General features: G+C 35.1%; 87 protein-coding genes (1 of these 87 cut by a window edge). 46 read left to right on the top strand and 41 right to left on the bottom strand.

Annotated features, from left to right (window positions below; genetic code table 11):
* Positions 1-198 precede the first annotated feature (198 nt).
* Entirely contained in the window at positions 199-633 is a 435-nt protein-coding gene (locus CF599_RS03325; RefSeq protein ID WP_121964621.1) for a VOC family protein, read from the bottom strand.
* A gap of 245 nt (positions 634-878) precedes the next feature.
* On the opposite strand from CF599_RS03325, the gene CF599_RS03320 reads away from it, so the two are divergent.
* A complete protein-coding gene (locus tag CF599_RS03320) occupies positions 879-1,295 on the top strand; it encodes an HPP family protein (protein WP_121964627.1) in 417 nt (138 codons plus the stop codon).
* 267 nt (positions 1,296-1,562) lie between these two features.
* Here the strand turns inward: CF599_RS03320 and CF599_RS03315 are convergent, their stop codons facing one another.
* From CF599_RS03315 to panC, 3 genes are read right to left on the bottom strand one after another with little or no spacing between them, the layout of a single operon-like run.
* On the bottom strand, positions 1,563-2,534 hold the full coding sequence (locus CF599_RS03315; protein ID WP_121964620.1) for a lysylphosphatidylglycerol synthase transmembrane domain-containing protein: 972 nt from the start codon (positions 2,532-2,534) through the stop codon (positions 1,563-1,565).
* 7 nt (positions 2,535-2,541) lie between these two features.
* Positions 2,542-2,892 (bottom strand): aspartate 1-decarboxylase, encoded by a 351-nt coding sequence (gene panD / locus CF599_RS03310; protein WP_121964619.1) that lies wholly within the window; start codon positions 2,890-2,892, stop codon positions 2,542-2,544.
* A gap of 12 nt (positions 2,893-2,904) precedes the next feature.
* A complete protein-coding gene (gene panC / locus CF599_RS03305) occupies positions 2,905-3,753 on the bottom strand; it encodes a pantoate--beta-alanine ligase (protein ID WP_121964618.1) in 849 nt (282 codons plus the stop codon).
* A gap of 110 nt (positions 3,754-3,863) precedes the next feature.
* Here panC and CF599_RS03300 point away from each other — a divergent pair, with 110 nt between their 5' ends.
* From CF599_RS03300 to CF599_RS03280, 5 genes are all read left to right on the top strand, one after another.
* Positions 3,864-4,667, top strand: coding sequence for a glycogen/starch synthase (locus tag CF599_RS03300; RefSeq protein WP_121964617.1), 804 nt, complete (start codon positions 3,864-3,866; stop codon positions 4,665-4,667).
* Between the two features lie 51 nt (positions 4,668-4,718).
* Positions 4,719-6,362 (top strand): DUF4270 domain-containing protein, encoded by a 1,644-nt coding sequence (locus CF599_RS03295; protein WP_121964616.1) that lies wholly within the window; start codon positions 4,719-4,721, stop codon positions 6,360-6,362.
* A 6-nt stretch (positions 6,363-6,368) separates the two neighbouring features.
* On the top strand, positions 6,369-8,213 hold the full coding sequence (gene glmS / locus CF599_RS03290; RefSeq protein WP_121964615.1) for a glutamine--fructose-6-phosphate transaminase (isomerizing): 1,845 nt from the start codon (positions 6,369-6,371) through the stop codon (positions 8,211-8,213).
* 153 nt (positions 8,214-8,366) lie between these two features.
* On the top strand, positions 8,367-9,878 hold the full coding sequence (gene atpD, locus CF599_RS03285) for a F0F1 ATP synthase subunit beta (RefSeq protein WP_121964614.1): 1,512 nt from the start codon (positions 8,367-8,369) through the stop codon (positions 9,876-9,878).
* Positions 9,879-9,904: 26 nt separating this feature from the next.
* Positions 9,905-10,186, top strand: a complete 282-nt coding sequence (locus CF599_RS03280) for a F0F1 ATP synthase subunit epsilon (protein WP_121964613.1) — start codon at positions 9,905-9,907, stop codon at positions 10,184-10,186.
* Positions 10,187-10,261: 75 nt separating this feature from the next.
* Here the strand turns inward: CF599_RS03280 and CF599_RS03275 are convergent, their stop codons facing one another.
* The gene (locus CF599_RS03275; RefSeq protein ID WP_121964612.1) at positions 10,262-11,065 is read right to left on the bottom strand and encodes a hypothetical protein; all 804 of its coding nucleotides are present in this window, start codon (positions 11,063-11,065) and stop codon (positions 10,262-10,264) included.
* Between the two features lie 142 nt (positions 11,066-11,207).
* Between CF599_RS03275 and radA the strand changes: the two genes are divergently transcribed.
* The 5 genes from radA (at position 11,208) to CF599_RS03250 (ending at position 17,694) form a co-directional block, all read left to right on the top strand.
* Complete coding sequence (gene radA, locus CF599_RS03270; RefSeq protein ID WP_121964611.1) at positions 11,208-12,578, top strand: DNA repair protein RadA; 1,371 nt, start codon at positions 11,208-11,210, stop codon at positions 12,576-12,578.
* A 16-nt stretch (positions 12,579-12,594) separates the two neighbouring features.
* Positions 12,595-14,244, top strand: coding sequence for a DUF4139 domain-containing protein (locus CF599_RS03265; protein ID WP_121964610.1), 1,650 nt, complete (start codon positions 12,595-12,597; stop codon positions 14,242-14,244).
* Positions 14,245-14,355: 111 nt separating this feature from the next.
* Positions 14,356-14,862, top strand: a complete 507-nt coding sequence (locus CF599_RS03260) for a DUF421 domain-containing protein (RefSeq protein WP_121964609.1) — start codon at positions 14,356-14,358, stop codon at positions 14,860-14,862.
* Positions 14,863-14,966: 104 nt separating this feature from the next.
* Positions 14,967-16,712 carry an alkaline phosphatase gene (locus tag CF599_RS03255; RefSeq protein WP_121964608.1) on the top strand — a complete coding sequence of 582 codons (1,746 nt, stop codon included), beginning with the start codon at positions 14,967-14,969 and terminating at the stop codon, positions 16,710-16,712.
* A gap of 181 nt (positions 16,713-16,893) precedes the next feature.
* Positions 16,894-17,694, top strand: a complete 801-nt coding sequence (locus CF599_RS03250) for a M48 family metallopeptidase (RefSeq protein WP_121964607.1) — start codon at positions 16,894-16,896, stop codon at positions 17,692-17,694.
* Positions 17,695-17,826: 132 nt separating this feature from the next.
* Here the strand turns inward: CF599_RS03250 and CF599_RS03245 are convergent, their stop codons facing one another.
* The 3 genes from CF599_RS03245 to CF599_RS03235 form a co-directional block, all read right to left on the bottom strand.
* Positions 17,827-18,510: a hypothetical protein gene (locus CF599_RS03245; protein ID WP_121964606.1), complete on the bottom strand. Its 684-nt coding sequence runs from the start codon at positions 18,508-18,510 to the stop codon at positions 17,827-17,829.
* Positions 18,511-19,083: 573 nt separating this feature from the next.
* Positions 19,084-20,541: an oligosaccharide flippase family protein gene (locus CF599_RS03240; protein WP_121964605.1), complete on the bottom strand. Its 1,458-nt coding sequence runs from the start codon at positions 20,539-20,541 to the stop codon at positions 19,084-19,086.
* 33 nt (positions 20,542-20,574) lie between these two features.
* Entirely contained in the window at positions 20,575-21,357 is a 783-nt protein-coding gene (locus CF599_RS03235; protein ID WP_121964604.1) for a PdaC/SigV domain-containing protein, read from the bottom strand.
* Between the two features lie 238 nt (positions 21,358-21,595).
* Here CF599_RS03235 and recO point away from each other — a divergent pair, with 238 nt between their 5' ends.
* The 4 genes from recO (at position 21,596) to CF599_RS03215 (ending at position 26,889) form a co-directional block, all read left to right on the top strand.
* On the top strand, positions 21,596-22,312 hold the full coding sequence (recO, locus tag CF599_RS03230) for a DNA repair protein RecO (RefSeq protein ID WP_121964603.1): 717 nt from the start codon (positions 21,596-21,598) through the stop codon (positions 22,310-22,312).
* Between the two features lie 97 nt (positions 22,313-22,409).
* Positions 22,410-25,811 carry an isoleucine--tRNA ligase gene (gene ileS, locus CF599_RS03225; RefSeq protein WP_121964602.1) on the top strand — a complete coding sequence of 1,134 codons (3,402 nt, stop codon included), beginning with the start codon at positions 22,410-22,412 and terminating at the stop codon, positions 25,809-25,811.
* An 8-nt stretch (positions 25,812-25,819) separates the two neighbouring features.
* A complete protein-coding gene (locus CF599_RS03220; RefSeq protein ID WP_121964601.1) occupies positions 25,820-26,206 on the top strand; it encodes a TraR/DksA C4-type zinc finger protein in 387 nt (128 codons plus the stop codon).
* Positions 26,207-26,292: 86 nt separating this feature from the next.
* Positions 26,293-26,889, top strand: a complete 597-nt coding sequence (locus CF599_RS03215; RefSeq protein WP_121964600.1) for a lipoprotein signal peptidase — start codon at positions 26,293-26,295, stop codon at positions 26,887-26,889.
* A 176-nt stretch (positions 26,890-27,065) separates the two neighbouring features.
* Here CF599_RS03215 and CF599_RS03210 read toward each other — a convergent pair whose 3' ends face one another.
* The 3 genes from CF599_RS03210 to CF599_RS03200 form a co-directional block, all read right to left on the bottom strand.
* On the bottom strand, positions 27,066-30,230 hold the full coding sequence (locus tag CF599_RS03210) for a S41 family peptidase (protein ID WP_121964599.1): 3,165 nt from the start codon (positions 30,228-30,230) through the stop codon (positions 27,066-27,068).
* Between the two features lie 171 nt (positions 30,231-30,401).
* On the bottom strand, positions 30,402-30,965 hold the full coding sequence (locus CF599_RS03205; RefSeq protein WP_121964598.1) for a 5-formyltetrahydrofolate cyclo-ligase: 564 nt from the start codon (positions 30,963-30,965) through the stop codon (positions 30,402-30,404).
* Positions 30,962-31,912 (bottom strand): succinylglutamate desuccinylase/aspartoacylase family protein, encoded by a 951-nt coding sequence (locus CF599_RS03200; protein ID WP_121964597.1) that lies wholly within the window; start codon positions 31,910-31,912, stop codon positions 30,962-30,964. Before CF599_RS03200 ends, CF599_RS03205 begins: the two co-directional genes overlap by 4 nt.
* A 549-nt stretch (positions 31,913-32,461) precedes the next feature.
* Here CF599_RS03200 and CF599_RS03195 point away from each other — a divergent pair.
* From CF599_RS03195 to CF599_RS03180, 4 genes are all read left to right on the top strand, one after another.
* Positions 32,462-32,932: a hypothetical protein gene (locus CF599_RS03195; RefSeq protein WP_121964596.1), complete on the top strand. Its 471-nt coding sequence runs from the start codon at positions 32,462-32,464 to the stop codon at positions 32,930-32,932.
* A 32-nt stretch (positions 32,933-32,964) separates the two neighbouring features.
* Positions 32,965-33,297: a hypothetical protein gene (locus CF599_RS03190; protein ID WP_121964595.1), complete on the top strand. Its 333-nt coding sequence runs from the start codon at positions 32,965-32,967 to the stop codon at positions 33,295-33,297.
* 11 nt (positions 33,298-33,308) lie between these two features.
* Positions 33,309-33,641 carry a hypothetical protein gene (locus tag CF599_RS03185; protein WP_121964594.1) on the top strand — a complete coding sequence of 111 codons (333 nt, stop codon included), beginning with the start codon at positions 33,309-33,311 and terminating at the stop codon, positions 33,639-33,641.
* 95 nt (positions 33,642-33,736) lie between these two features.
* Positions 33,737-33,967 carry a hypothetical protein gene (locus CF599_RS03180; protein ID WP_121964593.1) on the top strand — a complete coding sequence of 77 codons (231 nt, stop codon included), beginning with the start codon at positions 33,737-33,739 and terminating at the stop codon, positions 33,965-33,967.
* A gap of 12 nt (positions 33,968-33,979) precedes the next feature.
* Here CF599_RS03180 and CF599_RS03175 read toward each other — a convergent pair whose 3' ends face one another.
* Both CF599_RS03175 and CF599_RS03170 read right to left on the bottom strand, forming a co-directional pair.
* Positions 33,980-34,267 carry a type II toxin-antitoxin system RelE/ParE family toxin gene (locus CF599_RS03175; RefSeq protein ID WP_121964592.1) on the bottom strand — a complete coding sequence of 96 codons (288 nt, stop codon included), beginning with the start codon at positions 34,265-34,267 and terminating at the stop codon, positions 33,980-33,982.
* Between the two features lie 2 nt (positions 34,268-34,269).
* On the bottom strand, positions 34,270-34,488 hold the full coding sequence (locus CF599_RS03170; RefSeq protein ID WP_121964591.1) for an addiction module component CHP02574 family protein: 219 nt from the start codon (positions 34,486-34,488) through the stop codon (positions 34,270-34,272).
* A 406-nt stretch (positions 34,489-34,894) separates the two neighbouring features.
* On the opposite strand from CF599_RS03170, the gene uvrC reads away from it, so the two are divergent.
* The 10 genes from uvrC to CF599_RS03120 all read left to right on the top strand — a co-directional run bounded on the left by uvrC (position 34,895) and on the right by CF599_RS03120 (position 50,562).
* Positions 34,895-36,691: an excinuclease ABC subunit UvrC gene (uvrC, locus tag CF599_RS03165; RefSeq protein ID WP_121964590.1), complete on the top strand. Its 1,797-nt coding sequence runs from the start codon at positions 34,895-34,897 to the stop codon at positions 36,689-36,691.
* A 16-nt stretch (positions 36,692-36,707) separates the two neighbouring features.
* Positions 36,708-38,945 (top strand): patatin-like phospholipase family protein, encoded by a 2,238-nt coding sequence (locus CF599_RS03160; protein ID WP_121964589.1) that lies wholly within the window; start codon positions 36,708-36,710, stop codon positions 38,943-38,945.
* 502 nt (positions 38,946-39,447) lie between these two features.
* On the top strand, positions 39,448-40,614 hold the full coding sequence (locus CF599_RS03155; RefSeq protein ID WP_121964588.1) for a homogentisate 1,2-dioxygenase: 1,167 nt from the start codon (positions 39,448-39,450) through the stop codon (positions 40,612-40,614).
* A 33-nt stretch (positions 40,615-40,647) separates the two neighbouring features.
* The gene (hppD, locus tag CF599_RS03150; protein WP_121964587.1) at positions 40,648-41,808 is read left to right on the top strand and encodes a 4-hydroxyphenylpyruvate dioxygenase; all 1,161 of its coding nucleotides are present in this window, start codon (positions 40,648-40,650) and stop codon (positions 41,806-41,808) included.
* Positions 41,809-42,066: 258 nt separating this feature from the next.
* Positions 42,067-42,846 (top strand): DUF3108 domain-containing protein, encoded by a 780-nt coding sequence (locus tag CF599_RS03145; RefSeq protein WP_121964586.1) that lies wholly within the window; start codon positions 42,067-42,069, stop codon positions 42,844-42,846.
* 15 nt (positions 42,847-42,861) lie between these two features.
* Positions 42,862-43,782, top strand: a complete 921-nt coding sequence (locus CF599_RS03140) for a tryptophan 2,3-dioxygenase family protein (RefSeq protein ID WP_121964585.1) — start codon at positions 42,862-42,864, stop codon at positions 43,780-43,782.
* 38 nt (positions 43,783-43,820) lie between these two features.
* Positions 43,821-45,062, top strand: a complete 1,242-nt coding sequence (locus CF599_RS03135; protein WP_121964584.1) for a peptidoglycan DD-metalloendopeptidase family protein — start codon at positions 43,821-43,823, stop codon at positions 45,060-45,062.
* Positions 45,063-45,079: 17 nt separating this feature from the next.
* Entirely contained in the window at positions 45,080-46,705 is a 1,626-nt protein-coding gene (gene pgi, locus CF599_RS03130; RefSeq protein ID WP_121964583.1) for a glucose-6-phosphate isomerase, read from the top strand.
* Between the two features lie 104 nt (positions 46,706-46,809).
* On the top strand, positions 46,810-49,518 hold the full coding sequence (locus CF599_RS03125) for a carboxypeptidase-like regulatory domain-containing protein (RefSeq protein ID WP_254050225.1): 2,709 nt from the start codon (positions 46,810-46,812) through the stop codon (positions 49,516-49,518).
* Between the two features lie 93 nt (positions 49,519-49,611).
* A complete protein-coding gene (locus CF599_RS03120; protein WP_121964581.1) occupies positions 49,612-50,562 on the top strand; it encodes an aldo/keto reductase in 951 nt (316 codons plus the stop codon).
* Positions 50,563-50,632: 70 nt separating this feature from the next.
* Here CF599_RS03120 and CF599_RS03115 read toward each other — a convergent pair whose 3' ends face one another.
* The 4 genes from CF599_RS03115 to CF599_RS03100 all read right to left on the bottom strand — a co-directional run bounded on the left by CF599_RS03115 (position 50,633) and on the right by CF599_RS03100 (position 57,074).
* Positions 50,633-52,078 carry a hypothetical protein gene (locus tag CF599_RS03115; RefSeq protein WP_121964580.1) on the bottom strand — a complete coding sequence of 482 codons (1,446 nt, stop codon included), beginning with the start codon at positions 52,076-52,078 and terminating at the stop codon, positions 50,633-50,635.
* Positions 52,079-52,209: 131 nt separating this feature from the next.
* The gene (locus tag CF599_RS03110) at positions 52,210-52,932 is read right to left on the bottom strand and encodes a hypothetical protein (RefSeq protein ID WP_143824788.1); all 723 of its coding nucleotides are present in this window, start codon (positions 52,930-52,932) and stop codon (positions 52,210-52,212) included.
* 432 nt (positions 52,933-53,364) lie between these two features.
* Positions 53,365-55,425, bottom strand: coding sequence for a methionine--tRNA ligase (gene metG, locus CF599_RS03105; RefSeq protein WP_121964578.1), 2,061 nt, complete (start codon positions 55,423-55,425; stop codon positions 53,365-53,367).
* 500 nt (positions 55,426-55,925) lie between these two features.
* On the bottom strand, positions 55,926-57,074 hold the full coding sequence (locus tag CF599_RS03100; RefSeq protein ID WP_121964577.1) for a DUF6266 family protein: 1,149 nt from the start codon (positions 57,072-57,074) through the stop codon (positions 55,926-55,928).
* Between the two features lie 839 nt (positions 57,075-57,913).
* Here CF599_RS03100 and CF599_RS03095 point away from each other — a divergent pair.
* Positions 57,914-58,465: a transposase gene (locus CF599_RS03095; protein ID WP_121964576.1), complete on the top strand. Its 552-nt coding sequence runs from the start codon at positions 57,914-57,916 to the stop codon at positions 58,463-58,465.
* A 511-nt stretch (positions 58,466-58,976) separates the two neighbouring features.
* Here CF599_RS03095 and CF599_RS03090 read toward each other — a convergent pair.
* From CF599_RS03090 to CF599_RS03070, 5 genes are all read right to left on the bottom strand, one after another.
* Positions 58,977-59,366, bottom strand: a complete 390-nt coding sequence (locus CF599_RS03090; protein ID WP_121964575.1) for a hypothetical protein — start codon at positions 59,364-59,366, stop codon at positions 58,977-58,979.
* 118 nt (positions 59,367-59,484) lie between these two features.
* Positions 59,485-59,733 (bottom strand): hypothetical protein, encoded by a 249-nt coding sequence (locus CF599_RS03085; protein WP_121964574.1) that lies wholly within the window; start codon positions 59,731-59,733, stop codon positions 59,485-59,487.
* A 43-nt stretch (positions 59,734-59,776) separates the two neighbouring features.
* The gene (locus CF599_RS03080) at positions 59,777-60,244 is read right to left on the bottom strand and encodes a cytochrome d ubiquinol oxidase subunit II (protein WP_121964573.1); all 468 of its coding nucleotides are present in this window, start codon (positions 60,242-60,244) and stop codon (positions 59,777-59,779) included.
* 3 nt (positions 60,245-60,247) lie between these two features.
* Positions 60,248-60,814: a hypothetical protein gene (locus tag CF599_RS03075; protein WP_121964572.1), complete on the bottom strand. Its 567-nt coding sequence runs from the start codon at positions 60,812-60,814 to the stop codon at positions 60,248-60,250.
* A gap of 145 nt (positions 60,815-60,959) precedes the next feature.
* Positions 60,960-62,363: a DUF5074 domain-containing protein gene (locus CF599_RS03070; RefSeq protein WP_121964571.1), complete on the bottom strand. Its 1,404-nt coding sequence runs from the start codon at positions 62,361-62,363 to the stop codon at positions 60,960-60,962.
* A 235-nt stretch (positions 62,364-62,598) separates the two neighbouring features.
* On the opposite strand from CF599_RS03070, the gene CF599_RS03065 reads away from it, so the two are divergent.
* Complete coding sequence (locus CF599_RS03065; protein WP_121964570.1) at positions 62,599-63,702, top strand: DUF2891 domain-containing protein; 1,104 nt, start codon at positions 62,599-62,601, stop codon at positions 63,700-63,702.
* Between the two features lie 197 nt (positions 63,703-63,899).
* On the top strand, positions 63,900-65,561 hold the full coding sequence (locus tag CF599_RS03060) for a hypothetical protein (RefSeq protein ID WP_121964569.1): 1,662 nt from the start codon (positions 63,900-63,902) through the stop codon (positions 65,559-65,561).
* A gap of 196 nt (positions 65,562-65,757) precedes the next feature.
* Here the strand turns inward: CF599_RS03060 and CF599_RS03055 are convergent, their stop codons facing one another.
* The 3 genes from CF599_RS03055 to CF599_RS03045 all read right to left on the bottom strand — a co-directional run bounded on the left by CF599_RS03055 (position 65,758) and on the right by CF599_RS03045 (position 67,265).
* The gene (locus CF599_RS03055) at positions 65,758-66,105 is read right to left on the bottom strand and encodes a tRNA-binding protein (RefSeq protein ID WP_121964568.1); all 348 of its coding nucleotides are present in this window, start codon (positions 66,103-66,105) and stop codon (positions 65,758-65,760) included.
* A gap of 63 nt (positions 66,106-66,168) precedes the next feature.
* On the bottom strand, positions 66,169-66,729 hold the full coding sequence (locus CF599_RS03050) for a 2'-5' RNA ligase family protein (RefSeq protein WP_121964567.1): 561 nt from the start codon (positions 66,727-66,729) through the stop codon (positions 66,169-66,171).
* Between the two features lie 317 nt (positions 66,730-67,046).
* A complete protein-coding gene (locus CF599_RS03045) occupies positions 67,047-67,265 on the bottom strand; it encodes a hypothetical protein (RefSeq protein WP_121964566.1) in 219 nt (72 codons plus the stop codon).
* A gap of 295 nt (positions 67,266-67,560) precedes the next feature.
* On the opposite strand from CF599_RS03045, the gene CF599_RS03040 reads away from it, so the two are divergent.
* Genes CF599_RS03040 through CF599_RS03015 form a run of 6 tightly spaced genes read left to right on the top strand, consistent with a single transcriptional unit; the run spans position 67,561 to position 71,636 of the window.
* Positions 67,561-68,313: a DUF3592 domain-containing protein gene (locus tag CF599_RS03040; protein ID WP_143824787.1), complete on the top strand. Its 753-nt coding sequence runs from the start codon at positions 67,561-67,563 to the stop codon at positions 68,311-68,313.
* Between the two features lie 9 nt (positions 68,314-68,322).
* Entirely contained in the window at positions 68,323-69,138 is an 816-nt protein-coding gene (locus CF599_RS03035) for a DUF3592 domain-containing protein (protein WP_143824786.1), read from the top strand.
* 2 nt (positions 69,139-69,140) lie between these two features.
* Positions 69,141-69,770, top strand: a complete 630-nt coding sequence (locus CF599_RS03030) for a hypothetical protein (protein ID WP_121964563.1) — start codon at positions 69,141-69,143, stop codon at positions 69,768-69,770.
* Positions 69,771-69,804: 34 nt separating this feature from the next.
* On the top strand, positions 69,805-70,581 hold the full coding sequence (locus CF599_RS03025; RefSeq protein ID WP_121964562.1) for a DUF3592 domain-containing protein: 777 nt from the start codon (positions 69,805-69,807) through the stop codon (positions 70,579-70,581).
* 6 nt (positions 70,582-70,587) lie between these two features.
* Entirely contained in the window at positions 70,588-70,863 is a 276-nt protein-coding gene (locus CF599_RS03020; protein ID WP_121964561.1) for a hypothetical protein, read from the top strand.
* A 2-nt stretch (positions 70,864-70,865) separates the two neighbouring features.
* Entirely contained in the window at positions 70,866-71,636 is a 771-nt protein-coding gene (locus CF599_RS03015; RefSeq protein ID WP_143824785.1) for a hypothetical protein, read from the top strand.
* 41 nt (positions 71,637-71,677) lie between these two features.
* Here CF599_RS03015 and CF599_RS03010 read toward each other — a convergent pair whose 3' ends face one another.
* Positions 71,678-72,127 (bottom strand): GNAT family N-acetyltransferase, encoded by a 450-nt coding sequence (locus tag CF599_RS03010; RefSeq protein WP_121964559.1) that lies wholly within the window; start codon positions 72,125-72,127, stop codon positions 71,678-71,680.
* Between the two features lie 432 nt (positions 72,128-72,559).
* On the opposite strand from CF599_RS03010, the gene CF599_RS03000 reads away from it, so the two are divergent.
* Positions 72,560-72,760, top strand: coding sequence for a hypothetical protein (locus CF599_RS03000; protein WP_121964557.1), 201 nt, complete (start codon positions 72,560-72,562; stop codon positions 72,758-72,760).
* 297 nt (positions 72,761-73,057) lie between these two features.
* Here CF599_RS03000 and CF599_RS02995 read toward each other — a convergent pair whose 3' ends face one another.
* Positions 73,058-74,311: an aspartate kinase gene (locus CF599_RS02995; RefSeq protein WP_121964556.1), complete on the bottom strand. Its 1,254-nt coding sequence runs from the start codon at positions 74,309-74,311 to the stop codon at positions 73,058-73,060.
* Positions 74,311-74,784, bottom strand: coding sequence for a GNAT family N-acetyltransferase (locus CF599_RS02990; protein ID WP_121964555.1), 474 nt, complete (start codon positions 74,782-74,784; stop codon positions 74,311-74,313). The genes CF599_RS02995 and CF599_RS02990 overlap by 1 nt, the downstream gene beginning before the upstream one ends.
* 96 nt (positions 74,785-74,880) lie before the next feature.
* Here CF599_RS02990 and fbp point away from each other — a divergent pair, with 96 nt between their 5' ends.
* Positions 74,881-75,894: a class 1 fructose-bisphosphatase gene (gene fbp, locus CF599_RS02985; protein WP_121964554.1), complete on the top strand. Its 1,014-nt coding sequence runs from the start codon at positions 74,881-74,883 to the stop codon at positions 75,892-75,894.
* A 35-nt stretch (positions 75,895-75,929) separates the two neighbouring features.
* On the opposite strand, the gene CF599_RS02980 is transcribed toward fbp, so the two are convergent.
* The gene (locus CF599_RS02980; RefSeq protein WP_121964553.1) at positions 75,930-76,358 is read right to left on the bottom strand and encodes a TerB family tellurite resistance protein; all 429 of its coding nucleotides are present in this window, start codon (positions 76,356-76,358) and stop codon (positions 75,930-75,932) included.
* 317 nt (positions 76,359-76,675) lie between these two features.
* Here CF599_RS02980 and CF599_RS02975 point away from each other — a divergent pair, with 317 nt between their 5' ends.
* On the top strand, positions 76,676-77,104 hold the full coding sequence (locus CF599_RS02975) for a dCMP deaminase family protein (protein WP_121964626.1): 429 nt from the start codon (positions 76,676-76,678) through the stop codon (positions 77,102-77,104).
* Positions 77,105-77,117: 13 nt separating this feature from the next.
* Entirely contained in the window at positions 77,118-78,701 is a 1,584-nt protein-coding gene (locus CF599_RS02970; protein ID WP_121964552.1) for a S41 family peptidase, read from the top strand.
* Between the two features lie 75 nt (positions 78,702-78,776).
* Here CF599_RS02970 and CF599_RS02965 read toward each other — a convergent pair whose 3' ends face one another.
* A complete protein-coding gene (locus tag CF599_RS02965) occupies positions 78,777-80,843 on the bottom strand; it encodes a M13 family metallopeptidase (protein WP_121964551.1) in 2,067 nt (688 codons plus the stop codon).
* A 318-nt stretch (positions 80,844-81,161) separates the two neighbouring features.
* Between CF599_RS02965 and CF599_RS02960 the strand changes: the two genes are divergently transcribed.
* From CF599_RS02960 to CF599_RS02945, 4 genes are all read left to right on the top strand, one after another.
* Positions 81,162-81,872, top strand: a complete 711-nt coding sequence (locus CF599_RS02960; RefSeq protein WP_121964550.1) for an SCO family protein — start codon at positions 81,162-81,164, stop codon at positions 81,870-81,872.
* Positions 81,873-82,297: 425 nt separating this feature from the next.
* The gene (locus CF599_RS02955) at positions 82,298-82,528 is read left to right on the top strand and encodes a FeoA family protein (RefSeq protein WP_121964549.1); all 231 of its coding nucleotides are present in this window, start codon (positions 82,298-82,300) and stop codon (positions 82,526-82,528) included.
* A 26-nt stretch (positions 82,529-82,554) separates the two neighbouring features.
* Positions 82,555-84,663 (top strand): ferrous iron transport protein B, encoded by a 2,109-nt coding sequence (gene feoB / locus CF599_RS02950; protein ID WP_121964548.1) that lies wholly within the window; start codon positions 82,555-82,557, stop codon positions 84,661-84,663.
* Positions 84,664-84,669: 6 nt separating this feature from the next.
* Positions 84,670-84,801, top strand: a complete 132-nt coding sequence (locus CF599_RS02945) for a FeoB-associated Cys-rich membrane protein (protein WP_121964547.1) — start codon at positions 84,670-84,672, stop codon at positions 84,799-84,801.
* A gap of 168 nt (positions 84,802-84,969) precedes the next feature.
* On the opposite strand, the gene trpA is transcribed toward CF599_RS02945, so the two are convergent.
* The 11 genes from trpA to nuoL form a co-directional block, all read right to left on the bottom strand.
* Complete coding sequence (gene trpA, locus CF599_RS02940; RefSeq protein ID WP_121964625.1) at positions 84,970-85,740, bottom strand: tryptophan synthase subunit alpha; 771 nt, start codon at positions 85,738-85,740, stop codon at positions 84,970-84,972.
* Entirely contained in the window at positions 85,730-86,920 is a 1,191-nt protein-coding gene (gene trpB, locus CF599_RS02935) for a tryptophan synthase subunit beta (RefSeq protein ID WP_121964546.1), read from the bottom strand. Before trpB ends, trpA begins: the two co-directional genes overlap by 11 nt.
* On the bottom strand, positions 86,907-87,542 hold the full coding sequence (locus CF599_RS02930) for a phosphoribosylanthranilate isomerase (RefSeq protein WP_121964545.1): 636 nt from the start codon (positions 87,540-87,542) through the stop codon (positions 86,907-86,909). Before CF599_RS02930 ends, trpB begins: the two co-directional genes overlap by 14 nt.
* Positions 87,543-87,549: 7 nt before the next feature.
* Positions 87,550-88,338 carry an indole-3-glycerol phosphate synthase TrpC gene (gene trpC, locus CF599_RS02925; RefSeq protein WP_121964544.1) on the bottom strand — a complete coding sequence of 263 codons (789 nt, stop codon included), beginning with the start codon at positions 88,336-88,338 and terminating at the stop codon, positions 87,550-87,552.
* Positions 88,335-89,327 carry an anthranilate phosphoribosyltransferase gene (gene trpD, locus CF599_RS02920; protein WP_121964624.1) on the bottom strand — a complete coding sequence of 331 codons (993 nt, stop codon included), beginning with the start codon at positions 89,325-89,327 and terminating at the stop codon, positions 88,335-88,337. Before trpD ends, trpC begins: the two co-directional genes overlap by 4 nt.
* A 4-nt stretch (positions 89,328-89,331) precedes the next feature.
* A complete protein-coding gene (locus CF599_RS02915) occupies positions 89,332-89,892 on the bottom strand; it encodes an aminodeoxychorismate/anthranilate synthase component II (protein ID WP_121964543.1) in 561 nt (186 codons plus the stop codon).
* A 3-nt stretch (positions 89,893-89,895) separates the two neighbouring features.
* Positions 89,896-91,281 carry an anthranilate synthase component I family protein gene (locus tag CF599_RS02910; RefSeq protein WP_121964542.1) on the bottom strand — a complete coding sequence of 462 codons (1,386 nt, stop codon included), beginning with the start codon at positions 91,279-91,281 and terminating at the stop codon, positions 89,896-89,898.
* A gap of 268 nt (positions 91,282-91,549) precedes the next feature.
* Positions 91,550-92,515: a carbohydrate kinase gene (locus tag CF599_RS02905; RefSeq protein WP_121964541.1), complete on the bottom strand. Its 966-nt coding sequence runs from the start codon at positions 92,513-92,515 to the stop codon at positions 91,550-91,552.
* Positions 92,516-93,065: 550 nt separating this feature from the next.
* Entirely contained in the window at positions 93,066-94,439 is a 1,374-nt protein-coding gene (locus CF599_RS02900) for an NADH-quinone oxidoreductase subunit N (RefSeq protein WP_121964540.1), read from the bottom strand.
* A gap of 53 nt (positions 94,440-94,492) precedes the next feature.
* Complete coding sequence (locus tag CF599_RS02895) at positions 94,493-95,926, bottom strand: NuoM family protein (protein ID WP_121964539.1); 1,434 nt, start codon at positions 95,924-95,926, stop codon at positions 94,493-94,495.
* 9 nt (positions 95,927-95,935) lie between these two features.
* Positions 95,936-97,187, bottom strand: partial view of an NADH-quinone oxidoreductase subunit L gene (gene nuoL / locus CF599_RS02890; protein ID WP_121964538.1) — the 3' portion only. The gene runs 638 nt beyond the window's last position; the window shows 1,252 of its 1,890 coding nt (coding positions 639-1,890); the start codon falls outside the window, past its right edge; the stop codon is at positions 95,936-95,938.

Genomic DNA, 97,187 nt, shown 5'->3' with positions numbered 1-97,187 from the left:
ACTAAAAACTCAGGTAAAATCATTTTTATAAACTCAATATAGTTTTCCACGTTTATTATTTATCATTACAAAGATCTGTAGTTTTTAATTCACACACAACTTTTGAGATTGATCCAAAAGAATTACTTTCTTAAATAAAAAAATCCCAATAGAGATTCTACTGGGAGAGTTGTTTTAAGATTCTAAAAGAGGTGATGATTAGTATTGTCCATCTCTACTGAAGTTTACCATCCATTGGATACCAAACTTATCTAGGACCATTCCGAAGTAATCTCCCCAGAACATATCTGCGATAGGCATAATAACAGTGCCACCTACAGCCATCTTAGCGAATAAATCATCTGCTTCCTTTTGGCTATCTGTTGATATGGATACAGAGAAGTTATTTCCTTGTACTAATGGAGCTGGATTACTACATGTGTTATCACTTCCCATAAGGATAGATTTACCAATAGGTAAAGAGACGTGCATTATTTTGTTTTTATCCTCCGCAGGGACAGTGAATTCTGGGCTATCAGGGATACTGTCAAATTTAGCCAAGTACATAAACTCTCCTCCAAATACGGATTTGTAGAAATTAAATGCCTGTTCACAATTTCCGTCGAATGTTAGATAGGTGTTCGTTGTTGCCATAAATTACATATATAAGTTGTTAAATATGAGGCAATTTAGGTAAAAAACAGGTTTGTTTATATTGGGAGATTGCGAAAAATTATAACAATTTTAAAGAAATGAGTATTCACAGGCGATTGCGTATCTGTATAGACACGTATTAGCTATAAGTTACGAAAAAGATAGTTATTAAATACTGTTTTTTGTCATATATTTTGATAGATGTTAATGAGATATTTGTTATAGATAATAAAACACTAAAGACTATGAAACAAAGAGTTCCTGTATCTCAGATTATGACTAAGGCGCTAATAGCTGTGCCTACGAATAAAAAATTAAGTGAAGTAAATAAGTTACTTGTAGAATACAATATCAGACACATTCCTGTGATTGAGGCTGAGACTGTAGTAGGAATCATTAGTAGCAACGATATCCTTAAAATAGGATATGGAGCAACAGATTTAGATCAAGGTGCATTAGATGCTATCTATGACTCTTATAAGCTAGTGGATGTCATGACTAAAAATCCATTAGTGGTAACAGATGAGACAAATATCAAAGATGTAGCTGAGCTATTCTCTAAACAACAATTTCACTCGCTTCCAGTTGTAGGAAAAGACAATGACCTATTAGGAATTGTAACGACAACTGATATGATCAATTATTTGATTGCACAATACTAATTTGTACTTTTTAAGTCCCCACATACTATTGAAATAATAAGGTAGGCTAATCATAGCGCTGTTTATACTTGCTATTATTAATGAAGTAGATTTTAAATAGGAAGCACTCATCTTTACATAGTAGAGGTGGGTGTTTTTTGTTTGTAGGACAAGTTTTTAAGACTCCTTATTTTTTTAAAAACGTCTAACCTAGAAGAAGCATTAACCCAATACTGTAGTAGGTCTACTTTATCTCTCTTTCATTAACTATAAAAGCATATTATAGTACTAATTCTGAGTTTTTTTATTGTAATAGATGGGCAATACTAAAAAAGATAAGGCTCCTAGGATTACAACGATACCTGTCTGTGTAGTCCATAGTATCCATCCAAAAGCTGTTCCTGAAACAAATGATATGCCGTAAAGTGATAATAACTCTGCGATAACTAGGGGAAATGCTCCAAAGCCTCCGTTAGTAAAAGATACAGCAAAACTACCCGCTACAAATGCGGACATGACGATAGGGAAACTTAGAGTGCTAGTGGCTTCTAGGGCGTGTGTACCGAAGTAAAATGTAGCGATATAACCAAACCATATTAGAAAAGTATGGAATAGAAAGCCTATTCTATTAGGCATTTTAAAGATACTACTGATGCCCTCTGTTAAACCTTTTATTTTCTGTTTGATAAATGTGATAACTCTCCATGTGCTATAATAAAATATTGCAATGGTAGCTACTAGGCCTAAAAGAGCTATACTGCCTAGAATGGCTAGTTTTTCAACAGGAACTTTTAATAATAAGAAGTCTTTAAGAACACTATACTGAAGTATTAAAGCTGTGAATACACATAGTAATAAACAGATAAGATCTATCACGCGCTCCGATACAATAGAGCCAAACCCCTTATCGAAAGGTACTTTCTCATACTTCTGCAGAATAATAGCACGTGAGACTTCACCTGATCTAGGGACAGTAAGATTTAAAAGATAGCCAATAGAGATAGCCATAAAATTAGTGGAAGTAGAAACAGGATGTCCCATATAACTAAGGGCATACTTCCATCTATAGGCACGTGCCCAGAGGCTTAATACTGAAAAGATAGAGGAGATGATAATATAGTTGTAATTAGCACCTCTAAATTGAGATTTCATCTCCTCTATCTGTTGTTCAGTAAACTGGCTGTAAGCATAATATACCAAAAAAACTCCCAACAAAAGTGGGAGTAATATATTAGTCAATTTACTGATATTTTTCTTCAAAAAGAGGCTAAGTTAAAGTGTTGGTCTCTTCATTAGGGAATACGATAGACGGTTTAAATGTCTTCGCTTCTTCGAAGTCCATAATACCATAAGTAATGATAATAATGATATCACCTTTGTGTACTTTACGTGCAGCAGGACCGTTAAGGCAGATTTCTCCACTGTTTTTTGGACCAGGTATAGCGTAAGTCTCAAAACGTTCTCCATTGTTAATATTAACAATCGAAACTTTCTCGCCTTCTATGATGTTAGAAGCTTCCATTAAAACTTCGTCAATCGTAATACTTCCGATGTAGTGTAGATCTGCTCCAGTTACAGTTACACGGTGAATTTTTGATTTTACTACTTCAACTTGCATTTCGCGTGAGTTTTAGTTAAAAGATAAATTGTCGATTAGTCGAATACCTTCAATATGAGCAACTAAAAAACCTCTATACTTGCGGTTAGGATCATTAGATGTAGCCGTTTTAAGAGTTTCTTCGTCTGCAATAGTGAAGTATTCGAGGTCAAAGTTAGGATTATTTTTAAATTCATTCTCAACAAAAGCATTAACTTTAGAAATACTTTCACTTTTAAATAAATCCTTGGCTTTCAATAATACTTGGTATAAGAAAGTCGATTTCTTTAATCCTTCAGAAGAGACGCGTTCGTTACGAGAACTCATTGCTAATCCATCACTACCTCTAAAGATAGCTACCCCTACTATAGTCACAGGAATATGTAGTTTCTCTACCATCTTGCGAATGATTTGTAGTTGTTGGAAGTCTTTCTCTCCAAAGTATGCTTTGGTAGGAGCAACAAGCTCAAATAATTTACCCACGATAGTTCCTACTCCATCGAAATGACCAGGGCGTGAGGCACCTTCCATCTCGTTTTCTAGTCCATCAAAGTCGAATGATTGGGCTACAGTATTTCCACCATAAATCTCATCGACAGATGGTGCAAATATTACAATTTGTTCAGAAAGAGACTTAATAATCTCCTGATCTCTTTCTAAAGTACGGGGGTATTTAGCTAAATCATCCGCATTATTGAATTGCGTAGGATTAACGAAAATACTTACCACAGTACATTCATTTTCGTTTAAAGATTGTTCCATTAATGAAAGGTGCCCATGGTGTATAGCCCCCATTGTTGGTACAAGACCAATTGCCTTATTCGCGTCTCGAAATGGTTTCAAATACGCTTGTAATTCGGCTTTAGTACTAAAAAGAAACATTAGCTTCGTGTTTAAAATAATGGCAAAATTAGTTATTTAGAAAATAACTGCATAAATTTTCGTAAATTTGCGATGTTTATTTATTTCAAACAAAGAAATTATAATTGAAGATGAAAGAAAAGAGGATATTATATGTATCATCTGAAGTGGTACCTTATTTAGCAGAGAATGAAGTTTCATTAATGTCTTATGATGCTCCAAAAATGATTAATGATCAAGGTGGACAGATAAGAATTTTTATGCCTAGATATGGTAGCATAAATGAGAGAAGACATCAATTACACGAGGTTATTAGACTGTCAGGTATGAATCTAGTCGTTAATGACATGGATATGCCATTGATTATTAAAGTAGCTTCTATTCCTAAAGAGCGCATTCAGGTTTACTTTATAGATAATGATGAATACTTTAAAAGAAAATCGACTTTTTCTGATGAGGATGGAACGTTGTATCCAGACAATGACGAAAGAGCAATCTTTTTTACTAAAGGTGTAATAGAAACGGTTAAGAAACTTAATTGGGTTCCTGATGTGATACACGTGCAAGGATGGTTAGCATCATTGTTACCAGCGTATTTAAAACATTATTATAAAGATGAAGCTATTTTCTCAGATACGAAGGTGGTGACGTCTATTTTCGGAGAAGGATTTAGCGGAGTGTTAGATGCTACAATGAAAGAAAAGATTGCTTTTGATGGATTCCCAGAAGAGGTAGCGAATGATTTTGCTAATCCTACTTATGAGAATATGATGATCAATGCGATCAAAAATTCGGACGGTGTGATTGTTGCATCAGAAGAAGTAAGTCCAACTTTAACAAAATTTATAGAGTCTTCTGAAAAACCTTTTTTACCTTTCGTAGCTAAAGATGGATTTGCTCAGGCTTATACTGAATTTTATCAGAAGTTTTTTTAATAACTACATCAACTTAGAATAGTAATAACCCATATATATTGGATTGACTAGATGAACCAAAAAAACATATTAAAAGGAATATCTCTTGTATTAGGCTTAGTGGCCTTACAAGCTTGTGAAAGTGAGTTTACAGAGACTGGAAATGATTTAATCGGAGGAGGAAACTTCGATATCGTTTCTTATAAAGTGAACGATATTAAAGCATATAATCAAGCTTATGGTCCTGTGGACGGGAGTAGATTAAATGAAGTGCCTTTTGGGTATCTAGATAATGGTTTGTTTGGTGGTACTAGCAATAATTTGGTTGTTCAGTTAAGCGAAAGTAGCGCTTCGATGTCTAATCTTGGAGATAATATCAAGGTAGACTCAGTGTATGTATATGTTCCTTATTTTTCTCAATTTGAAAAAACGGAGAATAAAGTGAATATCTACAAACTTAAGAATGTCTATGGTACTGGAGCTATTGACTTGAAGGTGTATCAGAATGGATATCACTTGATGGATGTTGATTTGACTAATGGTACTGCGTCTAAGTTTTTTACTAATGAAGGAAAGAATTTCGATAACAATATCGTAGGAGGAAGTAATAATGCTCTTAATACGTCAAAGAAAATAGACCAGAATACTGCTTTTGTATTTAAGAATACAGAGATGGTTGTTTATAAAAGAGATAAAGATGGCAATATAGTTAAGGACGAGAAGACGGGTGAGGATGTGATTAAAGAACGTCTTATCCCTGGTATGTGGCTTGATTTAGATAAAGATTACTTCACTAAGTTTATCACTGAGAATAAAACTAAATTAGGTCAGCCTAATGGGTTTAACGAGGTGTTTAAAGGTTTTTACTTTAAAACTGATGGAGCTGGAACTGATGGAGCAACAGGGCTATTAGATGTAGCTAAAGGTAAAGTAGTTCTTATTTTCCATGCTGATGTGAAGAGTAAAGATGCTGATGGTAAAGAAATCGTTAAAAATGAACGTAGAGAGGTGAGTATTCCTTTTGGTGCTAATACACTAGGATCTAAGAAATTCACGGTAAGTACGATGAATACTAAGAGAGCAGTTGAATATACATCTGCGAAATCAGAAGAGACGACAGGAGCTCAAACGATCTATCTAAAAGGTGGAGAGGGGAATATGGCTATTATTGATTTCTTTAAAACAAATGATTTTGCTGAATTGCAAGAACTGAAAAAGGATGGTTCATTATTAAATGATGCTTACCTAACAATATTTGTTGATAAAGAGAAGATGGGTAAATTACCTATTCCAGAACGTTTATTCTTATATGACTTTGATAATAGTATAGCATTATCTGACTTTGTTAATGATCAATTTAATTCTGCTCAATATGTTAAGCAAGGTTATAGTGGAATCTTTGTTAAAGAAGATAAGGACAAGGATAAAGAAGGATATTACTATAAATTTAAAATAACGGATCACATTAGAGGATTGTTGAAAAACAAAAATAATGTGAGTCCTAAGTTAGCTCTTGTTGTTGCTAATAACTTCGGTTCAGCAGGATATACAAATCAAAAACTACTGACTAAAATAGAAAACAAACCTACTGATGTAGAAGCAGTTTCTTCTTTCTCTGTTAGTTCTCCACTAGGAGTAGTGTTACACGGTACTAATGCTGTACAAGAAAACAAAAAAATGAAGTTAGAATTATTTTATACAAAAGCTAAAAAGTAAAGAACTATGTGTGGAATTGTAGGGTATATAGGACACCGTGATGCGTATCCTGTTATTATAAAAGGTTTGACAAGATTAGAATACAGAGGGTATGACTCTGCTGGTCTAGCGATATTTGATGGAGAGACGATTAACCTTTGTAAAACAAAAGGTAAAGTAGTTGATTTAGAAGAAAAAAGTACTGATAAAGTAAAAAAAGGAACAGTAGGTATAGGGCACACAAGATGGGCTACTCATGGTGTTCCGAATGATGTGAATTCTCACCCTCACTTCTCTAATTCGGGAGAGTTGGTACTTATTCACAATGGAATTATAGAAAACTATGATTCTTTAAAACAAGAATTGATTAAAAGAGGATATACATTTAAGTCAGAAACAGATACAGAAGTTTTAATTAACTTAATCGAGGATGTTCAAAAGACTCAAGGTGTGAAATTAGGAAAAGCTGTACAGATAGCGCTTAATCAAGTGATAGGTGCTTATGCTATAGCAGTAATGGATATCAAAAAACCAGATGAAATTATCGCAGCTAGATTGGGAAGTCCATTAGCTATTGGTATTGGTGAGAATGAGTATTTTATTACATCTGATGCCTCTCCTTTCATAGAGTATACTAATAATGCTATTTATTTAGAAGATGAAGAGATGGCTATTATTAGATTACACAAACCATTGCGTATACGCAAGATAAAAGATGACTCTTTAGTTACGCATTACGTTCAAGAGTTGCAGTTAAACTTAGAGCAAATAGAGAAGAATGGTTATGACCACTTTATGCTTAAAGAGATTTACGAGCAACCAGAAGTTATTAAAGATACATTTAGAGGTCGTTTATTAGCTGATCAAGGGCTGATTAAAATGGCTGGTATAGAGGATAATATTGATAAGTTCTTAAACGCTAAGCGTATTATTATCGCTGCTTGTGGTACTTCATGGCATGCTGCTTTAGTAGCAGAATATGTTATCGAGGAGTTTGCAAGAATCCCAGTAGAGGTAGAGTATGCTTCTGAATTTAGATATAGAAATCCTATTATCGATTCAAGTGATGTATTAATCGCTATTTCTCAATCAGGAGAAACTGCTGATACATTAGCAGCTATTAAATTAGCGAAAGAAAAAGGAGCATTTGTATTCGGTGTATGTAACGTTGTAGGTTCTTCTATTGCTAGAGAGACACATGCAGGTGCATATACGCATGCAGGTCCAGAGATCGGGGTAGCGTCTACTAAGGCATTTACTACTCAGATTACAGTATTGACATTAATCGCTTTGAGATTAGCTAAGGCAAAAGGTACTTTAGCAAATTCAGAGTATTTAAAATATTTACACGAATTAGAATTAGTTCCAGAACGTGTAGAAGAAGCATTAACACAGAATCCAGAGATTCTTGATATTGCTAAGGTTTACAAAGATTCTACTAACTGTTTATACTTAGGTAGAGGATATAACTATCCAGTAGCGTTAGAGGGTGCTCTTAAGTTAAAAGAGATCTCTTATATTCACGCTGAAGGATATCCTGCAGCAGAGATGAAGCACGGACCTATTGCTTTAATTGATGAGCATATGCCAGTGATCGTTATCGCTCCTAGTCAAGACCACTACGATAAAGTAGTGAGTAATATTCAGGAGATTAAAGCGAGAAATGGTAAAATCATCGCTGTAGTAACAAAAGGAGATAAACAAGTGAGAGAACTTGCTGATCATGTTATCGAAGTACCTGGTATTTCAGAGGCATTAACTCCAATATTAACGACAATTCCATTACAACTTTTATCTTACCACATTGCTGTGTTAAGAGAGTGTAATGTTGACCAACCTAGGAACTTAGCAAAGTCTGTGACGGTTGAATAATACTAAAAAAGTGAGCCTTTTTCGGGCTCGCTTTTTTTTATATAAAATAAAATTTCAAACTTTTTAATATTCAGAGAAAAAAACTATCTTTGCACTCTGAAAAAGTAGAATTTTTCAATAAACGTAAATAGCTGTTAAATAAATACATAAGCAATGTCTAAAGTTACAGGAAAAGTTGCGCAAGTTATCGGGCCAGTAGTTGACGTAGTATTCAACACTGCAAATGCCGAACTTCCAAAGATTTATGATTCATTAGAAATCACAAAACCAAATGGTACTAAATTAATCCTAGAGGTACAATCTCATATTGGAGAAGATACAGTAAGAACAATTTCAATGGACTCTACAGACGGTTTAAGTAGAGGATATGAAGTAGTTTCTACAGGATTCCCAATACAAGTTCCAATTGGAAAAGATGTATTCGGTAGATTATTTAATGTTGTAGGAGACGCTATTGACGGTCTTGGAAACTTACCTAAAGAAGGTGAAAGTGGTTTGCCAATTCACCGTCCAGCTCCAAGATTTGAAGACTTATCTACTTCAACTGAAGTATTATTCACAGGAATCAAAGTAATCGATTTGATCGAGCCTTATGCAAAAGGTGGTAAAATTGGTTTATTTGGTGGTGCTGGAGTAGGAAAAACAGTATTGATTCAAGAATTAATTAATAATATCGCTAAAGGACACGGTGGACTTTCAGTATTTGCTGGAGTTGGTGAGCGTACTCGTGAAGGGAATGACTTATTACGTGAGATGTTAGAATCAGGTATTATCAAATATGGTGATGATTTCATGCACTCTATGGAAAATGGAGGATGGGATTTATCTAAAGTAGATCGTTCAGGAATGAGAGATTCGAAAGCTACTTTCGTATTCGGTCAGATGAATGAGCCACCAGGAGCACGTGCACGTGTTGCATTAGCTGGATTAACTATCGCTGAATTCTTCCGTGATGGTGCTGGTGATGACCAAGGAAAAGATGTATTATTCTTCGTTGATAACATCTTCCGTTTTACACAAGCGGGTTCTGAGGTTTCTGCATTATTAGGACGTATGCCATCTGCAGTAGGTTACCAACCTACATTAGCTACTGAAATGGGAGCTATGCAAGAGCGTATTACTTCAACTAAAAAAGGATCTATTACATCTGTACAGGCGGTTTACGTTCCTGCGGATGACTTAACTGACCCTGCACCAGCAACAACGTTTGCTCACTTAGATGCAACTACAGTATTATCTCGTAAGATTGCTGAGTTAGGTATTTATCCTGCAGTAGATCCATTAGAGTCTTCTTCTCGTATTTTGACTCCAGAGATCTTAGGAAAAGACCACTATGCTTGTGCGCAAAGAGTAAAAGAGATTTTACAGAAATACAAACAATTACAAGATATCATCGCGATCTTAGGTATGGAAGAGTTATCTGAAGAAGATAAACAAGCTGTATACAGAGCTCGTCGTGTTCAACGTTTCTTATCTCAACCTTTCCACGTAGCTGAACAGTTTACTGGTATCCCTGGTGTATTAGTTGATATTAAAGAGACTATCAAAGGATTTAATATGATTATGGATGGTGAATTAGATCACCTACCAGAAGCAGCTTTCAACTTAAAAGGTTCAATCGAAGAAGCGATTGCAGCTGGAGAGAAAATGCTTGCAGAAATATAATCTAATTAATTTTTAAAGAGATCAACATGAGATTAGAAATTGTATCACCTGAGGCTACTTTATTTTCTGGAGAAGTTACTTCAGTATCAGTTCCAGGAGCAAACGGAGAGTTTCAGATGTTAAATAATCACGCTCCTATTGTTTCTATCCTAACAAAAGGAAGTGTAAAGTTCACAGGGCAAAACATCTCTATTGAACCTGAGTTTAGTTCAAGATTTGAGAATGTAGCTAAAGATACTTATCACTTAGCAATCAATCTTGGAACATTAGAATTAAGCGATAACAAGATTATCATATTAGCTAACTAATAGCTGATTTAAAATATACGAAAAAGCCTTACTCATTGAGTAAGGCTTTTTTATTGGGTATATGTTATGCTAGGCTTATTGTTGTTTAGGCATTATTATCTTTCCCTTTTCTATGAGGTAGCCTATCATCGCTTTTACAAGATTATCGTCTTCTAACTCTTTGTTGTCTGTAGTGGCGTTGGAATGATGTATGTAATCAGTATCACTTGATCCTTCAATTCTCAGCATATTATCTTCTTTGGCATTCCAAACGGCTAGCACATTGCTCTTTTTGTCTTTTATCGTATATTTCTTTTGAGAATCATCTGTTTTGCGTTGTATATAGCCTAGAATTACGTAATCATCAAATCCTTTTTTATATCCAAATGAATTAGTTATTGAGCTATCAAAAGTTAACTTAGAGTCTTCGAATATTTTGATATGCTTATCAACACTTTTTTTGCATTGCATTCTATCATCTAATAACTTGTCTAGTGCTGACTGGTCACTTTCAAACATTAAAGTAATAGCATTTAGGTTTAGTCCTGTTGGAGTTAGTAATTTATAAGGGCCGTTAGTGAAGTCTAGTAATAGCTTTTTTTCAGGAGTGAATGCATTTATATTTCCATTGTTGCTTATGTTCTTAGTTTTAGTACCGTCAGGTAATGTTATGGTATAATATGAAAAGGTATTAGTTGCTGTAAGTTCTATTTTTACTGATTGTAAGTTAAGTATAGGGGTACCTTGCAAGTCACTTATTGTATAGACTCTTTTCTTACTATCTATCAGTGCTATTTCCTTTTTGTCAATTATGATTTTGTTCTTTTTCGTTCTTATATCTTGTGCAAAAGTTAAGTTACAACATAAGATAATTAGGTAAAATGTGATTATTTTTTTCATTTTTTATGTTAAAAGTAATTATTTTTTATATATAATAGCATAATTATTTGATATGAATGTTCTCTTAAATCTTATTCTAACACGTTTTTGTTAGGTATATATATTGTAAATTTGAAACATTAGATAATAAACTATAAGAGTAATGGCAAAGGTAAAAACGGCTTTTTTCTGTCAGAGTTGTGGTACGCAGTATGCTAAATGGCAAGGACAGTGTAATGCTTGTAAGGAGTGGAATACACTAGTAGAGGAAGTTATTCAGAAAGAAGAGAAGACTGCGTGGAAAGCTGTTAGTAGCTCTCCTAGTAGTGTAAAAAAAGTAGCGAAACCTCTTAAGGTTCGCGACATTGATAGTACAGAAGAGCTTCGTATGAATACAATGGATGGTGAGCTTAATAGAGTATTAGGGGGAGGACTAGTTCCTGGATCTATGGTGCTATTAGGTGGAGAGCCTGGTATCGGTAAGAGTACGTTGTTATTACAGATTTCACTAAGATTACCTTTTAAGACATTATATGTATCTGGAGAGGAAAGTCAGAAGCAAATTAAGATGCGTGCTGAACGTATCAATCCCATAAACGACAACTGTTATATTCTAACAGAAACAAATACACAGAACATCTTTCGTCAGATAGAAGAGATACAACCTGATGTACTTATTATCGATTCTATACAAACGTTGCACACTGAATATATAGAATCTTCTGCAGGAACTGTCTCTCAGATTAAAGAGTGTACAGCGGAGCTTACAAAGTTTGCTAAAGAAACAGGGACACCTGTACTAATCATTGGGCATATTACTAAAGACGGAAGTATAGCGGGGCCGAAGATGTTAGAACATATGGTGGATACAGTGCTACAGTTTGAGGGAGATAGAAATCATGTCTATCGCATACTACGTGCTAATAAAAACCGTTTTGGTTCTACAGCTGAGCTTGGTATTTACGAAATGCAAGGAAGTGGTTTGAGAGAGGTTTCTAACCCATCGGAGATATTGATATCACATAAGGAAGAAGAGCTCTCAGGGACAGCTATAGCGGCTACATTAGAAGGTATGCGCCCATTAATGGTAGAAGTACAAGCGTTAGTTAGTTCTGCTGTTTATGGAACGCCACAACGTAGTGCGACAGGATATAACCTGAAGCGTCTAAATATGATTTTGGCTGTATTAGAGAAGAGAGCAGGATTTAGATTAGGACAGAAAGACGTCTTCCTTAATATCACAGGGGGGATTACCGTAGATGACCCTGCTATCGACTTAGGTGTTGTAGCAGCTATCTTGTCTTCAGATCAAGATTTGTCAATAGGTAAAGACTTTACCTTCGCAGGAGAAGTTGGTTTGTCAGGAGAGATAAGACCTGTGAATAGAGTAGATCAACGTATACAAGAGGCTGAGAAATTAGGGTTCTCAACTATTTTTGTGTCAAAATATAACAAGATTAGTCACTCGAGTAGAGGTATTAAAGTTGTACTCGTGACTAAGATCGAAGATGTAGTAGAATACCTCTTCGGATAAATTAAATTGTAATACTATGAAAAAGAATTTAACTATTGTTGCCCTTGCTTTATGCAGTGTTATGACTTGGGCGCAGAAGCCTGTGTTTACACCTGCTAAACTTGAGAGTGCCCGTGTGTATTTTAATAGCGCGGAATTAACGCATAAGGCAAAAGTAAAACTGCCTAAGGGAACGTCAGAAGTGGTGTTTACTAATGTGGCAGATTACCTAAACGAAGCGACTATACAGATTGGTTCTATATCAGATGTAACTGTAATGGCGATACAGTATAGTAATCGCTATGTAGAGGAATATGATAGCGCTGTGGATTCGCCATTGCTTAAACCTGTTAGAGATAGTATTAAGTTGGTGGAGACAGAGCTTAAGAAGGTAGATAACGCTATCGACGCAGAGAGTAGAACAATGTTTCTGTTAGATATGAATCAGAAAGTAGGTGGTGATAATGGGACTACTACAGCAGAAGTAATGAAAATGGTGGACTATTATAAAACCAAAAGATTACAACTGAGTACTGAGTTAGACAAGCTAAATGAGAAGAAGGATAACCTGAATACTAGACTTGCTAATCTAAAAGATAAGCTAGCGTTTAACGAAGGAAAAAGTGAGAAATCAAGTAAAGGGAAACTTATCATACAAGTGATGAATGATAAAGAGGGTGAAGTACCTTTTCAGATTAAATACTTAACTCAAGCAGCATCTTGGAAACCGTTTTATGACTTGAGAGTGGATAAGATTAATTCTCCTGTGAAAGTGGTTTATAAAGCGGATGTGAAACAGTATTCTGGTATAGATTGGAGAGGAGTGAACCTTAGTCTGACTAGTGGTACAGCTAATCAGAGTAATGTTATTCCTACATGGAATACGTGGTTCCTTGATTATAATAATTATGTTTCTAATGCGCTAAGTGGCAGAGTGTATGGGGTGAATAGTGCTAATAAAAGAGTTTCTTCTGATGAGTTAAAGAGTGTATCAACATCTTATTTAGCTGATGCTAAAGCTGAAAAATCGATAGTATATGAAGAAAGCACAATGAGCGATTATACTAAGGTTAATGAATCACAATTAAATGTGTCATTTGATATTAGTATCCCATATACAGTGATGTCTAACAATAAATCACATAGCGTTGCGCTTAATGATTTTTCTATTCCTGCAGAATATAAATACTATGTGGCACCGAAGTTAGATTTAAACGCTTATCTAGTAGCAACGATTAAAGATTATGGTAACTATAATCTATTAGCAGGTGAAGCTAATGTAATCTTCGATGGTGTATATGTAGGCAAAACAATTCTTAACCCAGCGAATACAGAAGAAGAAATGAGATTAAATATGGGTAAAGATACTAAAGTATCTGTTTCTCGTGTTTTAATGAAAGACAAGTCTGGTACGAAAATGCTGTCTTCTAAGAAGTCTCAAAACTTCGTGTACGATATTACTCTTCGCAATAATAAGGCGGAGCAAGTAGCAATACAGGTAGAGGATCAGTTCCCTGTTAGTTCTAATAAAGATATTGAGATAGAGTTGACTGATACTTCGTCAGGAACTGTGAATACAGAGAAAGGGTTAGTGAAATGGGATCTTAAACTTAAAGCGAATGAGAGTAAAACACTTCGTTTTGGTTATCAAGTGAGATCAGATAAGAATCAAACACTTAATCTTTAAGTTAAGAATTAGTAGATAGAGGAATAAACTCTTTTAGATTGATATTAAAGAAGGGCGAAGTACATAGTACCTCGCCTTTTATGTTTAAATTTGATGTAAAAGGTGGAATTTATGGAGTATTTAGATATTGTTGTTAGGAGTATTGCAGTGTATTTGTTTATGATTATAGCAATGCGCGTATTTGGAAAGAAGCAATTATCTCAATTAAATACTTTTGACGTTGTGCTTATGCTGTTAATTAGCAATTCAGTACAGAATGCTATGGTTGGACCTGATACTAGTTTAGGCGGAGGAATATTAGCTGCGTTTGTTTTGTTTTCAGTGAACTATGGAATGAAGCGACTTATCGCACGCAATGCTTTTGTGAACCGATTATTACAACAGAAGCCAGAGGTTATCATTCAACATGGGGTAGTAGACTTCGCAAAAGCTACTCAGCTAGGTATTACTTCAGATGAACTAACAGAGGCTATGCATGAACATGGAGTGGAATACTTCAAACAAGTCAAATTAGCTACTTTAGAGATTAATGGAAGTATAAGTATTATTGCTAAAGATAGTAATGGGCATTATAAAGAGACATTTCATAAGAGGAGAGGAAAGCATGAAGCAAATTAAGTAAGATTTGTTAACATATCGGGAGCAAATATTACTGATAGTTAACTTGAGATTAATCGTCTAGTAATATTATAGATGTTGTTTTGTGTAAAAGTTTTTGAACTATGAAACAACCACAATTAAACAGAAGAAATTTCTTACGCTCATCTCTATTAGCTTCAGGTAGTATATTCTTAGCTCCAGTTATTATTAGTTGTTCTAATGATGATAATGGCGGTTCTAAAGAAGAATTAACAGGAGACTTTAAAATAAAGGGCTTCGATTATGGAGTTGCAAGTTTTGACCCTACGGCAACAAGTATTATTATCTGGACACGTTATACTAAAGGGGATACAGAAGTGACTTGGCAGATGGCGAAAGACAATCAGTTTAAGGATGTGGTACGTCAAGGGAAAGCTCTTATTCAATCAATATCTGATAATACATTAGCTGTAGAAGTACAAGGACTAACTTCTAATAGCAAGTTCTACTATCGTTTTTTTAATAGTACAGCCAAGGAAACTTCCGTTATAGGTGAAACTATCACATTACCTGCTTATACAGATAATGTGTCTAATGTAAAGCTAGCCGTGGCTTCGTGTTCTAATTATCCCGCAGGTTTGTTTAATGTTTATGCTGAGATGGCTAAGTCTGATGCGGATGTGATTATCCACTTAGGAGATTATATTTATGAGTACGCACCTGGGCAATATGGAACTAATGCGAGTACAGCTTCACTAAATAGAGCGCACAAACCGAATAAAGAAATAGTTTCTCTAGAAGATTATAGAGAACGATATAAACAATATAGAAGTGATGTGAACCTACAGTTAGCACATCAGAAAAAACCGTTTATCTGCGTATGGGATGACCATGAGATAGCAAATGATACTTATAAGGATGGGGCAGAGAATCATCAGCCTGAGACAGAAGGTAGTTTCGAAGCTAGAAAGAAAGCCGCTTTACAAGCATATAGTGAGTTTATACCACTTAAGACGGGTAAGGACGCACGTATATATAGATCATTTGAGTTTGGTAATATCTTATCCTTACATATGTTAGATACGCGTGTGATAGCTAGGGATAAGCAGTTGAGTTATAATGACTACTTCACAAGTACAGGTTTTGATCAGTACAGTTTTATGCAGGCTTATTTAAATCCTAATCGCCAGTTAATGGGGCAAGAGCAATTGACTTGGTTAGCTGGACAAATGAATACAAGTAAAGCATCATGGCAAGTATTAGGACAGCAAGTTTTAATGGCTAAGATGTTAGTTCCTGCGGAGTTTCTAATGATTGTTAATCAGATTATGGCAGAGATAGAGAAGACAGGTAGTGCATCTGCTGCATCATTAGGTGCATTACAGAAAACACTAGGAGAATTAGTCGTTCTAAAGACACGTATGCTTAAAGGTGATCCTACATTAACTGCAGCAGAGAAAGCTAGAATAACGACTGTGTTGCCTTATAATTTAGATGCATGGGACGGATATGCTGTCGAACGTGAGAAGTTATATAGCCTTTGTAAAGGTAAAAAAGTGATGACACTTGCGGGTGATACACATAATGCATGGTATAGCCAAATGAAAACGCAGAGTGGTGAGGTAGTAGGGTATGAGTTAGCGACTAGTTCTATTAGTTCTCCTGGTATGGAAACTTATTTGGGGCTGTCTAATGATATGTCTCAAGCAAGGCAATTAGAACAAGTAATGCCGCTTTTAATAGAAGAATTAGAATATGTCAATTTATCTGATAGAGGTTATCTGTATGTAGATTACACTTCTGGAGGAGCACGTGCTGAGTGGAGATATGTAGATACTGTACTTAGTAGCAGTTATAATACACAGGTTAAGAAGGCAGTCGTAATATAAAATAATTTGTTGTTGTATTTTCATAGCGAAGGAGAGTATCTTAGGGTACTCTCTTTTTTGTTTTTAGTAGTTCTTATTATATTGTTGTTTAGTTTGTTAAGGATGTTGATTATTTAGTTATTTGTATTAAAGTGAAGTTAAAATAAAAGAGTACATTTGTTCTAGTAAAAAAAATATTAGTATGAAAAAAGTTTTATTATCTGCGTTTTTAGTATGTTGTGCTGTTGGTACGGCTAATGCGCAATTCGGGAAATTAAACCCAAAGAAAATAGAAGCTGGTATGAAAGCTGTATCTGCATTCACTGTTACTGACGAAGAAGTAGCTCAATCTGCTGCTGCATCTGTGAAGTGGATGGATGAGCATAATCCTGTATGTACAGTAAAGGATAAAGACCCTAAAAAGAAAGCATATGCTGAACGTTTAGAGCGTATTTTCGGGCCTTACAAGAACTATGATGGTCTTAACTTAAACTATAAAGTGTACTACGTTACTGATGTGAATGCGTTTGCTTGTCCTGATGGTAGTGTACGTGTGTTCTCTTCATTGATGGACATTATGACTGATGATGAATTATTAGGAATCATTGGACACGAGATAGGTCACGTTAAATTGAAACACTCTTTAAATGGATATAGAAAAGTGTTGATAGCTGAGGCAGCTGTTCAATTTGCAGGTACTACACAAGGTACAGTAGGTGACTTAATGAAAGGTGATTTAGGACCTCTAACAGAGAAGCTTATTGGGGCTCAGTTCTCTCAAGGACAAGAGACTGATTCAGATGATTATTCTTATAAATTCTTAGTAGCGAATAGTAAGAACCCTCAAGCATTAGCAGATGGATTCCAAAAGTTTGCTGATATGGAGAAAGAATATGGAGCTGATAAATCTACTAAAGCTAAAGTGTTCTCTACTCACCCTGATAGTGAGAAACGTGTAAAACGTATCGAAGATAAAATCAAAAAAGACGCTAAGAAGAAATAATCTAAGCGAACAGTATATTAAAGGTCATCTCCTACGAGATGACCTTTTTTAATTATGGTGTATTAGGAGATTTAGATGACACTATATTCCTTACGTAATAAGAGAGATGTATTATTGTTATCTAAGTAGGAGTTATCTGTTTATAAATAATAAAATGGCTACGATTATAAGGCTGATAAAGAAGTAGATTAGACTGCGAATATTCTTTTGTCTCAAATTTGGATCGTGGACAGGTTCATCTCTGTACCTGTTATCATCAGCTTGTTTGTAGGTATTTAATTCTTTAAAGTCCTTGTTGTCTATCGAGGCTGTACCTGTCCCGCTACCAATTAAGTCTACTGGATCGAGGTATGATATCCCATAAATGTTTTGTTTTTTTATGGATGTTATTTCTCTATTTATACTCTTAATGAAGTCTTGTAGTGATTCACAACAGCAGATATAGTATACTATATCTAAATTAATCACACCTCCTAGAGAGAGATGACTCTCTAGGCAGGCTATAAAACCATCGTATAGAGGTAATGCTGGATTGAGTTGCTTCTCTATCATTCCTCTAGCTATTGTGGCATTGGTATGAAATTTTTCTTTAGAGATAGTGATTATACATGTGGTATTATCTATGCTCTCATCATCTCTCACATATTTTTCTTCGAAATCTATGTATCTATAAGCTTGTTCCCAATGAGGTACTCTACTACTTATCATCTCATGATCTAGTAGACAAATCCAGAAGAAAGGTAAAAATAGCCTCTCTTCGAAGAGTGTAATAGAACTATTGTCTTTAGTAATACTCAAAAAGATTTCGTTAGTCATAGCTTGTTTTTTAAGTAGTGATTATCTTGACTTTTAAAATGCAGAGCTCCTTTAAGGCAACTCCATTCTTATACATTCAATTTGAATTCGTAACTTTGCCTCATATTCTAATTTCTATTTCATTAGAAATCAATGATTTTAATTCGTTTTAAGGATTATCTATCATATCACTTATCTCAAGAAAAAAGGAAATTACCTAATCTATTTATTCCTATCTACGATATCCCTATGTGCTTTATATGAAAGTATATTGACAGTATCGTGCGTACATCATGACTCCATTAAAAAGGCTGTTTTAATGCAGTCACTATGGACACATTATGGATTCACTATGGACTCAGTCACACCGAGATTGCATAAAGAGGGTTATCATTTCCTATTAATGTATGTGATAATAAATTTTTTAAAGATTGGCCTATAAAGTTATTGATTGTTAATAATCAATACATTGTAAATATACATATTAATAATTAAAGATTTTGTCACACCTTTTTTTTGTTATAATCTTATATTTATAAAGTCATGAGGGCTTCTATTAAAAAAATCCGCTACTGATTAGTAGCGGATTCTGATTTATCGTTTAATTATCTTTTTGATAATGGTATTTTCGAATTTGTAAATAACTCCTAAGAATATTAATATACAAGTTATTCCAACTAGGTAGTTCTCTCTAAAACAGTAGAAGTAGACGAAACTTAGTAGGATGGATAACCCCATATAGCCCCCGATAGCTTTTTTCTCATAAGGAATAGGGTATTGTTTCTGCCCCATTACATAAGAGACTAGCATCATAGATCCGTATGCTATTAAGGTAGCGATAGCTGATCCTACATATCCCCAGATAGGTATTAGTAAGTAGTTAAATATTAAAGTAAATACAGCTCCCATAATAGAGATATAAGCTCCCACAGCAGTTTTGTCTCTTAACTTATACCACACAGATAGATTCGTATAGATACCCATACATAGGTTGGCTAATATGATAAGAGGAACTACACTCATCGCATCCCAATATGATTCGTTTCTGATAAATAACACTTTTAATATATCTGAGAATACGATAACTCCTAACATAATCAAACTTCCGAATATGGTGAAGTACTTGGTAATAGTCGCATATTTAGTAGGGGCATCATCATTCTTCGCATAGTTAAAGAAGAAAGGCTCTATTCCTAAAGTATATGCTTGTCTAAACAATACCATAAATAGACCTAGTTTATAACAAGCCGCATATTTTCCTACTTCTGATAAGGCTATGTCTGCAGGTAGTAAACGCTCTAATAATATCTTGTCAAAACTCTCATTAATAGCAAAAGCTAATCCTCCTACCATTACAGGGAAACTGTATTTAAGCATCTCCTTATTAAGCTCTTTATTAAACTTAAATTTGATCGTAAAGTAGTCCTTATAAAAAGCTAGGAATGTAAATAAACTAGCGATTAGGTTAGCGATGAAGATGTAAGATACTTGGTAGTTCTCCACATAGATACTACTAAATATACTATCAGGATATTTAGAACTTAAGATAGGAAGATAGTATAGGAAGAATATGTTAAGTACAGTGTATATAGTCACATTGGCCATACGGATGGCACTGTAAAACATCGGACGTTGATCTGCTCTTAACTTAGCAAAGGGTACAATCACCAATGCGTCTAAGATCAAGATAACTAATACATACTGTAGAATATCGATAGGAATATTTAATAGATCAGCCCAGTAGTTAATAGTAAGTATACTAAATACAGTAAAAATTAAGGTGGTGCAACACAGAAATAGTAAACTATTATTAATCACTTCTTTCTTGTCATCTCTTTTGTTATAAAATCTAAAGAATGCAGTTTCCATTCCAAAAGATAGAATAACGTTTAGAAACATCATAATGGAGAAAATAACGCTGTACTGTCCGTAGTCATTATTTTGCATTAAGTCTGTGTGGAAAGGAACTAGGAAGAACCCAATAACTTTAGGAAATACTGCTGCTAAGCCGTATATGGCAGTCTGTTTAAATATTTTCTTATAGATGCTCACAAGTAGAGATTATGGTATTGTTTGTTGATGATATTATTTATTGGTATTCGCTTTAGGAACTAAATCAAAGTTTAGGTAAGGAGCGATTTCTTCTTTAGTAAAGCTTACTGAAACGTCCTTATTAGACATAGCTCCTAGTTCAGAATTAGTAAAGTTTAGTACTACACTGTCTTCGTAGATGAAGATATTCTCAGGTAGACTAAATGAGTTCTCGTTAAGATCTACATCATTCTGTTTAGTAGTAGATGCTTTATCTGATTTATTAGTTTCTTTTAACCTATTAAGAACTACTTGTTTAAACTCAGTATAGTTCTTAAATAATTGTTCGTTAGTATATTGTTCTCCTGTTTTTGGGTTGTAGTGGATAGCTTTTTCTCCATTAAATCCATTCGCACCACCAGTAAAGACGTAGTATTCTAGCGAGTAGCTAAGTAAGTTGTCACTGTAGAATGTAACCGTATTATTGGCAGTAGCTTGCCATGGTATAGTTGCTTTAGGGAACTGTTTAACTAGAGTAGTGTAAGCATTCGTAAATGAGATTACAATGTCATCATACGTAGTAGCCTCTTTTTTCTCATCTTCAAAAGATAAGATATCATTAATGATCACTAAGTTGTTATTATTAATCTTAGTAGAGACTTCATCTTGTGGAGTTGTGATTTCGGCAGTGATAATCTTGATTTCTGTACAGTCATCTTCAATACAAGTTTCTAATAGAATCTTTTGGTATGTCTTCTCTTCAAAAGAGAATCCCTTGTCATTTTTACAGCTTGTGAATGCCGCGAAAAGCAAGATAAATAGTAAGGTTTTTTTCATAGTGGTCTTTTTCAGAGATTAGTGCAAAGCTATGAAAATAGTTATGATTATGATGAGATATTCACATATTTCGTATGTTGTGTTTACAAGTTGTATAATGTCTGTAAAATAGTTAGTTATGGTTAGTTTTAAGGCGTTTTAGAAACATGTTTTTGAATAGGTAGTTGATTGTTATTTTGGTATTTTTGCAAACAAGTAAACCAAGATGTCTATTTTAGATTCTTAAATGAGGAGTTAAATGCAGATAAAAAGTAAAGCGATTGTATTAAGTGCTTTAAAGTATCAAGAGAAGAGTTTGATTGTAAAGTGTTTTACAGAGGAGGTTGGTATGGTGAGTTTCTTTGTTCGCAATGCCTTTGCTAAAGGCAAGTCTGCTCAGAAGATGGCTTATTTTCAACCATTAACCATCTTAGAGATTGACTTCGTGTATAAAAATAAGGGAGGATTAGAATATTTTAAAGAGATTAAAGTTGCTCAGGTCTATCATGATATTTACTATAATTATAATAAGAATTGTATAGCCATATTTATTGGAGAGGTATTGCATTCTGTGTTTCGTGAGCCTGTTGTTGACAAGGAGTTTTTTGCTTTTTTGGAGACGGCTTTATTGTGGTTTGATACTCATGATGAAGTAGCTAATTTTCATTTGATTTTGATGACAGAATTGACTAAATACTTTGGGTTTTATCCTGCACAAGACGGAAAAGGAAAGCTGTATTTTAATTATGAAGAGGGGGTATTTACAGATCGTTTTTCACCGTGTTGCTTTGATGAACAACCTACTTTGTTGTTTAGAAAGTTGTTAGAATTGGGCTTCTCAAATGACCAAAAAATATTTAATAATGGCGATAGAAAACGACTGTTATCTATGTTAATTGGCTACTATGAATTACATCTATCAGAGTTTAGAAAACCAAATTCACTTGAAGTTTTAAAGGAAGTTTTCTCAGTTTGACTAATTTTAATGTTTTTCCTACCAATTAATTAGGGGGATATTGGAGTAAATTGCTTAAATTCGCGCAATTGAATAAAAAATATTTATAATAATAACGATGAGCACTAAATTTACAGAATATAAGAATCTTGACATGTCAGGGGTAGCATCAGAGATGCTAGAGTTTTGGAAAGAACAATCAATATTCGAAAAAAGTATTAGTACTAGAGAGGATAATAAACCTTTCGTGTTTTTCGAAGGCCCACCTTCAGCAAATGGTAAACCAGGAATTCACCACGTGATGGCTCGTGCTATTAAGGATATTTTTTGTCGTTACAAAACTCAAAAAGGATACCAAGTAAAGCGTAAAGCAGGATGGGATACTCACGGATTACCAGTAGAGTTAGGTACAGAGAAAGAACTTGGAATCACTAAAGAAGATATCGGTACGAAGATTACTATAGAAGAATATAACCAAGCGTGTAAGCGTACAGTAATGCGTTATACTGACCTGTGGAATGACCTAACTGAGAAGATGGGTTATTGGGTTGATATGAATGATCCTTACGTAACTTACAAGCCTAAGTATATGGAATCTGTATGGTGGTTATTAAAACAGATCTATGATAAAGATTTGATGTATAAAGGCTATACAATTCAACCATATTCACCTAAAGCAGGAACAGGTTTATCTTCACATGAGATAAATCAACCAGGCGCATATAAAGACATTACAGATACAACTATCGTTGCACAGTTTAAAGCTATTGACGAGAGTTTACCAGCATTTTTACAAGGATTTGGTACTGTACATTTCCTAGCTTGGACAACGACTCCATGGACTTTACCTTCAAATACAGCATTAACAGTAGGTCCTAAGATTGACTATGTATTAGTTAAATCATTTAACCAATACACTGGAGAAGCAATTAATGTAGTTTTAGGGAAACCTCTAGTAGGAAAACAGTTTGCAGGTAAGTTTGTTGCTGTTGAGACTGAAGAAGAATTAAATGCTTATAAAGCAGAAGATAAAAAGATTCCTTACTTTGTAGTGAAGGAGTTTAAAGGAGCTGATTTAGTAGGTACTAAGTATGAGCAGTTATTGCCATATACACTACCATACCAAAACCCGGAGAATGCGTTTAGAGTTATCTCAGGTGACTTCGTGACTACTGAAGATGGTACAGGTATCGTACACACTGCACCTACTTTTGGTGCTGATGATGCTAAGGTAGCTAAAGAGGCTACTCCAGAGGTGCCAGCTATGCTTATTTTAGATGCTGATGGTAATGCAGTTCCATTAGTTGACTTGCAAGGTCGTTTCGTAAAAGAAATGGGAGACTTAGCAGGTAAGTATGTGAAGAATGAATACTATGATGATGGACAAGCACCTGAGCGTTCAGTGGACGTTGAGATTGCTATTCGTCTTAAAGAAGAAAATAAAGCATTCAAAGTAGAGAAATACGTTCACAGTTACCCACACTGTTGGAGAACTAATAAACCAGTATTATACTACCCGCTTGACTCTTGGTTTATCAAGATTACGGAAGTGAAAGACCGTATGTTTGAATTAAACGAAGAAGTGAACTGGAAACCTAAAGCGACTGGAGAAGGACGTTTTGGTAACTGGTTAAAAAATGCAAATGATTGGAATTTATCTCGTTCAAGATATTGGGGTATTCCGTTGCCTATCTGGAGAACAGAAGACAAGACTGAAGAGTTAGTAGTTGGTTCTGTAGAGGAACTAATGAATGAAATTAAGAAGTCTATGGCGGCTGGTATCCAAACTGTGAATCCTTTTGATGGATTTGTAGTAGGTGATATGAGTGAAGAGAACTATGATAAAGTTGATTTGCACAAGAATGTTGTAGATGGTATCGTATTAGTTTCTCCTTCTGGAAAACCAATGCAACGTGAGTCTGACCTAATTGATGTTTGGTTTGATTCTGGAGCTATGCCTTATGCACAATGGCACTATCCTTTTGAGAATAAAGAATTAGTAGACGACAATAAATCTTATCCTGCTGATTTTATTGCAGAGGGAGTGGATCAAACACGTGGATGGTTCTATACTTTACACGCTATTGCAACATTAGTATTTGATGCTAAAGCATATAAAAACGTTGTGTCTAATGGATTGGTATTAGATAAGAACGGATTAAAGATGTCTAAGAGTTTAGGTAATACTGTAGACCCATTCGAAACATTAGCTGAACATGGACCAGATGCTACGCGTTGGTACATGATTTCTAATGCGAATCCATGGGATAACTTGAAGTTTGACTTAGATGGTATTACTGAAGTGAGAAGAAAATTCTTTGGAACTTTATATAATACATATAACTTCTTTGCGTTGTATGCTAATATTGATGGATTTAAATACGAAGAGAAAGACATTCCATTAGCAGATAGACCAGAGATAGACAGATGGATCTTATCAGAGTTAAATACTTTAGTTCAACGTGTAGATGAATTCTATGGTGAGTATGAGCCTACTAAAGCAGCTCGTGCTATTACAGATTTCGTGACGGAGAATTTAAGTAACTGGTATGTACGTTTATGTAGAAGAAGATTCTGGAAAGGTGAATATGCGCAAGATAAAATAGCTGCTTACCAAACGTTATATACGTGTTTATTAACAGTAGCTAAGTTAGGTTCGCCTATAGCTCCTTTCTTTATGGATAAACTTTACAGAGACTTAACGTTAGCTACACATGGTGAAAGTTTTGAATCTGTACATTTGGCAGACTTCCCAGAGTTTAAGGAAGAGTTCGTTGATAAGGCATTAGAAAGTAGAATGCAAAAGGCACAGATCATTTCATCATTAGTGTTATCACTACGTAAAAAAGAGATGATTAAGGTTCGTCAACCATTACAGCGAGTTATGATTCCTGTATTAGATGATAACCAAAAGAATGAGATATTAGCTATCGCTGACTTAATCAAGGCTGAGGTTAATGTGAAAGAGATAGAGTTGATCGATGATGCTTCTGGAATATTAGTGAAGCAGATTAAACCTAACTTCAAAACATTAGGGCCACGTTTTGGTAAAGATATGGGGCTGATTGCGAATAAGATACAAGGTTTTGGGCAAGAAGAAATCGCAGAACTTGAAAGAAATGGTGAGATAATACTTAATTTAACAGAAAAAAGTATTACTTTAACAGTTGCAGACGTAGAGATTACATCTCAGGATATAGAAGGATGGTTAGTTGCTAATGAAGGAGGACTTACAGTGGCTCTTGATATTACGATAAGTCCTGAATTGAGAAAAGAAGGTATCTCTCGTGAATTAGTAAATAGAATTCAGAATATTAGAAAAGACTCTGGATTTGAAGTTACTGATAAGATAATAGTAAAAATACTAGAAGAAAAAGAAATAAAAGAGGCTGTTTTAGCGAATGAAGACTATATTAAGTCTGAAACATTAACGCATACATTAGAGTTCGTTACTGAATTAAACGAGGGAGTAGATGTAGAGTTTGATGAGCTTAAAACACGAGTGTTAATTTTAAAATAATTAAAATTATGAAAGAAGTAGGTGAGATAGCACGTTATTCTGATGCAGACTTAGCTGAATTTAAAGTATTAATATCAGCAAAGATTGAGAAAGCTCAAGCGGATTTAGAATTAATTAAAAGCGCCTATATGAATGATTTGAACAACGGTACTGATGATACATCACCTACATTCAAAGCATTCGAAGAAGGAAGTGAAACAATGTCTAAAGAGGCAAATGCTCAATTGGCTATACGTCAAGAGAAGTTTATCCGTGATTTAAAAAATGCATTAGTACGTATCGAAAATAAGACTTACGGAATATGTAAAGTAACAGGTAAACTAATCGATAAAGAGAGATTGAAGTTAGTTCCACACGCGACTATGAGTATCGAAGCAAAGAATTTGCAACGTTAATCTTTAATAAAATTGAAAACGCTCCTATGGGAGCGTTTTTTTTGTGTGATAAAATAACTACATTTGTTCCTTGAAATTAAAGGAAAATGTCGTTAAAGAAAGCATACCTACTTGTTCTGGTAGTATTAGTACTGGATCAGGTATTGAAGATATATATTAAAACTAACTTCTTATTGAATGATGAGATCATCTTCTTTGATTGGTTCCGTATTCATTTTATAGAAAATGAGGGTATGGCATGGGGTGTAGAATTACCTGGTAATTATGGTAAGCTTGCCTTGACATTGTTTAGAATAGTAGCTGTATTCGGTATTGGTTGGTGGCTAAATGATTCTTTTAAGAAGGGAGCTTCTAACTATCTAATTGTAGCGATAGCTTTAATTATGGCTGGTGCATTAGGTAATATTATAGATTCTATTTTCTATGGAGTTATTTTTAATGAAAGTACACCTGGGCAAATCTCTACAATGTTTTCTAATCAACCTTATGGCAGTTGGTTCCACGGTAAAGTAGTAGATATGTTCTATTTTCCTATCTGGAAGGGTTATTTACCTACTTGGTTGCCGATATGGGGAGGTAAGTATTTTACATTCTTTAATGCTATCTTTAACTTAGCAGATGTAGCAATTTCTGTAGGGGTAGGTATCCTAATTATTTTTAATAAGAAAGTTTTTAAAAACTAAGCATATGGCTTCCTTTTAGGGAGCCTTTTTTTTGATATATATCTATGTGTGAATTGAAGTAGATAGCAAGTTAAATCAGCTTGTTTTACGCCCTGAACGGTGATGTGTTGATGGAGGATGTGACTAAGAGTTTATATAGATATAAAAAAGGCTTCCCTGAGGAAGCCTTTACTGTTTTATTTGATGTCTTTCAGGATTTCTTGAACAGCTCTCTCTAATTGAGGATCATTGTTGTTTAATCTATCCATAAAGGTGTTTTTAATATAGATATCAGGTGCTACGCCTGTTTTCTCTAAGTTCTCACCATCTAATGTGTAAGTACCCCACGATGGTAATCTATAACTAGAGTTGTCTACTAGACTTTTGCCTGAAGTGAATATAATCCATCGATACGTTTCTTGTCCGATGATTTTCCCTAGTTTTAAAGCTTTAAACCCTGCAGCAGTCATCTCCGCATCACTTAATGACGATTCGTTTATTAATAAGACTATTGGCTTACCACTAGGAGTGAAGTTACTCTGTACAGTTAGTTTTCCCTCTCTGTATTTCCATTGTAGATAGGGTCTCTGTGCTAGAAAGTTCAATACCTTATCGTGAACATTACCACCTGTGTTATAACGTAAATCTAAGATTACTCCTTCCTTGTTAGCTTCTTGCTCTACCATATCTAGTAAGAACTGATCTAACTCAGGCGAAGTCATATTCTTCATATACGAATAAGCAATGCGGTTATTGCTTAGCTTATTTACACGTTGTTTATTGGTGTAAATCCATTCGTCATATAATAGTGTCTTCATAGATGCAAATGAGATAGGGTGAAGCTTTCTAGTGATTTCCTTACCCCCTCTATTAAATGTCAAAGTAATTTCTTCTTGACTGTTCGCAAAGGTGAAGTAAGTATCCCTATTCTCTTTTTCATCTACTTTCTGACCATTTACTTTTACTAATACATCATTTGGTTTGATGTCTATATCAGTGGCATAAGCAGGTGATTTACGTACGATACGTTCTACTTGATAAGGATTGTCAGTTTTGAATACGATACCAGTTTCATACGATTTATAACTTAGTTTAGTCTTTTCTTCGTCACCAGTAGAATTAAATCCTAAGTGAGAAGATCCTAGTTCACCTAACATATCGTTTAATAGAATACGCAAATCATTACGGCTATTCACATCAGGTAGATACTGTGCGAACTGCGTTTTCATTTGCTTCCAGTCTATTCCATGAAAGTTCTCATCATAGAAATTCTCTTCTACACCTGCCCACGTCTCATAATACATTTGGTTAAACTCATCTGCTAAGTTCTTAGTGAATGTATGTTTGATTTTAATCTGTTCTGGCTTGCCCTTACTTAGTTCAAAGCTATAAATGTTATTATTGATTAATGCGTATATCTTCTTATCGCGTTGAAGTAGTTGAGTAGCTCTTTTGTCAAATACCTTCTCACTTTTAGCCTCTTCGAAGTCCTCGTAGACTTTTTTGTATAAGTTGCCTTTTGCATTCTCCTGATTAGTGTTGTAGAATACTACTTCTTTCTTATCATCAGCAAAAACGATTGGATTAAATTGGTTACCAAAACGATCACTTACCAGTTCTATTCGCTCTAGTAGTCCTTCTGTATTTACTTTAATAGATGCTATTTTACTACCTTCTACTTTAGCAGTGTCTTCCTTTTTATCTTTAGATTTTTTGTCCTTTTTAGAAGTTTCTTTTTTGTCTTCTTCCTTCTTTTCTACAAACAACTTATCGAACTGATCAGACTTAAATGCATCTGTTTGCCAGTCTAATGAAAATCTGTATATACTAGGATTCTGCATTCCTAAAGGATAAGATGGGTTTAGTCTATCACTAGTAAAGTAAATATACTTCCCATTAGGTGACCAGTATGGGCTAGACTCTGCTACTCCAGTATTTGTTAAGTTAATAGTCTCGTTTTTTGTGATATGATGAATGAAGATATCTTCTTCAAAATTGCGCTTAGCAGTGAATAGTACATACTCTCCATTAGGAGAGAATGACGGAGTAGAGTTTTGGAATGCCCATATTTCATCTTTCACTATCGTCTTAGAAGTAAACGAGGTCAAGTCTAATAATCTCACTTCATCTCTACCACTTAGATAGACTGCTTTAGTCATACCCTTGTTAAGTGTGATGTCTCGGTTATTTCGTACATCAGAAGTTAACTGAGTAGGAGTGCCCTTGCCATTTGCATTAATTTTATACCAGTTTTGGTATCCATTATAAGTCTGACTGTATAGCAACGTTTTGTTGTCTTTAAGCCATTTGACTTCCATCACACGTTCTTTGCCGTCCGTTACAGATTGCACAAACTTGCCTTCTATATCTGATACAAATAAGATACCACGACTAACAAATGCTATTTTCTTAGCATCAGGAGATACGTCGAAGTAATCCATATTATCCTCTACAGCGAATGATTGTTCCTTTTCTATTACCTTATTCGTATTAACTGAAGAAGCTAGAGGAGATATTGTTTTTGTTGTAGTGTCAAATACATAAATCATATAATCTTTCTCGAAGACCACCTTACTACCATCGGCCGAAACATATGGTTTCTTAATAGAAGTGTCGAAGTTTGTAAGTGCTACTTTCTTATTGTTCTCAAAAGTGTATAAGTTAAAGTTGCCATTATTTTCATCAGAGATAAAGTATATCTTGCCATTCTTATCTACAGTAGGGTTAAAATCTTTACCGTTGTAGTCCGTATATGATTTGAACGCTTTAGTAGTTGGGTTGTAACCTAATATGTCAGGGTTGTTCTCACCCTTATAACGCTTACGCGTAGTCTGGCTAGCACTCTCCATAGAGCTTGTGAATAGGTATTCACCTGAAGGAGTAGCTACTAATCCGTTTGTGTTGTTAAAGTAGTTGGTAAACAGAGGTTTTGGTGTTCCTCCTGTAATATCTAAGGCATAAGAACCAAAGTTGTTATTGGCATTTGAGGTAATGTAAATCGTCTTACTATCCCAACTCCAACTCTCCACTTCCTCAGAAGCCTGGTGGTAAGTAAGCTGTTGGATTTGTCCTCCTGTTAGAGGCATTAAGAATACATCTTTATTTCCGTATTGATCAGATGTGAAGGCTAACCACTTGCCATCTGGCGATACACGTGGATTAGACTCGTTGCCTTCTAGTGCTGTTATTCTCAGAGCTTCGCCACCATTAGTAGGTGCTTGCCATATATCGCCATTATAGCTAAAGTAAGTAGTCTTTCCATCAGGGCTTAATGAAGGAGTAGAAGCAAACTTCGGCGACTGCTGTCCCCAAGCTAAACCTACGAGAGAAAGAGTAAGTAATGTTATAGTGTTTTTGATCATTGGTGAATATTTTTAATAAACATAAAAATATTTTTGCTAACTGACTAATAGTTATTCAGTTTTAACCTTAGATAGCAGTACTGATTAGATAGTATTTGCTAAATAGTATGGTAGTCAACCATAAAAAAAATGACCGAGATAATATCACTATACTATTTCGGTCATCCTATTTTAAAATGTATATAATTCTGTTGGTGTGATACAATAATCTAGCGGTATATCACCCTCTCTCACATCGCTGATGCTATCTTCCGGAGGGAAGAAACTCAGTCCTACTTTTATCACATCAGGTCTGCATTCGGCTAAGAATCGATCATAGAATCCCTTGCCATAACCTATGCGATTACCTGCTTTATCATAAGCCAGTAGAGGGATAAAAACAACGTCTAGCTGTTTTTCCATTACTTGGATGCCATCTATAGGCTCTGGTATACCATAGCTATTGACTTTGATAGTGGTATTATCTGTCAAGAGATAATGTGCTAATGTCCCCTCTTTAAAGTCGGATTTAGATAAGATGACATTCTTATCCTTACCTGCTAGTATCTGTAATAGGTACTCAGTATCTATCTCTTTTTTATTCTGAATACTCAGGAATAGATGATAGTTGATTTTGTCCCAAATCGGCAGACGCAATGCTTGGTTAGCGATGTCTAAACTTAGGGTCTCTATCTCATCAAGACTTAGATTGTCTCTAAGTGCTTTATATTTAAATCTTAATTCGTCTTTATTCATTTTTTTAGTGTTTTTGAGATGTGGAACACAGCATCTCCTTGATACACTATGGGTGCATCATTTACATTGATTACATAACCTGCATTTGGGGCTCTCATTAGTGTGTTTTCTTGCCCGTAAGGATCAGATATTTCAGCTAGTATAGCACCTTTTTCGACATAAGCACCTATCTTTACTTGGTCATGTAATAGCCCAGAGCGTCTAGCTCGTACCCAAATAGAGTTGGTGATTACTGTCATTTCTTCCTTAGGAGTGTCAATTTTAAATTGATCTCTAAGCATATCAAATGAACGCAAGAATCGCTTAGTTCCTTCTACTCCCATATCCGAAACATCAGGGTTGATATCTAGTGATTTTCCTCCTTCGAATAATAGCATCTTAATTCCTTTTTTGGCACAGGCATTTCTAAATGACCCAGAGATTTGTGCTGAGTATAATAAGAAGGGAGGATTAAATATAGTCGCCAGTTCTTCTAACTCTGCATTCTGAGGTGTGATACGTATCTGAGGAGCATTAAATCTACTAGCACCTCCTGCATGAAAGTCTATAGCATAGTCTACATGAGGTAAGATATAGGTAACTAGATAATGGGCGAATCTACCTGCTAATGAGCCGGTCTTACTACCAGGGAATACACGGTTCATATCACGGCCGTCAGGAAATTCTCTTGTTTGGTTAATAAATCCAAAGATGTTGATAACAGGAATACAAATTATTGTACCGCGTTTAGGAACATTCATTCCTTTATGTACGATTTGACGTACGATGTCCACACCATTTAACTCATCTCCATGTAGGCCAGCAGACAGTAATACTGTAGGTCCGTCTAGTTTTGCCCTAGAGACGATTACAGGTATTTTTAGCTTAGTAGCGGTGTGTAACCGCGCGATTTCTAAATTTAAAGTCTTGGTTTCTCCAGGGAGAATGGTTTCTTCTAATATGGTCATAGCATTAACAAATTTGAGACGTGAAGATATTAAAAGTTTCTGATTAGTGTTTTATAGTGCTATCCAATTATTGAAAAATGGTGTTTTTGAGGGTTTTGTATATGGTGGTCGGCATGTGGTCGGCTGTTGATAGGCATATGGTCGGCTGAAAAGTGCTATAAATAAGCCTATCACCTGCCTATCATTTGCCTAACATATAGGGATCAATTGAAGGGAGGTGTAAGATATGGCTCTGTGAACTAGTGGTTATCTGATGGAGTATGTTATATAAATAGAGTTTGAAAATTATGAAAGTGTTTGATAGTCTTTATTCTTGCTCTATTGAAATGTTTAACTTTAGAATTAGCGTTTTTGTGTTGGTATCGCTTTAGCGTTTTAAAATATAGAGGATGTAGTTTTTATGATTATTTGATAAGTATAAATTGTTAACTTTACTGTAGTAATATTTTGATTACTATGTTGTTGGGTTCATTATAAGAATGAAGTCAATGATAAAGTGTAATAGAGGTGTGGCAAGTAAAAACTTAAGTAGATGAAAGTAAAATCAGTATGAAGTTCAAAGAATTAATAGATGTTGTATTTATCGGGGTTTATAATGATAGTATTTATAATTTATTATCATACCTACTTCTTAATGGTAAGATGTGTGATTATGCACAGTATAATGGGAAAGAGATTGCTAGAGAGGATTTTCATTTGGCTGAGATAGGCCAAGGAAGTTATGTGTTCTTTTCTTTAGGAATGCGTGTTCTGACTTTAGAGAATTATGTTATACCCGATTTGTATATTGATTTTACTAAACAAGATGATAATTTAGAGATATTACTGTTTTTTGATATTGATAATTTAGGAGGTATAACAACTCAGGATAAATTAGATGGACTTAAGTTATGGTGTGATAGAATAAAAGACAAATATAGTTTTAGTACTTATTCTTGCTGCATGGATAATGGTGATGTAACTGATATTAATGAGTTGTATTTTGATAGTGAGGGAAGATATGGGAGTCTATATAAATAATTAAAACGTGTTTAAATTAATCAATATTAATAATGAGAGAGGATAGTTTATACTTTAGTAGCACAGATGAAATGGATATTCTGTATACGAAAGCACAGACGAAAATTGATGCATGGTGTAGTGACAGAGATAATATAGATATGCTAGCAAAGAGTGTAGATTCCATCTATTTACAAGATTTGAGCTTTAGGAATTCAAGAATTACATTTATATGGTTGGGGTATGATTATATGAGTTATGATATAGAGATTAAAATTATCTTATTAGGAGCTATGAATGTTGAGTTAGGTGAGTTTAATTATATAGAAGATATGGATGGAAATTATCTAAGAGTTGGTTTTGATGCATATCATATCTATATATAACGTAATTAAGTATGAAGAAGGGAGTACCGTTTTTTCTACAGAGTAAAGAGGATGCACATCAGTATTATATTCAAGCTATAGCTGGTTTTAAGGAATTGATCAGCATACCAGATAATAGCTCTCTTGAAGAAGAATTAAAAGAAGATTTAGGAATAGGTTTCTCTGATATCCATTTAAAGGAGAAAGCAATTAGAGTGTTTTGGTATGCTACATATTATGTAGAATATGCTATTGAAGCAGAACTTAGTTTGTTGAATATTGTAGGTGATGAAATTGGGATATATGTATATGTTATGGATAAGGAAGGTAATGGTATAGATGATAGAATTAGTTTCTTTGAATAGAATGTCTTTATAAAGGGATGACCTTTAAATAGTATATTATTGTGATTAGTTTAGAACATTAAAAAGTGGAATAATCAAGTTTTAAAAGATATTATATGCCTAAGCTTAAGTGTGAATGTAGTGAAGTAATAAATCTTAGTGGAGTGCCTAGTCGTGATCAATATTTAATGATTTCTGATAAAGAATATGATAGTTATAGTGGTTTAATAGATGCTGAAATGCTTTATAGTAAGATGACTATAGTAGTAAAGTGTCCTCTATGTAGCAGACTGTATATTTATAATGATGGGTTTAATAGTCCACCAGCTGTTTATTGTTTAGAGTAGGTTAAGGGAGTGCTAGTATTGAGAAGCTAGTGAGGTGTGGAGGACAGCTAAGATGATTATTGTCTTTGTACTATCGTTAACTTGGTAGTGGATGCCGTATGGGAATGTTGGTGTAAACGCTATGTGAGTATCTCGATATCTTGTTTCAAAAGAGTAAGGATTGGAAGAGATTTGCTTAATTGTTTTTTGAACAGATTTTAGAAATCGCTTCTCTAAACCGTGTGATTTATCCTTATACCACAGTTTTGCAGTAGTAATATCACTCTTAGCATTTATATGGTACAGAACTGTATAGGTCATTCTTAATCAATAAAGTCAAAAATATCACTGATAGGGCGTAGCATCTCAGGTTTGTCTAAGTCCTTGATTCGTTCATCTAAGATGTCTTTTTGCCATTGAGGTAACTCATAATCAAAAGTTTCAATATTTGGGTAATTTCTTTTGATTTGTTCCCAATCTTCTATTGTGATAAAAACTCCTGTAGTTTTACCTTCATCGTCTTGGATTAATTGAGCTATCATGTGTGTTTGGTTTTAAGGGAATGATGTACAAAGGTATGAATATATAATCTAAGTTTTTTGGTTAATCGTTTGTTTTGTAATAATTTATAGTTTTCAGATTGTGGTGTGGCGCATTGTGTGACACTGGACAGAACGTTAAGAAAACATCTTGTAGATGTTTTTAGTGAATGAGAGAGGAGGAGCATTGTGTGACACGCAAAATATTGCGTCTGTACCTTATATATTTGGTGGAATGCCTTGTGTTATGCTATGTGAGAATACACATTCTATAACACTTTATGCCGTATGCACCGATTCTTAATTCTTAATTTTAAATTCTTAATTCAGCATAGTGTGTGGTATAAACTAAACAGTTTTTTTAGTAGGGCGAATAGTTTTTGTATTTTTGTAAATACAATATATAATTATGCAAGTTTCACCTTCTTTAGCGTTACAGATACAGACATTACCGGATCAGCCTGGAGTATATCAATACTATGATAAGGATGATAAAATCCTCTATGTAGGTAAGGCAAAGAACCTAAAGAAAAGGGTTAGTTCGTACTTTAATAAGATTCACGATAATGCGAAGACGAATGTCTTGGTGAAGAAGATTGTGACGATTAAGCATATTGTAGTTCCTACTGAGACAGATGCATTACTGTTAGAGAATAATCTTATTAAGCAACTACAACCTCGCTATAATGTCTTGTTGAAAGACGATAAGAGCTATCCGTGGATATGTATTAAGAAAGAGCCCTTTCCGCGAGTGTTTACTACCCGACGTATGGTGAAAGATGGGTCTGAATACTTCGGTCCTTATACAAGTATCAAGACGGTACATACATTGATCGATTTGATTAAGGAGTTATATCCATTGCGCACTTGTAGTTTAGATTTGACGACGAGTAATGTGCGTAGTGGAAAGTATAAAGTGTGTTTAGAATATCATATTGGTAACTGTGGAGGACCATGTGAGGAGCGAGAGAGTGATGTACAGTATGATAATAAGATCAGAGCGATTCGAGATATTCTGAAAGGAAATTTTAAAGATAGCCTTAAGGAGTTTAAGGATTATATGATGGAATTGGCTACTAATATGGAATTTGAGGAGGCTCAGAAAGTTAAGGACAAGATAGACTTACTAGAGAATTATCAGTCTAAATCCACTATCGTTAGCTCTAAGATTAGCAATGTGGATGTGTTCTCTATCATTTCGGACGAAGGTGCGGCTTATGTGAACTTCCTGCAGGTTTCTTATGGAGCTATAATCCGTTCACATACGATGGAGTTGAAGAAGAAGTTAGATGAGATGGATGAAGAATTATTAGAATTGGCTATTACAGAATTAAGAGAGCGTTTTCACTTAAACTCTAAGGAGATTATTACTCCTTTTGAAGTGGAGGTTCAAGAGGGAGTACATGTGACTGTACCTAAATTAGGAGATAAGAAAAAACTTTTAGACTTATCTGAACGCAACGCAAAATATTATAGAATAGATCAGTTAAAACAAATCAAAATAGTAGATCCTGAACGTCATGTGAATCGTATTATGACACAGATGAAGAAAGATTTGCGTATGCATGTAGAGCCTCGCCATATCGAGTGTTTTGATAACTCAAATATACAGGGAACTAATCCTGTGGCAGCATGTGTAGTGTTTAAAGATGGTAAGCCAAGTAAAAAAGATTATCGACACTTTAATGTGAAGACAGTCGAGGGGCCTAATGATTATGACTCAATGGAAGAGATTGTGCATCGACGTTATAAGCGAGTATTAGAAGAGGGATTGCCTTTACCTGACTTAATCGTGATTGATGGAGGAAAAGGACAGTTAGGTGTAGCTTTAAAATGCCTAGATCAGCTTGGAATAAGAGGAAAGGTTTCTATTATCAGTTTAGCAGAACGATTAGAGGAAATCTTTTATCCGGGTGATAGTATTCCGCTTTATCTAGATAAGCGATCAGAGACAATGAAGGTGATTATTAACCTTAGAGATGAGGCACATAGATTTGGTCTAACTTTTCACAGAAACCAAAGAAGTAAAAATGCGATAACAAGTGAACTTGATAATATCACGGGAGTAGGTGAAAAGACTAAGACTACGCTGATGAATCACTTTAAATCAACAAAGAGAATCAAAGAAGCAAGTCAAGAGGATTTAGAAAAAGTAATAGGAAAGTCAAAAGGGAAGCTAGTATTTGATTTTTTTCAAGTAAATTAGATGAAAAATAAAAGCTATGTATAGATTATTAATACTTTCATTATTTTCTATCTGTTTAGTAACAAATAGTTATGGGGCAGAGGGGGATAAGGAAAGACCTAAGGTAGGTTTAGTGCTTAGTGGAGGTGGAGCTAAAGGATTAGCTCATATCGGAGTACTAAAAGTGCTTGAGGAAGAAGGAGTCAAGGTAGATTACATAGCAGGTACAAGTATGGGGGCGATCGTTGGTGGTCTGTATGCTTCTGGGTATACCGCTACAGAGTTAGATTCAATTTTTAATAGTATAGATGTATCTGCGTTAATTAAGGATTATATACCACGTATCTCAAAGTCATTCTATGAAAAGAAGAATGATGAGATATATGCACTTTCGTTGCCATTTGATAACTTTAAAATTGGTTTTCCAAAGGCATTGTCTAGAGGGATGTATAACTATAATTTGATGAACAGATTATTAGCACATGTCCGTCATGTAGATGATTTTAGCAAGTTAAAGATTCCTTTTTTGTGTATTGCTACAGATCTTGAAACAGGAGAAGGTGTGGTACTTAAGAAAGGATATTTGCCTCAAGTAATCTTAGCGAGTGGAGCTTTTCCATCGTTATTCGCTCCTGTAGAGATAGATGGTAAATACTTGATAGATGGAGGAGTGGTAAATAACTATCCTATTGATCAGCTACGTGAGATGGGAGCTGATATAGTTATTGGTGTAGATGTACAAGATGATTTAAAGACAATCAAGGAGATACAAGGTGCTCCTGATTTATTACTTCAGATATCAAACTATTCTACGATTAGACAAATGAAAGATAAATTGCCTAAGACGGATGTTTATATCAAACCTGATATCGTAGGATATACGGTAGTTTCTTTTGATGAAGGGGAGCCTATTATTTCTAGAGGTGTCAATGCAGCAAATAAGGTGATAGTTGACTTGAAATTGTTAGGAGGAAATAAAGATGTAGCGAAAGAGCATTATGTACCTAAACAGTCTGATTCTATTAGTATCTCAGGTATAGATATCCATGGGTTGAATAGATTTACGCGTAGATATGTACATGGTAAACTTGGTTTCAAGCCCAATACAAAGATTTCTTTTGACCAAATGTCAGACGGAATAACTCAGCTAAATGGTACAGAAAACTTTAGTAGTATGACCTATCGCTTTATTGCCGATGGGGATAAAGATGAGTTGGATATGACTTTAGTAGAGAACCCTGTTAATAGATATTTAAAGTTAGGAGTGCATTATGATGGTTTATATAAAGCAGCTGCTTTAGTAAATGTGACACAAAAGAACTTATTTACTAAAAGTGATGTGGCGTCTTTAGACTTAGCACTTGGAGATAATGTACGTTATAATTTTAATTATTTTATTGATAATGGATTCTATTGGAGTGTAGGTGTGTCTTCGCGATATAATCAGTTTAAAAGAGATCTTCCTTATCAGATGCTAGTTGATGCTGTTGGAAATAGCAATGTCATAGAGAATGCGCCATCTAAATTTGGTGTAGATTATGCTGATTTAGAGAACAAATTATATTTTCAGTCATTCTATAAACAGAAGTATTTATTAAATATCGGTATAGAGCATCGTTTTTTAGATATTAGAAGTAAAACATTGAATATTCCATCTGCGAGATTTGATCGAAATCATTACTTAGGAGGTTTTGCTAATGTGACTGTAGATACTTACGATAATAGATATTTCCCTCGTAAAGGATTTTTGTTTAAAGGGGAGTATAAGAACTTCTTTTATTCTAGTAATAGTTTACACAATAATATATACGATTTTGAGAATTTCTCTACTGTCACAGGACAGGTAGGATATGCTACTCGTATAACCGATAAGTTAGCAGTGGATCTTAAGTCTAGATTAGGTACAGTCGTAGGAGGATTGCCAAGTCTTGGTTTTGGATATTTCTTAGGAGGATATGGATTTGCAGATAGAGATAATCTTATTCCTTTTTTTGGATATGATTTGATGGGAATAGGAGGTAATTCATTTATAGCTGGTAGCATCACATTTGACTACGAAATATTTAAAAAACATCATATTAACTTTACTGCGAATTATGCTAATGCTGGAGATAAGATTTTCGCTAGTTCAGAGTGGTTTACTAGAACGAAGTATTCTGGATATGCTGTTGGATATGGAATGCAGACAATGCTCGGTCCTATAGAGTTTAAATATACATATTCACCTGAAACGGGAAGTACATCGGCTATATTTGCTGTTGGATTCTGGTTCTAGAATAAATAAGTTATCATATAGAATAGCTCACGAAGTAGATACTTAGTGAGCTATTTTAGTTTAGTGAGAGGCGTGTTTGTTGATATGTCTTTATATATTGTATTTTGTTGTCGATAGTTAAAATAAATTTAGACTAAAAGTTGTATAATTCATTTTTATGTCGATATTTGTGTTATTATGAAAACACAATGGGACGGTTTATTAGCATATTTAAAGTTCCTCATCAAGCGCAAGCCGGAGTGAGATTCTTTACGTATTGTATCCTTATTAATAACCGATATTTACTTCAATAGTAAAACCCATTGCGTGTATTTTATGAATAGTCTATTAAGCATTCTAATAATGTTAATAACTCTATTCGTAGGTATGTGTAAACGCTTCCTTATTTCCAACAGTTTTGTTGAAAGGTCTTAATGCAGTTAAGTGTTGAGGTTTTACATTGATGATATGTTATAGGTACCCCTATCTTTTTTTATTACCAACCAAAAAAATATAAGAAACTATGCCTTTATATCACCACTTAGGGAAAATACCCCCTAAACGTCATACCATATTCCGAAAGGAGAATGGTGACTTGTATTATGAGCAATTATTTGGTACGATTGGTTTTGACGGGATGTCAACTAATATGTATCATGAACATCGACCTACTCAGGTTAAGAAGATCTTAGGGCAGTATAGTGTTGCTCCTAAAATAGCAAAAGCTAATAATATCCAATCTTATCGTCTAAGAGGGTTTCAAGTAGAGCCTGAAAATGATTATTTAGATAGTCGAAAAGCTGTGTTGACTAATAGTGATTGTACTATTGTATTAGCTGCTCCTAAAGAGTCAATGAAGAGCTATTTCTATAAGAATACAGATTCTGACGAGTTGCTTTTTGTTCACAAGGGAACAGGGACGCTGCGTACGATGTTAGGGAATCTAACTTTTAAGTATGGAGACTATCTATTAATACCAAGAGGTGTTATCTACCAAATAGACTTCGATACAGAAGATAATCGTTTGTTTATTGTTGAGTCAAGACGACCTATTTATACTCCTAAGCGTTATCGCAACTGGTTCGGGCAGTTATTAGAACACTCTCCTTTTTGTGAGAGAGATATTCGCCGTCCTGATGTGTTAGAAACGCATAATGAGGAAGGAGACTTCCTTATTAAAGTTAGAAAACAAGATGAGATATTTGATATGGTCTATGCTACTCATCCGTTTGATGTAGTGGGATATGACGGTTATAATTATCCATATGCATTCTCGATTCATGACTTCGAACCGATCACAGGACGTATTCACCAACCACCTCCTGTACATCAAACTTTCGAAACAGACGCTTTCGTGATTTGTTCTTTTGTTCCCCGACTTTATGATTATCATCCTGAGTCTATACCTGCACCTTATAATCACAGTAATATTGATAGTGATGAGGTGTTATATTATGTAGATGGTGACTTTATGAGTCGTAATGATATTGAGGCAGGGCATATATCATTACATCCTGCAGGTATTCCACACGGTCCACATCCTGGTGCAGCAGAGCGCTCTATCGGAAAAACTGAAACACAGGAATTAGCTGTGATGGTGGATACGTTTAAGCCTCTAATGGTGACAGAAGAAGCAATGAAAATAGCAGATGAAAAATACTATCAATCTTGGTTAGAACCTGGGAAGTAAAAAAGCAAACAACAACCTAAAAAACTATAAATTATGAGTAAAGAAGTAAAGTCTGTAGAATTTGGACTAGAGAAAATATTTGAAGGAGCACAAGATTTCTTACCTTTATTAGGAACTGATTATATTGAATTCATCGTTGGAAATGCAAAACAAGCAGCGCATTTTTATAAGACAGCATTTGGATTTCAATCTTTAGCATATGCTGGATTAGAAACAGGAGTTAGAGATAGAGCATCTTATGTATTAGTACAAGATAAAATCAGAATCGTATTAACTACCCCACTAACAGCAGAGTCAGAATTAAATAATCATATCGTAAAGCATGGTGATGGAGTGAAAGTAGTAGCTTTATGGGTAGAGGATGCGCGTAAAGCTTATGAAGAGACTACTAGTCGTGGGGCGAAGTCATATATGGAACCTGTAGTAGAGAAAGATGAATTCGGAGAAGTAGTACGTGCAGGAATCTACACGTATGGAGAGACGGTACATATGTTCGTAGAACGCAAGAACTATACAGGTGCTTTCTTACCAGGGTTTAAGAAGTGGGAGAGTGATTATAATCCTTCACCAGTTGGCTTAAAATATGTTGACCATATGGTAGGAAATGTAGGGTGGAATGAGATGAATACTTGGGTCAAGTGGTATGAGGATGTAATGGGATTCGTTAACTTCTTGTCTTTTGATGATAAACAGATTAATACAGAATATTCTGCTTTAATGAGTAAAGTAATGTCTAATGGAAATGGTAGAATTAAGTTTCCTATCAATGAACCAGCTGAAGGAGCAAAAAGATCACAAGTAGAGGAATATTTAGACTTTTATAATGGTCCTGGTATACAACATATCGCGGTAGCTACTGATGATATTATTAAAACTGTTGCGGATATGAAGAGTAGAGGTGTAGAGTTTTTATCAGCTCCACCACAATCATACTATGATATGATCCCGGCTCGTCTAGGTGTGCATATGGAAATGATGAAAGAAGATATCAAAGAGCTTCAGAAGTTAGCTATTATGATAGATGCAGATGAAGAAGGGTATTTATTACAGATATTTACTAAGCCTGTAGAGGATCGTCCTACTTTATTCTTTGAGATTATTCAACGTATGGGAGCGAGAGGATTCGGCGCAGGGAACTTTAAAGCGCTATTTGAGTCTATTGAGCGCGAGCAAGAAAAAAGAGGAACACTTTAGAATTCAGTTAATTAAATACTAAAACAGGCTTTATTAAGGCTTGTTTGGTTAAACATAAGTTAAAAACCAATAGCGATAGTAATAATCGGTAAAAAGCTATACATTTGCACTCGCAAAAATAAAGTCGTCATAAGCTTTATTTGAGTGTAATAAATTTTTCATAATTTATAGTTTTTTGGTTGGTTAATAGCATAAAAACTCAGTCATTTGTTTGATTGGGTTTTTTTGTTTCTTATTTTTGATTAAAATATAGCCAATATGAAAAAGAATCTTCTAATAGTACTAGTGTGTTTAATAAGTACTAGTTTTCTTTATTCACAATCTTCTGTGAAAGCTTTTGATAAGGGTGAGTTCCTTAAATTTAGAATTAGTTATGGTTTAATAAATGCAGGTATTGCTACATTGCGTTTAACAGATACTGTACACAATGGAATTCCAGTATATCACGCAAAGGGTATTGGTTATACTACAGGTGTGACTAAAGTTTTTTTTAAAGTATATGATAACTATGAAAGTTATTTCGAAAAGAGCAATGTAGTTCCACATCGTTTTATTCGTAAAATCGACGAGGGAGGCTATACTAAAGATCAAGAGGGGTGGTTTAATTATAAAACAATGAAAGCGACCGTTAAAGATTATGAAAAGAAAACTGAAAAAGAGTTTACAGTAACACGTAATGTACAAGATATTGTATCCGCTTTCTATTATCTACGTAAATATCCTGGGTTAAATGATCTTAAAGTAGGGGAGTCTATTGAGATAGATATGTTCTTTGATGGAGAAATATTTAAATTTAAATTAAAATACCTCGGAGAGGAAGTTTTAAAGACAAATTTTGGTAAATTGAAAACCTTAAAGTTTCGTCCTTATGTAATGGCAGGAAGGGTGTTTAAAGAGAAAGAAAGCTTGACAGTTTGGGTAAGTTCTGACTCTAACAAAGTACCTGTTCGCATCAAAGCTAGTTTAGCTGTAGGATCTCTAAAAGCAGATTTAGAGGACTATAAAAACTTAGTGACGAAGTTGAAATTTGAAAAATAACAGACCACCAAAATTATGATAGATCAAAAGTTCTCTGATGTAGTTGAACGCTTTAATGACTTGGGAATTAAGGCAGAAACACAAATAGAAGGTATGCTATATGCAAAACCTATTACATATTGGGATTATATCCAGACTGATGCCTTACTCAGTCTTCAGACACAGAGAACAATCTTGCCTGATGAAATGGTTTTTATCATGTATCATCAAGTAAATGAACTGTTGTTTAAAATGATTTTATGGGAACTAGATCAGGTTAGTAATTGCGAAGACAAATTGCTTACTACAACTTTTTTTACAGAGAGATTAGCTAGAATAAGTCGTTATTTTGATATGTTGACTTCTTCATTTACTATAATGAAGGACGGAATGGAGGTAGAACAGTATCTTAAATTTAGAAATACGCTTGCTCCTGCAAGTGGATTTCAGAGCAGTCAGTATAGATTAATTGAGTTTGGGTGTACAGATTGGATAAATCTGATAGATAAGCGCTTTGTAAATGATTTACCACAAAATATTTCGGAAAAAGAGGCGTTAGAATATATGTATTGGCAGGCTGCAGGTAAGGATTATAAGACTGGAGAGAAGTCTTATTTACTGAGGGAGTTTGAAAACAAGTATTGTGAAATATTTGTTAAAGCCATGAAAGATTATGAAAAAACAAATTTATGGCAGAAATTTGTGAAATTACCCGAAGAAGCCAAATCTGATAAGGCATTAGTTGAAGCGATGCGTCACTTTGATAAAACAGTGAATGTAACTTGGGTAATGGGGCATTATGAAGCTGCTCTAAAATACTTGGAGAGTAATAAAGGGGAAACCAAAGAAGCTACTGGAGGAAGTGACTGGAAGAAGTATATGTTGCCACAATATCAAAAGCGCATATTCTTTCCGGAACTATGGAGTGAAGAGGAGAAAGCTAACTGGGGAAAGTAATTAGGAGAAGAAGTTGAAAATAAAGATATTTTAGAGTTTTGAAGCAATTTATTTATAGTATATTAATCGCTACGGCACTTATTTCGTGTAAAAAGACCGAAGAGATTACAATAGAGGAACTACCAAAGGTAGAACATGCAGAGGAAATAGTTGGGGAGTTATATGGTTTTCAATTAAAAGACTATGTTTTAGTAGAAGATACTATCCGAAGTGGAGATAATTTAGGTAAGATATTTGGTGAGAACAATATTGGTTCTACAGAAGTGCTAAATATAGTTACACAAGTTAAAGACACCTTTAATGTTCGTAACATTAGAGTAGGACAGCCTTATGCTCTAGTTAAGTTTAGGAAAGACCAAAAGAAGTTAGCTGCCTTCATCTATCATCCTAATGTGACAGGTTATCAAGTTATTGACTTGCGTGATTCAGTGAGCGCATACACGATTACTTATCCTGTAACGATAAAACGAAGAACTGTAGCATCAGAAATAGAGGGGTCACTTTCGGCGAGTTTAGCTAAGGAAGGTGTAGATCAATCGTTAGCAACTAAGATGTCACAAATATTTGCTTGGTCAATTGACTTCTTTAAGTTGAAGCCGGAAGATAGATTTGCCTTTACAATTGAAGAGAAATATATTAACGATACAGTATATTTAGGAATTTCTAAAATAGAAGCAGCTTATTTTAGATATAGAGGTAAGGATTTATATTCATTTCCATATAAGAGAGATGGGAGTAAATCTATAGAGTATTTTGATGAACAAGGAAGACCAATGAAAGCAATGTTCTTAAAGGCTCCCTTAAAATTCTTTAGAATTACTTCTAAGTATTCGAAAAATCGTTTTCACCCTGTTCAGAAGACCTGGAAGTCACATAATGGAACTGATTATGCAGCACCTTCTGGTACGCCAATTATGACTACTGCATCAGGTGTAGTAGAAAGAGCAGGATATACAGCTGGAAATGGTAACTTTGTAAAAGTTAAGCATAGTGGTACCTATTCAACGCAGTATTTACATATGTCTAAAATATTAGTAAAAACAGGACAGCGTGTTGATCAAGGTCAGACTATCGGATTAGTAGGTAGCACAGGACTAGCAACTGGACCACACGTATGTTACCGCTTTTGGAAGAATGGAGTGCAAGTCGATGCTTTAGGTCAGAATTTGCCTAATTCTGAACCAATGGACAAGAGAGATTTGCCTGCGTTTAAAACACATATAGATCCTTTAAAAGCAGAGCTTGACAAAGTATTAGGAGAAAAATTTATAGGGGAATAAGTTAGTAAGTTGTAGAGATGTTAGAGAGTATTAACCCTTCGGGGACTTTTGCTTGGAAGAAGCTTAGAGCGCATTTTGCACAAATGGAGTTTGTACAAATGCAAGATCTTTTTGCAAAAGATAAGGATAGAGCTAATAAAATGAATATTCAATGGAATGACTTTTTATTAGATTATTCAAAGAATAAGGTAACAGAAGAAACGATGACGTTGCTTTTGGAACTTGCTAATGAATTAAAGCTTAAAGAAGCTATTCAGGCAATGTACAAAGGACATATCATTAATGCGACTGAGAAGAGAGCGGTATTACATACTGCTTTAAGAGATTGTTCTAACTCTTCTACTGTAGAAGTAGATGGGGAGACTGTTATGCCTGATATTCTTGATACTCGAGAACGTATTAAAAAATTTACTAATAGAGTCCTAAACGGAGAGTATGTTTCTTATTCTGGTAAGAAGTTTACTGATGTTATTAACATAGGTATTGGGGGATCTGATTTAGGGCCTAAGATGGTTGTTCATGCATTAGCGAATTATCGCAATGAGTTAGGAATGCATTATATTTCTAATGTTGATGATGACTATCTACAGTCTGTTTTAAAGAAACTTAATCCTGAGACAACATTGGTATTAATCGTTTCTAAAACTTTTACTACGCAAGAAACTATTGAAAATGCTAAGAAAGTAAAACAGTGGTTACAAGTTAATCTTGGGAATGTTGATTTAAGCAACCATTATGTAGGTGTCTCTACAGCAATAGAAGAGGCGATGAACTTCGGTTTAAAGCGTGAGAATATCTATCCAATGTGGGATTTCGTAGGAGGAAGATTCTCTTTATGGAGTGCAGTTGGAATCTCAATAGCTTTAGCAGTAGGCTTTGATAACTTTGAAGAGTTGTTAGAAGGAGCATACGCTATGGATAGCCACTTTAAAGAGACTGATTTTAAAGATAATTTACCTGTTGTTTTGGCTTTGTTGAGTGTATGGTATAATAACTTTTATGGATATGAAACAGAAGCTGTTGTTCCATATAGTCAGTTGTTAGGTAAGCTTCCTGCGCATCTTCAGCAGATGATTATGGAGAGCAATGGTAAAAATAAAGATAGAAGTGGGAATCCTGTTAATTATCAAACGGGTACTTTGATTTGGGGAGAAGTAGGTGTATCTGCACAGCATGCTTTCTTTCAGCTGTTCCACCAAGGGACTAAAGTTATTCCTATTGATTTTATCGGTTTTGTTAACCCACATTTTAAAGAGAGCACGAATCACGATATTTTGATGTCTAATTTCTTTGGACAAAGTGAAGCACTATTGAATGGTAAGGTAGGGGAAGAATACGAAAGTGATGGAGGATCTTTCTTGAGTAACTTCAGAGAGTTTTGTGGAAATAAACCTTCAAATACGATTTTAATTCAAAAACTTACGCCTAAATCTTTAGGAGAATTGATTGCTTTATATGAACATAAGACGTTTGTTCAAGGAGTGATTTGGAATATATTTAGTTTCGATCAGTTCGGTGTAGAGTACGGAAAGATTTTGGCAAAGAATATACAAAATGAAATTAAAACTAAAATTATATGTGAACATGATAGTTCTACAGAGTTTTTGTTGCGTTATTTTGTGAAAAACAGAATGGTAGAATAATTCTAAATAGTGAGAAGGTGTTAATTTTAATGTTTTGGTAACATTGCATATGTATGTTTTTGTACATTTGTCGCGAAAATAATTTTATCACTTACACTTACAAAATGAAAAACTTGAAGAACTGGATGCTATTGATGGTAATGGTATTTACCTCAGTGTCTGCATTTTCACAAAACAAGATCACAGGTCTAGTTGTAGACGGTGAATTCCAATCGGGATTACCAGGAGCAACAGTAGTGGTTAAAGGGACTCAGAATGGAACGTCATCTGATATGGATGGTAAGTTCGAACTGACAGTTTCTGGAGATAAAGGAGAAGTAGTTATCTCTTTTATTGGTTACAAATCAAAAACTGTAGCTTTCACAGTTGGCGCTGACAAGAAAGCTGATTTAGGTTCTGTAGTATTATCTGCAGATGAGAATTTGCTTGACGACATCGTTATTATGGGTGTTGCTGACGTAGCAAAGGATCGTAAAACTCCAGTGGCTGTTTCTACAATTAAAGCTGCTCAAATTCAAGAAAAACTTGGAGCTCAAGAATTTCCTGAATTATTAAACACAACTCCATCTGTTTACGCTAGTAAATCAGGAGGTGGATTTGGAGATTCAAAAATTAATATTCGTGGTTTTGATCAAAAGAACATCGCTGTAATGGTTAATGGTATGCCTATTAACGATATGGAGACTTCTGCAGTTTATTGGTCTAACTGGGCTGGTTTATCAGATGTAACATCTGCTATGCAAGTTCAACGTGGATTAGGTTCTTCAAAATTAGCTATTTCTTCTATCGGAGGAACAATCAACATCTTAACTCGTACAGCTGAGGCTAGACAAGGTGGATCTCTTTCTGCTGGTGTTGGTAATGATAATTACTTTAAAGGTTCTGCTTCTTATAACACAGGGATTTTAGAGAATGGTTTCTCTGCTTCTGTTTTAATGAGCTACAACCGTGGAGATGGTTATGTTCAAGGGACTAACTTTGAAGCTAGTAACTATTTCTTAGGTTTAGGATACCGTTCTAAAGATGCTAAACACAATGTACAGTTTACATTCACTGGAGCACCTCAAACGCACGGACAACGTTCTACTTATACTTCAATAGCTGAGTCTATTGCTCAAAGTGGAAATAGTGATCCAAATATCCGTTACAATAAAGACTGGGGATATTTAAATGGTAAGATGTATAATGGTAAAGAAAACTATTATCACAAACCAGTTATGTCGATCAACTACGATTGGCAAATGAATGAAACTACTAAATTAAGTGCAGTTGTTTACGGTTCTTGGGGCCGTGGAGGAGGAGCTAGCATGAATGGTAAGGTAGTTACAGGTAAAGATAAAGATGGTAAAGATATTACAGCTTATGCTGATGGTGTATTAGGTGCAGATGGACAACTTCGTATGGATGACATCGTTGCTTATAACCAAGGTAAAGCAAATGCTTTTGGTGGACCTATTAGAAAAGGTACTATTAATGATAACAATAGTGGGATTACTAAATTAAACTCTGTAAACTCTCACAACTGGTATGGTACTGTAATTAACTTGAACAAAAAGTTAACTGAGAACATAACATGGGATATCGGGGTAGATGCTAGAACATATAAAGGATTCCACTTTAATAATGTTTCTGATTTCTTAGGTTCTACTGGATACAAAGAAACAGGAAATCTTAACTATGATGCTAATGGATATGTAGTAACAAATAGTTACGGATCAACTGTTAGCTACAACCCTTGGGCTGATAAAAATAATGTAGGAGATGTAAAATATAACAATGACGGTAACGTTCGTTGGTATGGAGGATTTACTCAGTTTGAGTACTCTAAAGATAATTTCACAGCTTTCATTCAAGGAGCTATTTCTAATCAAGACTTCCAACGTGTTGATAACTTTGTGAAGGATGGTAGAACTATGGATAATTCAAAAACTCCAAAACCTTTACCAGAATGGAAACAACAGTCAACTACTTCTTGGAAGAGCTTAGTAGGTGGTAACGTTAAAGGGGGAGTTAACTATAATATTGACGATCACCATAATGTTTTTGGTAATGTTGGTTACTATTCTAAGCAACCATTCTTCAATGGTGTGTATATTAACAACACAAACCAATTGAACCCAGATTTAATGAATGAGAAAATCTTCGGTGTTGAGTTAGGGTATGGTTTCCGTTCAGCTTATTTTAATGCTAACGTTAACGTGTACAGAACTTCATGGGAAGATAGAATTGAAAGAAAATCATCTACTGTTGAATTACCTGGTGCTGATGGAAAAACTATTAAATACCAAGGTAATGTTCAGTTAAATGGATTAGCTCAATTGCATAGAGGAGTTGAGTTTGATTTTAACTCTCGTCCAACTGACAAATTAACAATCAATGGATCTTTCTCTTACGGAGATTGGAAATATACTAAAGATGTTAAGAATGCAACTTTAGGTTTAGATTATGAAGTTATCGAAGGATTAAAATTTGATGGTACTTACCGTTTTGTAGATAAGTTGTATTCAAATGTTGATGTTATGGCTGCTTCTGATCCTAATAATAAAGGAGCAATGGAGTTACCAAGTTTCAACTTATTTGACTTAGGGATGACTTACACAATGAAAGTTGGAAAAGATAAACTTAAATCATTTGTTGTTAGAGCGAACGTAAACAACGTATTTGATACTATTTACATCGCTGAGGGTAATACTTCTAAAAGAGCAGGTGACAAAGGAACAACTGGAAAAACATGGAAAGGTATTGATACATCTAACCAAGTATGGTTCGGTGCTGGAAGAACTTGGAACGTAACTTTACGTTATAACTTCTAACAGTTATACAAAATATATCACAAAAAAGGAGATCATTTATGGTCTCCTTTTTTTATTACGTATTTTTAGGCTTATAATAAAAACGTAAGTAATATGAGCAATAATAAATTTGGTAAATCAGACTTGTATGTTCCGCAATTATCTTTTGGAGGTAATGTATTCGGATGGACATTAGACGAGAAAGAATCTTTTAAGATGTTAGACGAACTTTATGACAATGGTCTTACATTTATAGATACGGCTAACAACTATTCGCACTGGGCTCCTGGTAACGTTGGAGGTGAATCCGAGGCAATTATAGGGAAGTGGATTAAAGAGCATAAGAAACGTCATGATATCGTGTTGTCTACTAAAGTAGGGGGGACGATGGGAGATGGTTCTAAGGGATTAAAGCCTGCGTATATTAATAAGTGCGTAGAAGAATCATTACAACGACTTAATACAGATTATATAGATTTATACTTCTCTCACTTCGATGATTTAGAAACAGATCAAGAAGAGACTATGGGAGCCTTTAATGATTTAGTAAAGGCTGGTAAAGTACGTTATTTAGGAGCCTCTAACTTAGAAGCAGATCGCATTAGCAGTAGTAATGCTCTTGCAAAAGAAAAAGGATGGGCAGAGTATATCGCTATACAGCCTCTTTATAATCTATATGACCGTGTTAAGTATGAACAAGAGTACTTACCCCTAGTAGAGAAAGAAAACTTAGCTGTAATGAGTTATTTCGCATTAGCAAGTGGCTTCTTAAGCGGAAAGTATAGAAGCTTAGATGATATAGAGGGAAGTTCTCGTAAAGATATGGTGAAGGGATATATAAACGAGCGTGGTATCGCTATTCTTGATCAATGTGACACAATAGCAAAACAGCATAATGCGACAATAGCAGAAGTAGCGATAGCTTGGCAATTACACAAGCCATCTATTAGCACACCTATTGTTAGTGCGACATCTAGCACCCAATTAAAAAGTTTAGTTCGTTCTATGGAGATTAAGTTGTCTGTAGAAGAAGTAGCTCTACTTGATAAAGCAAGTGAATACTAAGAAATAGAAATTTCATTCTAATAAAACGAAGAAGGCAGACTCTATATAAAGTCTGCCTTTTTTGTTTTTTCTAAAATTGTATAAGTTCAAGTGCAGTACTTTTCTTGCGCTGTAAACCTAAGTAATAATGTTCTCCTCTTCTAAATATCATTGAATAGCTCGTTTTAATCTTGTTGTCAGCGATGTAGTTGCGTATCTCATCTACTTTATTTGTCGCAACAGTAGCTGTTGGATTATGTTTTAACTCCTTGTCTAATTCGCTATATGCAAGGATGGTTTGTGTATCTCCGTAAGCGTTTAGGTTGTCTCCAGCTATTGACGTTATAGCCATTTCAATGGCGGTTCCGACTAATGCCCCTATCAATCCATGTTGACCATATACAGGTTGGTTTTTGTTCAGGATTGTTGCTCCACCATAACACACTGTGTAACCGTTATCACTAGGGAATAAGGATAATCCATTCATACTAGAACGGTAACTCCTGTTGAGAAACTGACTCGTTTTAGTAATGGTTTTAGCTCTACTAAGATTATTGTCAACAGCCTGATAAATCTCTCCATTTAAGAAACTAATATCTTGTGTTTTATCGATTCTAAACTTTTGAATTAGATCACCACTTAGATAGTTGATATTAATATTTATAAAGTCTTTCGTATAGCATATTTGCGCAATCTTATCTTCTATTAAGAACGAATTAGATTTGATACTCAAGTAGTCTTTATTTTCGGTATTTTGATTAAATACAGTGCTATTCGCTTGTTTACTTTTTAAATCAATAAACAGTAACACCGTTCTTCTGTCAGAATTATCTAAGGTAATGTACACTGCTTTATTGCGGATGTATATTTTTCTTTTAGCACTTGCAATTGGTATGGCACTAGGAAGTTCCTCTCTTATTTTTAGGATATTAAGAGGTCCCTTGGTTGATTCAAGGCCTTGAAAAGCTTGATGTAATGTAGTTAGATTATCCTCATTGTCATAGAATTTATTCCTGTCTAGATCTATTTGTGATTCACTAAGTTGTTCTAATTGAGAATTGTACTCTATTATTCTTAGAGAATTTGTATTCTTTAAACTTGTAATGACATAAAATATATCATCAGCGCCAAAACTAGTTACAATATTCTCATCTTTAAGATTTAAAACAAGATTGTTTATAATTGGCTTTGATTTGGTGTTAAAATCATAAGATATAGAAGTCAACTCTTTTCCATTTCTCTCTAACCAATACAGCGTTGGATTAAGATTAGTATCTGTAGTATGTCCCACGAGTAGCTTTCTTTTAGCGTCGAAGTCTTCTGCTATAGTACTTACTACATTAAATGAAGCATCTGTCTTATGTGCTTCTATATGAGAATTAGTCATCACGAAAAAGAAGTTATTATCTTTTTCTTCAAACTGATACGTATCGTCGATTTTGGTGATAAATGTATTTAATGTTGCACTAGGTGTTTGTGCTAATAAGTTGGATACATTACTTACGATGAGTAGTAAGGCTACATTTATAAATTTCATATTTTGTGTTTTAAGGTAGGCATAAAGTTAGACCTTAATTTCTGTTTATCTAGGATGCTTTATTTTAAACCCGAAATACGCGATAGAAACGAAAAGTAATTATAGAAGATAGGTCTGAATTATTCGTTATATCAGTTTGTTTTTGTTTCTTCGGGACTTTTTAGACTGTCTAGATATACCAAGTGTTTAGCCTTTTTATAGTAATGAAATAGTTTATACATATCATAAATGTAAATTATCATAAGAATAGCAGAGATGATATGCATGAATATAACTCTACTAGAGTCATTTGAATTACTCATTACGGAGTCTTGTACTTCGATGTTCGTATAGATAAGTAATATGACCGCTGGAGTATAACATAGCGGTTTAAAGATATAGAGGTAACCAAAAGTTAGTATAGCAATCTTTCTGTTTCCTAAAGAACTTATAAATCTCATTACCATGAAAACAAAAAAGAAGAAAATCCCAATTTGCAGTAAAAGAGAAATTTGTGTTTCTATATCAAATACGTATGTGTCTCCTACGTAAGGGCTAATGTAGACAGAAATAACCTTACCTACTTTATAGTAGTCATAGTTATTCTTCTGAACATTGTGTTGCAGCGAACCTAGTTTATCTGAACTCAAGGTTATTTCAATTATTCTACTGCTAGGCATTTCTTCAATTTTAGTGATAAGAGCATCTTCTTTATCGTAGGTAAAGATTGCAGTGGTATGTTTTACAAGAGGTAAGTTTTCATCTAGTAACTCATTCATTACATATGACGGAAAATGCCTATAAGGATATAAAGTAATTATTATAGCAGTTAGTACTATAATAGTAGGAATGAGTTTGATCAGTTTTTTATTCATTAGTTTTTAAGTCGAGTTGCTCTTTAACCCAGAATCCGCATTCGCCCTATACTACGAATAAATTCTACTTTACATCTCTTTCATTTCTTCTAAAACCATACTATAGTACGCTTTTTACATAAATTCAGAGCTGTTTTGTATAATTCATTCTCGTTAATAGGTCTATCGCGTATTCCGGGTTTAACCCAAAATCAGTGTTAGCCAAATACTACAAAGCAATTATACCTCATAGCTCTTTCGTTATTTCTATAACCATATTATAGTATGCAGAAGTCATTAAATCAGATCTGTTTTGTATAATTCCTTTTCGCTTATATGTCTATTGCATAATCTGGTTTTAACATTTAAAGATACTATTTTTAATAAATAGTGATCAAAAAAAAGACCACCGATTCAATTCAGTGGTCTTTACTATTATGTTGAAAGCTGTGATTAGTTAATCGTAGCTCCGTTTTTTACATTTTCTTCGTCAGGATTAACGAATACTAATTTACCATTTTGGTCTTCTGTCATTAGGATCATTCCTTCACTTTCAACACCTCTTAAGGCACGTGGAGCAAGGTTCGCTAGTACAGTTACTCTTTTACCGATGATATCTTCTGGTTTAAAGTGTTCTGCTATACCTGATACGATTGTACGAACATCCATACCAGTATCCACTTTTAATACTAAAAGCTTATTTGCTTTAGGCATTTTCTCAGCTTCTACGATAGTACCAACACGTAAGTCAAGTTTCGCAAAATCTTCATAAGTAGAAGTTTCTTTTTGAGGCTCTACTACTCTTGCAGCAGCAGCGTTCTCTTTTTTAGAAGCTTCTAATTTATCTAATTGTTTTTGCACTTCCTCGTCTTCTATCTTAGCGAATAATAATTCAGCTTGTCCGATAGTGTGTCCAGCAGGTAGTAATACTTTATCTTGAGAGATAGCACCCCACTTAATAGGAGTCTCTATCTTAAGAATAGACTTTAATTTATCAGCCGTAAATGGCAAGAATGGCTCAGCAAGTGTGCTTAACGCAGCAGCGATTTGAAGCGCTACATACATTTGCGTTTTTACTCTTTCTGGGTTCTCTTTGATTAGCTTCCAAGGCTCTTCGTCTGCTAAGTATTTATTACCTAGACGAGCTACATTCATCATTTCTGCTAATGCCTCTCTAAATCTGTAACGATCTACCGAACTTTCGATTACACCTGGGTATGCTCTTAATTCTGTCAATGTAGCGATATCTACATCTGAGAACTCGTTTGGTTGAGGGATTACTCCTTCATAATATTTGTTAGTTAATACTACTACACGGTTGATAAAGTTACCGAAGATAGCTACTAACTCATTGTTATTTCTAGCTTGGAAGTCTTTCCAAGTAAAGTCATTGTCTTTTGTTTCTGGAGCATTAGAAGTCAAGGCATAACGCAATACATCTTGTTTACCTGGGAAATCTTCTAAGTACTCGTGAAGCCATACTGCCCAGTTTTTAGACGTAGAAAGTTTGTTTCCTTCTAAGTTTAAGAACTCATTTGCAGGTACGTTATCAGGTAGGATATAACTACCTTCTGCTTTTAACATCGCAGGGAAAATCACACAGTGGAACACGATGTTATCCTTACCGATGAAGTGTACTAATTTAGTATCATCAGATTTCCAATATGGTTCCCAATCTTTCCCTTCTCTTGCAGCCCATTCTTTAGTAGAAGAGATGTATCCGATAGGTGCGTCAAACCAAACATAAAGTACTTTACCTTCTGCACCCTCTACTGGTACTGGGATACCCCAATCCAAGTCACGAGTTACAGCACGTGGTTTAAGCCCATCGTCTAACCAAGATTTTACTTGACCATATACGTTAGGTTTCCAGTCATTTTTATGACCTTCTAAGATCCACTCACGTAAGAATGTATCATATTGATCTAATGGTAAGAACCAGTGTTTAGTAGACTTTAAGATAGGTTTAGTCCCTGTGATAGTTGACTTAGGATTTATTAGATCCGTAGCGTTTAATGATGTACCACATTTCTCACATTGGTCACCATACGCTTCTTCGTTACCACATTTAGGACAAGTACCTGTCACGAAACGGTCAGCTAAGAACTGATCTGCTTTCGCATCATATAATTGTTCTGTTACTTCTTCGATAAACTTCCCTTCAGCATATAATTTCTTAAAGAACTCAGATGCTGTCTGGTGGTGAATAGATGATGAAGTACGAGAGTAATTATCTAATGAAATACCGAAATCCATAAAAGACTGCTTGATAATACCATTGTATTTATCAATTACTTGTTGAGGACTAATCCCCTCTTTTTTAGCTTTCATAGAAATAGCTACTCCATGCTCATCACTTCCACATATAAAAGCTACGTCTTTTCCTTGCAAACGCAAGAATCTTGCATAAATATCAGCAGGTACATATACACCAGCTAAGTGCCCGATATGGATAGGTCCATTCGTGTACGGTAAGGCTGCTGTAATAGTATATCTTTTAGGTTCTTGTATCATATATCAATTACTGTTAATCTCAAACTAATTTGTAATATGCAAAAATAAACAATACTAATGGAATACTGTTATTTATTTTTCACCTAGTATATAGTCTGTCAAAGGGATCCAATCGGCACCTTAATTATCCGCAAACTATACTGAAGAATGAATTCTCACACACAGGATTCTATCTAGCATATAAGGTACAGACGCAATATCTTGCGTGTCACTCAATACGTTGTCTCATTCACTAAAAACATCTACAAGATGTTTTCTTAACGTTCTGTCCTGTGTCACCCAAAGTAACCACAATACTTGTCATGCTGAAGAATGAAGCATCTCACGCGTAACTCGACACAGTAACCACAATCTATTATTGTCACAAGAAAGCATCATTTGATGTTTTATGTGGGCGTATAGTTATACGCCCCTACACCTAGATGACGCCAAACAATGCGTTATACATATCACCTAATGCCGTAGGCGCACATTCCTAATTCCTAATTTGAAATTTCTAATTAATTATCGCTGATATTAGGAACCTCTAAGATTGAACGCACTCCATCAAATACTCCTTCATTAGCTTGATCACTTTGTACAGTAGGTTTAGAGTCTTTAGGCTGTTTTATAATTTGCTTATTTACTGTGCGGATATAGCCAGGTGGAGTCCACTTCTTCAATTTCTTTTCTTTATCAGAAGCATCTACTGAAGATAGGAGAGTTTTATCTTCAGTAGAAGATTTATCTGAATCTATAGGTGGATTTTGCTCCATAGTATGTACTTGATCTACTACTTTATTTTCTTTAAAAGGAGGTGTGATGGGAGATGTTGTTTCTACTTCAGTACCTTTATCAACTTCTTTTAGAAAGTTTTTAAGAGAGATATCTCTAGCTTGTTCTATAGGGATAACCTCAGAAGGCAGCTGGTTTCCGTTCTCAGATCCCTCTTCCCCTTTTTCTACTTCCATTTCCCCATTTCCTGCTTTCAGTTCCCCGTTCCCTGTTTTCTCCTCTACATTTTCCAGTTCTATAATTCCGTGAAAACAGCTTGTGCTGTGTACGCTTCCATCCTCTGCTTTCCACATACTCCAAAAGTAAATTTTTCCTTCTACCCACTTGTCAGGTAGACTAAAGTGAGCATATTTATCAATGCGTTTTCCCACATTAGGAATGGCTATAAATTCGTTTAATTTCTCGTTATACACCATCATCGTTAGCGAATCAGTATCTAGAGTCAATGCGTTGATCAAACCGTTATCCCACTGCACTTTAAACTTACCCGTTTTTAAGCGATTGATTTTTTTGATTACAGCTGGAGCAAGGTTTCCGATAGAGAGTAAGGCACTTTCAACTGTGATATGTTGTAATCCATTGATGAGTTTAACCCCTTGTTTCATTAGCCTAGAGATCATTTGTTCTTTACCTGTAATCCACTTTTCACCATTATGTACAACAGGACAATGCGCATTGACAAAATCCTTAAACTTACTTGCAAACGTAGAGACTAAGCTCATTTTATCCCATTGAAGCAGTTGTTTCTCTGTTGGTTTTTTATGTGACTTACGAGGTTTAGCACGGATGTAATTTACTCCTCTCCACGTTACTCCAACTACTGTTCCTACCTTACCATTTATTGGACCTAGTATACCTTGTTTAATTTCTGCCATAACTTAAGTTTTTTGTTTTTTCGTGATTTTGGTTTTTTGTTGGGGCGAATTGCAATTTGCCATATCATTCCCTGTTTTCTAATATATAAAAATCAGCATACCATGTACATAAGTAGCTAGAAATATTTATAGGCTGTTCAGCCCTTAGCCACTCTGCCTTGATGGCTGAATGCGAATTAATTAAGCGCTAAAAACACTGAAAATTCTTTTGTTTTTAGACAGATTTCGTCTTATACTGTGAGAAAGTAGAGAGGATGAAGTTGACCCATTCAAGAAGAGTAGAAGAAGAATAACAGGAGAATAGTTGGGCAGAATCTTCTCAGCCCAACTATTCTCCTATCATTCTCCAAGTATTGTCCTAGGATTGGAGAACATAGCCCGAATTTGTTGGGATTGAAGGTAGTATTCGAAGTTAGGTGTTGTATCTTTGTTTTTGTTAACGTAATGAATATTAGTTATTTATGTGTTTTAAAAAAATATTTAAAAAAGTAGTATTAGAATATGCTATATCGTCTGTGGATAGGGTAGAGCAAAAAAAGGGAGTATTTGGGGCTACAGAATTCTAATTTTTAGAGTAAAAGAGGGTGGAAGGAAAAAAAATAGATGATTAATGGGAGGAGATACATGTCACGGATTGCAAATCCGCGACAGCGTGGGTATTGTGGCTACTGTGTGTACTTTTGAAGATGTAGGTAGCTTGTGAGGATTTGTAATCCTTGGGAGCTTTTTAAAACTGTGTGGATATACACATCACGGATTGCCATGATAGTGTGTTCTATATTTGGTATATTGTTTGTGGTTGATTATATGTTTAGAGTATTAATAATCAATATGATTAAATGTCGACACAATATAAAGCAACAGAACTTGATAAAGCTTATTTTATAACAATTACTACTGTAGGTTGGATAGATCTATTTACACGTCTAGAGCAAAAATATGTTGTAATAGATGCTTTGTGTTATTGTCAAAGTAATAAAGGGTTAGTGATATATGCTTATGTTTTAATGCATAGTCATGTTCATATTCTTTGTAGAAGTGTGGATAGGTATAGTATTGCTGAAATAATGCGTGATTTTAAAAAGTTTACAAGTAAAAAAATTATTGAAACTATTCAGGATGAATCTGAAAGTAGACGTGAGTGGTTGTTAGAATATTTTGCTCGTAGTTGTCAATATTTAAAGAGAGATCAACAATATAAAGTTTGGCAAGATGGTTATCATGCGAAAGAAGCTTATTCTCTAGAATTTATAAAGCAGAAGATAAATTATATTCACCTAAACCCTGTAAAAGATAAAGTAGTTACACGCGTTGAGGATTATTATTTTAGTTCAGCACGTAATTACTGTGGACTAGATAATGAATTGGAGGTATTTATTCTTGATATTTAGTCTGCGGTTATACACGTCACGGATTAGTCTGCCAACACGCCATCTGTCCCATTCACTAAAACTGTGTTGATATACACGTCACGGATTGCAAATCCGCGACAGCGAGTATTGTGGCTACTGTGTGTAATTGCGTTTCGCTTTAGACTTTTAAAAGATAGGTAGTCTTAGTAAGGGGCTCGCGTGGATTTGTAATCCGTGCGGAGCTTTTTTAAAACCGTGTGAATATACACGTCACGGATTAGTCTGCCAACACGCCATCTGTCCCATTCACTAAAACTGTGTTGATATACGCGTCACGGATTGCAAATCCGCGACAGCGAGTATTGTGGCTACTGTGTGTAATTGCGTTTCGCTTTAGACTTTTAAAAGATAGGTAGTCTTAGTAGGTAGCTCGCGCGGATTTGCAATCCGTGCGGAGCTTTTTTTAAACTGTGCGGAGTATTTTAATTTAAAAAAGCCATTGACTTTATCACAAATCAATGGCTATATAGTATTCGTTTTATTATCTATTTTAGAGTGGTGCTCCTACAGGGATATCACAGCGATGTCCTGGTTGCCCGTGCTCTGGATTTGCTTTTACTGATTCACCTTCTTGTAGAAAAGCTTTATTAGCATTGTTATTCATTAAGACAGGCGTAGCAGGAGCATTATTTTGATTTTCGCCTTGAAGCGGTGTATCTAATGGCGCTCCTACAGGGATATCACATCGGTGTCCTAACATTCCGTGTTCAGGATTTAGTCCTGCTCCCTGAGTATTTGCATTCTGAAGGTCACTGCTATTGGCTATGATATCTTTTACTGTCATCTCCTGTTGAGTAGTCGTTTCTTCTTTAGTAGCTTCTTTACAACTTACTAATACAGTAAGGCATAAAGTTAAACTTAGTATTATAGTTTTTCTCATCTGATATTTAGTTACACAGTGTGATATAGTTAGTTAAACATACTATAAATAGCTGAGATGTGAAACTAAATCATGTGTTTAACCAAATTATATTAAGGTAAAGAAGAATTGTACAAGTTTACTCTTGCCCTTTTTGTTGTTGGATGTTTTTCTTCATATCATCATCCATTTTGAAACTTCCATTGCTAGAAGATGAGCTGTTCTCACCTGTACCGTGCATAGGGATAGCTGTAGGCCCTTGATCTTCTGATGTGCTTGTAGATGTTGATTCTACAGGCGTTGTTTCTGTTGGAGTAGTGTCTTTGTTCTCTTTACATCCTACAGTTAGTAGGGCTATAGTAGCGATTAGTATAACGTGTTTAGTCATTTTATATGTATTGTGAGTTTTATTGTTGTTGTTTGGAGTGAGCTTATTCTAGATTAGGCTGCATCGGTTGATTGATGTCGTCAGATGAGATAGATGTTGCCTTCTTGCGTCCTTTAAGGCAAAAGAAGTAGATACAACTAAAGATCCAATTGAACCAAAATAGATAGAAACCTAAGTGGAAATAAAACTTCATGTGCTTATGTGAGGTAGTCGTGAAGTCAATATACGTATAGTATGCTCCGATTAATCCGATGACTAAGAATACAAATGATACAATATGACTTGTTTTACTCGAGGCAAATTTCTTAAATAAAGCAAGTACTAGTATCACGATCATTTGTACAGCGAATATCGCTAATGCAGTCTTCCAAGGTGTCTTGAAAATAAGATATTCTCTTTTGACTAAGGTTATTCCTATTCTTCCTAATGTAGACATATTGGCTATCAATAGAGAAGAAATTATAGCTAGAATAACTTGTATTAGCGCTAGTATAGTGATGTTCTTTCCCATTGTTTATTGGTTAATCGTCCAACCTGTTTCTTCAGTAAAGCGAAGTTTATACTTCTTAGTGATGAACTTTGTATTTGGATTTTTGTCTTTTGCAAGAGAGATAAACGGAGTATACTCTTTGTTAAGCATTACTGATGCAGTAGCAGATTTTTTACTTCTATTGTTTAGTTGTAGATTACTACTGTCACCTAGTGTATATAGTATCGTTTTTACTGTTACTTTATCATTCTTTTGGTCAATCACGAAAGGGTGAGCTTTCTCCGTAAGTTTAAGAGTCACGTTCCAAATAGAATCTTTAGACAACCATTTCTTTTTAGATGTTTCTTCTGCGAACTCTATGTATCCGTCTTTCTCTAGTGATTTATATTGCTCTATTTGTAGACTGTCTTTTTTTATTCTCAACTTCTTTTTCCCTAAGTGGATAGTCGTAGTCTCATATTCAGGTTTATCAGCAAGATAAACTTCTATCGTATCATAAGCTTTAGAAGCATTGATGTCTTTGTTGTTACAACTGCTAAGTAATAGCACTAAGAATAGTGATAATGTAGTTAGTAAAGTTCTTGTTTTCATAGCGTAAATTTTAGTCAAAAGTACAAAAAAAGAGATTACGTTATTAACTATTTTCGATTGTGTTATTCGCTGTTTTCAAATGGGTTATCTGTAAAAATAAAGGCCGCTATATAGCGACCTTTATTTTATCTGTTTTGTTGGATTATTAGTTTCTAACCCAAATTTCGATGTCTTTCTGTAGGCGTTTACCATTAGAGATTACCGTCATACTCATAGACGTTTTTCCTGTATTCTCATTGGTTTTGATGACTAATTCATCACCTTCTATTGTAGCGTATCCGAACATATTCTCTAAGTTCTTTACAGACTTTTCGATTAATGCATATGGGCTATCTTGATCGATTACGATATCTTTAAGCGCAACTCTAAATTCTTTGTTTGGCTTAAGTACGATTTGGTTTACTAAGATTTCAGGTGCATTATTATCTTGGAAGAAAGGAACAGAAGGGAACCAGTAATGTCCATTCTGATCATTACTATTACCACCTTCCATAAATACTTGATTTTTAGAAGCCCCTTGATTAGATATTATTTTAGTCCAGTTATAACTTCCATTATCACCCCATCCAGATCTTTTGACTAATAATACTAAGTCATCCGTTACAGGATCTACTCTAAGTCCTGCACCATAGAATACCAGTTTCTTATTAAATCCGTCTTCTCCTAATGTATAAAACTCTTCGTTAAGTTCTCCTGTCTGTGTATTAAACTTTACTACGTTAGCCCCTTTTGTCCAGTATAGTGCATTCTCTTTCACACTTGATGATAATGATCCAGGATTCCAAGCACCCCAAGTTCCATTGATAGGTGCAGTCGCTATGTTGTATGGTTTAGTATCGTTTTTATCTTTAGGATTGATACGTACTATTTCATTTCCTTTACCTGCCCATACGATACCATCTTTATCTAGGGTAACTTGAGTATATCCACCTCCTAGTTTCTCTATGATTGTGTCTGTATCCGTATTGATAATAACTAATCCATCTCCATTTACTACAGCATATACTTTACCATTAGCATAAACCATATTACCAGTTTGTTTGCTGATACCATCTATTTTACCACCTATAGCTTTAGTATTGATATGATACACAGTGATTCCTGCACCTGTAGAGATATATCCTTTAGAGTCAGATACTCCTACGAATGCTCTACCATCACCTTGGATATTTTCAAAAGATTTGACTTCCTTAAAGTTCTTGTCTGTTACGACAAATCTATTTCCTTGTTTAGAGACTATATAATAGTTGTCACCATAAGCTACCCCCATAGTAGTAGTCACACCTAATGACTTGCCACTATTCACTTCAGCGTATATTCTGTATTTTCTATTTAGTCCGTAATCTAAGAAGTTTACACTTCCTTTATCATGTCCGAACCAATCTTCATTGGCAATGTAGAAACCTGTTGGTTGGATTAATGGTGTTGCTGCAGAAGGTGGGATAATTCTAAAGCCGTCTTCATTTCGGTTATCATCTTCTGAGCTACATGCTACTGTAAAAGCAAGTAGTGAAAGCACAAGTGAGCGTGCTAAAATTCCTTTTTTCATTATAGTTTGTTTTTTTGTTATTAACCTTAAATCTGAAGTTACCATTTACTGCGAATTAATTCTACTTTACATAGCTTCAATTAACTCTCGTTTAAACGTTATCTACGGATTTAAGGTTCAACAAAAATAAGCCTTCAGCTATAGGAACAAAGAACTTTTGCTTTTCTTTTTTATAAATACACTCTTTAAGTAGGAGTATTTTACTATTTTAGAGGAATAAAGAGATAAACGGATTATGAAAAAAATAGGAAGCCTTCTATTCGCAAGTGTTTTGATGTTCTCATGTACAGAGAAACAACAACCTTCGAATGAATCAATAAATACGGAAGAACCAACATCATTAACACTTACTATAGCTGAGGCGAAGAAGATTATAGAGCTTCCGCTACACTGTATCGAGATAGAATATCCTAATAAATTAGGGCAAGTAATAGGGAAGGATGAAGATCTAAAAACACCGAAACAGCTTAGACCTATTTTCTACGGATGTTTTGATTGGCACTCTTCTGTACACGGATTTTGGTCTATTGTTACTTTATTACAGAAGTTTCCGGAGTTAGATACAGATGGGCAGATACGCGCTAGGCTGAATAATCTGATTACAGATGAGAATGTAGCAGTTGAACTAGCGTTCTTCCACGATCCAAATAACAAGACTTTTGAACGTACTTATGGATGGGCATGGCTGTTCCAATTACACGGAACGCTGTCTAAATGGGAAGATGCAGATGCACAACGATGGGCAAAGACGATAGAGCCATTGGCTAAAATCATGCAGGAGCGTTATGCAGAATATTTACCAAAATTACTATATCCTATCCGCACAGGGACACATGATAATACAGCATTCGGATTATCACTGTCATTAGACTATGCGCGTCAGATGGGGAATACGTCATTTGAAGAATTGATAGTAACTAACGCTAAGCGTTTATACGGAGAAGATAAAGGATGCAATATAGCCTTCGAACCAAGTGGACACGACTTTTTATCTCCATGTTTAGAAGAAGCACGTCTAATGAGTAAGGTGATGAATCAGGATACATTCCGCACGTGGACGAAGTCATTCTTACCTCAGATATTTGACAAGGCGTTTACACTAGAGGTCGCTAAAGTATCAGATCGTACAGATGGACACTTAGTTCACTTAGATGGGCTTAACTTTAGTAGAGCTACTTGCCTTAAGGAGATAGGGAAAGCGTTGCCTGAGTTAGCACCTAATCTGAATAAACTTTCAGTGAAGCATTTTGAGAATTCGTTTGGCAATATTACAGGAGATGATTATATGGGTAGCCATTGGTTAGGTACATTCGCTTTGTACACGTTAATCCATAATTAGCAGTAGCCTAATACTGCGAATCAATTCTACTTCATAGCTCTTTCATTAGCTCTAAAACCATACTATAGTATGCTTGTATCGCTAATTCAGACCTATTTTGTATAATTACTTCTCGTTTATTTGTCTAATGCTGATTCAGGGTTTAATACACCAATAGTCTGACTATTAAAAAGTAGGGGTAACCCACTATAAATACTATGAAATTAAGAGAAATGTTTGGTATCGAGGACACGCAAAGAGACTTGTCTATCGATGCGGTAAGAGCACTGTTTAAACTGCCTATCGTACAAGGGGTTTATTATAACAGATGGCTAATACCTAGAGGAGATGATATAGTGATAGACTTCTTAGAATCATACGATATCGCAGAAGAAGAGGTAGCAGAGAGTGATAAGTTTGCTATTTATTTTCAAGAAGATGAGTTTAATACACGTCTAGTTATTTCACGTGATTTCATCAATGAAGAGGGAGAAAAAGATGCAGAGATGTATCACTATTTTTATAAACGACTTGGCTTAGACCTTACGAGTGTATTGGTTTTTTATCAAGAGCACAATACCTATTCTGATCAATTGACTTTATTGACGTCAAAAGATCAAGCGCATTTAGAGATTGCTTATCAGTGGTTCACATTTATTAGTGATCTATTGTATTCTGTCAATCACTTTTTTGAGTTTGATGATAAGATAAGTGCTATGGTAGAACAGGCACAATTCTTTCACCCTGATGTAATCAATCAAGAACCTCCTATTAGCACTATATTTCACGATGGAATACTATATCGTGTGGTGAGTATTCGCGAGGGACTTGAGATGCTAAAAGGATTAAAAGGGGTTAATAATGCAGATGAGGAGTTGTATACTTTAGATACGCTAGTCTATGATCTAGGAGAGGAGAGTTCTTATTTCTTAGTGGTAGATAGTGATGCAGAAGTGCACAATCTAGAGATATTAAATGAGATAGAAGATTACGAAATAGATATACAAGGTTATATCTTCACAGGAGATCTTAAAGTAGCTGATTCTTTGTTTTGTCAAGAATTAGACTTTTCGCCTATGCTAGTAGTGCTAGGAGATTTGACAGTGAAGAATGCTTATTTCTGTGGGAATACCCATTATATCGCGGGTAGTGTATATGGAGATGTGGTCTATGCGAAGTACAGTTTAGGAGAGTTGCACGTTAAGGGAACTTTAGATGTACGCTGTATAGTCTCTGTAGATATGCCTTGCTATATTAATAAGATACGCATCACGAGTATCATCTCAGACAATTCTGTTTTTGGATTAGATCAGCTAACAGGCGATGACGGGATGCCGTTCTTCGCACTTAATGTTTATCCTAGTACTCATCGTACACGAGATGTGTTTATAGATGAGATAGCAGAAGAAGAGGTGTGGGGAGAGTATTTTCCTAATGATGATGATGTAATCGAAGCGATGCATCAAGGCAAGGATTTGATTAAGCCCTCTATCTTTAATGTGTATAAAACATTTAATGAGACAGTAGCAGAGCGATTTAATAACTTGTTTATCGAACTGATAGATAGCAATGGATTAGCTTCTCAGAAGATAGATGCAAACTATGTGAGTGAATATTTCTTTAATGTCTATATGTATGAAGGGCAGAAATACCGAGAGCTAGGTCGTAAAGATAAACCGGGTAATTATCAGTCTCGTATCTTGCATAACATTGATACAGGAGAATACACAGCATTAGTGGATTTCTTTAAAGCAGATGGCAAGTCACTGTATAGTGCATTTCGATCTAAACTTACAGATACATTTACCTCTACGCACTCAGCGATGTATGCGTTTAATAAAGCAGAGAGTGAATTCCTTAAGAAGTTAGGGAAAAGATGATAAGGTTAACAGTAATCGGTTTACAGTTCACAGACTGTAAACCGATTATTGTTTTAATTAATAAGGATTGTATTAGACGCAAGGTATTGCGTCTCTACAGACCGTTTCCCATCCGTCAACCGTCAACAATTTCGTTATATCCCTTATGCCGTAGGCAAATACAGTTAACTGTAAACTGCCCACTGTAAACCATTAATTACCCTATCCTAAGACCATTTTTGGTTAGTTTATCCATTGTCATTAATGTTACCTCTTTACCATCTACAGCTCCCATTACTAGGCATTCGCTCATCAGGGTTGCTATCTGTTTAGGTGGGAAGTTTACTACCGCCACTACTTGCTTACCGATTAATTCTTCGGGTGTATATAGTTTGGTGATTTGCGCAGATGATTTGCGTTTACCTATTTCTTCTCCGAAGTCAAGTACTAATTTATAAGCAGGGTTTCTCACTTCAGCGAATACCTCTGCTTCAATGATAGTACCTACTCTCATCTCTACTTTTGAGAACTCATCCCAAGTCAATGTATTGTTGTTATTCTCCATCTTGTTGTTTCTGATTAATTCCAAAAATAGGGAAATAAATGTATTTATTCTTTTTATAAGGTTTTAAAACAACGACAACTGCTCCGCTTCATTAGAAGGCATTCCTAAGAAAGGGAATATGTCGATGATGTCGTATTGTCGGCGTTCAGGGTTAAATTGGCGCAGGGCTACTTTATCACACATAAATGAAATAGCAGGTTTTTCGAAGAACACTAGCGCTTGCTGAAGCTTGATTGGTTCTAGTTTACGAGCGATAGACATGTGGGGTTCGTTACTTTTATAAACATCAGGTAGTGATACTTTACTCATTACTTTCTTAGCATATTCTTTTAGCGTGACCTGATCTTCTTTATCCACTGCTAAGAAGAATGCTCCGTTAGGATATTGGCCGTAATCATTAAAAAGTACTTGCGTAGGTGTGAATGTACTACACTGCTGTCTGACTAACTGCGCTATCTTATTTACACCTATACTATCTGTCTGAAATTTAGATATAGTCATATGTGCTAGAGAGTTCTTACTGTTATACCATCCGATATGGTCTGCTAGCTGTAACTTCATTTGTCTAACTATTTCTATAGTCGCATCATCAGGTTGAAAACAAAGAGAATATCTATTAATCATTCGTACTTATTTAAAAGGTAAAAGTAATGATTTTGGGTTTAACCCAAAATCAGCGATAGACAGATAAGTGAAAAGTAATTATACAAAATAGGTCTGAATTAGTGATTTCAGCATACTATAGTATGGTTATAGCGCTAATGAAAGACCTATGAAGTAGAATTGCTTTGTAGTATTTGGCTAATGCTGATTCTAGGTTAAAGTGAATAACGGTATAAAGGGTTAGTTTATAGACTTGCTTTATCTGATTTAAGGTAATAATAAAAGGGTTATCAACGCACTGTTGATAACCCTTCAAATTATATTGTGGTAGGTCTAAGTTAGCGGATAATAATTCTTCCTCTAAAAGGTACATCAGTAGCTATATCAATATTGTGCGCTTTTGAAATAAATATTTTACAAGGCTTTACTTGATAGACGAACTCGTCTATTATCTCTGATACTTGTACAATAGGGTTTTCTATTTGGTGGTCTTTAAAATCTATAACAAGGATATTACTATCAAAATCATATGCTCTGAATTCTTTTACGTATTTCATAATTAGGGTGTTTTTTAAATTATAAATTAAGTTACGGATAATAAAACAGATAGAAGAATTAAAAGGCTAAAATATTTTGTTTCAGTACTTTTTATAGTTTAGGTATCGTTATATTTGTTAAAGGACTTGTTAACATTTAACATAGTTGTATTAGTAATGGTTCTATTGTGTATGTAGCCTTTCAGCTAATGGTAATTAGTGTTTGAGATTATTAGTTAAATACAATATGAAAGCAAAGGTTATTTATCCGATTGATAGGCAGAGGGAATAATTCACATGGATTTAAAAGATAAGGATGTTTAGTATAGTACTGTTGTTGATAAGTAGTGTTCTTTGGATGGCATATGCTGTTCCAAAAGGGTTACTCAAAAAAGGAGAGGTGATTACTAGTGATATAGCAGGTATTAGATTATATGTGTGTATGTGGTCGATGACGGCTATAGGACTAAGTGTTTATGCTGTTAATACATATATAGAAAACGAGTATTTGATCAATAATCTACAGAAGTATGAGGCGGTCTTGACAGACTATCGTGTTAATCAAAGAGGAACAGGTAAATATGGTACTACATCTTACTCTCCTAGTTTTGAGTTTATCACTGTAGCCGGAGATTCTATAGAATATAATTTAACGAGTACTTTCTTAGTTAAACCAATTAGAGGAAGTAGCTATACAGTGTTTTATAATCCGAAGAATAAGGAGACATATGTGATAAATGCGCAAATGATTATAGGTGGAGGTTTAGTATTACTTGCGATAGTCCTAAGTCTTTATTTCTATTTAGGTATGATGGTATTCTCTATTATCCCTTATAAGATGAGGTCTAAGTGGATAGGTCTACAGATGGTTAAGGGGAGTATGATTATGGCAGGGTTTATAATAATACAGGTATTGATAAGCTACCTGCTATTCTGGAGATATAAGTATTATGCAATACTGATTATCGTTTACTTATTAGCTTCAACTTATGGAGTATGGCATTATAGTAAAAGATATCGGGCGGAATGGTTAAGAGTGTTTAATAGTAGTGAATTAGCAATATTTTAAAATTAAAATATGAGTGGTCAAACGATAATATTAGTTTGTTTTTTGTTGTCATTGGTCTTAGGAGTATTTGTCAATAGACGATTGAATACTGAGCGTGGTGATAAAGTAGGTAATGGGTGTGTGTATATGGGGGTAGTCTATCTAGTAGTGTTAGGTATCACAGTATTAGGAGTAGGGGGTACATTCGCTGTAGGAATGAAACTCGTGGATAAAGCAGATATTATCTATAATGGAGATAAGTATATGGCTACAGTGGTGGACTATGAGGTGAGTGAAAGCTATGATAGTGATAAGGGTACAAGTACGACAATGTACGCGCCTATAGTTAAGTTTGTTACTAATACAGGACTTGAGGTAGTGTATACATTTGACAGTTCTAGTAGCTCTCAGACAGGGATAGGTAGTCTGTATGAAGTTTATTATTATGATGAGACAGGAGGAGTAACTACCTTTAGTTTAGGGTCATTAGCAATGTTATTAGGTGGTGGATTATTATTACTTGTTGGGTTAATGCTATTCTTTGGATTAGTTAATTACGCAATGGGTGGTAATAAAGATCGAGTATATAAGATAGCAGGTTTTATTGGTTTTATAATTGCGATACCATTCGCTTTAATATTGCTGGATATGGCTGCGGTGTATAAGTATTATGCAGATCTAGATATAACAGCTAATGAACGCAAAGGAGTATTGAGATGGATAGTGTTTGTAACGGCTATATTAATTGGCTATATTTTCTTGTTAATTAAAGGAAGACGATGGGGTAAGAAGTTTGCTAAAGAACAAGAAGCTATTGATATATATAGCGAACGTAATAATAGATAGGTATGAACGAACATAATAACAATATTGTCATTTTTATTGGAATGTTAGCCCTTATCTTTTGGCTTACTCACTTGAGTTGCCAAAGGATTAATAGTAGGTACCGCAAAGAGGATAAGGGAGGTTGTGTTTTATTTGGTACTGTTTTCGTGTTTTATTTTAGTTTGATTCCTTTCCTATTTTCAATGACAATGATTATGCCCTTGAATATTGTTAATAAGTATGTAGAGTATAGGAAAGAAATGTCATATCTCGGTAATGTGATGAGACAGTTATGGGTTCTAATTTTAATACTGTTAGAACTTGTGTGTATTTACTACTTGTTAGGCGGAATAAAGTATTTAAATGGTTCTTCTCCAAAAGTGATGTTGGAAGAAGGAAAATATGTAGTGATTAGATATATTATCCCTATTCTGATGGTTTTTATGGGAATCAATTTACTCTATGCTATCTTTTTTTATGGGTTAAGTATTTCTGTACAAATGGTATTAGGGGTAGTGCTGTTGATATGGATGGCTTTTGTGGTGTATTATATCAAGTTGGTTATAGAAAGAAAGATAGGTAATCAGATGAGTTTTGGGAGTGATAAAGGGATAAGAGCTGTAGACGAGGCAAGGTTTAATAGTAAGAAGTAGGGATAATATTAGTAAGTTTAAGGTTATTTGTTTTATGGAAACACGAGATATATTTTTAGGAGCAGTGATAGGTGGGGTTATAAGTTCTATATGGCTTGTGTTGAAATGTATACATCGAGATAAAGAGGCTTATTCTAAATTAGAAACAGTGATAAAGCTTACATTACGAACTATGGTTGTTGTATGTTTACTGTTATTTGTTATGGGATTTATGGCAATTAGAATAGTTAAAGATCTTGACACTGTAGTGAATGGAGATAAATATGTGGCAACTGTAGTTTATAGCGAAGAACCACACTTTGACCAAATGAAATTGACAGGGAACTTGTCTAAAGTTGAGTTTATAACTAAAGAGGGTGAAACAAAAGCTTATTCTTTCTTTAGTCCTAAGGAAGCAACCAATATGCCTAGGGTAGGAGATGTTTACACTATCTATTATAATAGTGATAATTCATCTTTGTTAGAAGTCAATTGGGAAAATATAGTTGTTTTTTTAGCGCGTTTAATGGGGTTTGTAGTTGGCTTAATTGCCCTTAGGCTTTTTATTAAATTGTCGTTAGGAACAGCCAATAGAAAGAGGCTATCATTAGGAATTAAAGTTGCTTATGGGGTTGTTGTATTATTTTATTTTGGAATATTCTATGTGTTTTATAAAATGGAGAACCTAGATAAGTGGGTGATATTTGTTATAGGAAGTACTATAGTAGTTGTCGCTGTATTAGTATTGAGATATCTCACTAAGTTGACAAAGAAAGAATCTATAATTACTGGTAATGTTTTAGACGAGGCAGGGTTTAATAGTAAGAAGTAGAATAGTATGGAATTATATTTTGTATTAGCTGCAGTGATGTTGGTTCTGTTGATTTTCTTTATACATCAACAGAAAAAGAAAACTAGAAAAAAGAAGAAGGCTAAACTAGCAGAGCAGGCTAGGAACGAAAGAGATAAAAAAGCCAAAAATAAAAAGGCAAGTATAGATCAGACATCTAATCAATCAAAACAAGAAACTGACAGAAGTACTCAGATAACAAATAAGCCTCATCCACATAATGATGAGTGGAAGCGCAGAAGTAATAGACGTAAAAGTAGATAGGTATGAAGATTGTTTTATTTATAAGTAGCCTTGTCTTAATTGTGGTGATATGTTTGACTGTTTTGTATAGTCGTCGTAGAGCTAAAGAGAAAAAAACAAAGTTAGGATGTAGCGGAACGGTTAATGTATTTGCATTGATATTAGTAAGTACTTCATTTAGTCTTGGATTTAGCTTTACATTAGGTCTGCAGATAAAAGAGAAGGTTGAGGTAATCTATTCAGGAGAGAAGTATTATGCTACTGTAGTCGATTATGTAGCTACCACTGGATCTTATGATGAAGATAAACGAGCTTATAGTACAGAGTATATTCCTGTGGTAGAATTTAAGCCTAGGTATAAAGAGACTATACAGAAGGAATTAGATTATAGCTCTAATAGTGTACCTGTATTAGGAGAACGTTATTCTGTCTATTATGATACTGATGCTGATCGAGTAGCAGTAGTAGGATGGGCAGCCATATTAAAATTATTCGTAGCTGTGTTGATTGTGGGTGCAATAGATTATGTATTTATAGGATTATTGTTGTATTGCATAGGAAGGCCGATAGCGAATTATAAAGCGAGAGGTATTTATATTGGTCTGTATTATGTGCTACCTGGAGTACTAGTGTTATTTATGCTAGGATTGATATATGGATTGTTTAATGGGGAAGATAAGCCTACATGGGTTTATTTTACGTTATTACTATCTATATTTGGGTTAGGATTAGGACTGTGGGCATTTATTAAGACTATGTGGAGTGGAGATAAAGGTGACAATCAGACCGTATAGATAAAGGTGTAAAATGCAGGGGTTTTTACTTTTGTTTAGCCTTACAGCACCTTCTCAAAACACAAACTACTCTCTACACCGTCATATTGACCATAATTAGGAATAACAGTATAGTTGTTCTTGCGGTATAATATTTCTGCTTGAGACTGTAGCTTACCCATTTCTAAGATACATCTGGTATAGCCTAGATCTTTAGCCCACTGTTCTAATTCGGTTAGTACAATAGACGCAATACCTTTTCCTCTAGCATCAGGAGCAGTAAACATACGTTTTATCTCCATTGTGCCTTTATCATATTCTTTAATTGCACCACAGCCTACAGCGATATCTTGTGAGTAGATGACAATAACGTGGTTAATATGATCTACTTTATTATACTGAGCGAAGAACTCGTGATCATCACCGTCTAATACACGTAGGTATTTATCTAGTTCTGTGATGAGATGGAGGAAGTCTATATTATCAGAGTTGGTTTTTAGGACGTCTAGCATAAGTATTCTTTTGGTTGTGCTGTAAAAGTAGTGTTTTTTACATTTCTAAGTCAGTAGTAATTAGTATCTTTATTAGCAGTATTAAATGTAGTTAACGTAAAGTATTGGTTATGGATTACGAGAGTAAATTTTATTTGGTGTGGGTAATATGTAGTCTTATAATAGGTGTAGGGAGTACATATTTATACAAGATAATACGTGATATAAAACAAGAGCAAGTAGGTAGACAGAAGTACGTTATGATATTTCTAGGAAGTACTGTTTTTGGGATAGCATTGATGAGAGGAGTGTTCTATTTAGCACTATAAGGTATATGTGTTTTATGTCTCTTTGAATGTTGTAATACTTTGTCTGTAATTGTTTGAATTACATTATTTTGTTTTTTAAATGTTGATGTAATTTTATTACAGATAATATTTAAAGACTTAAGATATGAAGTATATAGCGTATTTGTTTATTAGTTCGATAGTATTTTATAGTTTCTATAAATTCTACTTTGTAGGTAATCCAATTCATATTGGTGATTATGCGAGTTATCTAAAAGACCCTATTTTTTATGGGGGAGTTTTACTCGCTGTAATTGTAGATATTTTGTTAGTGTCTATGATGACAATGAATGAGAAGAAGTTTTAAGTTGTAATACGTATTTTCTAATTGTATAGCTTTTTCCATTGACTAATCTGATTAAATGTTTTTATATGTTATGGGAGTGGTAATGGCTATAATTAGTGTGTATGGTACTGCATTCTGGATATTAATTTTTGTAGTATATGTGATTGTGCAATTGATTTTGCGCAAAAGACATTCTATGAGACATTACATAGTAGTGTACTTAATTGGGCAGATAGTTACCCCATTAATTGTTTGGCTATTGCTGATATAACTGATATAAAAATGGCGTCCTTATCAAGACGCCATTTTTGTTTATAGTTATTCTTTAGTGACTATTTGCATTGTTTCTCTGTTGACTTGCTTAAGCATAAGTGTTTTGCCATCTAATATCTTTTGTGCAGAGTCGTCATCAAAATGTCTGATGGTATATAATGATACGTTCTCATTATATATTATTTTAAACTTATCACTTAAGATAAGTCTTACGTCTTCGAAGTGATTAAACTTGTCTTCTACACAGACAGAGAAGCTGATAGCAGAGTTTTGGATTACATTAACTTTGATATTGTATTCTCCGAATAGCTTAAAGATGTCACTTATATTCTGTTCCATTATAAAAGAGAAATCTTTAGATGAAAGAGACATTAAAAGTTGGTTCTTCTTTACGATAAAACAAGGCACATGAGGAGTCAACGGTGCTCCCTTAGATACATTAGTTCCTTCTAATAGCGGGTTAAGGAAAGACTTTACATATAATGGTATTTCCTTTTGGCGTAGTGGTTGTAGTGTTTTAGGATGTATCACTGATGCTCCATAAAAGGCTAGTTCTATCGCTTCAGCATACGATATATGTTGAAGTAAAGTAGTTTCTTCAAAGTATCTTGGATCTGCGTTAAGTACGCCTGGTACATCTTTCCATATCGTCACACTCTCTGCATCTAGTGCATAGGCAAAGATAGCTGCTGAATAGTCAGACCCCTCTCTCCCTAACGTTGTTGAGAATCCATTAGAGTCAGATCCAATAAATCCTTGTACAACGAATAATTGCTTTGTGCAGATATTCGCTTTTATGAGTTCGATAGTTATATCCCAATTGACATTAGCATCTCGATATATAGTATCTGTCTTGATAAGGTTACGTGAGTCAAGCCAATTATTCTCTATACCGGATTCGCTTAGGTAGTAGTGTAGGATAGTGGTAGAAATGATCTCACCATAACTCACTATCTGATCATAAACGAAGTTGTAATTTGGAGATTTGTTATTTAAAAGGAAGTAAGTGATCTCTTCAAATAGCTCTTGAAGCGATGTATAGATAGCGTGATTTTCATTAGGAAATAATTCTCTAACGATGTTATAATGGTAGTTTTTTACTACATCTACAGATTCAGCTAGATCAAATCTGTTCTGAAAGTAGTTATGTACTACTACTTCTAATGCATTGGTAGTCTTTCCCATGGCCGAAGCGATGATTAGACTATCTTCATATCCTACTTTTCTTAGAACGTCACATACGTTCTTTACATTTTCTGCGTCTCTTACTGAGGCTCCTCCAAATTTGAATACTCTCATTACTTAGTTTGACTAAATTGTTCTATTCCGTTTTGATCCATTTGCACAGTATACCAATCTTCTAATACTGTAGCACCTGATTTTTTATAAAAGTTGATAGCTGGTTCGTTCCAATTTAGGACTACCCATTCTACTCTGCGAACACCTGTTGCTTTCGCGATGTTCATTACTTCATTATATAGTGCATAACCTGCTCCTGTACCACGTGCTGATTCTGTAACGATTAAGTCTTCTAGATGGATAGTTCTACCTTTCCACGTTGAGAATCGGTTATAGAATAACGCCATACCGATGATGTGATTATCTAGTTCAGCAACAAGAACATTGAATAAAGGATGCTCACCAAAACCATCTTTGATAAGGTCCTCTACTGTCACTTCTACAGCGTCTGGTTCTTTCTCGAATGTTGCTAATTCTTGTATTAAAGCCAATACATCTGACATGTCATTAGTTGTCGCTGGTCTAATATTCATTATAGTTATTGATTTAATGGTTAATGTCTTCGGTTACACGACAAAATTAACGATATTTGCACTGTAAAATACACAACTAAAGAATCATTTTTAAAAATGACAACAGAAAGATCTCAAACTTTAGGAGAATTTATCATCGAGAAACAAGAAGACTTTAAGTATTCTTCTGGTGAGTTATCTAGATTAATTAATTCTCTTAGACTTGCTGCAAAAGTGGTAAGTCACCAAGTTAACCAAGCAGGTTTAGTTGACATCGTAGGTGCTTTTGGAAAACAAAATGTACAAGGTGAGCAACAACAGAAACTAGACGTTTTCGCAAACGACGTATTCATTAAAACACTTATCAATAGAGAAATCGTATGTGGTATCGCTTCTGAAGAGGAAGATGACTTCATCTCGATTCACGGTAGAGACGGTAATAATGATAACAAGTATGTCGTGCTAATGGATCCATTAGACGGATCGTCTAATATAGATGTGAATGTATCAGTAGGTACTATCTTCTCTATCTATAGACGTGTTACTCCTGTGGGAACTCCTGTAACGATGGAAGACTTCTTACAAAAAGGAGATAACCAAGTAGCAGCTGGATATATTGTATACGGTTCTTCAACGATGTTAGTTTATACTACAGGTAACGGAGTACACGGATTTACATTAAACCCTGCTATCGGTACTTTCTTCTTGTCTCACCCGAATATGAAGATTAATGAGGATGGGCATATTTACTCTATCAATGAAGGTAACTATGTACATTTCCCTCAAGGTGTAAAAGAATATTTAAAATACTGTCAAGCTGAGGAGAATGACAGACCTTATACTTCTCGTTATATCGGAAGTTTAGTGTCTGATATTCACAGAAACATCCTTAAAGGGGGTATTTACATTTATCCTACGAGTACTAAAGCTCCTAAAGGTAAATTAAGATTGTTATACGAGTGTAATCCTATTGCGTATATCGTTGAACAAGCTGGAGGTAAAGCTTCTGATGGTTATGGCCGTATTATGGAAGTTGAGCCAACTGAGTTGCACCAACGCGTTCCTTTCTTCTGTGGTAGTAAAAACATGGTAGAGAAGGCGGAAGAGTTTATGAAGAATAATACATTATAAAACGAAAGAGCTAATCATCACTGATTAGCTCTTTTTTATTTTTTGCGATTGTGTATTTCTTCTATAAATGTATCTTCATCTACATTTAATACTAAAAGTGATAATGCTTTGTCTACTAAGAAATCTATATCTGTAGAGAAGCCTAATGCAACTGCAAATTTCTTTAATATCTCTTTTTGTTTTGGTCCTAAGACATGGTTAACATATACCATTCTAGCTAAGTCGTATAGTCTTTCGATACGATTAGTCTCAAGGTAAGGAGGATTAACAGGGTAACTCAGTGGGTTCTTTAATATTTTAGCGTAGTCTTCATCTGAAATTTCTAGTCGAATTGCTAACTCGTCTAAGAAAGCTTTTTCTTCTGGGCTAAAGTTTCCATTAGCTAACGCCACACGTACTATAGAAGCAAAGTGTCCTTTGTTTCTCTCTCTAAATCCTAAATCAAATAATTCTGAGTATGACATCTTTGTTTGTTATTAGTTAATATTTAGTTTGATTTGTTTTACCTAATGTACTAAAAAGTTATGAGATTAGTATTGATGCTTATTTAAATTTATGGTTCTTTTAGTAAAAATTCTTTAATAGTAGTGTTTTTTGAACTGAAAGTAGCAAATGGTGTAGTCTAGTAAGATGGTCTTAATGGATAGGCTTACTAAAGCTGTGCAATACAGTAGAATTAGCGTGTAGTATTTGGCTGTCGCTTTTTTTGGCTTAAAGAATGGTTTGTGTATTTTTGTTAGTTCAAAGAGTTAAACCACTTTGAGCAAAACACATGACTATTATGAATACGTCTAAGATAACAAAGTATGATAAAGCATACCTGCGCATCGCTCGCGAATGGGGTCAGTTGTCTTACTGCACGAGAAAGAAAGTAGGGGCTATTATCGTAAAAGATAGAATGATTATTTCTGATGGATATAATGGAACTCCTACAGGCTTTGAGAACTGTTGTGAGGATGAGCATGAGTCTACACATTGGTATGTATTACACGCTGAGGCAAACGCTATTCTTAAGGTAGCGGGGTCTACACAGAGTTGTAAAGGAGCAACTTTGTATATCACTATGTCTCCCTGTAGAGATTGTAGCAAACTTATTCATCAAGCAGGGATTACTAGAGTAGTCTACTATGAAGGATATAGAGATACACAAGGAGTTGACTTCTTGGTAAAAGCAGGTGTTGAGGTAGTACACCTACCTAATCTTGATTAATTACTGTTAGCAGATGAGAAAGTTTTTTTGGCCTCTTATTGTATCGATTTCATTATCCTTAGGTATTTTGTTAGGAGGTTTTATTGTGTCTGCTTCTTACAGAGGGAAGACAGGGTTCTATACTAATCACAATAAGCTGAAGTTAAATCGATTGATTGACTTTATTGAACAAGAATATGTCGACAATGTTGATACGGATTCTATCGTTGATCGAACAGTAACTACTATATTAGAACAGTTAGATCCACATTCTATTTATATTGCTAAGAACGAATTACAATCAGTAACAGAGTCTATGCAAGGTAGCTTTGTTGGGATTGGGATAAACTATTATTACTTTAATGATAGTATAGCAGTTATAAAAGATATCGTAGATGGGCCATCATTTAAAGCTGGTATAAAACCTGGCGATCGTATTATTAGCGCGGATGGCAAAGTATTATTTGGCAAGAATGTAACCACTGATAGTATATCAAAGTATCTTAGAGGAGATGTAAATACGAATGTACAGTTAGAAATATATCGCAAGACAGCAAATAAGAAATTAAAAGTAACGGTCAATAGACAGCCTATTCCTATTAAGAGTGTTGATATTGCTCTAAAGTTAGAGGATGGAAGGGGATATATTAAGATAAACCGCTTTGCTAGTACTACGCATGAGGAGTTTAATACAGTACTTAAAGATTTACTTAAACAAGATATATCAAGTCTTATCCTTGATTTAAGAGATAATGGTGGAGGATATATGGATCAGGCAATTCGTATGCTAGATGACTTGTTAGAGAAAAATCAGGTAATCGTCAAAACGATAAATAAGGGAGGAATGGAGCAAGTTACCAAGTCTAAAGGGACAGGACTATTCACAGATAAACCTTTATATGTTCTGATTAATGAGAACTCTGCTTCTGCTAGTGAGATTATTGCGGGTGCTATTCAAGATAACGACAGAGGAACAATAGTAGGACGTAGGAGTTTCGGTAAGGGACTTGTACAGCGAGAACTAATGCTAGGAGACGGATCAGCTATTCGATTGACTACAGCACGTTATTATACGCCATCTGGGCGATCTATACAGAAGTCTTATAAGATGGGAGTAGAAGAATATAATAATGACTTTAGAACTCGTTATACACATGGAGAGTTATATGCGGCAGATAGTATCAAGATTGCAGATAGTTTACAGTATAAAACGCTTAAAGGACGTGTAGTCTATGGAGGAGGAGGTATAGTACCTGATATGTTTGTTTCTATTGGTAATAAACATGGAGACGATACGATAGTATTACTGATGAAGTCTGGTATCGTTAGTTATTTTGTATTCCAAGAGATAGATAAGGCAAGAGATACATTTGATAAGATGAGTAAGGATCAAGTTATAGACTATGTGATGTCTGATGATAAAGTATTTAAAGCTTACGTCAAGCACTTAGAAAGCAACAAGCTATTCTTCAAATTAGACAAGAGAAAACAGATAGTAAAACGCTTTTTAGTAGGAGAGTTTTTAAGTCAATTGTATACAGCAGAAGATTATTATCACTGGATGCTTACAGTAGACCCTATGATAAAAAAGATAGATGAGAAAGTGACTAAAAAATAGGTAATATATCAATAAACAAAAAGGGCTGTTTCAATATTTTGAAACAGCCCTTTTTAGTTTATAGTAAGATATATACTACCAGATTTTAACTCTGTTCTCTGGTTTGATATATAATTTATCACCTTCTTTGATACCAAATGCTTCATAGAAAGCATCTACGTTTTGTAGAGGTACATATGCTCTGTAGTGACCTGGAGCGTGTGGATCTGTTTTTACTTGGTTCTTAATAGCTTCATCACGAGCTTTAGTTCTCCAAATAGTTCCCCATGAAATAAAGAAACGTTGTTCTGGTGTGAATCCGTCGATAAGACCTGGATCTTTATTTTCTTTCAAGAAGATTTTTAATCCGTCATAAGCAGCATTAACACCACCTAAATCTCCGATGTTCTCTCCTAAAGTGAATTTACCATCAACGAATACTCCTGGTAATGGCTCTAAAGCACTGTATTGTGCAGCTAAAGCATCACCTAATTTAGTGAAACTAGTTAAGTCTGTATCAGTCCACCAGTTGTTAAGGTTACCATTTTTATCATAACGCGCACCTGAATCATCAAAACTGTGAGATATCTCATGTCCAATTACAGCTCCGATACCACCATAGTTGATAGCTTCGTCAGCCTTATAGTCATAGAATGGAGGTTGTAAGATAGCAGCAGGGAATACGATTTCGTTATAAATAGGGTTGAAGTACGCATTAACTGTTTGTGGAGCCATCCCCCAACGTGATTTGTCTACTGGTTTACCGAAGTCAGCCATATTCTTAGCGATATCCCATTTCTCAGCATTCTTCATGTTTTCGAAGTGGTTACCACCATCTTTAGGTGATTTGATTGTCATCTTAGAATAATCTTCCCATTTATCTGGGTATCCTATTTTAACTGTAGTAGTAGCTAATTTCTCTAAAGCACCTTTTTTAGTTTCTTCAGCCATCCAAGGCAATGCTTTGATACGCTCACCGAATGCAGTAAGTACGTTTTTAATCATTGCTTGTGCTTTTTCTTTTGCTTCTTTAGGGAATTTTTTAGCAACGTATAATTGACCTAAAGCTTCACCTACAGTACCATTTACTACAGCAAGTGCTCTTTCATCAACTGGTCTTTGCTCTTTTGCTCCTTCTAAAGTTTTAGAATAGAATTCCCAGTTTGCTTTCTCCATATCAGTTGATAAGTAGCTAGCATTACTGTTCACTAAAGTCCATTTCATATATGCTTTTAACTCCTCTACATTCTTAGCAGAAAGGATTTCATTAAGAGCTTTCATATATTTTGGTTGAGATACGATAACTTTATCTACATTCTTAAGACCTGTCGCTGCAATGTATGCATTCCAATCAACTGCAGGAGTTGTTTTTTGCAATTCAGCGATTGTCATAGGATTGTAAGTAAGACGACTATCTCTACGCTCTACTCTAGTAAGGCGTGGTGTAGCCATTTTAGTTTCGATAGACAATACACGTTTAGAATCAGTAGTAGCTTCTTCTTTAGATTCTCCTGCTAATTCTAACATACGAGCTACGTGAGCTACATATTGATCGCGTTTTTCTTTTGTGTCTTTATCATTTAGTACATAATAGTCACGGTCAGGTAATCCTAAAGAACCAGTACTTAAGTATACTGCATTTGCTTGAGAGTTTTTAGCATCAGCATATACATAGATAGAATAAAGACCAAGACCACCCTCTGCTACTAATTCATTGATTAGTTTCGTTGCATCTTCAGGAGTTTTGATAGCATTGATTTTATCTAAGTAAGGTTTAAGTGGGTTAACACCTAACTCATTTCTCTTAGCATCATCTAAGTACGTTTGGTAGATAGCTACAGCTTTTGCCTGATCTGACTTAGGGTCAAGTTTAGTGTCTGCTACAGCTTCTTTTAAGATGTCAATAGCATCTTTGTCTGTGTTTTTTCTTAATTCGTCAAAACTTCCCCAACGCGTTCTATCGTCTGGAATATCAGTTTTGTCATACCAAGTACCGTTTACATAACGGAAGAAATCATCACCAGGTTTTACATTTTTGTCCATGTATTCTAGGTTAATTCCGTGTGCTACTTGATCTTCTTTGTCCTCAGTATTCTTAGCGTCTTTACAAGCCACTAATGATACTACAGCAAAGGCAGAAGTTAATAAAACTCTTTTGTTCATAGTATAAAATTGATTTTGTGTCGATTGATATATAACCTTAAATCTGCAACCACCATTTACTGCGAATCAATTCTACTTTACATAGCTTCAATTAGCTCTAAAACCACACTAAAGTGTGCTTTAGTCACTAATTTTGCTCTGTTTTGTACAATTCATTCTCGTTTAAACGTTATCTGAAGATTTACGGTTATAACAAAAATAGAAAATATCTTTAATTATCGCAGAGTTACGTCATATAAATAAGATATCTTGTATTTATCATGTCTTTAACCTTTAGGTTAAAACGTATTTTGTAAGTTTGTCGAAACTCTTATAGAAATGTTACACTTTTTCAAGAAATATAAATACTTTTTTATTTTCTTCTTCCTTTTATGCGTTGGAATCATGTTTATGTTTTACAATGCGCTTAAGTATAGAAAATCATTGCCTGTATATACACCAGCTATGGTAAACCCTGAGATGGTAGATAGTTTAATACAGCATGAAGCGAATAAACAAAAGCACAGAATAGAGGCTTATCAGTTCTTTAATCAGAATGGAGATACCATTACGAATAAAGATTATGATGGACATATTTATGTGGCGGACTTCTTCTTTACTACTTGTACTACTATTTGCCCTATTATGAGCGATAATATGGTATGGCTACAAGAGAAGATTAAACAGACTCCTGGTGTGAAGTTATTATCACATTCTGTAACGCCTGATATAGATAGCGTTCCAGTGCTTAAAGAATACGCTATTCACAAAGGTGCAGATGATAAGGTATGGAATTTGGTAACTGGTAATAAGCGTGATATCTATCACATCGCTCGTAACTCTTATCTAGCAGTTAAGACAGGATCTCCTGAAGAGATGTATGATATGGTTCATACCGAAAACTTCGTTTTAGTAGATGGTAGTGGACGTATTAGAGGATTCTATGATGGTACTAATCTTGATACGCCAGATGAAGAAACTAAGAATATGCAACAGCTATGGGAAGATATCCAATGGCTTTATAAACATGAACAGAGCAAGAAAAAGTAATCTTGTACTTTATAAAATAGATCAACCACTTAACTAAATAGCTAAGTGGTTTTTTTATGGGTGTTTCTTTATGAGTATGATTGTTGAGGTATGCTAGAAGTACGCTAGCGGTGTTCTTGCTGAAAGAAGCCTTCTGAGCAAGTATTGTTCTATGAATAGGCTAGGAATGGGCAACGTTTCGCAAGAATCATATAAAAGTCAATTAGTTTTTGCAAATTTTCATTAACAAGAAAGTTTAGTTTCTTTTGTTATTTGTATGATTTCCGTTTATTGTTGTAAGTATTGTGTAGAATATCACTTTTACTAGGGTAGAAAAAGGTGTAAGTAAGCTTATTAGTAGTTTTTATTATGAGATTTAATCTAAATAATACTTCTTAAATCTTTTTTATTGACTAAATTTGCAATATAAATTAAATCTAAATAAGGTGAGTACAACTTTAGACTTATTGAAAAGAAATGAGAAAGGTGTTATTGCAGACTTTGATATGCAGAAGGTTCCTTTAAAATTATTGGAGATGGGATGTTTACCAGGTAACGCCGTAGAGCTTCTAGAGGTTGCACCTTTAGGAGACCCAATATATTTGTGTATTAATGATACGCATTTATCTATTCGCAAAGAATTAGCTAGAGAGATACAAGTAGACCTAGTAGGCTAATTAGATTAAGATATTATAAGTAGTTAATGAAAAAAGATATAAAAGTTGCCCTAATAGGGAATCCTAACGTAGGGAAAACCTCTGTATTCAATGCCTTAACAGGCTTAAACCATAAGATAGGAAACTATCCTGGTATTACTGTCGATAAGAAATCTGGTGTAGCGAAGTTAGATGATAATGTGAATGCCACTATCATTGACTTACCGGGTACATATAGTATTAATGCGAGTTCTGAGGATGAGCGTATCGTACTAGACTTATTGTTCGATCCTACGAACGAAGACTTTCCTGATGTAGCTATTGTAGTAGCTGACATAGAAAACCTTAAACGTAACTTACTGCTGTTTACTCAAGTGAAGGAGCTTGGTGTTCCTACTATATTAGCCGTTAATATGGCTGATAATATGGAGGAAAAAGGTATTAGCATTAAGATAGCTGAGCTAGAACAAAAGCTAAAGACAAAAGTTGTTCTTATCAGTGCAAAAAAGAAACTTGGAATACAAGAGTTAAAACAAGCTGTACTTGATTATAAAGATCATTCGATAGAGCCTTGTCTTAATGCTACAGCTGTAGACACAGAGTTTTTTAGCAAACTTGCCTTGACATTCTCTAACCTTTCTGTTTTTAAACTGTGGATGATCTATTCTCAGGATATCAAGATTGGTAATATCGGGAAGAAAGAAATAGAAGCAAAGGGAGTTCACTTAGAAGAAAGTGAAATCAAAAAGCTTCAACACAAAAAAACAATCAAGCGTTATCAGTTTATCAACGATACATTAAAAGAAACATATTCTAGAGATGTAAATAAGGCAACTGATGTACGTAGTAAAGTAGATAGAATCCTTACACATAAAGTATGGGGTTATCTTATCTTCTTTGGTATTATGACATTAGTATTCCAAGCGATATTCGAGTGGTCTAGTATCCCGATGGATTGGATAGATGAGCAGTTCGCTAATCTGAGTACATGGGTACACGCTACGATGGAGCCTGGAAAATTGACTGATCTTATCGCTGATGGTATCGTACCTGGTATAGGAGGGGTAATGCCGTTCATACCACAGATCGCTATCTTATTTATGTTTATCTCTATTTTAGAGGAGACAGGGTATATGAGTAGAGTAGTATTCTTAATGGATAAGCTTATGCGTCCTTTCGGATTAAGTGGTAAGTCAGTTGTGCCTCTTATCTCTGGTAATGCGTGTGCTATCCCTGCGATTATGTCTGCTCGTAATATTGAGAACCCTAAAGAGAGATTGATTACCATACTTGTAACGCCATTCACAACGTGTTCTGCGCGTATACCGGTTTATATTATCATTATTGCTTTAGTAATTCCTGATACACGTGTCTTCGGATTCTTAAGTATTCAAGGGTTAACATTGACATTGTTCTACTTTATTGGATTCTTAGCGGCTCTATTGTCATCTTGGGCATTGAGCAAGTATATTAAGAGCGAACGCAAATCTTACTTTGTGATCGAAATGCCTAACTATCGTACGCCGATCATCAAGAACGTAGTGATGAATATGTACGAGAAGACGAAAGCATTCGTAGTAGGTGCAGGTAAGATCATCTTCGTATTATCAATTATTATTTGGTTCTTAGGGGCTCACGGGCCAGGAGAACGCTTTGAGAACGCTGAAGAGCATATCACTGAAGTATATCAAGATAAAGGTGTAAGTGAAGAAGAACTTAGTGAGCATATAGCAAGTTATAAATTAGAGAGTTCATATATCAGTATTCTAGGGAAAGCCATAGAGCCTGTTATTAAACCTCTAGGGTATGACTGGAAAGTAGGTATCGCTGTACTATCATCATTCGTCGGACGTGAGATATTCGTCGGAGTACTTGGAACTATTTATAACGTGGGTTCTGGGGATGAGAATGATGAAGATGGACGTATTAAACAGAAGATGGCGGCAGAGATATGGCCTGATACTGGAGAGCCTGTATTCACTCTTGCGAGTGGGGTATCTCTTATGTTTTTCTATGCCTTTGCGATGCAGTGTACTGCTACAGTAGCTATCGTACGCAGAGAGACTAAGTCGTGGAAATGGACTATTTACCAATTGGTATTTATGACGGTCTTAGCTTATATCGCTGCACTTATAGCATATCAACTCTTAAAATAAAACAATATGGGATACCAAGAAATAATTGCCTATGCAATTGTGATTATTGCAGTAGGGTATTTGATAAAAAAGAATTTTTGGAAGAATAATAGTAATAAGAAAGGGTCTTGTGGCGGAGGTAGCTGCGGATGTTCTTAGTATAGTATTCTTAATAATAACAAAGAAGGCAACTCATGTGAGTTGCCTTCTTTGTTTAGTATATGCTCTACTTTTAATTAAGGCGAATTCGCCTTAATTAAAACAGTTATAGGAGGTGTGTAATAGTAACAGTATTACGATATATGATACGGTTACTCTGTTTAGTGACTATCTAATACTTCTAACGAAAGTACTGATACTCTCTTCAGTAATCCCATATTCATTAATATGCTTCATAAATGCAGTACCGATGATAGCGCCTGAGCTGTACTGGTTGGTCAACTCATACGTCTGTTTATCTCTAACACCGAATCCGATTAGCGTAGGATTCTTTAGTGCTAGACTCTGGATGTGTTTATAATAGGCTTGTTGGTCATCTAATGATTTGTTTGATCCTGTCGTACCATTAGAAGATACTAAGTAGATAAATCCTTCTGTCTGTTCGTCTATATGGCGCACTCTCTCTTCTGAAGTATCATTACTTATCAACATCACATTGCTGATATTGTGTTTTAGACAAAGTGGTTTAAAGTGAGAGAGGTAATAATCCATCGGCAAATCTGGTAGGATGATACCATCTACACCGACTTCTGTACACTTCACTAAGAAGGCTTCTATACCATAACGCAATACAGGATTAAGATACCCCATTAAGACAATAGGCATCTTTATATGCTGTCTCATCTCTTTTAACTGTTCAAATAACGTAGCTACCGAAATACCATTTAACAAGGCTTGTTCACTACTATGCTGTATTACTGGGCCATCAGCTAAAGGGTCTGAGAACGGCATCCCTATCTCTACCATATCTACACCTGCTGAGTCTAGGTGTTTTAAGATAGTCAATGTGTCGTCTATCGCAGGGTAACCTGCCGTGAAGTAAATCGATAATATATCTGACTTCTTCTGTTCGAAGAGTGTGTTTATTCTATTGTTCATCATTAAAGTATTTAGAGTACGTAATCATATCTTTATCTCCACGCCCTGATAAGTTCACTACCACGATATCACTTGGTTTAAGTGTCATTTTATTTAGGTAGGCTAAGGCGTGTGCAGACTCTAGAGCAGGGATAATACCATCTATGCGTGTTAGTTCAAAAGCAGCTTTGATTGCCTCGTCATCTGTGATACTACCCACTGTGATTTTACCTGTATCACTAAGATATGCGTGTGCTGGTCCTATACCTGGATAGTCTAATCCTGCTGAGATAGAATAAGGCTCGATAATCTGCCCATCCTCTGTCTGTATAAGATATGTTTTGCTACCGTGTATGATTCCTTGTTTTCCCAAAGCAATGGTAGCTGCGGTTTGACCCGATTCTACTCCTAAACCTGCTGCTTCTACAGCGATTAACTTTGTATGACCGTTATCTATAAAGTGGTAGAATGCTCCCATCGCGTTACTTCCTCCGCCTACGCAGGCCACTACATAATCAGGATTAGGAGTACCCTCATGCTCTACTAACTGCGTCTTGATTTCCTTGCTGATGATAGATTGGAACTTAGCTACCATATCTGGGTAAGGATGTGGACCTACGACAGAACCTATCACATAATACGTCTCCTGTGGGTTATTAATCCACTCTCGTATTGCTTCATTAGTAGCATCTTTAAGCGTTTTGCTACCGCTCTGTGCAGCTACTACTTTAGCTCCTAGCATACGCATACGCTCTACGTTTGGCTTTTGGCGTTCGATGTCGTGTGCTCCCATAAAAACTGTGCATTCTAGGTTTAGTAACGCGCACGTAGTAGCAGTAGCTACTCCATGCTGTCCTGCCCCTGTCTCAGCTATAATTCTCTTTTTGCCAAGGCGTTTCGCTAGTAGTACTTGTCCTATGGTATTGTTGATTTTATGTGCTCCTGTATGATTTAGATCTTCTCTTTTTAAGTAAATCTTTGCATTATATTTTGCAGATAGATTAGCAGAGTAGAATAAGGGTGTTGGTCTACCTACATAGTCCTTTAATAAGAGGTTTAGTTCTTGTTGGAACTCTTCTGTCTGTATAATGTCTAGGTAATTCTCCTGTAAGTCAGATACATTCTTATACAGCATCTCAGGGATGAATGAACCTCCGTATTCTCCGTAATATCCTTGTTCGTTTGGGTTAAATTCTTTCATAGTTTCTTATGTTGTTTACGAGTAGTTGTACTTGTTTAATGTCTTTTTGATATTGTTTATTCTCTAATTTGCTATTGACGTCGAAGCCTATTAATCGCTCGTCTGTTAGTAAGAGTGCTTGTGTTATATTATGTGTTCCTAATCCTCCACTGAGTAGATAAGGAGTATCTGCTTTATATTGTTTTAAGACTTGCCAGTCAAATGTCTTTCCACTTCCCCCATAATCAGCAGTAGGGGTATCAAAGACAAATAATGTACAATATGGGCTATAGTCTGCTACCTTATCTAAATCTAGTGTTGTACCTATAGAGAATGCTTTGATTACGTTGATATGTTGCTGTTGATAATATTGGCATTCCTCAGGGGTCTCATCACCGTGAAGTTGGATATAGTCTAAGTGATATTGTTCTACCTTTTGCATGACATCTTCTCTTATCGCATTAACGAAGACTCCTACTTTCTTAATATGTGATGGTAGGTTATCAACAGCAGTGTTGATATCTTCTGCTACAAATCGCTTGGACTTCGGATAAAAGATGAACCCCATTAGATCAATATCTTCTTGTCCTACAGCATTGATATTATCAGGGTTAAACATTCCACATATTTTTATCTTCTTCATAATTCACTTATCTTTTTATCTCCTCTTGTAATAAGCGTAATTGCTCAGGAGGATTAGCGTGTTTCATAAAGTATTCTCCCATTAAGAACCCTGCAAATCCGTTGTTAGCCAATTCTAATAAAGTAGCTGCATCTTGTATTCCGCTTTCTGCTATCTTCACAGCCTGCTGAGGTAGTAGATTAGCTAAGGCAATGCTGTGCTGTATATTCACTTCGAATGTATTTAGATCACGGTTATTGATCCCGATAAGGTCAAACTCTGTGTGCAGGTGATCTGTTATCTCCTGTTCTGTATGTGTCTCTAACAGTACTTGTAAACCCAACTGATGTGCGTAATCTGCTAGTTTCTTCACACGCTCTACAGGAAGTATCTTTGCGATTAGGAGAATAGCATCTGCTCCGATAGATTTCGCTTCTTCTAGTTGGTATTCGTCTAGGATAAAGTCTTTCTGTAATAAAGGCAAGTTTACCGTTGCTCTAGCGTCAGAGAAGTCTGTAGCTAGGGCACCGAAGAAGTGACTGTCATTTAATATAGATAATGCAGAAGCTCCTGCAGCCTCATATCCTTTCACGATGCTGTGAATGTCTGCATTAGGATGGATGATTCCCTTAGAAGGTGACTGTCTCTTAAACTCAGCAATGATAGCTCTATTATTCTTCGCTAGTATAGCTGATTTATAGTCAATAGGCGTTCTGCTGTATAAAGGAGAATTTCTCAGGTCAGTAATGCTCTTTATAGCCTTGCGTTGTTCTATTTCGATTAGCTTATGTGCTTTTATTTGTTCTAGTATTTTCATCGTATCTCTTTTAATATCTCAAACTTCTCTTTTGCTTTTCCACCTAATAGCGATTCTTTTGCTCTTTCTTTTGCTTCTAAAATGCTTAGTTCAGGGTAGTAGGTATTAATGGCTAATGCACTGTTAGCAAGGACTACGTCATTCTGAGCAGAAGTACCTTGCCCTTTCAGGATTTGCCAAAAGATATAGGCAGACTCCTCTACTGTCTTTCCTCCCTTAATATCTTCGGGATGTAGTACTGGGCTATTGAAGTAAGAAGCGTCTATTAATTTCTCTTCTTTATTATTTACAAGCTTCGCAGACTTGGTCAGACTACACTCATCATATCCGTCTAAGGCGTGGATGATGCTGTACTGTGTATTCTCAGCCTGTAAGAAGTACTTATACATACGCAGTAACTCTAGGTTAAACAGACCTACTAGCTGTACTTTAGGCTGAGCTGGATTAGTCAGTGGGCCTAGCATATTAAAGAACGTCTTGACTCCAAGAGCTTTTCGCACTGGAGCGATTCGCTTCATCGCAGGGTGAAATAAGGGTGCGTGTAAGAAACATATATTCGCCTCCCCTAACTGTATCTTTAACTCAGTTTCTGTGCTCTTAAACGGAATACCAAGAGTCTCCATCACACTCGAAGATCCGGAGATAGACGATACACCATAGTTACCGTGTTTGGCTACAGGGATGCCTGCCCCTGCTGTGACGAAAGACGATAGCGTAGATATATTAAAAGTGTCTTTACCATCTCCTCCTGTACCGCATAGATCCATTGGGTTATAGGCTGATAGATCTACTTTATTGGCTAGTTCTAATAATCCCTCTCTGAATCCTCTTAATTCGTCTAAAGTAATGGGTCTCATAATGAATGTTGTCAATAGGGAAGCCATTTGTGCATCCGTATATTTGTCATTCGCCATATTGATTACGATAGACTTGGCTTGGTCAGTAGTCAGTGTTTTATGTTGTATCAGGTGATTTAATATCTCTTTCATAACGTTAGTTTTTAATCCAATTCTTAATAATCTCTTTACCATAAGTGGTAAGGATCGACTCTGGGTGAAACTGAACCCCTCTTATGTTTAGTGTACGGTGCTTGATAGCCATAATGTTCTGCTGATCATCGTAAGCTGTGACTGCTAGTGGGCTGTCATTCTCTTCGATTACCCACGAGTGATAATGTGCGATAGGGGAGCGATCAGGTACGTCATCAAACAAGGTATCTCGCTCTGCTAGTATGATAGGAAAAGAGATGCCGTGTAGGGGAGTCTCTAGACACTTCAACTGATGACCGTAATACTCTCCTAAAGCCTGATGACCTAGACAGATCCCTAAGATATCTTTATGAGCAGCAACATGAGCGATGACCTCCATTAGTTTGCCCGCTTCTGATGGGATACCTGGACCTGGTGATAAGATGATCTTGTCATACCTATCTATCTGAGATAGGTCTACCTTGTCGTTCTTTACCACATCGACAGTCTCTATTCCGAGCTCTTTAAGGATGTGAATCACATTATAAATAAACGAGTCATAGTTATCGATTACTAATACTTTCATAGCTTATATATTTTGGGCTTGACTAATGGCAAGAGTCATCGCACCTAGTTTGTTTTCTATTTCTTTTAGTTCAGACAGATTATCTGATTTGGTCACTATACCACATCCTGCTTGGTAGTGTATCTCGTTTTGATAGCTTAGAGCAGAGCGGATAAAGATGGCGTGGTTAATGCCTCCATCGAGATTGATAAATCCGACTGTACCACCATAAAAACCTCTATTCTCTGGCTCGTACTTATCGATAAGTTCCATCGCTTTATGCTTAGGCGCTCCTGATAATGTACCTGCAGGAAAGGTGTTTTTAAATACGGCTAGTCCATCTCGTTTCATTTTTATCACAGCACTTACTTTAGAGACTAAGTGAATGACGTGAGAGTATTGTTCTACTGATTTATAGTCTTCTACTGTTACGTCTTTTCCTGTTATACTTAAGTCGTTACGAGCTAGGTCGACTAACATTACGTGTTCCGCATTTTCTTTTGGATCATTTAGAAGTTGCTCTGTTAGTAGCTCATTCTGTCTTTTGTCCTCTGTTTTTCTAAATGTTCCTGCTATCGGATTGACATACGCCTTATCATCCTTAACGACTACCTGTGCCTCAGGAGAAGATCCAAATAATTTAAACGATCCGTAGTCAAAGAAGAATAGGTAAGGAGAGGGGTTGATCGAGCGCAAGGCTCTATATACGTTAAACTCGTCACCTGTAAATCCTTGTTTATACTTACGAGACAGCACTAATTGGAATACATCTCCTCGGTAGCAGTGCTCTTTTCCTTGTTTGATTATCTCTAAGAACTCCTCATCTGTATAAGGTGTAGTTGGCTCATTAGTGGTCTTAAAGGGATAAGGAGTAATGCTATTCGTGTTGAGGTAGCTGTGTATCTTATCTAATTGGCTATCTTCAGTAGGTAGTGTATGTTCTACTAAGTGCAATTCATTCTTATAATGATCATAGACTAAAATGTATTTAAAGAAGTGATATTGCATTAGAGGCAAGGCTATATCTGCAGGCTTAAAAGCGATATCGTGTAGAAGCGGGATGCTGTCATAACTCGTGTAGCCATAAACCCCTGCCTTGATAAAGTCAGGTGCTGTAGCATTATCTACCTGTATATTATCAATGAAGAGTTGTAATTGTTCAAGGACATTGATAGAAGTAGTATCATGTGTTTTTGTTTCCTTTAAATCTTGTACTGTTGTAGTCTCCGCTTCTACGATGAATGACATAATCGGGTCAAAACAGATGTATGAACAGCTGTTCTCTCTCGAGTGATTACTTGAGTTCTCTAGTAAAAAGCTATTTGAGAATTTATCTCTAAGCTTAAGGTAAATTTCTATCGGAGTATATAAGTCTCCAAGTATTTTTTTGTGGGTTATCTGTAGTTTCATAAGGAATTATATTTGAGTTTAGGGAATAAAAAAAGCCTGCTAGGGGATCCTAGCAGGCTTAGTGTATATATAATGTGTATATAATCTATCTATAATATACCGCAATTTAAATACATCGTACGACCAACCGAACCCTGTAAGGATTTAGTAAGCCACCACCAATTAGTATTTAAAAATTGAGTATTCATTTTGCGTATTTTGTTATGTTGCTAAAGTATAATTTTTTTTAATGCGTTACACTTTTTTTTATAAAAATATGTTTTTTAGTCTATTTACTAGTGTTTTCAGGTGATTGTAATATGTTTTTGCACGTGATTTGTTCATCCTCGAATATCGTATCACAATAGAATATCTCGAAATCTTCCATTTCATACTCCGGATTAGCTCCTGAATGTGAAGTTACGAAGGCTCCTAGTGAAGCTGCTTTCTTAAGTATTCCTGTTGGTGTTTCTCTTAATAGTTTAGCAGATAAGAATCCTGCTAAGTAAGAATCGCCACTTCCTACTGTATCTCTAATAACAATATCTACAGCAGGGAAGGTGTATAACATTTCTTTATCTAGATAGATACCTCCTTTACTTCCTTTAGAAACTATAATCTCATCACATTTAAAGTGATCTTGGATATATCTGACAGCGTCTTCTTCTGTTGTGTATGGCTTATCAATATGCTCTAAGATTTCTTTAAGTTCGAATTTATTCATCTTTAATAAATCCGCCTTATGCATTAGTTCTTCTACAAATGATATCTCATAGTGCGGAGGTCTAAAGTTAACATCGTAGACTTTATACTTAGCTGCTTCGAGTAGTTTGTGTAATGTCTCGCGGGAATGTGGTGTTCTACTTGCTAATGTCCCGAATACAAATGCATCTGATTTAGCAACTAGATCATAATCTTCTTGTTTAAAGTCTATGAAGTCCCAAGCACTATTCTTTAGAAACTCATAGCTCGCTTCATTTCTGTCATCGAATGTAGCGAAGACTGTTCCTGTTTTTTGAGCAGGGTCTATTTGTATATGATCTATATCTGCTTTGACCTCTTTAAGTCTTGCGATTATCTTTTGACCCAAGTCATCATTACCTAGTTTCGTAATGATATGTGAATCAATATTCATCTTATGCAGGTGATAAGTGACATTAAGAGGAGCGCCACCAATCTTCTTATACGTAGGGAAAATATCCCACAGTACTTCACCAAAACACACTACTAAAGGCTTCTGAGTATTATCTAACATATAGCTTTATTATTAATAAATAATTTGACTTCACTAAGATACGAAAATCTTTGATGATGTTAAATAACGTGATAAATAATCATTTTGTTGTGTTTTTGTTGTTGATAATTAGTAGATAAGTATAGTTGTGTTGTTAAGCGTAGTATTTATAATGTTGTGCATGTGTCTTTAGTGTATCCTTTTTTAAGATATAAAAAGTATGGTATAAGTAGGTAGTAGTGTTTTTTAGGAAGTATGTTCTCATTGTTTTTTAGTGTGATTATATAGTTTCAGAAGATTGTTATAGTGATTTTAAATTTGTTGATTATTACCGATTTAAAAGTGGTGGTCGGCAGGTGGTCGGCTGTTGATGGGCATATGGTCGGCTTAAAAGGACTAAAAACAGCCTATCACCTGCCTAGCATTAGGGGAACAGTATGCTATCATATGAATGTTAATCACTATTAAAAGTAGGATACTTATAGGCCGTACCTTAGTTATAGGCACAAAAAAAAGCTGGTCTTAAAAGTTTAAGACCAGCTTTTGGGTATTGAGTTGTAATATATTTGTTCTAATTGAATAGATTCAATAGGATCGATGGACATAGTCCGATGATGATATTGATTGCTACTGCTGTAACTCCTACTATTTTATACGCTAGTGGTACTTCGATGCTTACAGTTTCTTCTTCTGTCGCTGTGTACATTGTTACAATCACTTTAAGGTAGTAATAGATACTTATGAATGAGTTAATCACCCCGAAGATTACTAAGGCTATAAATCCATTGCTAATCGCTTGTTGGAAAAGGAAGAACTTACCAAAGAACCCTGCGAAGATAGGAATACCTCCCATAGATAGTAATGCTATAGATAACACAAGTGCTAGTAGAGGGTTTTTCTTCCCTAATCCTTTAAAGTTAGAGATTAGTTCGTTGTCTTTATTCTTTGTTACTGCGATAAGTACTGTAAATGCTGCTATACCAGCTACAGCATAAGCTGATGCGTAGTAGAACAGGTTAGCAGATGCAGAACCTAATGCTGTAAGAGCCATCAGCATAAAACCGGCGTGTGAGATACCTGAGTATGCTAGTAGACGCTTCATATTATCTTGGCGAATAGCCATAATATTACCTACTGTCATTGTTAAGATCGCTACTACAACGATAACGTTAATGAATGATCCAGGTAATCCTCCGAATAAGAAGATACTGATTCTGTATAGTGTTGCCACTGCTGCTACTTTAACTAATGTGCTCATTAGAGCTGTAGTTAAACTAGGTGCTCCTTGATATACATCTGGTGCCCAGAAGTGGAATGGCACTGCTGCTACTTTAAATAACATACCAATGATGATCATTGTTACCCCTAAAGAATACCAGATAGGTAATGAAGCCGATGTAGATATTTCTTGAATCTTAGCTAAGTCAAAAGAACCTGTAGCTCCATATACTAGCGCGATACCGAATAATACTACTCCTGAAGCAAAGGATCCTAAAAGGAAGTACTTCATAGCTGCTTCGTTACTCTTAATGTTCTTGCGATCTGAACCACATAAAATATATAATGTGATAGATAGAATCTCAAGACCTAAGAAGAACATAGCCATATTACCAAAGCTTACCATACAAATGGCTCCCATTAGTAAGAATAACTTCAGTGAGATATAATCTGATATCTTAGAAAATTCTGTTTTATAAAAGTCTTTACTTAATGCTACTAAGAATATAGTTAAGGCGATAAATAAGGCTGAAAAAGCGGTAGTAAATTTAGTGCTATAAAACATATTATTATAATATGCTAGAGACACATCAATATTACATACTGTGTATGCAAGGGTACCAAGTAGCCCTAAAAGAGTCACAGGAATGACTACTTTGCGCAAATTGATGATCTCTAGTACAAGGACTAAGACCGCTAATACTCCAATTGCTATTAATGTATTCATTTGTTCTATTTTGGAATTAAATTCATCAGTTGTACTGACTCCTTACTATTTTATTACTTAATATAAGTCATTATCTCAATCAAACTAGGTGTGATTAAGTCAGATAAAGGCTGAGGGAATATACCGAAGAATATTACAGCTACTGCTAATACACCTAATACTACTGCTTCTTTAGTAGATACATCAGCAAAAGGTTTTGCATTAGTTTCTCCTAACATTGATTTTTGGAACATTCTAAGCATATAGAACGCACCTAAAATAATAGATGTACCTCCTACGATAGCATACCAAATATTAACTTGAGATAATCCTAAAAGTAGATTAAACTCTCCGATAAAACTGAATGTACCAGGAAGACCGATAGATGCAAACATCATAATCATAAATAGTGATGCAAACTTAGGCGCTTGTTGTCTAATACCTCCCATTTCACCAATCATTCTAGTTTGGTAACGCTTATAGATAATGTCGGCAACGTAGAATAAGCCTACGATTACAAAACCGTGTGCAATCATCTGTAATACTGCTCCTCTTAATCCGTCTAAAGTCAATGAATATGCACCTGCAGCGATAAGTCCAACGTGAGCTAATGAAGAATATGCAAAGAATCTTTTGATATTCGACTGTTTTAAAGCTACGATAGAACCATATACCACACCGATGATACACAATACTAAGATAGTAGGCATTACTTCTTTCGCAGCGATAGGCGAAATAGGCAATTGCCAACGGATGATAGAGTATAATCCCATTTTAAGCATAATACCTGCTAATAACATAGTACCTACTGTAGGAGCTTTCTCATACGTAGATGCCTGCCAAGTGTGGAATGGGAATACTGGAATCTTAATCGCATAAGCAATAAAGAATGATAAGAATATCCAATACTGTTCTTTAGATGATAATTGTACATTATACAGGTCTAAAAGCATAAAGCTTCCTGCACGTTGGTATAGGTATATGAACCCAACTAACATAAACAGTGAACCTGCGAATGTGTAAATAAAGAACTTGAAAATAGCTTTTTTACGTGCTTCGAAAGTGTCATTCCCCCATAATAATGCAATAAAGTATATCGGTAGTAATGATAACTCCCAGAAGATGTAATATAAGAATCCATCTGATGCTAAGAATGTTCCTGTCATCGCGAATGACATAAACATTACTAAGGCATAGAATGTATTAGATTTCTCTATGTGATCTCCTAGTGATGTTAGTATAATCACTGGAGTTAATGCTGTTGTTAATAAAACTAAAGCTAAACCTAATCCATCTGCTCTAAAAGCAATGTGAATATTAGGGTTAGTCATCCATTGCGTTACATATCCTGTGTCAACTCCAGAATTATGTGAACAGATTAAAACTAAAGTCTCTACAAAAGCAACTAGTCCAAATAACAAAGCAACTTTAGCAGCAGATTGTTTACCTGCAAAGTAAGTCGCAATAGCTCCGACTAATAACGTTAATAATAATATAGTTACGTTCATCTCTCTAAGTTATCTTGCAATGAATAAATAATATAAAATCAAACAAATTCCGAATACGAAAGCGAATAAGTACAATCCGATGTTACCGTTTTGCGCTTTTTTACCTTGTAATGATAATCCGTCTGCTATCTTTCCTAAACCAAATATAGTTCCAGATAATGCTACTTCTACTACGTCTCTTAAGAATGTCGCAAGAGTGTATATAGGGTTGATAAAGGCTTTTTGATAAATCTCATCGATGTAGTATTTGTTATAAAGTACTTTGTGGAAACCAACGATTTTGTCGTCTTCTTGAGGTACTTCACCTTTTTGGATATATTTATTATAAGCTAAGTATAGTCCGATGATGAATCCGATAGTAGCTACTCCCATTAAAGAGTATTCTAAAATACCTAAGGCGTGAGTATGCTTAGTTACTGTATTTACAATAACAGGTTTTAAAAATTCGTTTAACCAAGAGTACCCATTAGGTAAGCTGATTAATCCACCGAAGATAGAAAGAACAGCTAAGATCACTAATGGTGTAGTCATCGAAGATGGGCTTTCGTGTAAGTGATTCTTTTGTTCTTGTGTTCCTCTAAAGTTCTTTTTGAATGTTAAGAAGAATAAACGGAACATATAGAATGCTGTCATAATAGACGCTAATGAAGCAATAACGTAAAGAACGATATTGTGATTAAAAGCAGTCAATAAGATTTCGTCCTTAGAGAAGAAACCTGACATTAGAGGGAATCCAGATATAGCTAAAGTAGCAACTAAGAATGTAAGATAAGTTACCTTCATGAATGGCTGTAAACCACCCATTCTACGCATATCTTGTTCTCCACCCATTGCGTGAATTACCGATCCAGAACCAAGGAATAAACATGCTTTAAAGAAAGCGTGTGTGATTACGTGGAATACTGCTATCTCATAAGCACCAAAACCGATAGCCATAAACATTAATCCCAATTGAGATACTGTAGAGTAAGCTAATACTTTTTTGATGTCGTTTTGTACTAGACCAATCGTTGCTGCGAATAGAGCAGTGAATGCTCCTACGATAGCAATGATGTTTTGCACTTGTGGTGCAAGGTCAAATACGAAGTTAAGTCTTGTGATTAAGAAGATACCTGCTGTAACCATTGTAGCAGCATGGATTAATGCAGACACAGGAGTTGGTCCTGCCATCGCATCTGGTAACCATGTGTATAATGGAATCTGAGCACTCTTACCAACAGCACCAATGAATAACGCTAATGCAGCAAATCCAATCCAAGTA

Origin of the sequence: Myroides sp. N17-2 (assembly GCF_002286775.1) — a bacterium.
GTDB lineage: Bacteria > Bacteroidota > Bacteroidia > Flavobacteriales > Flavobacteriaceae > Flavobacterium.
This window is presented reverse-complemented; position numbering and strand designations above follow the sequence as displayed.

What these genes read in the sequence shown, in the direction of transcription:
- CF599_RS03140 (WP_121964585.1), top strand. Translation starts at nt 42,862, where the DNA reads ATGATAGATCAAAAGTTCTCTGATGTAGTTGAACGCTTTAATGACTTG.
- CF599_RS03250 (WP_121964607.1), top strand. Translation starts at nt 16,894, where the DNA reads ATGAAAAAAGTTTTATTATCTGCGTTTTTAGTATGTTGTGCTGTTGGT.
- CF599_RS03115 (WP_121964580.1), bottom strand. Translation starts at nt 52,078, where the DNA reads ATGAAATTTATAAATGTAGCCTTACTACTCATCGTAAGTAATGTATCC.
- CF599_RS02970 (WP_121964552.1), top strand. Translation starts at nt 77,118, where the DNA reads ATGAGAAAGTTTTTTTGGCCTCTTATTGTATCGATTTCATTATCCTTA.
- CF599_RS02975 (WP_121964626.1), top strand. Translation starts at nt 76,676, where the DNA reads ATGAATACGTCTAAGATAACAAAGTATGATAAAGCATACCTGCGCATC.
- CF599_RS03080 (WP_121964573.1), bottom strand. Translation starts at nt 60,244, where the DNA reads ATGGGAAAGAACATCACTATACTAGCGCTAATACAAGTTATTCTAGCT.
- trpA (WP_121964625.1), bottom strand. Translation starts at nt 85,740, where the DNA reads ATGAACAATAGAATAAACACACTCTTCGAACAGAAGAAGTCAGATATA.
- CF599_RS03280 (WP_121964613.1), top strand. Translation starts at nt 9,905, where the DNA reads ATGAGATTAGAAATTGTATCACCTGAGGCTACTTTATTTTCTGGAGAA.
- panD (WP_121964619.1), bottom strand. Translation starts at nt 2,892, where the DNA reads ATGCAAGTTGAAGTAGTAAAATCAAAAATTCACCGTGTAACTGTAACT.
- CF599_RS03110 (WP_143824788.1), bottom strand. Translation starts at nt 52,932, where the DNA reads ATGAATAAAAAACTGATCAAACTCATTCCTACTATTATAGTACTAACT.
- recO (WP_121964603.1), top strand. Translation starts at nt 21,596, where the DNA reads ATGCAGATAAAAAGTAAAGCGATTGTATTAAGTGCTTTAAAGTATCAA.
- fbp (WP_121964554.1), top strand. Translation starts at nt 74,881, where the DNA reads ATGACAACAGAAAGATCTCAAACTTTAGGAGAATTTATCATCGAGAAA.
- CF599_RS02965 (WP_121964551.1), bottom strand. Translation starts at nt 80,843, where the DNA reads ATGAACAAAAGAGTTTTATTAACTTCTGCCTTTGCTGTAGTATCATTA.
- CF599_RS03010 (WP_121964559.1), bottom strand. Translation starts at nt 72,127, where the DNA reads ATGCTAGACGTCCTAAAAACCAACTCTGATAATATAGACTTCCTCCAT.
- CF599_RS03120 (WP_121964581.1), top strand. Translation starts at nt 49,612, where the DNA reads ATGAGCAATAATAAATTTGGTAAATCAGACTTGTATGTTCCGCAATTA.
- glmS (WP_121964615.1), top strand. Translation starts at nt 6,369, where the DNA reads ATGTGTGGAATTGTAGGGTATATAGGACACCGTGATGCGTATCCTGTT.
- radA (WP_121964611.1), top strand. Translation starts at nt 11,208, where the DNA reads ATGGCAAAGGTAAAAACGGCTTTTTTCTGTCAGAGTTGTGGTACGCAG.
- CF599_RS03060 (WP_121964569.1), top strand. Translation starts at nt 63,900, where the DNA reads ATGAAATTAAGAGAAATGTTTGGTATCGAGGACACGCAAAGAGACTTG.
- CF599_RS02910 (WP_121964542.1), bottom strand. Translation starts at nt 91,281, where the DNA reads ATGAAACTACAGATAACCCACAAAAAAATACTTGGAGACTTATATACT.
- atpD (WP_121964614.1), top strand. Translation starts at nt 8,367, where the DNA reads ATGTCTAAAGTTACAGGAAAAGTTGCGCAAGTTATCGGGCCAGTAGTT.
- CF599_RS03205 (WP_121964598.1), bottom strand. Translation starts at nt 30,965, where the DNA reads ATGAATAAAGACGAATTAAGATTTAAATATAAAGCACTTAGAGACAAT.
- CF599_RS03075 (WP_121964572.1), bottom strand. Translation starts at nt 60,814, where the DNA reads ATGAAAACAAGAACTTTACTAACTACATTATCACTATTCTTAGTGCTA.
- CF599_RS03175 (WP_121964592.1), bottom strand. Translation starts at nt 34,267, where the DNA reads ATGACCTATACAGTTCTGTACCATATAAATGCTAAGAGTGATATTACT.
- trpB (WP_121964546.1), bottom strand. Translation starts at nt 86,920, where the DNA reads ATGAAAGAATTTAACCCAAACGAACAAGGATATTACGGAGAATACGGA.
- CF599_RS02915 (WP_121964543.1), bottom strand. Translation starts at nt 89,892, where the DNA reads ATGAAAGTATTAGTAATCGATAACTATGACTCGTTTATTTATAATGTG.
- CF599_RS03030 (WP_121964563.1), top strand. Translation starts at nt 69,141, where the DNA reads ATGAACGAACATAATAACAATATTGTCATTTTTATTGGAATGTTAGCC.
- CF599_RS03265 (WP_121964610.1), top strand. Translation starts at nt 12,595, where the DNA reads ATGAAAAAGAATTTAACTATTGTTGCCCTTGCTTTATGCAGTGTTATG.
- CF599_RS03155 (WP_121964588.1), top strand. Translation starts at nt 39,448, where the DNA reads ATGCCTTTATATCACCACTTAGGGAAAATACCCCCTAAACGTCATACC.
- ileS (WP_121964602.1), top strand. Translation starts at nt 22,410, where the DNA reads ATGAGCACTAAATTTACAGAATATAAGAATCTTGACATGTCAGGGGTA.
- CF599_RS03035 (WP_143824786.1), top strand. Translation starts at nt 68,323, where the DNA reads ATGAGTGGTCAAACGATAATATTAGTTTGTTTTTTGTTGTCATTGGTC.
- trpD (WP_121964624.1), bottom strand. Translation starts at nt 89,327, where the DNA reads ATGAAAGAGATATTAAATCACCTGATACAACATAAAACACTGACTACT.
- trpC (WP_121964544.1), bottom strand. Translation starts at nt 88,338, where the DNA reads ATGAAAATACTAGAACAAATAAAAGCACATAAGCTAATCGAAATAGAA.
- CF599_RS03215 (WP_121964600.1), top strand. Translation starts at nt 26,293, where the DNA reads ATGTCGTTAAAGAAAGCATACCTACTTGTTCTGGTAGTATTAGTACTG.
- CF599_RS03055 (WP_121964568.1), bottom strand. Translation starts at nt 66,105, where the DNA reads ATGGAGAATAACAACAATACATTGACTTGGGATGAGTTCTCAAAAGTA.
- CF599_RS02995 (WP_121964556.1), bottom strand. Translation starts at nt 74,311, where the DNA reads ATGAGAGTATTCAAATTTGGAGGAGCCTCAGTAAGAGACGCAGAAAAT.
- CF599_RS03065 (WP_121964570.1), top strand. Translation starts at nt 62,599, where the DNA reads ATGAAAAAAATAGGAAGCCTTCTATTCGCAAGTGTTTTGATGTTCTCA.
- CF599_RS03170 (WP_121964591.1), bottom strand. Translation starts at nt 34,488, where the DNA reads ATGATAGCTCAATTAATCCAAGACGATGAAGGTAAAACTACAGGAGTT.
- CF599_RS02990 (WP_121964555.1), bottom strand. Translation starts at nt 74,784, where the DNA reads ATGAATATTAGACCAGCGACAACTAATGACATGTCAGATGTATTGGCT.
- hppD (WP_121964587.1), top strand. Translation starts at nt 40,648, where the DNA reads ATGAGTAAAGAAGTAAAGTCTGTAGAATTTGGACTAGAGAAAATATTT.
- CF599_RS03320 (WP_121964627.1), top strand. Translation starts at nt 879, where the DNA reads ATGAAACAAAGAGTTCCTGTATCTCAGATTATGACTAAGGCGCTAATA.
- CF599_RS03295 (WP_121964616.1), top strand. Translation starts at nt 4,719, where the DNA reads ATGAACCAAAAAAACATATTAAAAGGAATATCTCTTGTATTAGGCTTA.
- CF599_RS03100 (WP_121964577.1), bottom strand. Translation starts at nt 57,074, where the DNA reads ATGGCAGAAATTAAACAAGGTATACTAGGTCCAATAAATGGTAAGGTA.
- CF599_RS03195 (WP_121964596.1), top strand. Translation starts at nt 32,462, where the DNA reads ATGAAGTTCAAAGAATTAATAGATGTTGTATTTATCGGGGTTTATAAT.
- CF599_RS03045 (WP_121964566.1), bottom strand. Translation starts at nt 67,265, where the DNA reads ATGAAATACGTAAAAGAATTCAGAGCATATGATTTTGATAGTAATATC.
- uvrC (WP_121964590.1), top strand. Translation starts at nt 34,895, where the DNA reads ATGCAAGTTTCACCTTCTTTAGCGTTACAGATACAGACATTACCGGAT.
- CF599_RS02930 (WP_121964545.1), bottom strand. Translation starts at nt 87,542, where the DNA reads ATGAAGAAGATAAAAATATGTGGAATGTTTAACCCTGATAATATCAAT.
- CF599_RS02960 (WP_121964550.1), top strand. Translation starts at nt 81,162, where the DNA reads ATGTTACACTTTTTCAAGAAATATAAATACTTTTTTATTTTCTTCTTC.
- CF599_RS03180 (WP_121964593.1), top strand. Translation starts at nt 33,737, where the DNA reads ATGCCTAAGCTTAAGTGTGAATGTAGTGAAGTAATAAATCTTAGTGGA.
- CF599_RS03210 (WP_121964599.1), bottom strand. Translation starts at nt 30,230, where the DNA reads ATGATCAAAAACACTATAACATTACTTACTCTTTCTCTCGTAGGTTTA.
- pgi (WP_121964583.1), top strand. Translation starts at nt 45,080, where the DNA reads ATGTTAGAGAGTATTAACCCTTCGGGGACTTTTGCTTGGAAGAAGCTT.
- feoB (WP_121964548.1), top strand. Translation starts at nt 82,555, where the DNA reads ATGAAAAAAGATATAAAAGTTGCCCTAATAGGGAATCCTAACGTAGGG.
- CF599_RS03040 (WP_143824787.1), top strand. Translation starts at nt 67,561, where the DNA reads ATGTTTAGTATAGTACTGTTGTTGATAAGTAGTGTTCTTTGGATGGCA.
- CF599_RS02980 (WP_121964553.1), bottom strand. Translation starts at nt 76,358, where the DNA reads ATGTCATACTCAGAATTATTTGATTTAGGATTTAGAGAGAGAAACAAA.
- CF599_RS03325 (WP_121964621.1), bottom strand. Translation starts at nt 633, where the DNA reads ATGGCAACAACGAACACCTATCTAACATTCGACGGAAATTGTGAACAG.
- CF599_RS03050 (WP_121964567.1), bottom strand. Translation starts at nt 66,729, where the DNA reads ATGATTAATAGATATTCTCTTTGTTTTCAACCTGATGATGCGACTATA.
- CF599_RS02895 (WP_121964539.1), bottom strand. Translation starts at nt 95,926, where the DNA reads ATGAACGTAACTATATTATTATTAACGTTATTAGTCGGAGCTATTGCG.
- CF599_RS03015 (WP_143824785.1), top strand. Translation starts at nt 70,866, where the DNA reads ATGAAGATTGTTTTATTTATAAGTAGCCTTGTCTTAATTGTGGTGATA.
- CF599_RS03160 (WP_121964589.1), top strand. Translation starts at nt 36,708, where the DNA reads ATGTATAGATTATTAATACTTTCATTATTTTCTATCTGTTTAGTAACA.
- CF599_RS03125 (WP_254050225.1), top strand. Translation starts at nt 46,810, where the DNA reads ATGAAAAACTTGAAGAACTGGATGCTATTGATGGTAATGGTATTTACC.
- CF599_RS03185 (WP_121964594.1), top strand. Translation starts at nt 33,309, where the DNA reads ATGAAGAAGGGAGTACCGTTTTTTCTACAGAGTAAAGAGGATGCACAT.
- panC (WP_121964618.1), bottom strand. Translation starts at nt 3,753, where the DNA reads ATGTTTCTTTTTAGTACTAAAGCCGAATTACAAGCGTATTTGAAACCA.
- CF599_RS03190 (WP_121964595.1), top strand. Translation starts at nt 32,965, where the DNA reads ATGAGAGAGGATAGTTTATACTTTAGTAGCACAGATGAAATGGATATT.
- CF599_RS03220 (WP_121964601.1), top strand. Translation starts at nt 25,820, where the DNA reads ATGAAAGAAGTAGGTGAGATAGCACGTTATTCTGATGCAGACTTAGCT.
- CF599_RS03300 (WP_121964617.1), top strand. Translation starts at nt 3,864, where the DNA reads ATGAAAGAAAAGAGGATATTATATGTATCATCTGAAGTGGTACCTTAT.
- CF599_RS03145 (WP_121964586.1), top strand. Translation starts at nt 42,067, where the DNA reads ATGAAAAAGAATCTTCTAATAGTACTAGTGTGTTTAATAAGTACTAGT.
- CF599_RS03000 (WP_121964557.1), top strand. Translation starts at nt 72,560, where the DNA reads ATGAAGTATATAGCGTATTTGTTTATTAGTTCGATAGTATTTTATAGT.
- CF599_RS03085 (WP_121964574.1), bottom strand. Translation starts at nt 59,733, where the DNA reads ATGACTAAACACGTTATACTAATCGCTACTATAGCCCTACTAACTGTA.
- CF599_RS03235 (WP_121964604.1), bottom strand. Translation starts at nt 21,357, where the DNA reads ATGAAAAAAACCTTACTATTTATCTTGCTTTTCGCGGCATTCACAAGC.
- CF599_RS03020 (WP_121964561.1), top strand. Translation starts at nt 70,588, where the DNA reads ATGGAATTATATTTTGTATTAGCTGCAGTGATGTTGGTTCTGTTGATT.
- CF599_RS03255 (WP_121964608.1), top strand. Translation starts at nt 14,967, where the DNA reads ATGAAACAACCACAATTAAACAGAAGAAATTTCTTACGCTCATCTCTA.
- CF599_RS03095 (WP_121964576.1), top strand. Translation starts at nt 57,914, where the DNA reads ATGTCGACACAATATAAAGCAACAGAACTTGATAAAGCTTATTTTATA.
- metG (WP_121964578.1), bottom strand. Translation starts at nt 55,425, where the DNA reads ATGATACAAGAACCTAAAAGATATACTATTACAGCAGCCTTACCGTAC.
- CF599_RS02945 (WP_121964547.1), top strand. Translation starts at nt 84,670, where the DNA reads ATGGGATACCAAGAAATAATTGCCTATGCAATTGTGATTATTGCAGTA.
- CF599_RS03200 (WP_121964597.1), bottom strand. Translation starts at nt 31,912, where the DNA reads ATGACCATATTAGAAGAAACCATTCTCCCTGGAGAAACCAAGACTTTA.
- CF599_RS03275 (WP_121964612.1), bottom strand. Translation starts at nt 11,065, where the DNA reads ATGAAAAAAATAATCACATTTTACCTAATTATCTTATGTTGTAACTTA.
- CF599_RS02900 (WP_121964540.1), bottom strand. Translation starts at nt 94,439, where the DNA reads ATGAATACATTAATAGCAATTGGAGTATTAGCGGTCTTAGTCCTTGTA.
- CF599_RS03245 (WP_121964606.1), bottom strand. Translation starts at nt 18,510, where the DNA reads ATGACTAACGAAATCTTTTTGAGTATTACTAAAGACAATAGTTCTATT.
- CF599_RS02905 (WP_121964541.1), bottom strand. Translation starts at nt 92,515, where the DNA reads ATGTTAGATAATACTCAGAAGCCTTTAGTAGTGTGTTTTGGTGAAGTA.
- CF599_RS03070 (WP_121964571.1), bottom strand. Translation starts at nt 62,363, where the DNA reads ATGAAAAAAGGAATTTTAGCACGCTCACTTGTGCTTTCACTACTTGCT.
- CF599_RS03090 (WP_121964575.1), bottom strand. Translation starts at nt 59,366, where the DNA reads ATGAGAAAAACTATAATACTAAGTTTAACTTTATGCCTTACTGTATTA.
- CF599_RS03025 (WP_121964562.1), top strand. Translation starts at nt 69,805, where the DNA reads ATGGAAACACGAGATATATTTTTAGGAGCAGTGATAGGTGGGGTTATA.
- CF599_RS03260 (WP_121964609.1), top strand. Translation starts at nt 14,356, where the DNA reads ATGGAGTATTTAGATATTGTTGTTAGGAGTATTGCAGTGTATTTGTTT.